The following is a 100,900-nucleotide window of genomic DNA, read 5'->3' as shown; positions in this document are numbered from 1 at the left end:
TAGCGATATACAACACGATGAGACCGCACCTGAGTTTAAATATGGAAACGCCCAATCAGGTGCATAATAGAAAAGGCCAGCTACTGGAGCTGGCCTAAAAACCGTCAATCTATTTTAGGACGGGTCAGCAGTAGCTACTTCTTAGAGCTGGACCAGATTTCTGGATCTATTTGCTGCTTCAGTTCTGGGTAATCATCGCTGTTAAAAGTGGGCACTTTGCCCGCATCTAGTTGGCGGTTATAGTCCTTAGCCAGTTTAACCACTACGCCAGAGAGCATTAAAATAGCCACTAAATTGACAATTGCCATAAAGCCCATCGATACATCTGCTAGATTCCAAATAATATCAATCTTCACTACCGCACCAAACATCACCATTGAGAGCACTAATAAGCGGAAAACCCATAAACCCGCTTTATGGTTATGCTCGAGGAAAATCAAGTTTGTTTCAGCGTAAGAGTAGTTACCCACAATAGAGGTAAAGGCAAAGAAGATAATTGCCACGCCAACAAAATAACTTCCCCACTCACCCACTTGGCCACTAAGTGCTTGTTGGGTTAACGCGATACCATCACCCGTTAATTGCTCATTGTAGCTAAGCAGAATAATGGCCGCTGTCGCGGTACAAATCACTAGAGTATCGATAAACACACCCAACATTTGCACGTAACCTTGCGATGCAGGGTGAGGCGGATAAGGCGTTGCCGTAGCCGCTGCATTTGGTGCACTACCCATACCTGCTTCGTTAGAGAACAAACCGCGCTTAATACCGTTCATCATGGCAGCGCCTAAGGCACCAGCACCAGCTTCTTGAAAGCCAAATGCCGAGCGGAAGATTAAACTAAACACCTCAGGCATTTGTTGAATATTCATCAGCACAACCACTAAAGCCACTAGCACGTAAGCTAAGGCCATAATCGGTACCACTAACTCTGCAAAACGAGCAATACTGCGAATGCCACCAAAGATGATTAATGCAGCTGCAGCCACTAAGATGCCGCCAACCACATATTTTTCAAAGCCAAATGCTTCGTGTAAGGCTGAAGCAATTGAGTTAGCTTGTACCGCGTTAAAGACTAAACCAAACGCTACAATCAAGCAGATAGCGAAGATCACGCCCATCCAACGTTTACCTAGACCCTGCTCCATGTAATAAGAAGGCCCACCCCGGAAGTTACCGTCGCTATCTTTGATTTTGTAGAGCTGGGCCAAGCTGCTTTCTGCAAAGCTGGTAGCCATGCCTAGCAATGCCACTACCCACATCCAGAACACCGCTCCAGGGCCGCCAAGACTAATGGCTAAGGCAACACCTGCTAAATTGCCGGTACCGACACGAGCCGCCAGGCTGGTACACAAGGCTTGGAAAGAAGAAATACCGCTAGCATCGCCTTTACGACTCGATTTCATTACTGAAAACATGTGTCCAAAATGACGAAACTGAACAAATTTAGTTCGCACGGTGAATAGAACACCGGTACCCAGCAGCAAATAGATGAGCAAATTGCCCCAAAGTACGTCGTTTAACCAGTTCACAATCTCATTCATGGTTTACATTCACCTTACTTTTGTTGTTCGTTTAAAACCTAGCTTAGGTTTAAATGAGCGCGGAGTTTAGGCGTGAGCAACTAACCATGCTTTGATATATAACAAAAACAAGATAAAAACACGGCCGTATATAAATAAAAGTTATTTATGCTGGTAACTAAGTTACAGACTACTTATAAAGCATAGGAAGTTTCACAAAATTTGATGAAAAAAATTGCTCGCGGTAACTTTTTTGCAACATTAGTATTTTACTTTTTGTGCACGTGTGGTACTTATTAATTGCAACAACATACAAGGAGATAACCATGGATAGGCTAGACTTGGATACTGTTGAAACAAGTAAATCTTCTCGCAGTTCAAATAAGAAGCGTAAATGGCGTGAAATAGAAGCCATTAAAGATAAGATTCGTTTACAAAAGGAACTACAGTCAATCGACAATAGTTTTGACCTTCAAACTGAATACGAATACTAAATAAAAAAACCCGGCTAAGCCGGGTTTTTTGTTACTGGGTATTTGCTCACTATTCTTGTGGCTCAGATAGCTTGATGCGTTCTGATAGAGCTTTGTATTGCTCTTGCACACGATGACCAAACAATGGGTCTTCATAATTGCCGTGCTGCCAACTTTGCTCTATCGCACGCCAATCGTCAGCGGTTAGGTGGCGTTTTAATGCAGGGAAAATCACCTCTTCTTCATAGTTAAGATGTTCCCACTGCGCCTTAATAAAGGCTTCTAACTTGTCACTGAACTGGTCAAGCGGAACCACTGCATCCAGTAAAATAATGTCAAGAATATCACTCAACTCATCAGTCATTTCCAACAGCTGTTGGTGTTGCTTTTTCAGTTGGTCGGAAAGGTCATCCTCTACAACACGATACTTAACGTAGTATTCGTAGATTAAATCTTCTTTAGGATGGTGGTAACGATCTGCGTATTCTTGCATGTAGCTAATGATATGAGCGATCAACTTGTACTTAACCGCTTTTTCATTGCGAATGTGAGCCAACTTCTGCTCTAACACCTTCAGCAACTTAGCGATATTTTGATGATCTTGATGAAGACTTTGTAACATTGCTTCTCCTTGGCTAACCAGCACTCTTTAAATCAGTATAAAGGACTCACCGTTGTACTTTAATTGCGCTAGATCGTTTATTAGACAGATTTGCTTTTCGCTCAGTTCACACTTTTTAAGATAAACACCCCAAAATGGGATCACACACAGTTATGTAACCACTAAACCATAAAAAACAAATGCTTGAATAACAAATCGACCACTACTGCTTAGATATTATTCAAACACAGCTTCACCTCCTAGCACAAGTCAATAAGTACACCCTTAACCCTCATCAATAAAATTAATAATAAAATTCAAAAAAAACCCTTTTTTGATTAAGGTCAATTGTAGTATAGTTACAGCAAGTGGCGATAATGATTCGATAAGTGGCTCAAGGATCGCTATATTATGTAATAAAATTACAATTTTTAGCTAATGAGGTATGTTATGACCACAGGTATTCAAATTACTAAAGCAGACAACGACGCACTATTGGGTTCTTTCTGGCTATTAGATAACGAGCAAAGCCAAGCTCGTTGCCTATGTGTAAAAGATGAGCTGTACGCTGAAGATGAAGTGGTAGCTATCGATGAATTGGGTCAAATCGAGTATCGTGAAGTGCCAATGAAAGCACAACCTATTGAAGAAGGTGGCCAACACCTAAACGTGAACGTACTACGTCGCGAAACCTTAGAAGATGCAGTTAAGCACCCAGAAAAGTACCCACAACTAACCATTCGTGTTTCAGGTTATGCGGTACGTTTTAACTCGCTAACGACTGAGCAACAACAGGACGTAATTACACGTACCTTTACTGAATCTTTATAAGCTTCAGTTTCGCTCAATAAAAAAAGCATGCCTAGGCATGCTTTTTTAGTTTTAGTACAGGCTAAATAAGCTTAATCACGCTCTCTAATCAACCCTTCTTGAATGGTTGATGCCACCAGCTTACCTTCACGCGTAAAGAACTGCCCTCTCACTAGGCCGCGCCCTTGAGAAGCCGCTGGGCTGTCGACAACATACAATAACCACTCGTCTAAGCGAAAATCTTGGTGATACCACATGCTGTGGTCAATAGTGGCAGTTTGTATAGAGGGCTCAATAAACGAGCGACCGTGTGGCTGCAAAGCTGTAGGCAGAAAGTTAAAGTCTGAGGCGTAAGCCAGCAAATAACGGTGAATACGGCCATCGTCTGGCATTTGTCCATTCGCTTTAAACCATACGCAACGTTTAGCTTCTAGCTTTTCTGGCTGCAAAGGGTTAACAAAGCTTACCGGGCGCATTTCTAATGGCTTGTCGCAAATAAACTTATCTCGCACTGCATCAGGCAGTTGATCGCGCAATTGAAAAGCATACTCTTGTTCTGACTGCAGCTCTTCCGGTGCGGGCACTTGCGGCATTTCATCTTGGTGTTCAAAGCCAATGGTAGGCTCTTGAAATGAAGCCGTCATATAAAAGATAGGCTTACCAAACTGAATAGCTTTCACTCGGCGAGTAGACATGCTTCGCCCGTCGCGAATACTTTCAATATCATAAACGATTCGATGGTTGGGATCGCCAGGGCGTAAAAAGTAAGAGTGAAAAGAATGAACTTGGCGCTTCTCATCTACCGTTTCTTTAGCAGCCGATAACGCCTGCCCCATTACTTGGCCGCCAAACACTGCACCAAAACCTAAATCTTGGCTACAGCCACGAAACAGCCCTTCTTCAATACGCTCTAGGGTAAGCAGCTCAAGTAGATCTTTTAACACTTTACTCATAGTTATTTTGATTTTGTCCTAGCAATCCCTGCAATATGCGCGAGAACGAAACAAAGATCAACTCGAGTGAATTTTCGCTCGTTGCTAAGGCTTGAAATCCTGAAGCCTGATAGCGATATCAGCTTTCGTTGCCAGCAACTTTGCGTAACGGTTCAGCTGCTTAATCGAAACCTTGTAGAACTCAATATTGTCACTTTTATTGGTTTGCTTTAGGGCTTTGTACTCAGCGTTTAACTCCTCAAATAAATCTTGATAAGCAAGCTGGTATTCATTTTCACAAACCTGAAGAACCTGGCTAATGGGCTCAAAAGCAGTGTTATAAGAAAAGATGAGATCGAGTTTATCTTCACGCAACCAAGTAAGTTGTTGATGCTCAATCAGCTCATAATAAAGCTCAAACCAAGAGACATAGAACTCTGCAGAGGCCGAATCAAGGATAAATACGCTATCGTCAAAGTGGTGAAACACCACGCTAACAGAGCGAGCTTCGACCAGCTTAGTGGCAATTTTGGAGTCAAACTGCCAAGTCATATAGTGAAAGCTATGCTCTTGTGGGTGATCCGGCAGAAACATCAGGCTATCTAGCTTGCCTTGAATGCAGCGCAACATCAGTGAAATCTCTTGATCTGGAGCACTCAATTGAGCATAAGTTAATTGGTGCTCTGGCTCGGCATTAACCTGCCAAAAGCTAAACAGTTCTTCAGCCAAGGCATTACCTGCACTTAGCCAGTAAACACACGCGCCCAAAAACGCATTCCTAGTTGCGTTAAGCACATCCACATCCTTTTCAACTATAGATACAAAAACAGCGCCAACAAAGGCACTGTTTAGTTCATTCTGCTTAGCTTAGGCTAAACTTAAATGCTCATAAGCAGTTCACGTAGTTGAGCGAAATCGGCAGGCATTTCTTTAGATAACAGCGCTAAATCTGCTCGGTCTGCTAGCGGCTTAGGTAAACCGATTTCGCGACCTAATATCTCTTCAACGCTTTCTTTAAACTTAGCGGGATGCGCAGTACATAGGAACAAGCCTTGCTCGCCCTCGGCCAATTGCTCGGTTAGCTGTTGGTAAGCAATTGCGCCATGCGGTTCACATACATAGCCTGCATCGTCTAAAGCTTTAACTGCTTCAGCAGTTTGAGCATCGCTCATTACGCCTTTGCCTAGGTCACTAAGTGGCCAACCTTTGGTTTTAAACAGCTCTTCTACACGTGGCCAGTTGTTTGGCTGGCTTACGTCCATTGCATTAGACAGCGTAGCTTGAGTAGGCTTTGGCTCCCAATTACCTGAGGCCAAATAGCGCGGTACCGTGTCGTTTGCGTTAGTTGCGGCAATAAAGCGTTTAATTGGCAAACCCATCGCTTTTGCAATCAGGCCAGCTGTTAGGTTACCAAAGTTACCTGACGGCACAGAAACCACTAATTGCTCGCGCTGTGCTTTTGACAACTGAGCAGCCGCTTCGAAGTAATAACATACCTGCGCCACTAAACGGCTAATATTGATTGAGTTAGCAGAATTAAGGCCAATCGCTTGTTTAAGTGCTTCATCGTCAAACGACTGCTTCACCATGGCTTGGCAAGCATCAAAGTCAGCTTCTACTGCAACAGTGGTAATGTTACCGCCTAAGGTACAGAACAGCTTTTCTTGTAGCGGACTAATTTTACCTTTTGGATAAAGCACCACAACATTGATGTTTTCCATGCCATAAAATGCATGTGCCACCGCAGCGCCAGTATCGCCAGAAGTTGCGGTTAAAATAGTGGTTTTATTGCCATTAGAAAATTTAGCTAAACACTGCGCCATAAAACGGCCACCAAAGTCTTTAAACGCTAAAGTTGGGCCGTGGAATAATTCTAGAGCACTAATTTTATCGCTTACCTCGGCCAAGGGCGCAGGGAAGATAAAAGCCTTAGTGACCATTTCTAGCAATTCTTGCTCAGACAACTCGTTATCTAGCAATGCCGCTAACAACTTTGCACAGCGCGGATGAAAATCCAGATCAAGCAACGCGTCAATATCATCAAAGGCTGGAATATTATCAGGGAAGAACAAACCTTGCTGTTTGCCCAAACCTTGTTTAACCGCTTGAGTAAAGCTAACTTGTTCTTCGTTGTGTTTTAGATTGTATAAGTTCATAGCGACGTTCCTGTTACTCGTGTGCCCTGCTCATCGATTTTACAAACATGGCAAAATCCATCTTCGTTTTGAATAAAGTGTTGTTCTAACCAGCTTTTGGTGCGTTGTGCTTGCTCAAGCACTGGCGTAACAATAAATATTGTTGGTCCAGAGCCAGAAATACCGCTAGCTAAAGCGCCGCTTTGAGCGGCAAAACTGCGTACTTCATCAAAGCCCGGAATAAGTGCCGCGCGATAAGGTTCGGCGATAATATTGTCTTTTAACAATGTCGCCGCTAGCTCAGGTTGTTTGCTGTAACTAGCATGTACAAATCCGGCTAAATTACGGCCAAACTCTAGGGTATCTTGGCGACGATATTGCGCAGGTAAAATTGAACGAGCCTGCGCGGTAGAGATATTAATGCCTGGGTAGGCAACAATCCAATACCAATCTTCAAAATGGGGAATCGCTTGGCTAGTAGCGCCTTCTTGCTGCAACATCAGTTGCATGCCGCCCAAGTAACAAGGGGCTACGTTGTCGTAATGCACACTGCCGCTAATCTGCCCTTCTAGCTCGCCCATCATAATAAGCATTTGCTCTTTATCAAAGGGCGTATCAACAAAAGCATTTAAGCCTTCTAAAGCGGCTACCACCGAACAAGCACTAGAGCCTAAACCACTGCCTATTGGCAAGTTTTTCTCTAGGGTCATTTTTACACACGCTAAGGGCTTGCCAACCTGCTCGGCATACTGCTTAGCAAAATAGTGGTAGCAATCGTAAAGAATGTTTTGTTTAGGATCGGCCGGTAGCTTGTGGGCAAAATCACCCACGTTCTCAATGACGACATCATCACCTTCAGCGGCTTCCACCATTACTCTATCACCCAACAATCGGCCGTCGATAGGAGATAAGGCAGCGCCTAGGGAATCGAAGCCAACACTGACATTGGCCGTTGAGGCTGGAGCATAAACAACAACACTCATATTATACCTCTTGGTTCCAGTTTAAGGTTCTTAATACATCAGCAAATACACCCGCAGCGGTTACCGCAGTGCCAGCGCCGTAGCCACGTAATACCAATGGAATAGGTTGATAATAACGGCTGTAAAAGGCTAAGGCATTTTCGCCGTCCTTAACACGGTTTAATGGGTCGTCTGCTGCTACCGCACTTAACGATACTTTGCATACACCTTTATCAATGCTACCAAGGTAACGTAATACCTTACCTTCGGCTGCGGCATCTTCCATCAACTTAGCAAAATAAGCATCGGCTTCTGGCAGGCGCGCCATAAAGGCTTCAGTATCGCCACTTGAATCAAAGTTTGGCGGTAAGGCTTTATCTATTTGAATGTCTTCGATGCTTAAAGGCATGCCCGCTTCACGAGCCAGAATAAGCAGTTTACGAGCAACGTCCATACCCGATAAATCATCACGCGGATCAGGCTCGGTAAAGCCGTTTTCACGAGCAATAGTTGTTGCCTCGGAGAAGCTCATGCCTTCATCTAATTTACCAAAGATGAAAGATAACGAGCCAGAAAGGATCCCGTTAAAGCGTTCCAGCTTATCGCCAGCTTTAAGCAAGTTTTGTAGGTTTTCAATTACTGGTAAACCAGCACCTACGTTAGTGTCGTATAAAAACTTACGGCGCATTGCCAAGGCAGTTTTACGTAGTTGTTGGTAATACTCCATGCTTGAAGTATTGGCCTTTTTATTGGCAGTAACTACGTGAAAGCCATTAGCTAGAAACTCGGCGTATTTGCCGGCAATATCATCGTTGCTAGTACAATCTACTATCACCGGGTTAATAAGGTGGCTTTGGCCAACTAAGTCAGTAACGTTGGCTAAACTGAAACCACCATTCTCTTCGGTAGCCTCTAGCTGTTGTTGCCAGTTCTCTAAATCTAAGCCCTTAGCATCCAACAGTAGCTTACGACTGTTCGCCACACCACATACCCGAATACCAATTTGCTGCTCTTTTAAATGGCCTTGTTGAGCATGAATTTGCTCAACTAAAGCACCACCAACACCGCCTACGCCAATCAAGAATAAATCAATGTAATGCATGCTGTTAAAGAAGTTTTGGTGACAAGCGCGAATCGCCTCGGCGGCTTTCTCTTGAGACACCACTGCCGAAATAGAACGCTCTGAAGAGCCTTGCGCAATCGCGACTATGTTAATTGCCACTTCCGCAAGAGAAGTAAAGAAGCGTGCAGCAACCCCCTTGCTACGGCGCATGCTATCGCCCACCAGCGAAATAATCGCCAGCTTGTCGATAGTTTCAATCGGCTCTAATAGTTGATTCGCTAGCTCTAACTCAAACTCTTCGTTTAAGGCCTCAAGCGCACGAGTGGCATCAATACTATGAATACAAAAGCTAACGCTATATTCGCAGCTAGACTGGGTAATTAGCGCCACTGACACCTTACTACGCGAAATGCTTTCAAAAATTCGCCCTGCCATGCCAACCATACCTTTCATGCCTGGGCCTGAAACAGTAAGCATCGTGAGTTCAGACAAGCTTGATAGCGCTTTAACCGGCAAATCATCTTGAGCAGGGCTTTGCGCGCCAATTAAGGTACCTTCACCTTGTGGGTTAAAAGTGTTCTTGATGAGGCAAGGAATATGATACTGGGCAATCGGTGCAATGGTTTTAGGGTGCAATACTTTGGCACCAAAGTAACTAAGCTCCATCGCTTCTGGGTAGCTTAAGCTACGCAATAAACGTGCGTCTTCAACAATTCGTGGGTCGCAGTTATATACGCCGTCTACGTCGGTCCAAATTTCGCAACATTCTGCATCTAAACAAGCAGCTAATACTGCCGCACTGTAATCTGAACCATTGCGGCCAAGCACAACGGTTTCACCTTGGTCATTACCAGCAGTGAAGCCAGGCATTAAGTAAATAACACCTTCTTGAATCATTGCACGATTTAAACGCTGCTTAGACGCTTGAATATCAACAACCGCTTCTAGGTAACCGCCTGAATTGGCAACCAATTTTTGCTGAGGAATAATGATCTCAGCACTATGACCACGCACTAATAGCAAGTGGTTCATTGTGTGAATGCTAAGTTTTTCACCAGTAGAGAGTACTTTAGCGCGAATGTTGCCTGGGCATTGCTGTAACAAGGCAACACCTTTAAGTAGCTGGCGAAGCTCGCCTAACTCTTGATGCACCATTAACTGCATTTGCTCAATCGCAAAACCAGCGTACTTAGCCTTTAACTGAGTAAGCAAGGCTTGGAAGGTTTCTTCAATACGGTTTAAATAGCTTTCGCCATCATTACCGTGACTCACTTTGTCGACGACAGCAACTAAGTCATTGGTCACGCCAGCAGGAGCCGACAGTACCACAGCCATTTGAGATTGATGCTGATTGCTTAACACAATATCGGCAGCGCGGTTAAAGCGCTCAGCGTCGGCTAAAGATGATCCACCAAATTTTAAAACTCGCATTGTTCCTCCCAAAAAAAAACCCGCATCGTGAGTGATACGGGCTTTCTTCGATGTAGTTATTTGCTACAACCAGCCCGACCCGCATGTAGTAATGCGGGTAATCGTTCCGGTGGTTGTGTAAACAAAATGTACTGACATCTGAATAAAAAATCTAAATCCAATTTATGTTCATACCATAACCAGCTGGGCGCTATAGTCAAGTTTTATTTGTTTAGCATAATGGGGAAAACAAGCCTTTAAAGGCCAAGAACAGCCTTAAGCCCTGATTTTTGCTAAAAATCTCAGAAGTCGCTAGCTCCAGCTTTATCTCCTCAAAGATAACTTGTAGTGAATGCTTCATAAGTTTTATACGAATAATTAAGCATTTATAATCCAATCTCTCGCTCAACTCCCACCTTTGATTATCCTTCATTCAACATAAGTACCCCCTAGAATCGAAAACAGACTAAACGCCTTCGCCCGCTATCTGGCTCGCTAATTAAGGTAACCGAAGCCCAGCAATAAAAATTTGAACAGGTGTTTAAATCCTGCCATAGTGGATAAAAAAACAACAATAAGAAAATACCTATGAATGAATTGATGGAACACCAAGCTGCCCACGCCATGCTGCAGCGCTTCAATAGCTTCTACCAATGCTTTTTAGAAGTGACCCGTGGCGCTAAACAACGCTTTGAAGATGCCGATTGGATGTCGGTACAACTCGCTTCTCGTGAGCGTATTCGCCTTTATGACCACCACGTAACCGAAGCCCGAGAAGCCATTAAACAGCTCACCGGCCATCTACAGCGCAGCAACCAGTTTTGCGCAGCGGTTAAATCTCACTATTCAGACTTGCTTAAGCAGCATGATAACTTTGAAGTTGCTGAATCTTTCTTTAATTCGGTTTACCAACGTTTGTTCCATCATCGCTATATAGAAGAAAGCCAACTCTTTATAAGACCGAGTCGCTGCAGTAAATTATTTGACTATCAGTTACTCACAAAGCGGTATCAAGATACTCAACTAGAACGCTTACTGCATAGCTTGTTTGAAGATTATAGCTTTAGTATCGATTATGAAGACTTAACTCGCGATATCTCTTTTATCACTGAGCGACTTAATCAAGTACCTCAGCTTGCGGGCCAACAATTACACAAAATCACCATGCTGCAGCCAGTGTTTTACCGTAACAAAGCCGCCTATTTAATCGGCCACTATAAAAGTGAAGGATTAAATTTCCCAATGGTGTTTCCACTGCTTAATCAACATGGCAAAGTGAGCGTTGATACGGTACTTATCGATAGTGACGAAGTGAGTATTATCTTTGGCTTTGCCCGCTCCTACTTTATGGTGGATGCCCCCGCACCAAGGCGCATTGTCAATTTTCTAAAGCAATTGCTCCCTAATAAAACAGATTACGAGTTGTTTACCGCCATTGGTTGTCAAAAACACGGTAAAACCGAGTTGTATCGTCACTACCTCAACCACTTACATAACTCGAGCGATCAATTCGAACTTGCACCTGGCATTAAAGGTATGGTGATGAGCGTATTCACCCTGCCTTCTTACGATGTCGTCTTCAAAATCATTAAGGATGAATTTACTCCACCCAAAGATGTTAGCCATGCCATCGTTAAAGAGAAGTACCGTTTGGTAAAACAACATGATCGGGTGGGCAGAATGGCCGACACTCAGGAATTTTCTAATGTGGAGTTTCCGCTAGCTCGCTTTAGCCAAACCTTGTTAGATGAGTTGCACGCGGTAGCGCCATCAATGTTACATATAGAAGGCGAATCCATCACCATTAAGCATCTTTATACCGAACGCAAAATGATCCCGCTCAATATGTATTTGGATAAAGCTGATGAAGCACAAACACGACAAGTTATTGATGAGTACGGCAACGCCATCAAACAACTCGCTGCCGCCAATATTTTCCCCGGCGATATGTTGTTTAAGAATTTTGGAGTGACCCGTCATGGTCGTGTAGTATTTTACGATTATGATGAAATTTCTTACATGACCGAATGCAACTTTAGAGAGTTTCCAAAATCTCAATATCCCGAAGATCAATGGGGTGCCCATCCAAGCTATTCCGTTGGGCCCAATGACATTTTCCCAGAAGAGTTTGCCACCTTTCTGTTAGGTAAACCCGTTGTTAAACAGGTCTTTAAAGAGTTACACGCTGAGTTATTTCAAGCCAAGTATTGGCAGCAACTACAACAGAACATTAAAAATGGTCTGTTTGAAGACGTTTATCCTTATCGAAGACGTCGCCGATTTGTAAACAGGTAGAGGATCCTGCTACAAAATTATATGAAATGATCATTTAATCGGTTTTGTTTAAATTTTTGAGGATCAGCGGTGATCTTAAGCAAAGGATCAACCATACTACTTTTTAGAAACAAAAATAATAATAAGGAGCAGCGGTGGCTAAGTTACTATTTCAGCATTCACTTGTTGTTGCTCTTTTTGTCGTTTCTGGCGCGGCGTTTGCTGCAGATGTTGAAAGTGAAATGAGCCTAAGTTACGGCGATGGCGAACATATACAGCTGTCTTCCCGTAGCCAAGTAAAAAATTGGTACGTTACGGGTTACAACAATAGCCAGTTTGTAGCCACTGGTGACGATAACGACGCTCAATCTTGGTTCTTTAACGGCGGCTATCAGCACAAACTGCGCAGCGAATTGTCTTTATTTGTTGAAGCAGGGGTAAATAACCAATACGACGATATTGCCACCCGCAAAGGTTTCAACCTTTCCACTGGGGTAAATTATCAACCCCTAAAAAGCCTCTCAATTCAAAGTAAGCTGGTGCAGGTTCACCAACCTAAATACGACAATACCGAGCATAGTCTAGAGCTGTCGAGTACTTACCACTTACTTAAAAATATTGATGTTAAAGCCGTTTATCAAGTGGAAGCTCAGCAAGATAAACAAACTCAGCAACAGGTACAATTTGGTTTAGGCTACCGCTTCTAAGCAAAACCTTCAGGTAGCTCTAAGGCCTGTTCACTCACTAGCACACCATTCTCATCAGCATAAATGAACATACCGGGCTTTATTTCTTGGCTAGCAAACTCAATACTACAGTTAAGCTCACCTAAGCCTTTTCGTTCGGTTTTCATTGGGCATGCTGCTAAAGCTCTAACCCCCAAGTCCATGGTATTAATGGCGCTTACATCACGAATAGCTCCATTTATTACCACACCAGCCCAACCTTGCACATAGGCAGAGTCAGCAATTAAATCGCCCATTAAGGCACGCTCTACACTTCCACCTCCGTCTACCACCAGCACCTTTCCCTCACCCGGAGTGGCTAATAACTCTTTAACTCGGCTATTATCTTGCCAACATTTTACAGTGACCACTTGGCCCCAAAATAACGGCTTAGCGCCATAGAGAGTAAATATCGGGTCTAATAGTTTTACCTGCTCAGGGTAAAGATCACAAAGCTCGGGAAGAAGGTCTTGCATGGCGGTCATCCTTTATCATCAAGTTATACATTATACCAATGGTCGGCTTAGGCCTAAGCTTGAAATAGCTTGCTTAATACACAGCCATTCGCGCAGATAACAGTGGTCGTTTATCCAACTAAAAATCTTTTGCCTGAAAAGCTTTGCAATATGTTGCACATCAATTAACGAGCGATCAACAACTGCACTAAAATCGTAATGATTTAGATCACGCTAGCCTGCCGTAAGCCAGCAGTGAGTAAACTGCAGCAACTGTAAACATGAAACTAAATAACAGTCTTACTTTCGACTGAATAATCGGATTCTCGTAACACTAAAAGGATTACTCACGGTAATTATCGCAAGCCTTTGATATTTAAAGTTAGCAATGACCCAAAAGATAGTGTTTTCATATAAAGTAAACATGTAGTTTATTTTCAGTATTGTCTTTTAAAAATCGTTAAAATGGTCAATTCCGATTGATTTGAATCAAAAGCACAGCAGAAAACGTAAGCTTTTTTCAGTCTCAAGTTGTTATATCACTGTTAAGCCCATAGAATATGTTTATTGCTTGTAACGAACAATGCATATAGAAGGTCTCATACGCAGATTTAACACGCGTTTCAGGCAAACTATTTGTCTATTTTTTTGCCATTCAACGAGTTTTAACACAAACTCAACATGGATTGAATTAAGTAGCGATTGCTTTGCACCTTTTATTTGAGCTACTTGTTCGCAAGCCCACTTATTCTAAACAGCATTGGGGAAGACCATGACACCGAATATTTTAATCGTCGAGGACGAATTGGTCACTCGTAACACGCTAAAAAGCACTTTTGAAGCCGAAGGCTACAACGTGTTTGAAGCTATCGACGGCAATGAAATGAATAGCGTGCTTGAAGCGCATTCTGTTCACTTAATTATCATGGATATTAACCTTCCTGGTAAAAACGGCTTGTTATTAGCACGCGAATTACGTGATCGTGAACAAATTGCCTTGATGTTCTTAACAGGCAGAGACAACGAAGTAGACAAGATTTTAGGCTTAGAAATTGGTGCAGATGACTACATTACTAAACCATTCAATCCTCGCGAGCTAACTATTCGAGCACGCAACTTGTTAAACCGCACTGTAAATGGTCAAGCAGCCAATGAAGATAAAGGCTCTGTTGAAGAATATCGCTTCAACGGCTGGACCTTAGACATTAACAGTCGCTCTTTAGTAAGCCCTCATCAAGAAACCTACAAATTACCACGCAGCGAGTTTCGCGCAATGTTGCACTTTGTAGAAAACCCAGGGCAGATTCAAACCCGAGCTGACTTGCTTAAGAAGATGACAGGCCGTGAGCTTAAGCCACATGACCGGACTGTAGACGTTACCATTCGTCGCATTAGAAAACACTTCGAATCAATCCCCGAAACGCCAGAGATCATCGCGACTATTCACGGCGAAGGTTATCGTTTTTGTGGTGAAATTGAGTAAGCAATAAATGCTCAACAAAACCTCGCAGTTTCGCGAGGTTTTTTTATACTTGCTAGATGCTCAATAAATGAGCAGGCTGGCAAGGTTTTACAAATTCGAACAAATTACCAGCCACATTTACAGCCGATAAATCGACAATATTTTGATCGACATTCTGATTTGTAGTTATTTTTCTACATATCCTTTTGTGATCAATCTTGTATAATGTGCGCAGATTTTTTTACTAGCATCCTTAACGGAGAGTCACTTCAATGAAGAAAACCAAAATAGTTTGTACCATTGGTCCAAAAACTGAATCGGTAGAAATGCTAACTAAGTTAGTTGAATCAGGCATGAACGTAATGCGTCTTAACTTCTCTCACGGGGACTTTGCAGAGCACGGCACTCGCATCAACAACCTACGTGAAGTTATTAAGAACACGGGCAAATCTGCTGCTGTTTTATTGGATACTAAAGGTCCAGAAATCCGTACGATTAAACTAGCTGGCGGCGATGACGTAAGCTTAGTTGCAGGTCAAGAGTTCACATTCACTACTGACCAAACAATTATCGGCGACTCAACTCGCGTAGCGGTAACTTACCCTGGTTTAGCGGCTGACTTGAAAGTAGGCAACATCATCTTAGTAGATGACGGCCTAATCGAAATGGAAGTTATTGCTGTTTCTGACGACGAAGTTAAGTGTACTGTTCTTAACAACGGTGACCTAGGCGAAAACAAAGGTGTTAACCTTCCTGGCGTAATCGTTCAACTACCTGCACTTTCAGCTAAAGATAAAGGCGACTTAATCTTTGGTTGTGAGCAAGGCGTAGATTTCATCGCTGCATCTTTCATTCGTAAGAAAGAAGACGTACTAGAAATTCGTCAACTTCTTAAAGAGAATGGTGGCGACGCTATCCAAATCATCTCTAAAATCGAAAACCAAGAAGGCGTAGATAACTTCGACGAAATTTTAGAAGTATCTGACGGCATCATGGTTGCTCGTGGTGACTTAGGTGTTGAAATCCCAGTTGAAGAAGTAATCTTCGCTCAGAAAATGATGATTGAGAAATGTAACCGTGCTCGTAAGCTGGTTATCACTGCAACACAAATGCTTGACTCAATGATCAAAAACCCACGTCCAACTCGCGCTGAAGCGGGCGACGTTGCTAACGCAATCTTAGACGGTACTGATGCAGTAATGCTTTCTGGTGAGTCTGCTAAAGGTAAATACCCTGTAGAAGCGGTATCTATCATGGCAACTATTTGTGAGCGTACTGACGCAGTAATGCCTTCTAACCTAGATCCAGCACGTGATAGCGGTAAACTACGCATCACTGAAGCGGTATGTAAAGGTGCTGTTGAAGCGTCTGAGAAGCTAAGTGCTCCTCTTATCGTTGTGGCTACTGAAGGCGGTAAATCAGCTAAGTCTGTTCGTAAGTACTTCCCTAAAGCGAACATTTTAGCGATTACTACTAACACTAAAACATCTGCTCAACTTTGCTTGACTAAAGGTGTTTACCCACATGTTGTTGATAGCATTGAAAGCACTGACGCATTCTACGCTCTAGGTAAAGACCTAGCGATGGAATCTGGTCTTGCTAACAAAGGCGACATCATTGTGATGGTATCTGGTGCCTTAGTACCTTCTGGTACAACTAACACTTCTTCTGTACACGTACTGTAATTTTACGTTTACTGAATTGAAGTAAAAAAGGCGCCTTAGGCGCCTTTTTTTATGGCTGCTATTTACTCGGTTTTAGCTCAGCTAAATGCGCCATATCATTCAAGATTGAATCAATTTGATCCAAGGCTAAAGCACTCATGTTAATCGCCCGTGGATAAAGAGGTTGATGGCGATCATCCTGCCAATGATTTACCCAATAGTTAGTCGACAATAAAAACTCTCGTGCATATTCTTCATTTACCGCTAAACACCCACGTAAACATACATCTAAGTAGGTTTGTAAAATGGGGCTGTTCGTTTGTGGGTGCCAATACTCCTTTGCCACATAGGTATAGATCTTAACAACTTCACCGGGCAAATCGTCGAGCAAATCAAGTTGTTGAACATCAAGCAATACACGGTCGTAGTCTTGTTCTCGCTTATCTAACTCTGGCAAGAATGTCTCGTCAAACGGAATCAGTACCCCGTTTACGCTAGCATTACTATCTGGAGTAATGACTACGGCAGAACGGTCTTCGGCACTCTTTAAACCGCTCCAGTAACGCTGATACCCGTGTAAGCGCGCCGCATAGGCATGTTCTCCGGGAAAGGTGCACTGGCGGCAATCAGTATCAATTAAACTGCCATAACCAAAAATGTAAATCATCGCTCACTCCGATTAAAAAATAGTATCGCTGACTTTATCGCGAACAAACTAAAACAAACCTAGCTGCGGGCTATTGCTAGAGACATGATAATGAAACTGTTGAGGTTTAGATTGAGACGCTTGACCAGCAAGCCAAGCTAATCCGCTTTCTAACTCAAACAATAAAGGCATACGGTGATGGTATTGCGTTAATTGACTGCTCGCATTTTGAGTTAGCACTACCAACCGAGCTTGCTCATGTTGGTGTTGGCGAATATACAAAGCGCCTAATAACAGCAAGTGGCTATGGTTTAGACGAAATTCGAAACGTTCCTGATTGCGCCACTCATGCCAGGCTTTAACGGGAAGTAAACAACGCTGATTTAACCAAGCTTGGCTAAACATTGCTTTATCTGCAGCGGTTTCTGCCCGAGCATTAATGATTAACTGGCTCGTTTGAGAATGCTGAACTCCCCAGAGATAGTGTTCACAAGTTAGTTTACCTTGCGCAAAAGTTATCGCAGGCAAAGACTCGCTGGGTCGATATTGCTTAGTTTCACCAAAATCTAAAAATAACGAATCTACGCCAATTACTTGTCGTATTTCGTATTCACCACCAATCATCACACTGCCGCACACGTTTTGCGATCCCTACCCTTATGTTCTGTCTGCTATCGCTAGCTAATAGTAAATACAAACAGTAACATAATCTGCAGTAAAGGCTTTCAATCTAAGAGTATTTAAGAGGTAGCATGGATACAACAACTCGCAAAATGCACGAGCGAAAACGCATTGCCTTAGTGGCTCATGATAATAAAAAGAGCGCGCTAATAAAATGGGCTAAGATCCACCAAAAAGCATTAGTACAACATCAGTTATTTGGCACTGGTACTACCGGCACTTTATTATCACAACAGGGCTTTGAGGTAGAAGCACTATTAAGTGGCCCAATGGGCGGTGACCAACAACTGGGAGCGATGATCGCGGAAGGGAAAATAGATTTAATGATCTTTTTCTGGGATCCATTAGATGCGGTACCTCATGACCCAGATGTAAAAGCCTTGCTGCGCTTGGCTGCGGTATGGAACATTCCTATGGCAACAAACCAAGCAACGGCTGACTTTATCTTAGCCAGCCGTCATTTCAATCAGGAGTTTTCGGTAGATGTTCCTGACTATGCAGGTTACCTGAAACAACGCACAAAATAAGCAGCACGTTATGCGGCTGTTTGGCTCTCTGCTTCACCCGCTCGGATCCTAAATAACTTCCCCGAGTGAGTACGGTTAGCTTTGTAGTCAGGCTGTAAAAAGCGAGGGCGAATTGATTTTAAATGCTCAATCTGTTCCTCGTTTAATTTACCCACTGGCAACCCCAAGGCTTTGTAACTTAATAATGGTCGTGCTGCCAAGTTAATCATCATGTCAACGTTACTACGCTGTTCTTGCACATGCTGCTGATTAATCGGTTTAAGTACCCCATTCTCCAATAAGTTAACCACTGCCGGTTCCTTGAGAGGCAAACTTAAAACACTGCGTCGAGCAATAATAAACTCACGTAGAATCGCTCGTTCAGAATGATCTAAACACGCAACCATTGACGACAAACGCTGTAGCTCTTTGCGATGTTGAACTGCCCCACTTAAGCTAGTCACTAATAGCAGCAAGCCACGGCTAATAAAATAGGCTAAACCCACTACACAACTAAAAGTAAGCACTAAGCTCAGTTGACTATTTATGCTGGCTTCGGGTAGCCATTGGTTTGGTATCATTAACAGCAAACCACTAGCGATTAATAGCCACGCCATTAAAATGTCTAATACCCCCCAACGGGCGATTAAACGACTTAAAAATTCCATTGTTTCACTCTCCTGACAAAAAGCTGACTCTTCGCAGGTAGTGATAGCAAGGGCTATGCCAGATAACAAACTGGCCGCATTAAGCGGCCAGTTATTAACGATAAAGCGAGCTGTATTTATGCGTCTTGATGCTCGGGGACCAATGCCAGCGCGGCTTGCATTACCTCTATGCCCGCGCCAGACTTATGCGCATTCTCACTAAGGTGACGACGCCAAGCTCTTGCACCTACGCAACCTTGAAATAAACCAAGTATATGACGGCTAATGTGCTGCAAACGCCCACCCTGAGCTAGATGCTGCTCAATATACGGTAGCATTAACTCAGCGACCTGATGTCGACTTAACTGGGGAGAGTGATCGTCAAAGATCCGTTGATCCACCTCAGCTAATAAATAAGGATTTTGGTAAACCTCGCGCCCCAACATTACCCCGTCAAGGTGGGTTAAGTGTTGTTCAGCTTGCTCTAAGCTATTGATACCGCCATTTACACTAATGGTGAGTTGAGGATAATCTTTTTTTACTTGATAAGCGCGAGAGTAATCAAGCGGCGGAATGTCACGATTCTGTTTAGGGCTTAAGCCAGATAACCACGCTTTACGCGCATGAATAATAAAGGTTTCGCATCCCGCTTGAGCAGCCGGTTCAATAAAGTCTTTTAGAAACTGATAGCTGTCTTGCTCATCAATCCCAATCCGAGTTTTCACCGTTACTGGTATTTTTACCTGATGTTGCATTTCGCTGACACACTCGGCCACCAAGTTTGGTTCAGCCATTAAACAAGCGCCAAAACGACCGTTTTGAACACGGTCTGAAGGGCAACCAACGTTAATGTTTACCTCGTCATAACCTAAGTCTTCAGCACGTTTAGCACACTCGGTAAGCTCTGTGGGATTGGAACCACCAAGTTGTAAGGCTATTGGGTGTTCTGGCTCCGAAAACCCTAAGTAATCGCCCTTTCCATGCAAAATGGCACCGGTTGTCACCATTTCAGTATACAGCAAGGTATTCTTCGTCATTAATCGGTGGAAATAACGGCAGTGGCGGTCGGTCCAATCGAGCATTGGAGCGACAGAAAAGCGATGTGCTTGGTAAGGTAAATCTTTAGTCATGAGCTCAACATTTAAACAAAGGTAAAATAATCAACGAACTACAGCAGCTAAAGCACACATATTGCGAATGCCGCTCAAATCAGCCAGTGATTATACTATGAGTTGAGGAGCATTAACTAATTTACCATTGAGCTTTGACGGCTATTTAACGGAGCTAGAATCTTTATTCGTAAATTGAAAGCGATCAGCAAATACCCAGTTTGATAACCAACGATGTTTACCACTCACTTCGCCTTCAAAGGCTGTTACGCCATTAATCGTGTATATCCCTTGTTTAGGCTGTATTCGATAGGCTATTTGCCATAACGGGTCACTATAGGCTTCATCACCTTTAGCCACCTGCCCTTCTACTTCGCTAAAAGAACCTACAAACTCATGTACATTACTGCCTTTTTGATCAATAAATGAGCCCGTTAGATCCTCATTAACAATCAGTGAAACGGTCCAATTATTTGCCTGGTAGTCGCTGGCATTTTGATAAACAAAAACGCGACCATCACTTTGTTTACCTAACTTCAATTCACCATTAAATATAGTCACCAAGCCTTGATCGGTCACTGTTTTATCATAAACAAATGACCCCATCTCCCAGCGATCGCCGTCGCGGTAAGGTTTGGTATAACGAATGGTTCGCACGTAGTCTAGTCCTTCAAAGTTAAGCACAAACATTTCACTATTTTGCTCGACTTCAGCGACGGCAAATGGCGTTAACAACATAGCTAAGCAAGCTTGGCTAATCACCGTGACACACTTTTTCATTTCACATCCTTGCGATTAAGGTTTTTAAGAGTGGACCCAACAGCTCACTTTAATATATATCGGTGAGATAACTACCATATGAATTACGGCGACTACAGTCTCCTATTTTAAATGGCCTTATAGTATTCAAAATTGTTCGTAGCTATTAATAAAGAAGCGACAGACTTACTAATAGCAAGTCTGTCGCATTGATTCAGTGAAACACATCTTAAAAATATTACTTATAGTTGCAGCTCATCGGATCTCGTGCGATTCTTAAGTAATTCTCAATTATTTTTGTGCTTTTAGTCAAATAGCCCTCTCTTTGGTTCTATTATTGGCTTTGACCATATTCACTCAGCAGGAAGTAATCTGTCACTATGGACGTTAATTTTGTAAACCCATTTCTTAAGTCTCTGTTAAATGTGCTAGAAACAATGGCTCAAATGGAGTTAAAACCGGGCAAGCCTGGAGTAAAGAAAGACGAGATCGCGCGTGGCGATGTATCAGGTTTAATTGGTATGGTTGGCCCACAAACCAAAGGCTCTTTATCCATCAGTTTTGATAAAGGATTGGCCATCGAAATTATGCGACGCATGTTAGGCGAAGCCCCTGATTCGATTAATGAAGAAGTCACCGATATGGTGGGTGAGATTACCAATATGGTAACCGGTGGAGCGAAACGTTTGTTAGCCGAAAGCGGCTATGATTTCGATATGGCTACGCCGGTGGTGGTATCAGGCCCTTCGCATACCATTACTCATAAAACTGAAGGCCCTAAGGTATTGATTCCTTTCTCTTCAATTCATGGTAATGCCACTATCGAGATTTGTTTCGAAAACGTGTAGTCACAAATATTGGATACCAAAAAGCCCGCGTTAGCGGGCTTTTTAATGTCTGGGCTAGCGAAAGTCTTATAGGCCTTCAGCGTTAGCAGACAAGTACTTAGCAACACCTTCTGGGCTTGCGTCCATACCTTCTTTACCTTCTTCCCACTGAGCAGGACAAACTTCACCGTGCTTTTCGTGGAAGTTTAATGCGTCAACCATACGTAGCATTTCGTCAATGTTACGGCCTAGTGGAAGGTCGTTCACTACTTGGTGACGAACAACACCAGCGGTGTCGATTAGGAAAGAACCACGGAACGCTACGCCAGCTTCTGGATGCTCTACATCGTAAGCTTGACAGATTTCGTGTTTAACGTCGGCAATTAGAGGGTATTGAACTTGGCCGATACCACCATCTTCAATAGCAGTGTTACGCCATGCGTTGTGTGAGAATTGTGAATCGATAGAAACACCGATTACTTCAACACCTTTAGCTTGGAAATCTTTAAAGCGGTGATCAAAAGCAATCAATTCTGAAGGACAAACAAAAGTAAAATCTAGCGGGTAAAAGAACACTACCGCAGCTTTACCTTTGATGTGCTCACTTAAAGTGAAGCTATCAACAATTTCACCGTTACCTAATACAGCAGCGGCAGTAAAGTCTGGAGCAGGACGACCAACTAATACACTCATTTCGAATTCCTTGTTAAATAGGTTATCAATATCGCTACGAATAATGCGCTAAATTTGTCGAATAGACGAATTGATCTAATCGATTAATTTGATAGATAAAAGCTATCAAATTAACGATTAATAATTCAGCATCCAATTAATAGCCTAAATAATGGCACTTGTAAATACTACTGAGTGTAACTGAGACGAACTCTAGAGGTTAATTTTGTGACAAGCTCGTAAGCAATGGTGTCCACCGCTTCAGCAATTCGTTCTGCGGGTAGCTCAGGGCCCCACAACACAACCCGGTCACCCACTTGGTCTTGGCTATCAATTCCCAAATCTACACACAACATGTCCATTGATACCCGACCCACGATGGGTACTATTCGGCCATTTAACCAAACTGGTGTACCGTTTGGCGCACTGCGCGGATAACCGTCACCGTAACCCATTGCTACCACGCCCAACTTGGTATTTTGCTCGGCATGCCAAGTAGCACCGTAACCAACACTCTCTCCCTGAGGGTGCTCGCGTACCGCGATAAGATTTGATTGCAGGGTCATGGCTGGTATTAATCCAAAATCATCACCACTGTTGTGATTTTGAGGGGAAATGCCGTACAAAGAAATTCCCGGACGGTTCCAATCTGAATGTGCTTGTGGCCACAATAAAACACCGGCTGAATTAGCCAGAGAACACTCAGCATTAAGCTCCGCTTTTAGCGTTTCAAAACACTTTATTTGCTGGGGGGTTAGCGGGTGCTCAACATCATCAGCACAGGCAAAGTGGCTGATAAGCTTAAGATTAGCTTGAATATTGTTACAGCTTTTCAAACGTGGCAATAAGGCTTTAAACTGCTCTGGTAACAAACCTAAGCGATGCATGCCGGTATCAAGCTTTACCCATGTATCAAGTGGTTTAGCAAGCTTAAGCGGCTCTATCAGTGCCAGCTGTTGCTCACTGTGAATCACCGTAGCAATATTGTGTTCAGCCAAGGATTGGGCTTCTTGGCTATCAAAAAATCCCTCTAAAGCGAGGATGGGCGCCACTATCCCTGCTTGGCGCAGAGCGAGTGCTTCTTTGGTTCTTGCTACTGCAAAGCCATCGGCTATATCGGCCAAGCCTTGTGCTACTTCCAGCATGCCATGCCCATAAGCATTGGCTTTTATCACCACCAAAATTTTACTGTTCGGTGCGCGTTGTTTTAATACTGAGAAGTTGTGTCTTAAGGCTGACAATGACACCAAGGCATTTGCAATATTCATTGGTAATTATTCGTCATCGTAAAATTCACCAGCCCAGTTATCAAAGCGCGAAAACTGGCCTTGGAAGGTAAGTGGTACTCGGCCAATTGGACCGTTACGTTGTTTACCAATAATGATTTCAGCTAAACCTTTATTTTCGGTGCCTTCGTTATAAACCTCATCGCGATAAATAAACATAATCAAATCAGCATCCTGCTCAATAGAGCCCGATTCACGCAAATCCGAGTTCACCGGACGTTTATCAGCACGCTGCTCCAAACTACGGTTAAGCTGTGATAGCGCCACTACCGGTACATTTAGCTCTTTTGCTAAGGATTTAAGTGAGCGAGAAATTTCAGCAATTTCTAAGGTACGGTTTTCGCTTAAGCCCGGCACCTGCATCAACTGCAGGTAATCGATCATAATCATGCTCAAGCCACCTTCTTCACGGGCGACACGGCGAGCGCGAGAGCGAACTTCAGTAGGTGTTAGACCAGAAGAATCATCCACATACATTTTTGATTTTTCGGCCATTAGGCCCATGGTCGATGACAAACGCGCCCAATCATCATCGTCTAAGGCACCTGTTCTAATTTTAGTTTGATCAATGCGGCCCAGCGAGGCCAACATACGCATCATAATTTGTTCTGCCGGCATCTCTAAACTAAAGATAAGCACCGGTTTATCGCGAGTCATTGCGGCGTATTCACACAAGTTCATCGCAAACGTGGTTTTACCCATAGAAGGACGCGCCGCCACAATGATCAAATCAGAGCCCTGCAAACCGGCAGTTTTCTTATCTAAGTCAGCAAAGCCTGTTGAAACACCGGTTACGCCATCGTTTGGTGACTTGTACAGTTCTTCAATTTTATCAATGGTTTGTGCCAGTAAACCTTTTACTTCTTTAGGACCTTCATTGGCATTAGCGCGTGACTCGGCAATTTTAAATACTTTGCTCTCTGCAAAGTCGAGCAAGTCACTACTTTTACGTCCAGCCGGCTCATAGCAGCTATCGGCAATTTCATTGGCTACCGAAATCAATTCACGCGTCACCGCTCGCTCTCGAACAATTTCTGCGTAGGCCCGAATGTTCGCTGCGCTCGGCGTGTTTTTAGCAATTTCGCCTAGATAAGCAAAACCACCTATGTCATCAAGTTGTTCTTGTCGCTCCAACTCTTCAGACACCGTTACCAAATCAATGGGTTGGCCACCTTCAGCCAAACGATGCATGGCAGAAAAAGTATATTGGTGGGCGCGCTGATAAAAATCTTGTTCTACAACTAGCTCAGACACGTTATCCCAAGCATTGTTATCTAACATTAAGCCGCCCAAAACAGCTTGCTCAGCTTCTAAGGAGTGTGGTGGCACCTTTAACTGATCAATCTGAGAATCTCTGGGCTTTTTGTCTTTATCTTTAAATTTACGAGAGGGCGCGCTGGCTGCCATAATCTTCATTGCGGTTGTTTTTTCTGGCCACTATTATGCGGGAAGATTGAAGTGACACCAAGTAACATTTCCTGAATGGCAGAAACTAAAAAGCCAGCCCTAGGCTGGCTTAGTGCTAACGCTCACTTAACTACATTTTTGCGAAGTAAGCAGCTAGTTCAGCAATTTCAGCGTCGCTTAAATTCATTGCCTGCCCTTGCATTACAGCAGCTTGGCCACCATTACGCTGTTTATCACGATAAGCTTTTAATGAAGAAACCAAGTACTGTTCGTTTTGGCCCGCAAGATTGGGGTAACCAGGAATAGCTGCTACTCCGTTAGCACCATGACAAGCCGCACATAAAGGTGCCTTGGCTGGGGCTGCATTCGCTGTTGATGCGACAAATGGAAGTGACAATGCTAGTGCAAAAATCAATTTGTTCATCTTCATCCTCTTTATTGTTATTGGGGATCTCAATCATTGAGTCCTGACGCTCTCGCTCCACACAATAAAGCCTCAGGAAAAACCAGCTTATCAAATAAAACTCAACAGCAACAGTTTATTACCCTAGCTGTTATTGTCAGCAAATAAAGAGATTGGTGGTGCTTGTAAGCTATCTTCTTGGTCATGAGTGACTAGAATCGCAGGAATATTCAGTGCTTCAATTCTTTCGCGAACAAATTCCCGGAACTGTTTGCGTAAGGGTTTATCCAACTTACTGAAGGGTTCATCTAATAGCAGAACTTTGGGCTCAGCCAGTAGGCTTCTCAATACACTAACCCTCGCCCGCTGCCCTCCAGACAAGCTGGCAATATCGCGCTGCTGAAAGCCACACATGCCAGCATCACTTAAAGCCTGTTCTATTATAGAGTTGGCATTGTTTTGCTTATCACTTGCTAATGCGTATTGCAGGTTTTGCCCCACCGTAAAGTGTGGGAACAATAAATCATCTTGAAACAATATCCCAACTCGCCGCTTCGCTTGCTCAAGCTCGAGAATGTCTTTTCCTGCTAGCTTAATGCTACCACTGCAAGACAAAGAGGGATCTAAGGTGCCGGCTATTGCAGCCAATAAGCTAGATTTGCCACAGCCACTAGGGCCCATGATAGTCACTATTTCCCCTTTAGCGACTGACAAATTGAGCTCACTGATTAAGTCTTTACCAGATAAACTCAAACTAAAATGACTAATATCTAACACTAGGTTTGCATTCCTCGGTGATGGCGGTAGCGCCATTTAGGCCAAATAATAACCATGCTGTATACCAGTAAAGGTAACAAGGTTTGCCATATAACCATAACCGCCGTAACTCTGCGATCACCACCTGAGGCTAACGCTACCGCCTCAGTGGTTAACGTGGTGACTCGTCCACCACCCACAAACAAAGTAGGCAGATACTGAGCAATGCTTACCGCAAAACCAATGGCAAATGCTAAACCCAGCGGCCGAGTGAGCATGGGTAATTTGATTCTCAGAAAGCTACGCCAGTAGGAGTGCGATAAACTAATTGCAGCTTGCATATAACGATTGTCGAAGCTTCGATAGTTATCCACTAACGCCAAGTATACATAAGGTAAAACAAAAATCAGATGTGCCCACACTACAGTCAACACGCTGCCGTCTAAACGGTATTTAAATAACTGAACCTGTACACCAAACAAAAATACCACCTGCGGCAACAGCAAAGGCAGGTACATAACTAACGACCACCAGCGTGAGGGCTGAGCCTGCTTTAGTTGGTACTCTAAACAGCCAACCACCAATACCAAGCTGCTTGCTGATGATAACAAAGCAATAATCAAACTGTTTAGCAGCGGCGTATACAAATAACTGCCTGCTTGTTGCCAATAATGCCAACCCCACTGTGCGGGCAAAGCATCGGGAAAGCGCCAGCGCCAAGTAAAAGACCAAATGACAATAATCAGCAAACTTAATACTAACAACAGCACCGTACCCACTAACAAAATACGGGCGGGTTTCGCACTAGAGGAAGCTTTTCTTAAGCCCTTCAATGCGCTTTGTAAGTTGTGTTTTAAATAAAGCTTCTCTAACAGCACTGCCACTAACAAGCTCAGGATAACTGCAGCCAACAACAATAAAGAGCCTGCTGCGCCCAACAAGCGCATTTCGATATTGCTATCGCTAAACCATTGCCAAACGAGTAATGCAAAGGTCACTGGCTTTGTGGGGCCAATAATTTGAGCAACATCCACTACCGTTAACGAAAACGCAAGAACCGTAAAAAATGGCAAGCGAATACGCTTAATTAGCTGGGGGAATAAAACCTGCCGCCAGATTTGCTGGCTAGAATAAGCAAAGCTTTGGCCTATCGCCAAGCTGCGTTGTACAGGTAGTTGAGAGCACGCTGCCATTAATACCAGTAACATAAATGGCAATTCTTTAATCCATAGAGTAACAATTAAGCTCAAGCCCCACGCATCTTGCGTGCTTTGCCACATAGGCGGGTAATCGAAACCAGTTAACCAAGGTGAAACCAAGCGAACTAACCAGCCACTGGGTGCAAGTAGGAACAATAGCGCAATCGCCATGGCCGCATGAGGAATAGCGAGAAACGGGGCTAGGCTTTTTTCTAGGAATCGCCACCAAGCACTTTGGTAGCAGTGCATAATTAGCCACAAAGCGCTAACTAGAGAAAGGATAGCGGCGATCCAGCCAGTAAATATACTTAACGCCAGCGAATGCCATAAAGAGGAGTAACTAAACAGTTCACGCCAAACCGATAAATTCAATTCGGTTTTAGAAGCGATAGGCAAATAGCCAAAAGCTGGTAATAGAGTATCAACAAATCCAAACAACAAAGGCAGTAACAACAACACACTAGTGGCTAGCGGAAACAGCATTACTGCCTTTTTAGATATGCCCTTCATCGACTATAACGACGCAACCACTCTGCTTCTAGCAAAGCTACCCAAGTGGCGTGAGGTTCGCCCCTAACATTGGCGCGGTCTGCAGCGCTTAAACTCGCGCTATTACCCTGTTGCTTAGCAAACAGCTGTTGTTGCTCATTACTGAGTTTATCTAACGCTAGTACTGTTGGATCGCCCCAATAAGCTAAATCCGCTTTGCGGGCTTGGGCCTCTGGTGACAACATAAAGTTGGCCACCACCATGGCTGCGGCACTAGAGTCACTATTAAACGGAATTGCTAAAAAGTGAGTATTACCCACGGTACCACTTTGGTGAACATAACTACGCACCGAATCTGGCAGTAAACCTTGCTCAATAGCGGCTGCAGGATCGTTGGGGTTAAAGCTGAAAGCAATACTTAACTCACCGTCGTTAAGCAACTGTTGCATTTGGCCACTGCCACTAGGAAAACTCTGGCCACGGCGCCACATTAATGGATGTAATTTGTCTAAATAAGCCCACAAACCTGCAGTCACTTTATCAAAGGTTTGCTTGTTAACAGGTTGATACAGCTGCTCGCTATCGCTAATAGTTTCTAACAAGGCCTGCTTAATAAAGGTGGCTCCATAAAAGCTTGGCGGCGCTGGGTAAGTAAATAGTCCCGGTTGTTTTTCCAGGTAAGATAATAGCTTGGCCATTGACTTAGGTGCCTGCGGCAAGCGTTTGCTGTCGTGATAGAAAGTGAGCTGCGCCCCACCCCAAGGTGATTCATAACCGTCAACAGGCAAAGTGAAGTCATACAGTAAAGCAGGATTATTCTCATCGGTTAAGGCCATATTAGGTAAGTGCTGACTATATGGGCCATAGAGTAATTTAGCTTCTTTTAACGCGCGGAAGTTCTCTCCGTTTACCCACATTAGGTCTACGCTGCCACCGTTAGTGCGGCCACTCACCTTCTCCGCCAAAATACGACTCACTACATTAGCGGTGTCGTTAATTTTTACGTGTTCTAACTTTACACCGTAACGCTGCTCCACTTGTTCGCCGGCCCAGCGAATATAAGCGTTGATATTATCAGCCCCCGCCCAAGCGTTAAAATAAACAGTTTGTCCCTTCGCTTGCTGTTCCACTTCAGACCAAGTGGATGCCGCGTGGGAAACCATACTCAGCAAAGCCGTTACCAACACTATTATTAAACGCACACTAACTCTCCTTGTTCAGTCGCTAAAACAGAACACTACATTGTTGCTATAGTGAAACCGGATTAATCTAAATAATCTTTCAAAATCCTTTAAAATCATAGCCTAAAAACAAAAAAACCGCGCCTAGGCGCGGTTTTTTCAAGCTATATAACTGAAATTATTCAGCAGCAACAACTTGTAGAGTAACAGTAGCATTAACGTCTGTGTGAACTTGAATAACAACTTCAATTTCACCAGTGTTACGTAATACACCGTTTGGTAGGCGAACTTCAGATTTAACTACTTCAACACCAGCAGCAGTTACAACATCAGCGATGTCGCGAGTACCGATAGAACCGAATAGTTTACCTTCTTCACCAGCTTTAGCTTCGATAACAATCGCTTCAAGAGCGTTTAGTTTCTCAGCGCGAGCTTCAGATACTTTCAAAGTTTCTGCTAGTTTAGCTTCTAATTCAGAACGACGAGCTTCAAAAACTTCAACGTTGCCTTTAGTAGCTGGTACAGCTTTACCTTGTGGGATCAAGAAGTTACGTGCGTAACCTGCTTTAACATTAACTTGATCACCCAAACCGCCTAAGTTAGCGATTTTGTCTAATAGAATAATTTCCATTACCTTTCCTCGATTAATTCGATTGAGTTAGGCTAATTGCAACAAGGATTTACTTATGTAAATCAGTGTATGGCAATAGAGCCAGGTAACGAGCACGTTTAATAGCGCGTGCAAGTTGACGTTGGTATTTAGCGCTTGTACCAGTAATACGACTAGGTACAATTTTACCACTTTCAGTGATGTAGTTTTTCAGAGTTGTTGTATCTTTATAATCGATCTCAACAACGCCTTCCGCTGAAAAGCGGCAGAATTTACGACGACGGAAAAAACGTGCCATAACATTATCCTCGTGATAACAAATCAATTTCAGAAGCATGAAGTACCAATCGGTATGTACCGTTGGCCGCTTTGTGGCTATTTATAAAACCACTTACTTTTACTTCACACCCCATACTTATATGCGATGAATCTTGCTTCAAAATATCGCCACTTGCGACTACTGCCATCTGGCAATAGGCTTGGCGCGAAAATCCAGCTTCTTGTTGCTGCGAACGATGCTCTAGCCAAAACTGACAATGTGCAACACCGGCCGGACTAGTAGAGCGTTTTGGTGCGCGTAATACCCGCCCCTGCAGTACTAATCTATTCTCAGACATACGTCTTATTCTTCGCTAGCTGACTCTACGTTAGCTTCTACTGCTGGTGCTTCTTCAGTTGCTGGTGCAGCTTCTTCACGACGAGCTGGACGCTCATCATCGCGGCGAGCTGGACGCTCATCACGAGCTTTAGCAATTGGAGACATCTCTGTAGCAGCAGACTTAGTGCGCATGATCATGTTACGGATAACAGCATCGTTGAAACGGAAAGCAGTTTCCAATTCATCAACAACTTCTGCGCTAGCTTCAATGTTCAAAAGAACATAGTGGGCTTTGTGCAATTTTTCGATTGGGTAAGCCAATTGACGGCGGCCCCAGTCTTCCAAACGATGAATGCTACCGCCGTTATCAGTGATAACTGCTGAGTAACGCTCGATCATGCCTGGAACTTGTTCGCTCTGGTCTGGGTGGACCATGAATACGATTTCGTAATGACGCATTATTGCTCCCTACGGGTTATAGCCTCGTTCATGGTACAGCCGGACCGAAGAGGCAAGGAACTAAAAGTAAAATGACTGTTTTAGGGGCGCTGATTCTATGCGAAGGTGAGAATTTAATCAAGTTAAATTAAAGCCGCTGTTAGATTATCTAAACAGCGGCTTTTCTGTTGATGCTTATACGGCGCTAAGGCCAGTGTTTAACGGCGCTGGCGTACTGCTTCAAATAAACAAATACCAGCAGCAACTGATACGTTTAAACTAGAGACGGTACCCGCCATTGGAAGCTTAACCAGCTCATCACAAGTTTCGCGTGTTAAGCGGCGCATGCCCGTACCCTCGGCACCCATCACTAATGCCATTGGCCCTTGCAACTTGGTGTCATAAATAAACTGCTCTGCCTCACCTGCAGTGCCCACTACCCATACACCTAATTGCTGTAACTCACGCAAGGTTCTGGCTAGGTTAGTCACCACCACTAGCGGTACAGTTTCTGCCGCGCCACTAGCCACTTTACGTACCGTAGCATTTAGCTGAGCAGAGTTATCTTTAGGCACAATTACGCCAACTACGCCTGCTGCATCGGCATTACGTAAACAAGCGCCTAGATTATGTGGATCCGTTACGCCATCCAATATTAAAAATAGCGGCGCTGTCGTTGATTCAACTAATTGCTTTAAATCATGCTCGTTATAGCCGCGCCCTGCTTTTACTCGTGCCACAATACCTTGGTGCTGAGTGCTCTCTGCTTTGTCATCTAAGGCTTTACGAGGCATAAACTGCACAGATGCCCCTAAGCGACGCATTTCATTCAGTAGCGGTAATAAGCGGTCATCTTGACGACCTTTAAGCGCAAATACTTCAATAATACGCTCTGGGCTGCGCTCTAATAATGCTTGCACTGCGTGCAGGCCGTAAATTACTTGTTGGCTCATGATTAATTCTTCTGTTGTTTAGCGGCTGTGCGCTCTTGTTTACCAGGGCGTTGCTTGCGTTTTTTCTTGGGCTTCTTACGCGGTTTCGCCTTGGCGTCATTATTCGGTTTTGCTTTCTTAGCATCTGGGTCACGCTGCTGCCAAGGGCTAAAGCCACCTTTGTTCTCAGAACTGGTGTCTTTATTACTGTCACTAGCAGTACTTGGCTTGCGTCGTTTACCTTTATTTTTTGTATCGCGATGGCGTGGTTTCTTTTTACCGCCATTGCGTCCAGTGGTTTCCCGCTCTTCACCAGGTTTGGTAAAACGCTTGCCGCGGCCACCATCTTTACCACTGCGCTGTGGGCGGTCAAACTCATCGGCTTGGCCATCTTTGTTAACGATGACAAATTCCATTTTACGGTCGGCCATATTTACCGACGCGACCTTTACCGTTACTGCATCACCAATGCGGAAACGTTTGCCGGTTTTCTCACCCACCAGTATCTGACGAGCTGCATCATAATGATAATAATCGCCACGTAAAGAATTGATGTGCACTAGGCCATCAATATGAAACTCTTCCAAACGGGCAAAAAAGCCAAATCCGGTGACCGCTGCAATGGTAGCGGGCAATACCGTACCCACATGATCTTGCATGTATTCGCACTTAAGGCTGTCAGACACTTCACGTGTTGCATCATCGGCGCGGCGTTCGGTCATTGAACAAGCTTCACCAAACTTATCCATTTCGTCATCTTGATATGAATAGCCGCCTGTCACTGTCCACTTATTTTTAACGGTTTTACCTGCCGCTTCCGCCTCAAGCTTGTTGACTAAAAATTTAATCACCCGGTGCAATAACAAATCTGGGTAGCGGCGGATCGGCGACGTAAAGTGCGCATAAGACTTAAGGGCTAAACCAAAGTGCCCCAAATTGTCTGGCTGATAAACCGCCTGCATCATTGAACGCAGCAACATGGTTTGAATAAGTTCTAAATCTGGACGCTCTTGAATTGATGCCACTAAGGTAAAGTAGTCACTCGGCTGAGGCTCATCACCACCGCCAAGCGGCAAACCCAGTTCATTCAAAAAGCCTCTAAAGTTAGTCAGACGCTCTTTGCCTGGTCGGTCGTGCACTCGGTACAAAATAGCTTGCTGATGTTTCTCTACAAATTTTGCAGCCGCTACGTTTGCTTGGATCATGCATTCTTCAATCATCTTGTGCGCGTCGTTACGGGTTAGCGGCACAATTTGCTCGATTTTGCGTTGAGCATTAAAAATAAAGCGGGTTTCTTGAGTTTCTAACTCAATACCTCCACGCTGTGCGCGGCTAACTTTTAGCGCACTATAAAGACGATGTAACTCTTGCAGATGCGGAACTTGATCGGCATAACGTTGCGCTAGCGCTTCATCACCATCGAGAATTGCTGCCACTTTGTTATAAGTAAATCGCGCATGTGAATGCATCACCGCTTCGTAAAACTTATAGCCCGACAAACGCCCCGCTGCCGAGATGGTCATTTCAGCCACCATACACAGGCGATCGACTTGCGGGTTCAGTGAACACAAACCATTAGATAACTGCTCTGGCAGCATAGGAATCACTTGGTCTGGGAAATAGACTGAATTACCGCGATTAAGCGCTTCTCTATCTAATGCGGCGTCTGGGCGCACATAATAAGAAACATCAGCAATGGCGACCCACAAACGCCAGCCACCTGATTTTTTCGCCTCACAGAACACGGCGTCATCAAAGTCGCGGGCATCTTCACCATCAATGGTGACTAATGGTAAGTCACGCAAATCAACTCGATTTTGCTTAGAAGCCTCATCCACTTCTTCTTCAAGCTTGCTCACCGCTTTAGTGACAGCATTTGGCCAATCATGCGGAATATCATGGTTGCGTAAAGCCACCTGAACTTCCATGCCCGGAGCCATTTTTTCGCCCAGAATGTCGGTGACTTTACCCACCGCCAGTTTTGGCGCGACAGGGCGACTAACTACTTCAATCACCACCACTTGGCCTTGGCGAGCCCCGGCGGTATCGTTTTTACCAATCAAGATGTCTTGGTTAATCCGCGAATCATCTGGCACCACGTAACGGAGATTACCTTCAACAAAGTAACGGCCAACTAATTCGACCTTACCCGCTTTAAGCACTTTTATGATTTGGCCTTCACGGCGGCCTTTTTTATCCATACTCGACGGCGCAGCCAGAACAAAGTCGTTATGAAACACTTTGCGCATTTCTTTAGCCGGAAGGAATAAGTCGGTGCCTTCTTGGGTGGTTTTCAAAAAACCAAAACCATCGCGATGACCAATAATGGTGCCGGTAACCAAACCTAAACGTTCTGGCAAGGTATAGGCGCCAATACGTGTGGTGACTAACAAGCCTTCTTCTAACATATGCGTTAAGGTTGCCGAAAAATGGGCTTGCTGTTCTTCAGAACATAACGCATGCAGCCAGTCTTTAGAAACAGGTGCCATTTCTTCGGTTAAGGCATTGAGTAAGGTCGATGTAAGAGTGGCCGACGCAGCCTGATTTTGCATTAACTAACCTATCAAGTTGAGCAATTGAGGGAGTTACCCTTCAAGAATAGCTCTATGTTAATGCTTTGCGCGTGGCTTTAGTAGGGTTGGTTACTGGCTTTAGCTTTGGCTACCACGTAATCGGGCATCTTCGACGCTAATGAAGCAAGCAATTGGCTGGCTTCTCGGTGCGTTTTTTTATCGGCAATAATAGAGTGATGTAACCAGCGATAAGCATCTTCGTAATCGTAAGGGCTGCCCTTACCTTCGACATACAGTGAGACCAAACGTAATTGAGCCGGAACAAAGCCTTGGCCTGCGGATTCTCTCAGCAAAGGAATCGCTTTAGCATAGTCTTGCTGTACCAAGGTGCCAGTAGCGTAGTAGCGCCCTAGTTGTTCCATGGCAGCGGCTAAACCTTGATTCGCGGCGCGCCACATGTACATCACACCTAATTCTGGGTTAGGTTCTACACATACCCCCCAAGCCAGCATGTCGCCCCACAAAAACTGATAAGCGGGAATGGCCACTTTCTCGGCGCGCGCTTCAATGTCTTCTACCAATTGACAGTCATCGGCTTTAACACGCGTCAGGTGCTGGTTATTGTTAATCCAAGTAATTAATTCATCTTGCCTATACAGCTGAACCGCTTCTATGTCTGATGGGCTAGTATACTCAGTGGGATCAATAGTTACCGGCTCTGCTTGCTGCTGAGGAGCATCAAGTTCGTCTTCTACCGACAAAGCGTCAATAGACTCAGCAAACGCCGAGGTGCTTAAGCCTGCTGCTAGAAGTAATGAAATGAGTTGCTTATTCATAGCCGTTCCTATCGTCTTAACAATTATGCTATCGGCAAGGCTGGCAAAAACTAAAGTGACTTTTTAGCCACAAAAAAAGGAGTGCAAGCACTCCTTAGTATCGGCTAGTGGAAGAGTTTAAACAAACTCAACACCTTTATCGATATCGCCGTGTAAGGTATCTAACATACCTTCAACTGCGGCTTTTTCAAAGGCGCTAATCTCACCGTAAGGTAAGACTTCAGCAACACCTTGAGGACCCAAACGGATAGGTTGAGCAAAGAACTTAGCATGCTCGCTGCCGCCGTCTACGTAAGCACACTCAATCACGTCTTCGCCTTGCGCTGCTTTAACTAAAGACAAACAGAAACGTGCTGCTGCTTGGCCCATAGAAAGTGTAGCACTACCGCCACCAGCTTTAGCTTCAACAACTTCTGTACCGGCATTTTGGATGCGTGTAGTCATTGTTGCAATTTCTTCATCAGTAAACGAAATACCGTCTAACTGAGAAAGCAATGGCAAAATAGTTACGCCGCTGTGGCCACCAATAACGTTAAGTTTAATGTCTGCTGGGTTTAGGCCTTTCGCTTCAGCGATAAAGGTTTCTGAGCGAATCACGTCTAGTGTGGTTACACCAAACAGTTTAGCAGGATCATATACGCCAGCATTTTTTAATACTTCGGCCGCGATTGGAACCGTGGTATTTACTGGGTTAGTGATAATACCAATACATGCCTTTGGACAAGTAACGGCAACTTTCTCGATAAGGTTTTTAACGATGCCCGCGTTGATATTAAATAGATCTGAGCGATCCATACCAGGTTTACGCGCTACACCGGCAGAAATTAGAACAATATCGGCACCTTCTAGGGCCGGGCTAGGGTCTTCGCCTGCGAATCCTTTAATGGCCACTTGTGTAGGGATGTGGCTCAAATCTACAGCAACACCAGGTGTTACTGGGGCGATGTCATAAAGCGAAAGTTCAGAACCAGCGGGTAACTGGGTTTTTAATAGTAATGAAAGGGCTTGGCCAATTCCGCCTGCAGCACCTAATACGGCAACTTTCATCCAACTTCTCCATGCTTTTTTGTAATTGTAGAGGGGATGTCTATAAAGACAGAAACAAGATAACGGAATCCGCTCTAAAATACAATTTAGCAACATTTTTAAAGCAACTTTAAAACAGTAAAAAGCTGCCTTAATCACACTTTAACTATAGGGTTTAAGACCTTGGTCTAACAGTGTTTGTTAGTTAAAGAAGGACTGGTATATTGTTCGGTAACTGCCGTTATTTTTTAACACATTAAGCGCATGGTTGATTTGATTCAGCAGGTCTTCGTTTTGCTTTGAAACCGCCATACCTAATCCGCTAGCCGGATAGTTTTCATCCACTTGAGTCACAAACTCCGGATGGCTTGCCAACCAATAGTGAGCCGCTGCCGAATCTAAAAATACCGCATCAATTTTAGCTTGATTCAAATCTGCTAAGGCGAGTTGATAACTGGGGTAAGCAATCGATAGAATATTAGGCCGTTGTTCACGTAAGAAGCGCATAAAGCTCGAGCCACTTTGTACCGCAACCACTGAGTTGCTTGCAACTTCTAGCTCAGGCTTCGTGAGATAAACCGCCATATTATCGAAATAAGCATCACTAAAGCTTACTAAGGTTTTACGTTGCTCGGTAATATCTAAGGCTGATATCGCCACATCGTAATGATCGGCAGCAACGCTAGATAACAAACTATCAAAGGGCTGATGGTAAAACTCACACTCTCGATTTATTTGTTCACAAATGGCCTTAGCCAACTCAATATCGAAGCCCACCAGCTGCTTGTGCTCATCAAATGATTCAAAGGGCGGATAAGATGCTTCGGTAACCACTCGCAGAGGTTTATCGTCAGCAAGTACTGATTGAAGTACGAGCAAAGGAAGAAAGAACAGAGATTTTAGCCACATAGTTAACTACACACCAAGTTTGATGTTGCTATCATAATTCAGCTTAGCAAAGCCTCACAAGAAAATGTTGGCTAATTGAACAACAATTATGTGTTTCACTATGCATTTATATGCATAAAACTAGAATAAAGTTGATATACATATAAAAGTTGGCGACAATAACCGCGGATTTACAAGCTCGGATCACCGATGAAATATAGCGATAAACAAGAACAGTTAATTAAAGCATTTAAATCACTGTTAAAAGAAGAACGTTTTGGCTCTCAAGCTGAAATAGTGACCGCCCTACAAGATCAGGGTTTCGAAAATATCAACCAATCGAAAGTGTCACGCATGCTAAGCAAGTTTGGCGCAGTGCGTACTCGCAACGCAAAAATGGAAATGGTTTACTGCCTACCAGCAGAGTTAGGGGTTCCTACTGTTTCTAGTCAATTAAAAATCTTAGTACTAGAAATGGATTTCAACGATGCCTTAATCGTTATTCATACTAGCCCTGGTGCGGCGCAGTTAATTGCCCGTTTGCTAGATTCATTAGGTAAAGCTGAAGGTATTCTTGGCACCATTGCTGGTGATGATACTATTTTTATTACCCCTACCCGCCAAGTAGCTATTGCCGATGTATTTCAATCGGTAAAAGAACTGTTTGAAGTTGCCTAAGGCTTCAAAAAACACTTCCCCAAACTACACTTTGGGGAAGACAAATGCCGCATCACCATTAACCGATAACCATACCTTAGTGCCCGGACTTGCTTGCCAATGGTCACGCATTCGCGCATGAATCACCTGCTCAGGTAATTCAGCTAGCTGTAACCTAAAGTGCGTTTCATTACCCATTGAATGCACCGAGATAATACTCGCTTCTATTTGTTGGCTGTTTTCAAGCTGATGCACCACCACATCTTTAGCGCGAACAATCACCTCTGCCAGTTCGCCATCGTTAATTTGATTGGCCGAAAAAGCCCCTAAAGCGGTACTAACCGCACCTTGCTCTACCGGCGCAACAAAGCGATTGCTTGGGCCAAACAATGCTGCCACAAAGGCATTTGCTGGCTGATTGTAGATTTCTTGAGGGCTAGCATTTTGTACAATTTCCCCCTGCTCCATCACAACAATACGATCCGCGATAAACATTGCCTCTAGCGGGTCGTGAGTCACCATCACTGCGGGGGTTTTGGTTTTCTTCAATACGTCGAGGGTTTCTTCTCGCACTTGTTGGCGTAAATGCTCATCGAGCGCAGAGAACGGTTCATCCAACAACATGGTGTTAGGCTCTGGAGCTAAAGCGCGCAATAGGGCGACACGCTGCTGCTGGCCACCCGACAAGGTATGCGGAAAGCGACCTAGCAGACCTTGCATGCCCATGTTGTTTAAGCTTTCTTCAATCCACTGGCGACGCTTTGGTAAGTCTTGTTGCTTGCGTAGTCCGTACTCTATATTGGTTTTAACACTCATATGCGGAAACAAGGCATAGTCTTGAAACATCATACCTATGGCACGTTGCTCTGGAGCTAAGTGTATAGCTTGTGCTGGGGCTGCGACTAACTTGTCTTGCAAGTACAGCTCACCACTTTGCAGCCGCTCTAAACCTGCGACTAAACGCAATAAGGTGGTTTTTCCGCACCCTGATGGGCCCAGCAGCGCTACAATTTGGTTTTCTTCAACCTCAATACTGACATCTTTAAGCGCCTGCTGTTCACCGTAGAAATGATTAACTTTACGTAAAACAATACTCATTGCGGGTTTAGTGTCCTTGTGGGCGCTGTTCTGAAGAGCCAATATTTCGACTCATAATGATAACCGGAAGAATACCTGCCAATAATATGGTTAAGGCAGCTAAAGCACTTTGCTCTAGTTGCTCCAAAGAGGCTAAATCCCATACTTGAGTAGACAAAGTATTAAAATTGAACGGCCTTAAAATTAAGGTAATTGGCAGCTCTTTCATGGTGTCGACAAATACTAACAACATAGCAGTAAGTAAGCTTGGCCTGATCAGCGGTAAATGGATCCGCCATAGCGTTTTACCAGAGCGACTGCCTAATACTCGAGAAGCGTCATCCATTTCTGGCGTAATTTTAGTTAGGCTGGCATCTAGGGTGCGGTAACTTAAGGCAATAAAACGTAAAGAGTAAGCCAACACTAAAGCCCCTCCTGTGCCGGTAAGCAGTAAACCTGTAGGGTAGTTAAACCAAGCTTTCATTAAGCTATCGACCGCATTATCAAACAAGCCAAGCGGATACAAAATACCTACCGCCAACACCGCACCAGGAATCGCATAACCCAGCGTTGCTGCCTCGGCGATGCTACGCATCTTATTACTTTTAGATAAACGTACTCCATAGGCTAGTAATAAACCTAAGGCTGTAGTGAGTAACGCCGCCATTGCAGCTAACGAAAAGCTATTCCACGCATTAGTTAAATACTGGTCAAAGCCAGAATCTAAGTTACGTAAAGCATAATTACTTAACACCGTGACCGGCAGGATGAAACCCAAACTAATCGGCAACAAACACAGTAGCGTGGCCGTCCAAGCTTTAGCGCCTTTAAGAGGCTCGGCAAACATTGCTGGAGATTGCCCAGTCAACTTGTAAAACTTACCTGCGTTGCGGCTGTAACGCTCTAGCCCCAGTAGTAAAATGGAGAAGCTCACCAACATCAAGGCAATTTGCGCAGCGGCCGACAAACTACTCATGTTCAGCCATACATCAAAAATACCCGCGGTAAGCGTGGGCACCGCAAAAAACTCTACGGTGCCATATTCATTAATGGTTTCCATTAAGGCTAAAGTCACACCCACTACTATGGCTGGCCTTGCCAACGGAAGCGCTACTTTAAAAAAGCTTTGAGTTTGGCTTTTCCCTAAACAGCGACTCATTTCAAATAGCTGCGCGGCTTGCTCGACAAATGCAGCGCGAGCCAGCAAATACACATAAGGATAAAGCACTAAACTTAGTACAGCGATAGCACCTTGAATCGAGCGGATCTCAGGAAACCAATAATCGCGCGCGGTTTGCCAGCCAAAAATTGCCCGCAAGCTTTTTTGCACAAAGCCAGCGTATTCCAACTGATCGGTTATCACAAAGGCCAGTATGTAACTCGGTACAGCTAAAGGCAGCAAAAGTGCCCATACAAAAACAGATTTTAAAGGGAAGTTAAATCGAGTAACCAACCACGCCGCCCCTGTACCAATAAAAGCGGTAAACAGGGTAACTCCCATACACAACAGCAGGGTGTTTTTAACATATATCCAAAACACCGTATCGAGCAGATGCTGCCAAATTTCTTGGTTATTCGCCCAAGATAACTTAAATAAGGTGATGACCGGAATAAACGCCAGAATGGCAATCGCAAGCGCTATCCATACCCATAGATCGAAGCGAGATTTAGACAACAATAATCGAACCGAAGTAGACGTAGCGGTAGTGCTCATAGCTTCCAAACAAAAAACGGCGCTGCGCCGTATACACAAAAAAAGCTGACCTCAGGCCAGCTTTATCTAAGCTTGCAGATAGAACTGCAAGTTTAGCAACCTTTACATATCAAAGCCAACGCGGTCAACCAAGCGAGCTGCTGCTGCGCGCTGGTCTGCTACGTCTTGTAACGAAATGCGGTCAGATTTGAAATCGCCTAAGCTTTCAATGAACTCATCGGTTTTAATGCCAGCGCGAACAGGTTCTTCAAAGTTAGCGGTAGCGTACAAGCCTTGAGCGGTTTCACCTACTAAGAACTCTAGCAACTTAATCGCATTATCTTTGTTTTTAGCCGTATTCAGCAAACCAGCGCCCGAAATGTTAATGTGCTGACCGCGGCCACCCACCTGTTGGTCTAAGTACTCAACACGAATTTGCTCGGCCCACTGCTGTTGCTCAGGGCTTTTAGTGTTGTAAAACATTTTACCCATGTAGTAGCGGTTGGCGATAGCAAGGTCACATTGACCTTCGAAAATAGCCTTAGCTTGAGCGCGGTCATTACCTTGAGGTTTGCGAGCTAAGTTGTCTTTAACGCCGCGCAACCATGTTTCAGCAGCTTCTTCGCCATCTTCGGCAATCACTGAAGCAATTAAACCAATGTTATATACATGTTTGCCTGATCGCGTACAAATGCGACCCTTCCACTTTGGATCAGCTAAATCATTGAGAGACGCTAATTCACCCTCTTTCACACGATCTTTATGTGCGTAAACAACACGAGCACGTGTGGTTAAGGCAAACCAAAGGTTCTCTGGGTGGCGCAAGTGCGCGGGTACAACGTCGTTTAATAATGGTGAATCTACCGCTTCAAACAAACCAGCAGCACGTACTTCTTCCAAGCGACCAATATCAACGGTAAGCACTAAATCAGCAGGGTTATTCGCACCAGCAGCCTTAATCTTTTCAGCTAAGCCTTTTTCTGCGTGAACAACATTTACCTTAATGCCGGTTTCAGCAGTAAATGCATCGGTAAGTGGTTGTAGTAGGCTTTGTTGGCGGTATGAGTACAAGTTAACTTCTTCCGCAGCAATGGCTGGCGTAGCAACAACCAATGAAGCCAATACGGCTACCAACGAAGAGAATACAGATTTGTTCACAAGCGAATCCTTCAAATAGTTAAACGCAAATCGTTATCATTTGACTTAAGATTAACATGCGTTAACTAAATTGCCTATGTTTTAAAACAAAAAAGGCCTGCAAAAGCAGGCCTTTTTGATAACAAGTTATTCTTAGTTAGAAGATTTAACTGTTACGAACTCTGGGTATGCATCGATACCACAATCAGACAGGTCCATACCATTCATTTCTTCTTCTTCTGTTACTCGAATACCCATTACAGCTTTCAAGATACTCCAAACAATGAAGCTTGAAACGAATACCCAACCAAAAATAGTTAAGGCACCAATGATTTGGCCAGAGAAGCTAGAACCATCGTTAGTTAATGGAACAAGCAGTAGACCGAACAAACCAACTACACCGTGAACCGAGATAGCACCTACTGGATCATCAATCTTAATCTTGTCGAAGAATACGATTGAAGCAACTACCAATACGCCCGCTACAGCACCAAACATAGTGGCTTGAAGCGCAGTAGGAGTAGAAGGTTCAGCAGTGATTGCTACTAGGCCAGCTAACGCGCCGTTTAGTAACATTGTTAGGTCAGCTTTGCCCCAAGTTAACTTACACACAAGTAGAGCAGAAACAGCGCCTGCTGCCGCAGCTGCGTTAGTGTTTAGGAATACCATAGCAACAGAGTGAGCGCTTGAGGCATCAGCGAGTTTCAATACAGAACCGCCATTGAAGCCGAACCAACCCATCCATAAGATGAAAGTACCTACAGTAGCAAGTGGCATGTTTGAACCCGGGATTGGGTTAACAGAACCATTTTTGCTGTATTTACCTTTACGGGCGCCCAGTAGTAATACACCAGACAATGCTGCTGCAGCACCAGCTAAGTGAACAATACCTGAACCAGCGAAGTCAGAGAAACCAAGGTCGCCTAAGTTGTAAAGACCAAATACGTCTGCACCGCCCCATGTCCAGCTACCTTCTAGAGGGTAGATGAAACCAGTTAGCACTACAGCAAAGATTAAGAATGCCCAAAGCTTCATACGCTCAGCAACCGCACCAGATACGATAGACATTGCTGTAGCTACAAATACTACTTGGAAGAAGAAGTCAGAAGCACCTGAGTATACGCTGCCGCCTTCAAAGCCTTCTTCAGCTTTAGAGGCCAGTACGCCACCTAGGTCAAACGCTTCGATGCCTGATAAGAAGATGCCACCGTCGTACATGATTGAGTAACCACATACCAAGTACATGATACAAGCGATAGAATAAAGTGCGATGTTCTTAGTAAGAATCTCTGTGGTGTTTTTAGCGCGAACTAAACCTGCTTCCAACATTGAAAAGCCAGCAGCCATCCACATAACTAATGCGCCACACACCAAAAAGTAGAAGGTGTCCATGGCATATTGCAGTTGATAAATTTCGTTTTCCATAATTACTTCCCCGTAATCCCTGTTATAAGCTTGCTAAGGTTTCCCTTAGATAGCCTCTGCATCCATTTCGCCAGTACGAATACGTACTACGTTGCTTAAGTCGTATACAAAAATCTTACCGTCACCAATTTTTCCGGTGTAAGCTGCACTAGAAATAGCTTCGATAATGCGATCTACATTTTCTGAGCTAGTAGCGATTTCCAATTTTACTTTAGGTAGAAAATCAACTTGGTATTCAGCACCACGGTAAAGTTCAGTGTGACCTTTTTGACGACCAAAGCCTTTAACTTCAGATACGGTTAAACCATCTACGCCTACTTCGGCGATGGCTTCACGCACGTCATCCAATTTGAATGGCTTGATTATCGCGCTAATTAGTTTCATTTGAGCTCCTCCAAAGAGTCATCGATTAACTTTTCTCGAATAACAACTTACAAGCTGTGTGCCAAAAGCGCATAAACCATAAAAAACAAAGAGTTAAAAACAAAAACTTAATTGACAAAAAAATCACACGCACCAACTTGGTGCCAATATTTTTAACATTGTTCTATTTTGGCTCACAAAATTTCACAACAAAATTCAGCAGCACTAATTAAGTGCAAACATGGTTAAGGACAAATAAACAGGGAAAAGATAACTAACAGGTGAGTAGCTAAGCTAATGAGCAATAAGGATTAATGATTCAAACAAGTAATGCGGAATAGGAAGCTAGGTGGAGAGTTGTTGCACCAAATTAATATTTAATTATGGATTCTAACAATTCGATGAAATCATCATAACCGCACGCACTGTGGGCGGCGTCTAGACTCAAGGCTTCTTCTAGTAAACCGGGATGTTCACTTGATTCGTCTGTAGAGACTTCAATGGTTACTTCGTCGCAACTTGCCACGAAACGAAACTCGGCGCTATCTAAGCAAAGCTCATCTAAACCACTAAGCTGTTCGAGTTGCGCTAACAAACGCAGAACAAACTGACGATCTTTATTTAATTCACGCTCAAGCCACATCGAAAAACACCGATGTTCGTCTCCGCAATCAATAATAAATTCGCCGTCCAAAGAACGGCGTATCGTCAGTTCCATACTAATTAGTCTAGCTGCTCATGCAAGTTGACTGCAAGTTTACGTTAACCGACGTGTTTAGCATAGTAGGTACAAGATCGTAGGCTACATTAGGCTTTAGTTTGAAACGAGCCGCTAGCGCAGATTTAATCTGTTTTTCTAGCACTTCGTTATTAACCGGTTTAACCACTAAGCCCTGCACGTCCATCAATACGTTAAAGCCTAGCAACTGCTTGCTAGCCTCCGACGCCATTGACAAAATAGCAATATCTGAACTGGCAAGTGTTTGACCAGTGCGGATAGCTTTGATTAGCTTTAAGCCTTCGGCATTCGCCAAATCGGTATCTACAATCACAACCTGAAACTCATTGGTCATTAGGCGTTCATGTAATAAGCCTGCACTAGAAAACATTTCCAAATGCTTTAATTCGCCATCTTCCATATGTGATTGGATCTGTTGGCATGTTGCAGGGTCACTCAACAGCAGCGCTTTGGCCTGCACTTGAGCCGGTTCAGCTTTGGTTCGGTTAGGTTGACCTACTGACTCACATCGAGCGATATAGCCCTTTTTAGGGATCGTCGCAATGGTTAAGTCGGTATTGTTAAGCGTGGTAATCACTTTACGTAACTGGGATATATGTTGATTAATAGTATGGTCGGAAACACTACGTCCCCATACTGCGTCAGACAAGTCGTCTCTCCCCACAACTTGATTGACATGTTTACATAAATATCCCAATAAGTGGGTTCTCAATGGTCCTAAATAGGCACTTTTATCCTTAAACGTAATACTATTTTGGCTCATATCTACGGCCAAAGGGCCAACTACAACAACATCATTAAAGGACATATAGTTTTCCAACAGCAAGTAAATGAGCTAGTCAAATCTAGCACGCACTTTATACCAGTAAATACTAAAATATCCTATGACAAATAGCGCAAAATAGCAAAAAATTACAAAAAACTTACATAAAAACAGCTACGAATTGACAAATACGGCATAAAAAATGTAAAAAAGGTAAAGTGAAAGGCAAAAAAAAAGCACAGCTATTAGCTGTGCTTGTCGATTTTGCAGAAGGTTAAACTGCAGCTTGAACGATTACCTCATCAGCGACTTTGGTGTAGTCACTAATTTGATCAAAGTTTAAGTAGCGGTAAGTATCTGCTGCAGTTGCATCAATTTGTTTAGCGTATTCTAAGTACTCGGCTGGAGTAGGAAGCTTACCCAAAATAGCTGATACAGCGGCTAACTCTGCCGACGCAAGATACACATTAGCGCCAGTACCTAAGCGGTTCGGGAAGTTACGTGTAGACGTAGACACCACCGTTGAGTTGTCGGCTACGCGTGCTTGGTTACCCATACACAATGAACAACCCGGGATCTCGGTGCGAGCACCTACACGGCCATAGATTCCGTAATAGCCTTCTTCAGTTAACTGCTTTTGGTCCATACGTGTTGGCGGAGCAACCCACATGCGTGTAGGTAACGAGCCAGTATGTTTATCAAGTAGTTTACCCGCAGCTCGGAAATGACCAATGTTGGTCATACAAGAGCCAAGAAACACTTCATCAATTTTTTGGCCAGCCACTTCAGACAGCAAACGCGCGTCATCTGGGTCGTTTGGTGCACACAATACAGGCTCACCAATATCAGCTAAGTCAATCTCAATAATTTCAGCGTACTCTGCGTCTTTATCGGCTTCCATTAATTCTGGATTCGCAATCCACTCTTGCATCGCTGTAATACGGCGTTCAATGGTACGGCGATCGCCATAACCTTCAGCAATCATCCACTTCAACATAACAATGTTAGAGTTTAAGTACTCAATGATTGGCTCTTTCGCAAGCTTGATGGTACAACCCGCGGCACTGCGCTCAGCAGAAGCATCAGACAATTCAAAAGCTTGTTCAACTTTTAAGTTTTCTAGGCCTTCAATTTCTAGAATGCGACCAGAGAAAGCGTTTTTCTTGCCTTTCTTCTCAACCGTTAACAAACCGTTTTGAATCGCTGCGTAGGGTATAGCATGAACCAAATCACGCAATGTGATACCAGGCTTCATCTCTCCTTTAAAACGCACCAAGATTGACTCAGGCATATCCAATGGCATAACACCGGTTGCAGCTGCAAATGCCACTAGGCCAGAACCCGCAGGGAATGAAATACCAATTGGGAAACGAGTATGTGAATCACCACCAGTACCCACGGTATCTGGCAACAACATACGGTTTAGCCAAGAGTGAATAACGCCATCACCAGGGCGTAATGAAACACCGCCACGATTCATTATGAAGTCAGGCAAGGTATGGTGAGTAGTCACATCTACAGGCTTAGGATAAGCCGCCGTGTGACAGAATGACTGCATGGTTAAGTCTGCAGAGAAACCTAAACACGCTAAATCTTTAAGTTCGTCACGGGTCATTGGTCCGGTTGTATCTTGCGAACCCACTGTTGTCATTTTAGGCTCACAGTATTGGCCAGGACGGATCCCTTCAACACTACATGCTTTACCTACCATTTTTTGCGCCAGCGTAAAGCCTTTGCTTGAAGCAGCAACATCTTGAGGACGTTTGAATACTTCTGATGGTGCTAAACCTAATGAAACACGGGCACGGTCAGTTAAGCCACGGCCAATAATTAGAGGAATACGGCCACCGGCACGTACTTCGTCTAACAATACTTCAGTTTTAAGCTCGAAGGTTGATATAACTTCGTCGCTACCGGCTTTTTTCACTTCACCAGCAAATGGGTAAATGTCGATAACATCGCCCATTGCAAGTTGCTCTACATCTAGCTCAATCGGCAACGCACCAGCATCTTCCATGGTATTGAAGAAGATAGGGGCAATTTTACCACCTAGACAGAAACCACCACCGCGCTTGTTTGGTACATTAGGGATATCGTCACCCATCAACCACAGCACTGAGTTAGTCGCAGATTTACGTGAAGAACCGGTACCAACAACATCACCTACGTAAACTAAAGGGTGACCTTTTTCTTGTAGTGCTTCAATTTGCTTCATTGGCCCAATAGTGCCCGCTTGATCAGGTTCAATACCTTCTCGCGCGTTTTTAAGCATGGCTAAAGCATGTAATGGAATGTCTGGGCGTGACCAAGCATCAGGTGCTGGAGACAAGTCATCGGTATTGGTTTCACCGGTTACTTTAAATACAGTTAGTGTCGATTTCTCAGCTAACTCAGGACGGTTTAAGAACCATTCTGCGTCAGCCCAACTTTGCATCACTTGTTGTGCAAAGTTGTTGCCCGTTTTGGCTTTTTCTTCCACGTCGTGAAAAGAATCAAACATTAGCAGGGTATGCGATAAGGCTTTAACTGCTATCGGGGCTAATTCGGCGTTATCCAATAATGAGATAAGCGGCTCGATGTTGTAACCACCTTGCATGGTGCCTAACAACTCTGTTGCATAAGCAGCTGACACGATAGGTGAAGTCACCTCTCCAGTAGTAATAGCGGCAAGAAAACCAGCTTTTACATAGGCGGCTTCGTCTACACCAGGGGGAATTCGATTAGCTAATAAATCCAGAAGGAATGCGTCTTCACCTGCTGGCGGAGCTTTTAATAACTCTACTAATCCTGCAGTTTGTTCAGCATCTAGGGGTTTAGGTACAATACCTTCAACAGCACGCTCTTCGACGTGTTTGCGGTAGCTTTCTAGCACGGCTCGCTCCTTATTGTAATAATGCCCGTAGGGGATATCCATATATATGGGCCATTGGGTTAGCTGGCCTCATCGGGCTGAGATTATAGCCGTTTTAACTATAAATTAAAATATCGGCATTTTTAATAAACCACTAAAAAACAAACAAAAACCTTTAATTACAATAAGATAAATGCATTATTATACTTTAGCCACAAAGCCTAAAGTTACAATTTATTCACATTTGTCACGTATTTAGAAGTCATTGCCAATAAACAAATATAACGTTTGCTCAGTTTGATTATGCCCATAAGCCAACACTATCGGCCCTAGCATGCTGGTATCTAGAGCCATAAATACGCTCCCAGCCCAAATGGCGCTGTCATATGAAATGTCGCTGGAGTTGTTCCACACCCCACCATTTTCTAGTGAGCCGCCAACAAATACAGGCGCTTGAAAAGCCGGAGATTGATAATGATGAAGTTGGTAGAAATACATTAACCCGGTTAGCGCTTTGTAGCGGCCAGATAGCTGCTCATAGGTAAAGCCTGACAACCTTAGGAAACCACCAAGATCTTGAGCATCAGTAGGGATGATAAAATCACTGCCGGTGCTTCCGTATTCACCAAACCAATTAAAATTATGCTTATCCCAGCCAAAAGGCACCTTCCAGCGTGTTTCAAAACTAGGCGCTAGTACACTAGAAAACTCATCCACATCTTCATGATAAAGCGTGAAATTAACATCCAGCATTTTCCCCTGAGTTGGAAAGGCCCAGCTATTTAGGGTGTCGTAATCAAACTTAAAATAAGGCCCATACAGCCAATAATTCGCTTCTGCAGCGACACCATTAACTTCAATATTGCCATGTTTTGCGGCTAGACCTACCGCCCATTCTTGCCAAGGTTGATAATTCCACGCCAAGTGAGTGCGAAACTGCAGATCGGAGAAACTAGCCTCTAGATATTCAAAGTCTTCCGATATTCCATAAAGGCGGCGATTGCGTTTGTCGTATTCTGCTGAAATCGCCCAAGAGTACTTTAAGCTTTCGGTTATTGGTGAGTAGTATTCGGTATACAGTCGTTTAATCGAACCTATTTCGACTTCATTGCGCCATTCGGCACCCAAATCGTTCAAATTGGTCAAGGTAAAACCCAAACCAATATTGGCTTCAGTTCTATCGGAGAAGTTCTCTTGTAAGCCTATCTTCATGTCAAAATAGCCCGGCCCCCAGCTTTTCTCCTGAGTATCCACATGAATAACATTCTCGCCTTGCTCAGTGCTAATGCGATAATCTACCCGCTCAAATGTTCCTAAGGCATAAAGCTGGCTAATTTTTTCTTCTAACTCAGCCTTAGATAAAAGCTCACCTTGGTTGAGTTTTAAACGCGCCAAAATAACCTCATCACTAAGGCTTGAGTCGTTATTTAGCTCGATACGGCTTACTACAAACTCTTCATGTAACTTGAGCTGCGCTTTACGCTCATTAACAATTTTACGATAGGCCAAATACTCTTGGTGTTGATCGATAACACCTATCCGTTTAGCTAGCTCGGCAATAGGCTCCCTGCCCGCTTCTTTACCTCGCTGTAACGCTAACGGCATAGCAGAGAAGTCGGCGGTATCTACTCCCGTCATATCAGGAGAAATTAATAAATCATCGGCGCTTAACAACGCTATTTGTCGTTCGGTGCCTGAGCGAGTCAAAAAGATAGATAGCTGATCCACTACATCAACCGCAGTATTAAGTTGGCCCTGCTTTTTAAGCCGTGAGCCAATATCCACTGCAATAATAATATCGGCCCCCATCTCTTTAAGTACATCCACCGGCATGTTGTTTACTACCCCTCCATCAGACAGCTGTTTACCGTCTAACTCCACTGGACGTAGTGCTCCCGGCACCGACATACTGGCTTGCATGGCGACTGCTAAATCACCTCGTTCAAGTATATAGGCTTTCATTTCAGCCATATCGGTGGCGACTGCTCGATAGGGAATTGCGAGCTCATCAAAACTTGCTAGTGCTTCTAGATTACTGGTGGCAAATCGGAGAATTTCGGCCATGGTTTGGCCTTGTACAGCGCCTTTGGGTATTTGAATACCTTTCTCATTTAGTCCCAAAGGTAGAGAGATCTGATAATCGTCTTGCTGTTTCTTGCTGCGTAGAGACAACTCGCTCCGTGTTACGTCGTCAACAAAGCCGCTTTCCCAATGAATAGAAAATGTTAATGCTTCTATTTCTTCAGCGGTATAGCCCATTGCCAACATTGCGCCGAAGTATGCGCCCATACTGGTGCCTGCAACATAATCAACGGGAACATTGTATTCTTCTAAAAGCTGCATAACCCCAAGATGCGCAGCACCTTTAGCGCCACCACCACTTAACGCTAAACCTATTTTAGGGCGCGCCACTACGCTAAAAGCAGTAGATAAAAAAACTAACAATAATAGGCTATTGCGCAAACGCGGCATCAAGAGTCATTCCTTTGAAAACAAACAATAAAGGCAGCCAAGGCTGCCTTTATAACTTTAGTTTTTAAAACTATCTGAGTCTATTTTTTCTTTTTCTTAGCTTTGGCATTTGGAAGGTCGGTAATGCTGCCTTCGAAAATTTCTGCCGCTAAACCTACAGACTCATGCAAGGTTGGGTGAGCATGAATAGTTAATGCAATATCTTCGGCATCACAACCCATCTCAATGGCTAGGCCAATTTCACCAAGCAATTCACCGCCATTAGTACCCACAACTGCGCCACCAATTACACGACCAGATTCTTTATCAAAAATCATCTTAGTCATGCCGTCTGGACAATCAGACGCAATAGCGCGACCAGAAGCAGCCCAAGGGAATACCGATGCTTCGTAGTTAATACCCTGTGCTTTAGCTTCTTTCTCGGTTAAGCCAACCCATGCCATCTCGGGCTCGGTGTAAGCAATAGAAGGAATAACTTTAGGGTCAAAGAAGTGCTTCTTGCCAGAGATAACTTCAGCAGCAACATGCCCTTCGTGCACACCTTTATGAGCCAACATAGGTTGACCAACAATGTCACCAATAGCATGAATGTGCGGTACGTTTGTACGAAGTTGCTTATCAACTTCAATGAAACCACGTTCGGTTACTTCGATGCCAGCTTTCTCAGCTTCTAAGCCCAAGCCATTTGGTACACGACCTACAGCTACCAGTACTGCGTCGTAACGTACTGGTTCATGTGGCGCTTGCTTACCTTCGTAAGTCACGTATAAACCATCAGTTTTAGATTCTACGGCTATCACTTTGGTTTCTAACATGATGTTGAACTTGTCTTTCACCTTCTTGGTGTAAGCACGCACAACGTCTTTATCTGCAGCAGGTACTAGCTGGTCGGCAAATTCAACTACATCAATCTCACTGCCTAGTGCGCCGTATACTGTACCCATTTCTAGGCCAATAATACCGCCGCCTAATACCAACAATTTGCCTGGAACTTCTTTTAGTTCTAGTGCATCTGTTGAATCCCAAACACGTGGATCATTGTGTGGGATAAATGGCAATTTAACTGGGCGAGAGCCCGCAGCAATAATCGCGTTATCGAAGTTGATAGTTGTGACGCCTTCGTCACCTTCAACTTGCAATGAGTTAGCGCCAGTAAACTTACCTAGGCCCTGAACTACTTTAACTTTACGCATTTTAGCCATACCGTCGAGGCCGCCAGTCAATTGGCTGATGACTTTTTCTTTCCAGGTACGGATTTTATTAATGTCGGTTTGTGGCTCACCAAATACAATGCCGTGCTCGGCCAGTGATTTTGCTTCTTCAATCACTTTAGCTACGTGCAATAGTGCTTTTGATGGGATACAGCCCACATTCAAACATACTCCGCCGAGGGTGGCGTAGCGTTCTACAATTACTGTTTCCAAACCTAAATCGGCAGCACGGAAGGCAGCAGAATAACCTGCAGGGCCTGCACCCAGTACTACCACCTGGGTCTTGATTTCCTTACTCATTGATGACCTCTTGGTATTGTTATGTTGTAAAGCTGCTGTAGGGTAAATCTGTTAACCATGCAGCTAAACTGAGTTTACGGTTAATCGGTATAAAAAAGAAGAGCCGGGTGATAAACACCCAGCTCTTATTACTAAAGTACTAGTCGGCGAATATCACCTAACAAACCACTTAAGGTGGAGATGAATCTTGCTCCATCTGCACCATCAATCACTCGATGGTCATAAGACAATGCCAGCGGTAGCATTAACTTCGGAACAAAGTCTTTACCATTCCACTTAGGTTTCATCTCACTGCGTGATACACCTAAAATGGCCACTTCAGGCGCATTTACAATAGGCGTAAACTGCGTCCCACCAATGCCACCAAGGCTAGAGATAGTGAAACAGCCACCTTGCATGTCTGAGGCTGTTAGTTTGCCTGCACGTGCTTTCTTCGAAATTTCTACCAGCTCTTCTGAAAGCTGGTAAACACCTTTCTTGTTCACATCACGCACTACCGGTACAACCAAGCCGTTTGGCGTGTCTACCGCAATACCAATATGAATGTATTTCTTCATGATAAGGCTATTGCCATCATCTGAAAGCGCCGAGTTAAACTTAGGCATAGCTTCTAGGGTTTTAGCAGCCGCTTTTAGCATAAATACGAGAGGCGTAATCTTGAAACCAAGTTGTTGCTTCTCAGCAATCACGTTCTGCTCTTTACGGAAGGCTTCCATTTCTGAAATGTCAGCTTCGTCAAATTGAGTAACATGTGGGATCTTCACCCAGTTACGGTGTAAAGCAGGGCCAGAGATTTTCTGAATGCGTGATAACGGAACTTCTTCTACTTCACCGAATTTAGAGTAATCAATACTCGGCCAAGCCGCTACAGCCATACCTGCGCCACCAGTAGAAGCCCCAGACTCAAGTACTTTAACTGCTTGTTTAACGTAAGCTTGTACGTCTTCTTTAACGATACGGCCCTTACGACCAGACGCTTTAACCTTGGCTAAATCAACCCCGAATTCACGCGCTAAACGACGAATAACAGGTGAAGCATGTACGTAGGCACTGTTTTCAACAAACTCACCCGCTTTAGCAGGAGCGCTTGCCGTTTTAGCTGGCGCAGGAGCCGCTGTAGGTTTAGCAGCTTCGGCTGGTGCCACCGCTGGAGCGCTCGCAACAGGCGCTGCAGATGTAACTTCAAACACCATAATCAACGAGCCAGTTTTTACTTTATCGCCAGTCGCAACCTTAAGCTCTTTAACCACACCAGCAAACGGCGCAGGTACTTCCATAGCGGCTTTGTCACCTTCTACAGAAATCAGCGTTTGTTCAAGCTCAACAGTGTCGCCAACCGATACCGTTACTTCGGTTACTTCAACTTCGTCGTCACCAATATCAGGGATTAGAACTTGCTGCTCTTGTTTAGCTGCTGGAGCCGTAGGTTCGGCCTCGGCAACAGGGGTTGAAGCTGGCGCGGAACCGGCTACTTCAAACTCCATAATAAGAGAACCGGTAGTCACTTTATCGCCTACCGCTACGCTAATCGCTTTTACCGTGCCAGCAAATGGTGCTGGTACTTCCATAGCGGCTTTATCGCCTTCTACAGAAATAAGCGTTTGCTCAGCGTCAATAACGTCACCCACATTCACTGCGATCTCAGTAATTTCTACTTCATCATCGCCAATGTCTGGTACGTGTACTAACTCTACCGAGCTAGTGGCGGGCACTGCTGATGCAGCCAGCGCTTCTGCTGCTGGCGTTGCAGCTGCAGCACCTTCGGCTTCAAAAATCATAATCAGAGCGTTTGTAGCAACACTGTCACCCACCGCTACTTTAATTTCTTTCACAACACCCGCTTGAGATGCTGGTACTTCCATAGCGGCTTTGTCGCCTTCTACCGAAATAAGCGATTGCTCTAACTCTACGCTGTCGCCCACATTGACAAGAATTTCGGTAACTTCTACTTCATCATCGCCAATATCTGGTACAAAAATTTCAATACTCATATCACTCGCCCTTACGCGTAGAGAGGGTTAACTTTGTCAGTGTCGATGCCATATTTTTCAATCGCTTCTACCACTAACTTCTTATCAATAGTTCCAGCTTTAGCTAACTCAGCTAACGAAGCTACAACAATGTAATCGGCATTCACTTCGAAGTGACGACGTAGATTTTCACGGCTATCACTGCGACCAAATCCATCGGTACCTAGTACTTTGTAACTACCAGGAATGTAAGCACGTACTTGCTCGGCGTATTGCTTCATGTAATCGGTAGCGGCAATAGTCGGTAAGTCACTTAAAACTTCAGTAATAAACGGTACTTGCTCTTCCGCTTCTGGCTTAAGCATGTTCAAACGCTCAACAGCTTGGCCTTCGCGGGTCAGTTCGTTAAACGAGGTAACACTGAAGACTTCAGACGCTACGTCGTACTCTTCACTCAACACTTTAGCGGCCTTAAGTACTTGCTGCATGATAGTGCCAGAGCCCAATAACTGAACCTGAGCCTTGCTGCCTTTATTACTCTCAAACTTGTAGATACCTTTGCGGATACCGTCAGCTGCGCCTTCTGGCATAGCTGGTTGATGATAGTTTTCATTCATCAAGGTCAAGTAGTAGTAAACATTCTCTTGCTCACCGTACATACGGCGCAAACCATCTTGCAGAATTACAGCTACTTCAAAGGCAAAGCTTGGGTCGTAAGAAATACAGTTAGGAATGGTATTAGCCAAAATTAAACTATGACCATCTTCGTGCTGCAAGCCTTCGCCATTTAGGGTGGTTCTACCGGCTGTAGCGCCCAATAAGAAACCGCGCGCTTGTTGGTCGCCCGCCATCCAACACATATCACCTACACGTTGGAAACCAAACATTGAGTAATAGATGTAGAACGGAATCATTGGTACATCGTTGGTGCTGTATGACGTAGCAGCAGCAACCCATGAGCTCATGGCACCTAATTCGTTAATCCCTTCTTGCAATACTTGACCGCTAGTATCTTCTTTATAGTAAGACACTTGCTCTCTGTCTTGCGGGGTATAAACCTGACCGCCAGGGTTGTAAATACCCACTTGGCGGAACAAGCCTTCCATACCAAAGGTTCGTGCTTCATCGGCAATAATCGGCACGATGTTTTTACCAATGCCTTTGTTCTTAAGCATGACATTTAGTGCTCGAACATAAGCCATGGTGGTAGATATTTCGCGTTTTTGCTCACCTAATAAAGCATCAAACTCACTCAACTCAGGGATGTCTAAATCTTTAGTAAATTTAGGCAAACGAGTTGGCGTGTAACCTTTTAACTCTTTACGGCGAGCGTGTAGGTAATCGTATTCTGCTGTACCTGGTTTAAGCTCAATGTAAGGCAGATTAGGTAAGTCTGCGTCACTTACATCTACACCTAAACGGTCACGGAATTGCTGAACATAGTTCATGTCCATTTTCTTCACGCCGTGAGCAATGTTTTTACCTTGAGCGGCTTCGCCCATACCGTAACCTTTAACCGTTTTGGCTAAGATAACAGTAGGTACGCCGGCTGTTTTACGTGCTTTATCAAAGGCGGCGTAAAGTTTAACCGGATCGTGGCCACCACGACGCAGAGCAAAAATTTCGTCGTCACTCATATCTTTAACTAATTCAGCAGTTTCGCTGTATTTGCCAAAGAAGTGCTCACGCACATAAGCGCCATATTTTGCTTTAAAGGTTTGGTAATCGCCGTCAATGGTTTCGTTCATCAACTGCAACAACTTACCAGAACTGTCTTTCGCTAGCAGGCTGTCCCACTCACTCCCCCAAACCACTTTAATCACATTCCAGCCAGCACCTTTAAATAGGCCTTCTAGCTCTTGAATGATTTTGCCGTTACCCATTACTGGGCCGTCTAAGCGCTGTAAGTTACAGTTAATAAGGAAACATAAGTTATCTAACTTTTCACGAGCGGCAAAAGAAATTGCACCACGTGATTCTGGTTCGTCCATCTCGCCATCACCCAAGAACGCGTACACACGTTGCTGAGTACAGTCTTTTAAGCCTCGACCAGTAAGGTACTTAAGAAAACGTGCTTGATAAATAGCAGAGATAGGACCAAGGCCCATAGACACGGTAGGAAACTGCCAGAACTCAGGCATTAACTTAGGGTGTGGGTAAGAGCTTAAACCGTTACCGCCTACTTCTTGCCGGAAGTTATCTAGTTGCTCAGTCGTTAAACGCCCTTCAACAAAGGCGCGTGCGTAAATACCCGGAGATATGTGCCCTTGGTAATAAACCAAATCACCGCCATCTTGCTCATTGCGCGCACGGAAGAAGTGGTTAAAACACACTTCATAAAATGCAGCAGAAGACTGATAAGACGCCATGTGACCGCCTAGGTCGAGGTCCTTTTTAGATGCGCGCAATACAATCATAATTGCATTCCAGCGAATAATAGAACGAATACGACGCTCTATCGCACTGTCGCCAGGGTATTCAGGCTCATCTGACACTGCGATAGTATTGATGTAATCGCTAGTGATAGACCCGCCAGGGCCAGCTAATCCATCAATCTTAGCGTTAGCAATGACCTGCTCTAACAAGAACTGTGCACGTTCAACGCCTTCCTCACGGATCACAGATTCAATGGCGTCGATCCACTCACTGGTTTCTAGCGAGTCAACATCATGCTTCAGTACCTCTGACATGGCTGTTTCCTTATCAGTTATTAATAGTTTTCCAAAACCTAATTTTTAAGGCTTGGGTTACACTTTCAATTGTTTTAAACGACGATTAGACCGCTCTACACGGCTATCTTCTCGCTCAATCAGCAATAGCGTTTCTTCAATAAACGCCAAATGTTTGTGTGAAGCTTCTCTCGCATCATCTGGCTTACCATCTAAGATGGCCTGCAGCATTAACGACCGATGGTGGCGAATTTTCTCGGCAACATCTGGGCGTGTATACAAGAGTTGAAAATTGTCCATAATGTTTTTTTCCAACAATGGACTTAAGCCTCTAATCAAATGAAACAACACCAAGTTATGTGACGCCTCGGTAATCGCTTCATAAAAATTTAAAACTGCTTTTGCTTCGTCTTGAGTATTTCCGTCTTGCTGCGCCAGCTCTATGCGCTCGTGACAAGCCTGAATTTTATCTAAATCCGCTTCGGTCCCTCTTAGGGCGGCATAATAGGCAGAAATCCCCTCAACAGCGTGACGAAACTCCAACAAGTCTAGTTGGCTTTCATCATGATTGGACAATAAATCAAACAAGGGATCTGTAAGCGCTTCGCGCAACTTTTGCTGTACATAAGTACCGCCACCTTGTCGCCTTACTACCAAGCCTTTCGCTTCTAATTTTTGAATCGCTTCACGCAATGATGGACGTGAAACATCGAACTGAATAGCCAACTCCCGTTCGGCAGGCAAACGCTCACCTGGCGGTAAACTCCCTTCTACAATCATTCGCTCTAATTGCTTAGCAATTACGTCGGCGAGTTTAGGTGGTTTAATTCGTTGGTAGCTCATCGATTCCTATCAATTTGAATATTGGTAATACCAATTTACACGCAGCAAATTAACAAATCAGAAACACCCTGTCCAGAAAAATTGACCCACATCAATTTAGCCAGCACCTAATGCCAGATATGTAAAGTCTATTGTCCTACAAATATAATTGGTCAGACCTTTTTTTGTGCACAAGATCAACCGAATGTAACAAAGGGGAAGGAGTTAACAATGAAATGTGAAAATTAGTCGAGTTTGCTACAACTCGACTGACAGGGCTAAATTAACCAACCAGCGATAGTTAGCATGGCGATAATCGCAATCGCAAACATAATTCCGCGCTTAGCTAAACTAACGAAACGGCAGGTAGTAGCCACGCACAACATCTCGTGTTCAGATTCGTCGCCAGAAAGCTCTGCAGCTACCGCCACCTTGGCCAACCAATAACCGTTGCTATGGGTAGTATCTTTTAAAGCTTGCAACCAAATGGGTAAAGCTGCTGAGGTATTGCCTACCGCCAAATAACATAAACTCGCTAAACGGCTTGGCAGCCAATCTATATAGTGCATGAAATTATTTACCGTAGGCGCAAGAGCTTGCACCTCGGTACTTTTATGTAAATACAAGCCGCGGCTGCAACCATAAAACACTGCACCAGCTGGCCCCGCTAATACATAGAAAAAGATCACCGCAAAATAGTAACGATAGTTAAGCCACATGAGTTGGGTGCCAGTAGAGAGAGCGATAGATTCCTTTTCATCAGTTTGATGCAGCGGGTGAATTTGGCTCAATAGCTGTTGGTTAAACTCATTACAGGCTTGTTCGTTACCACTAGCGGCTGCCCGAAGGTAGTCTCGATAACCTTGCTGCAATGGCGGGCAACCTAAGGTAAGCAGTGGAATAAAAATCCATAAAGCCAAACTGGGTAAGCCAAACAGCCAACCAGTTAAGCTAACTTGCAAGTAAGCAAGCAGCAGCGTAGGCAGAACCACCGCCATAACAATCTGCCATGTTGCAGACAAGCTATCGAAACGTTGCAACCACCAATGAAATACATGCTGCCACCACCAACTGGCGCCAATTCGGCGAGCACGTTCTAAACTCAAGGCTAACAAAAGTGAAATTAAAGACATGTTGCTGAATTTACTCCATAAACGTCAGCTTGATAATAAATATTAAGTTAATTACTTAGCGATATCTAGCGACTTTATAATGCGTCTAGGTATCGGCTCCAATCAAATTCCAAACCGGGATCGGTTTTCCTTCCTGGAGCAATATCACTATGTGCCACAATGCGCTGCTTGGTAATGGCTGGGTAGTTACTTTGCAGTAACTTAGTGACCTCTATTAAGCATTGATACTGATTTGAAGTATAGCGGCTTGTATCGGTGCCTTCTAACTCAATGCCAATGGAGTAATCATTGCAGTTTTCTTGATTCTCGAAAGAAGATACACCAGCATGCCAAGCCCGTTTATCAAAAGGTACGTATTGAGTTACCCGTCCGGCTCTATCAATAAGTAGGTGGGCTGAAACTTCTAGACCTTCTAGATCATGAAAGCTTGGATCAACGGAGCAATCAAGGCAACCACTAAACAAGTCATCAATATACTGATTACCAAATTTCCCCTCGGGCAAACTTATACAATGAATAACCAACAAGCTCACTTCGCCCGTAGGCCGCAAATTATAGAATGCACTGGGTATTTGCCTAGCTGAAACCAGTTGATGTTGTGCGTTGATTCTCAAGCCTAAACCTCCGTATAAGCAATACCAAATGTAGCTACTCATAATAAAGACTAGATTAGCCCATGCAAGCGTGAAGCTTCTGCGTTAAAATACGTCAATATTTATGATGATAATTCACTTATCTACTTCACATCTACTAACCACCAGAGAAACGATGCATGAACGCTGAACAATTGCGTGCCAACGTAAGCGCCGCTTTAGTTGAAGATTTAGGAACACTTGACGCAAACTTAGACATTACCGCTGCCCTTATTCCAGAGCAACAAGTAAGCAAAGCAAAAATCATTAGCCGTGAATCCGCCACCTTTGCGGGCAAAGCATTTGCAGATGAAGTGTTTCGTCAGCTTGGTGATGAAGTAGACATTGAGTGGTTGGTGGCCGATGGCGATAAAGTAGTTGAAGACCAAACGCTTTGTTTTTTAACTGGCCCAGCAAGAATCTTGCTCACTGGTGAGCGCTCTGCACTTAACTTTATTCAAACCCTATCCGGCATTGCTACTCAAGTTGCCGAATACATGGATTTGCTAGAAGGCACTAACTGCAAGCTACTCGATACCCGTAAAACCCTCCCTGGATTACGTTATGCCTCTAAATACGCAGTAACTTGTGGAGCAGGTACCAATCATCGCTTTGGCTTGCACGACGCATTCTTAATTAAAGAAAACCACATCATGGCCTGTGGTGGCATTAAACAAGCTATCGAAAAAGCCCGCCTTTTATCTCCGGGCAAAAAGGTAGAAGTGGAAGTAGAGAACCTTAATGAGCTTGAGCAAGCATTAGATGCCAACTGTGACGTGGTAATGCTAGATAACTTCTCTGTGGCATTAATGAAACAAGCAGTGGAATTAAACCAAGGCCGAGCAAAGTTAGAGGCCTCAGGAAACATGACCCTAACAACGATTCGTCAGTATGCCGAAACCGGCGTGGACTTCATTTCTGTGGGTGCTTTAACTAAACATGTCAAGGCCTTAGACCTAAGTATGCGATTTGTCGCATAATAATTGTTAATGCTAACATCCCTGTGTACACCTAATTGTACACAGGTCGTTTAATAAGTGTCGCTAAGATCACGATATCATTGCCTTTTTTCAATAAAAGCTATACTTTTTTAAGTCGTATGCTTTAATGTGAAACTCATTTATAGCATCGTGGTATCAGGGGCGTAGAAACAACTCAATTGTTTCACCACAACTCTGAACAAAAACAACGGTAAATGAATAACTTCAAAAAACTTGTGTAAAGGAAAGACGCAATGAAAACCATCCAAAACCTTCAAACCAAAGTTGCTAACAAGCAATCAGGTTTTACTCTTATTGAATTAATGATCGTAGTAGCAATTATTGCTATTTTGGCAGCGGTAGCCCTGCCGGCTTACCAAACATACACTTCAAAATCAAGATTTTCAGAAACAGTGTTAGCTGTTGGACCTAGCAAAACCTCGCTTGAAATTTGTGTTCAAACAAATGCCATATCTTCTCCTTCTGCAACTAATGATGAGTGTTTCACGAAAGCTACAAATTTGGCTGCAACTTCAGCCACTGGTGACTTTGTTGAGAAAGTTGAAATTACAGTTGCGTCTAATGAGTATGTGATCACCGCAACATCTGCTGGGTTACCAGATAACAAGACTTATATCCTTTCAGGTGCAGTTTCTGGCGGAGCAGTAACTTGGGACAAAACGGGTTCATGTATCGCTGCAGACCTTTGTTAATATAATTTACAATGTCTAATAACAGCTTAAACGGCCTAGCTTCAAGCTTGGCCGTTTCTTTTCCAGAAAAAGAAACTCAGCTAGTTGAGCTCTATAAGCGCAGTATTCAAGAGCAAACGGCGTTTACGTCGGTACTCATTGAAAACGAATTGATTTCTAGTCGAGACCTTGCAGATTTCTGTGAAGCGCAATTTGGCATTCCGTTGCTAGACTTAGACGCGATTGAGCTTACCGAAATCCCGCAAAACTTCTTAAACGAAAAGCTAATATTCAAACACCACGTATTGCCGGTTTATAGCCAAAACCAAACTCTTTATGTTGCAATGGCTGACCCAAGCAATGTAGCTGCCCTTGAAGATTTTGGTTTTAGTTTTGGACTACATGTTGAAGCGCTTTTGGTTGAGGAAACTAAACTACATAAAGCAATTCAATCCCTTGTAGATGATACCTCTAACTTAGATATCGGCGACATCTCTGATGACGATATCAGTGGCCTAGAGGTAAGCGATGAAAACTCTCGGCTTGATGAAAAGCAAGATAATAAAGAAGATGATGCACCGATTGTTGTTTATATCAACAAGATATTGATGGACTCTATCCGTCGAGGCGCTTCAGATTTACATTTTGAACCTTATGAGCATAAATACCGAATTCGATTTCGTATTGATGGTATTTTACATGAAATTGCTAGCCCCCCGATTAACTTAGCAAACCGCTTCTCAGCGCGCTTAAAAGTAATGGCAAGAATGGATATCGCTGAACGTCGCTTGCCGCAAGACGGTCGAATTAAACTAAAAACCGGCCGTAACAAAGCCATTGATATGCGGGTTAACTCCCTACCGACTATGTGGGGAGAAAAAATTGTAATTCGTATTTTGGACTCATCAGCAGCCAATCTTAATATAGATATTCTCGGTTACGATGAAAAACAAAAGAAACTATATCTAGATGCTCTGGCGCGTCCGCAAGGAATGATACTAGTGACCGGACCTACCGGTTCGGGTAAAACTGTATCCTTATATACTGGTCTAAATATTCTTAATACCACCGAAACCAACATTTCGACTGCCGAAGACCCTGTAGAAATTAACTTGCCAGGGGTAAACCAAGTACTCATTAACAACAAAGCAGGCATGACCTTCGCCAGCGCCTTGCGAGCTTTCTTACGTCAAGATCCCGACATCGTCATGGTAGGTGAAATTCGAGATCTTGAAACCGCTGAAATATCGATTAAAGCCGCCCAAACTGGTCACTTAGTACTGTCTACTCTACATACCAACTCAGCAGCAGAAACCTTAACACGCTTGTTAAATATGGGCGTACCAGCCTTTAACATTGCCTCTTCCGTTAGTTTGATTATTGCTCAACGCCTAGCCCGTAAATTATGTGAACATTGTAAAAAACCCAAAATGGTAGAAGCCATTTTGCTACCCAAAATGGGCTTTACTCAAACGCAGATTGACTCAGGCATTAAGCTATTTGACCCCGTTGGCTGTGAGAAATGCACCGGTGGGTATAAAGGACGAGTGGGAATATACGAAGTGATGCCAATGAGCTCAGCTATTGCCAAATTGATTATGTTAGAAGGTAATTCAATTCAAATAGCAGAACAAGCCGCTGAAGAAGGGATGTATTCGTTACGTATGTCAGCCTTAGAAAAAGCCCGCTTAGGTGTTACAAGCCTCTCCGAAGTCGAGCGAGTCACAAATGTGTAACTCCACCCACTACGTAATGTAATCACCTGATATATTTAGACAACTGGCTTTATACAAATTAAGTAACAAAAATTAGCAAGGATGTTATGGCTACCGCAACCAACACAAAACGAAAAGTCGCCGTCAAAAAAATTAATGCCTATACGTGGAGCGGAGTAAACCGCAAAGGTGGTAAGGTCAGTGGTGAATATCAAGCTGAGACGATCAGTCAAGTAAAAGCGGAGCTACGCCGACAGGGTATCACTGTTACCAAAACCAAAAAGAAAACGGAGAATTTTCTTTCTAAGTTGGGTAACAGAATCAATGCGATGGATATTGCTGTAATGTCTCGGCAAATAGCCACCATGTTGCAAGCTGGCGTGCCATTGGTCCAAAGTTTTAACATAATTTCGAAAAGTGTAGAAAAACCAGCAATGCGTGAGCTCATCTCTGAGATCGCTGCTGAAGTGGAGTCAGGTACGGCACTATCAGATACGCTAAGAAAACACCCTCTTTATTTCGATAGTCTTTATTGCGATTTAATTGAAGCTGGCGAGCAAAGCGGTGCTTTAGAAACCATTTATGACCGTGTTGCAATATACAAAGAAAAAGCCGAAGCACTAAAATCAAAAATTAAAAAAGCGATGTTCTACCCTGTGTCGGTGATTATTGTTGCAATTATTGTAACCACGATTCTTTTACTATTTGTTATTCCGCAATTTGAAGAAATTTTTGCGAGCTTTGATGCTGAACTCCCCGCTTTCACCCAGTTTGTAATTGGTATATCTCGCTTTCTACAAGATTATTGGCCACTTATTTTCGGTGGAATTTTTGTGGCTAGCTACGCATACGTGCAAGCTTTTAGGCGATCCCAAGCGGTTAAAGATGCCACTGACAGATTCATTCTTAAAATTCCAGTAATAAATCCTATCTTGCATAAAGCAGCGATGGCACGTTTTGCAAGAACACTATCGACTACTTTCGCCGCAGGCATTCCCCTTATTGATGCTTTAAAGTCAGCTGCAGGAGCCTCTGGTAATGTGGTCTATAGAAACGCTATCGATGCCATACGTATCGAGGTCACTGGCGGTATGCAAATGAATATTGCTATGCGTACCGTAGAAATTTTTCCGGATATGGTTACACAAATGGTGATGATTGGTGAGGAGTCGGGCTCATTAGATAGCATGCTTGATAAAGTGGCTAATATTTATGAGCAACAGGTGGATGACGCAGTAGATGGCTTAACAAGCCTTATTGAACCACTGATTATGGCTGTGCTAGGTGTGTTAGTTGGTGGTATGGTAGTAGCCATGTATTTACCAATCTTTAAACTAGGCTCAGTTGTAAGCTAAGCATGCAAAATTTTATTCTACTCTACCCAGCCACTGCGCTGGGTTTCTGCTTATTAATAGCTCTGTGTATTGGCTCTTTTTTAAATGTGGTGATTCACCGCTTACCTATAATGTTGCAGCGAGAGTGGACAACAGAATGTCGTTCTTTTTTAGCTGATGAGCTAAAAGATAACTCTGAATCAGAAGCTGACACTTACAACTTAATGGTGCCCCGTTCAGCCTGCCCAAGCTGTAACAGCCTAATCACTGCTTGGCAAAATATCCCGGTCATCAGTTGGTTAATTCTTCGAGGAAAGTGTGCTACTTGTAAAGCTTCAATCAGTGCTCGCTACCCTCTAGTAGAGTTAGCTTCAGGTTTATTAACTCTGGCGTGCTGGTGGCAATTTGGTCTTAGTTTACCGTTTGTTTTTGCGAGTCTGTTTTGCATCATTTTGCTCTGCCTCACCATGATCGATTTAGATACCATGTATTTGCCCGATCAAATCACTCTACCGACCTTATGGTTAGGTTTGCTCATCAACGTGAATACGGGCTTTGTTAGTTTAAATGATGCTGTGCTTGGTGCGGCTATCGGTTATGGCTTTTTGTGGAGTTTATTTTGGGTATTTAAACTACTCACCGGTAAAGAAGGTATGGGATACGGAGACTTTAAGCTATTAGCAATGATAGGCGCTTGGTTTGGCTGGCAAGCCCTGCCGCTCACCATTCTGTTATCTTCATTTGCGGGAGCGGCGATCGGTATTGGGCTAATTGTGTTTCGCAAACACCAACAAAGCAAACCTATTCCATTTGGCCCTTATCTCGCTTTAGGGGCGCTTTGCTATTTATTCTTTGGTGACACTATTCATACTTGGTACTTTTCTTACCTTGGAATTGCCTAATGATTATTGGTTTAACGGGTGGTATTGCCAGCGGTAAGAGCCAAGTTTCCCATTGTTTTGAAGAGCTTGGAATTACGGTTGTAGACGCAGATATTGTTGCTAGAGAAGTGGTGAATATAGGCCAACCCGCTCTTGCCCAAATCGCAAAGTATTTTGGGCAAACTATTTTGCTTGAAAATGGAGAACTTAATCGCGCTAAATTACGCCAAGAAATTTTTGCTAATGAAGAGAAAAAAAACTGGCTTAATCAACTGGTGCACCCACTCATTCGCGAAGCAATGCTCACCCAGCTAAATCAGGCTCAAGGGCCTTACAAAATCTTAGTTGCCCCGCTGCTTTTGGAAAACCAACTTAACAAGCTAGTAGACCGCGTGCTCGTTGTAGATGCATCAACAAATGTGCAAATAGAACGCACCATGGCTCGAGACAGTGTAAGTGCTAAGCAAGCGCAACAAATTATCGATGCCCAAATGAAACGGGAAGCAAAACTCGCCGCTGCCGATGACATCATTGAAAACAATGCCGATCTTCCGACCTTACAGCTAAAAGTTAAAGCATTACACCAGTTTTACCTCGATCTCAGTAAAAGCAATGACAGTTAATCCTCCAATGGTTACACTAGCGTGGATAAGCCACCCAAAGCTGTAAAACTGAGTTCTCATGGCCGCATTGATTTTTGAACACCCTTTAAACGAAAAAGTAAGAAACTACTTACGCTTAGAGCAATTGTTTGAGCAACTAATGCTGTCCAAAGCACTGCAGCACCCACTGCAACAACAGCAGTTTTTTCGAGTGCTGTTTGAAGTGGCTGAAGTATTAGAACGCTGTGAATGGCGCGCAGACTTACTTAAAGATTTAGCTAAACAGGCTGAAAAGCTCGACCAATGGGCATCAATGCCAAATGTTGATACCAGTAAAATTGAAGAGCTCTTGTTACAAGTTAAAACCTTTATCGCCGCCATAGCTAAGCATACTCGTGTATCTGACCACCTTAAAAATGATCGGCTACTTGCGAGTATTCGCCAGCGACTATGTTTGCCAGGCGGAAACAGTAGCTTCGACTTGCCCTATTTGCATCTGTGGTTAAATCAGCCACAGGAGTTAATCAATTCTCAAGTCCAACTCTGGTTAAGACCATTTCAATTAGTGGCTGAAGCCATCAAACACTTATTAAATCTACTCAGAGAACAGCACAGTGATGTCGATGTAATTGCTCATAAAGGCTTTTATCAAGGGGTTGCAGCCGAATGTGGTCTGTTGCGTATTGAAGTAGATACTGAGTTTCAATGTTATCCAACCGTTAGCGGGCATAAACACCGCTTTGCGATCAAATTTATTAGTGCGGTGAATGCTGAAGTAGCCGATATTCCCTGCCGCCTTTATTGTTGTAAGATTGCTTAATGAAAAAACCTAATGCTCCGCAAGTAAAATGCCCTACCTGTGATACCACCGTGATTTGGCAAGCCAGCAGTGAATACAGACCTTTTTGCAGTGAACGCTGTAAGCTGATTGATTTAGGCGAATGGGCCAATGAAGAAAAGTTTATCGCCGGACAGGACCTACAAGAAGATGAGGATAAACCCGATAGCTGGGAATTTTAATCCGCACTAAAGCCAGGTTTAAGAATTTCTTCTAGAATCGCCTCATTGGCTTCTGGAAAATTTAAGTCAACCAGTTCATTTCTGTTTACCCATCTAATTTCTTGTTGTTCAGCGCCTTGTGGCTCACCTGAGAAGCGAATTAGCGTATAAACATGTAAACATACCTTTTTATCGCCATAGTCGTGCTCAACGCGAATAAGAGGCTTACAGCTATCTTTATCTACAACGATTAACAGTTCTTCCTCCAGTTCTCTAGACAACGCATCTACAACAAGCTCTCCATCTTCAATTTTGCCACCTGGAAACTCCCACTTTCCACCTTGATGTTGCGCTTGGTTACGTAAACTAAGCAAGATTCGCTCACCATCAACAATCACGCCCACTGCTACATTTACAATTTTCATTATCGTTCCTTACTCATAAAAAAAGAGAGCCTGAGCTCTCTTTTCAATAGACTTTGTAACCTTAAGAAAGCTTTCCGTGACATTGTTTGTATTTCTTACCGGAGCCACATGGGCAAGGGTCATTCCGACCCACTTTTTGTCCGTCACGAACCACAGTATGGCCGGGTTCAGCTGATTCCTCAGCTTGGCCTTGCGATTGTTGCTGGCGTAATTTCATTGCTCGCTCTTCAGCTTCACGACGCTTCGCTTCCATCGCTTCAACTTCTTCAGGAGCTTGAACTTGAACACGACTCAAGATACTTACCACATCCAATTTCAGCGCTTCAAGCATTTGCATGAATAACTCGTAAGACTCACGCTTATACTCTTGCTTAGGATTCTTCTGAGCATAACCACGTAAGTGAATACCTTGGCGAAGATGATCCATTGCAGCTAAATGCTCTTTCCATAACTGGTCAAGCGTTTGCAACATTACAGATTTTTCAAATTGCTTAATAGGATCAACACCAACAGTGTCAATTTTAACCTGGTAATCAGCTATAGCGGCTTCTAAGATTTTTTCACGGAGTTTTTCTTCGTGCAATTTATCGTCTTCATCAAGCCATTTTTGAATCGATAAATCTAAACCAAAGTCACTTTTTAAGCGCTGCTCAAGTTCGCTAACTTGCCACATTTCTTCAAGCGATTGCTGGGGGATATATTCATCAATGACACTTGAATACACATCCTCTCGAATGGCTTCAATGGTTTCGGTGATGCTATCACTGTCCATCAAGTCATTACGCTGTTCGTAAACGACCTTACGCTGGTCATTGGCCACGTCATCAAACTCAAGTAGAGATTTACGTACATCAAAGTTACGCCCTTCTACTTTACGCTGAGCATTCTCAATAGCGCGAGTCACCCATGGGTGCTCAATCGCTTCACCTTGCTCCATGCCTAGTTTTTTCATCATACCGGTTACCCGATCTGAGGCAAAAATACGCATTAAGCTGTCTTCCATTGATAGGTAGAAACGTGTAGAACCTGGGTCACCTTGTCGACCAGAACGACCGCGTAGCTGATTATCAATACGGCGAGATTCATGGCGCTCAGTGCCAATAATATGTAATCCGCCGGCAGCTAGTACTGCATCATGGCGTAATTGCCATTGTTGTTTCACTTCAGCGACTTTCTGTTCAGTCGCGTCTTCACCTAAGGCGCTGATCTCAACCTGTAAGTTACCACCCAACACGATATCGGTACCACGTCCGGCCATGTTGGTAGCAATAGTCACAGCACCTGCAGTACCGGCTTCAGCAACAATGTCAGCTTCTTTCTCATGGAATTTAGCGTTTAGTACATTGTGCTTAACTTTTTCTTTCTTAAGAATACTAGAAAGTAGCTCTGAGTTTTCAATAGAAACCGTACCCACAAGAACGGGACGCTCAGCTTTTACACATTCGCGAATATCGTCAATAATTGCTTGGTATTTTTCCTCCGCAGTCAGATAAACCAAATCCCCTTGGTCATCACGAACCATCGGTTTGTTGGTGGGCACTACAACAGTGTCTAAGCCATAAATTGATTGAAATTCAAATGCTTCGGTATCAGCAGTACCCGTCATACCAGACAACTTCTCGTATAAACGGAAGTAGTTTTGGAAGGTAATTGACGCCAGCGTTTGGTTTTCGTTTTGAATAGCTACGCCTTCTTTAGCTTCTACAGCTTGGTGTAAACCTTCAGACCAGCGGCGACCAGGCATTGTACGGCCAGTGTGCTCATCTACAATCACGATTTCGTTAGTATCGCTAACGATGTAGTCAACGTTACGCTCAAACAAAGTGTGAGCACGCAAACCAGCATTAACATGGTGAAGCATACTAATATTAGCGGCGTTATATAAAGAATCGCCTTGCTCCAACATACCACGTTCTTGCAGTGTTTCTTCTACAAATATCTGACCATTTTCGGTTAGGTGAACCTGCTTGTTTTTCTCATCAAGCGTATAGTGACCGTCGCCAATAAGCTCTTCGGTATCTTCCTCTGCCTGGCGAACCAATAATGGGATGATGTCATTAATCTTTTTATAGGATTCTGAGCTATCTTCAGCTGGACCAGAAATAATTAATGGTGTACGTGCTTCATCGATTAAGATTGAATCCACTTCATCGATGACTGCGTAATTGAGTGGACGTTGAACGCGCTGCTCTGGCGCAAAAGCCATGTTGTCACGCAGGTAGTCAAAACCAAATTCGTTGTTAGTTCCATAGGTAATATCAGCAGCGTACGCTGCTTTTTTCGCTTCATGGTCCATACCAGAAACGTTAACGGCAACACTTAGGCCTAAGTATTCAAACAACGGGCGATTCCAATCAGCATCACGCTGAGCAAGATAATCGTTCACCGTAATAACATGCACACCTTTGCCGGTTACGCCGTTTAAATAAGCGGGTAAGGTTGCGGTTAAGGTTTTACCTTCACCGGTGCGCATTTCAGCAATCTTGTTGTCGTTAAGTACCATGCCACCAATTAATTGCACATCAAAATGGCGCATTTCAAATACGCGCTTAGATGCTTCACGCACAACTGCGAAAGCTTCTGGCAAAATGGCCTCTAGAGCCTCGCCCTTTTCTAAGCGCTCTCTAAATTCGCCCGCCTTAGCTTGTATTTCTTCAGCAGACAGTTTCTCGTACTCGGGCTCTAAAGCGCTAATAGTGATAGCGACTTTACGCATCTTTTTGATGGTACGATCATTTCGGGTACCAACGATTTTTGTTACTAATTTACTAATCATGAAACACTACTTTTGCTAAGACGAAATCCAATTTTCTAGGCACTGGCTTTGCGGTAAATAAACTTACTGGGATTTAGCGGACGACCGTTTTTCAGCACTTCAAAGTGCACGTGAGACCCAGTTGAACGGCCGGTACTGCCCATCAACGCAATCTCATCCCCTTTACTTACAACATCACCCTCTTTTACTAATACAGCTTTAGCATGCGCGTAACGTGTTACCATTCCGTTACCATGCTCAATTTCAACTAGGTTACCATAACCAAAGCGGCTTCCCGCCCAAACAACGACTCCAGCACCTACCGAGCGTATTTTGGTTCCTTCTTTACCCGCGATATCTACACCTTTATGGCGAGCCTTACGCTTAGTAAAAGGATCTACTCGAGTACCAAATGGCGAAGAAATCCAAATACCCGGTCCCTTTGCAGGCCAACCAGATATATAACTACTATTAACTAGATGGTGACTTTGTTGCCAAGATTCAAGCAGATTCAGTGATTTTTTCTTTGCGCCCACTTGAGCTTCTAGCTGGCCGAGGTCAAAAATGAGAGTATCACTGCGATGGACTGTACTATCTACATCTAACATTGGGCCGCCCATAGGCGGCGTATTGGTGAAATCAAACTCTGCAGCGAACTCTGTGTCTTCAATGAGCCGAGCACCCAAGGCATTTAGCCGCGTCATTTCCACCTGCATTTGGCCAACTTTTGCTGCCAACTGGCTATAACGATGCCGCAACTGTTGCTCGTATTGCTCGAGCTTCGGTTCTGCCTGCAAGCGGTCTAGTTGCCCCAGTAATATTGTTTGCTGTTTGGCGAGGTTTTGATATTGCTGTACGCCCCATAAGCTAATACTACAGAGCAAAGCGACTAACAAGAATGCGAACCACGCTAATCGCAAGGGATTAAAACGAACGGTTCTGGTCTCACCTTTATGGGCGTATACTAAACTTAATTTCATATATAAATGTTAACTTTAATGTCCAAACGTCAGCATCAGCCGATTTCGATAGAACGTATATTTCACCAGAAACAGTTCACGCAAATCGAGCAGCCTTTACAACAACGTGTGCAGCTACAGCAACTTGGCAGCGAAATTTTGGCGCGCTACAAACTACAGCAATGCCGTATCGTTAATATGCGTCAAGGAGTCGCTATTATCGAAGCACCCAGTTCAGCCTGGCTAACGCGCTTAAAACAGTTTCGTTTTGATTTACTCAGCGAGCTGCGCAAAGCCATACCAGGGGTTGTCAGTTTGGAACTAAAAATAAATCCCGAATTGAAAAGTATTAAACCAGAAGCTGAGGTAAAAAGCACTGGAAAACGCCAGCTAAGCGCCCAAGCAGCCAAACATATCACAGAATTGGCAAAACACGTACCCGATGAACTGAGGGAAAAGCTGGAAAAATTAGCGGCGCTGAGCGGAGAGAGTTAGCCAGCGCCGACCAAATTGGATTTTAGAAGCTGTATACCGGTTGTTGATATGCAGCTGGAGCTTCGGCCTTGTCTTCGAAAGTGACAATTTCCCAAGCATGTTGTTGCTCTAGCATTGCGCGAACTAAATTGTTGTTTAGCGCGTGACCTGATTTATGAGCGCGTAAATGACCAAGGATCGGTAGTCCCGCCATATACAAATCGCCCACTGCATCAAGAAGCTTGTGCTTAACAAATTCGTCATCATAACGAAGGCCATCTTCGTTAAGAATTCGATATTCATCTAACACTACCGCATTCTCTAAACTTCCACCTAGGGCTAAGTTTTTAGACTGCAAGTACTCAATGTCACGCATAAAACCAAAGGTTCTCGCACGGCTAATATCTTTAACAAAACTATCTGCAGAGAAGTTCATTGAAATCGCTTGATTGCGCCCTTCCATTGCTGGGTGGTCAAAATCAATTGAGAAGTCAATTTTAAAACCTTCATTACTTGGTAGTAATTCGGCCCACTTATCTTCATGCTCTACACGAATAGCTTGTTTAATCCGAATAAACTTTTTAGCTGAAGCTTGCTCTTCAATACCCGCCGATTGCAATAAGAATACAAACGGGCTTGAGCTGCCATCCATCACTGGAAGTTCAGGAGCATCAACATCAATAATTACGTTATCCAAACCTAACGCTGCAATTGCGGCCATTAAGTGCTCTACCGTAGATATACGGTTGCCTGCATCGTCAATAAGACAAGTACATAACATGGTATCGCGCACTAACTCTGCTTTTGCAGGGATCGTTACAACTGGATCGAGATCGGTACGGTTAAACAGAATACCGGTATTCGCAGGTGCTGGACGTAAGACCATGGTGACCTTGTGCCCGGAATGCAAACCGATGCCTGTCGCTTGTACTGACTTTTCAAGAGTCCGTTGTTTAAGCATAAAAATTCCTCTGCTTTACGACCAATAAACTAGATGGTCGGACATCTTAACACAAGTTTGATACACATCACAAACTTTTGTCTAAAACTTCAGCAATCGCCAACAGATTAATCTGCTTGGCGACGCAAAAATGCTGGGATGTCTAAATAATCACCATCACCACCGGCACTGCGTGGTTCTGCATTTACCACTGCTGCTGGTTCTTCAACCATAGGAGCGGTATCAACAGGCATAGTGCGAGCTACAGGCTCAGCATTTACTGCTTGCTGCGGCTTAACAATCGAGATATCAGGGCGACGTTCTGCGCCGATACCGGTTGCCACTACTGTAACACGCAACTCATCACTCATTTCAGGGTCAATAACTGCACCTACTACTACTGTAGCGTTCTCTGAAGCAAAACCTTTAACGGCATTACCCACGGTTTCGAATTCTTCAATGCTCATATCAAAGCCAGCGGTAATATTTACCAATATACCGCGCGCGCCCGCTAAATCGACGTCTTCAAGCAATGGACTTGAAATAGCCAATTCGGCAGCTTCCTCTGCACGATCTTCACCAGCAGCAATACCAGTACCCATCATAGCAGTGCCCATTTCGCGCATCACCGTGCGAACATCGGCGAAATCCACGTTAATTAAACCAGGGCGCGTGATTAGCTCAGCAATACCTTGTACTGCACCAAGCAACACGTTGTTCGCGGCTTTAAAAGCATCTAACAAAGAAACACCACGACCAAGAACTTTTAGCAACTTATCGTTAGGAATGGTGATTAACGAATCCACGTTCTTGCTGAGTTGTTCAATACCTTGCTGGGCATAACTCGTACGCTTCTTGCCTTCAAAGCCAAAAGGTTTAGTTACAACCGCTACCGTAAGAATACCGAGTTCTTTGGCAACTTCAGCGACAACAGGTGCCGCACCAGTACCTGTACCACCGCCCATACCAGCAGCAATAAATACCATATCGGCACCTTGTAACTGACTCATTAACGCATCACGATCTTCCATCGCAGCTTCACGACCCACCTCTGGGTTGGCGCCAGCTCCTAATCCCTTGGTGATGGCCCCACCAATTTGTAGAGTATTGTCAGCACCAGAGTTACGCAGTGCTTGCGCGTCTGTATTGATGGTGATGAACTCCACCCCTTCAATAGACTGTGCAACCATATGCTCAACAGCGTTACCGCCACCGCCACCTACGCCTACAACTTTAATTACCGCTTCATCGGTATGGCTATCCATAATCTCAAACATAGTTCTCTCTCCGCTTGGTTTCTGCCAACTAGCAAAAACTAAAATTCACCTTTAAACCAACTGTGCAATCGCTTCGCGATATTGCCAACACTACTAATGTTCTTTACTTCAATTGGTTTTTCACTTTGGTTTTCCATTCCGTAATGCAACAAACCTACTGCAGTTGAGTAAGTGGGTGCTTGTACGTATTCTGTTAGGCCAGCTACGTTATTGGCAGAACCAACCCGCACCTGGCATTGTAAAATTTTCTCGGCGCATTCAACTACGCCCTCTATTTGCGAAGCGCCACCGGTTAACACAACCCCTGCACCTAGTTGTAACTTGGTTCCCTGCGCCTGCATATCTTCGGTTAGTTCGTCTAACTTAGATTTAATCATGCCAAACAACTCGCTGTAGCGAGGTTCAATAACCTCGGCTAAGGTTTGACGCTGCAAGCTACGAGATGGTCGCCCGCCTACACTTGGCACTTCAATGGTATCGTCGCGACTTACCATGCTACCTAGCGCACAACCATAACGAACTTTAACCGCTTCAGCGTCATTTAACGGCGTACCAAATACCGTTGCTATATCACGGGTCACTGAGTTACCCGCAAACGGGACTACCGAGGTATGACGCAGCGCACCGCCAGTGTAAACCGCAATATCCATGGTGCCCGAGCCTATATCCACCACACACACACCTAGCTCTTTTTCATCGTCTGTGAGTACTGCATAACTCGACGCTAAGGCTGAGAAAATAAGTTGGTCTACTTTAAGGTCACAGCGCTCTACACACTTAACAATATTTTTTACCATGTCGTTATGGCAAGCAATCAAGTGTACCTTCGCCTCCATACGCACACCGGATAAACCAATCGGGTTTTTTATGCCTTCTTGAAAGTCGATGGCAAACTCTTGAGGCAGTACATGCAGAATGCGATGCTCGTCAGGCAATTTTACTGACTTTGCAGTGTGAATAGCATTATCCACATCATCCTGGGTCACCTCTTCATCGCTAATGGGCACCATGCCTTTTTCGTTTAAACAGCGAATATGGCGACCAGAAACACCCAAGTAAACAGAGCTTATTTTGCAGTCAGCCATGAGTTCAGCTTCTTGCAATGCGCGTTGCACAGTTTTTACCACAGAGTCGAGGTCATTCACTCCGCCTTTGTCCATGCCTTTAGCCGGATGACTGCCCACACCAATAATGCTCATTTCATTACTAGGCAATACCTCACCAATTAATGCGGTGATTTTTGCACTACCAATGTCTAAGCCAACTATTAGTTTTCTATCCGTTACTTTGGTCATTTGCTGCCAAACCTTCCTGTTTCTTCCATCCCACTGCAAAACCAGTGTCATAGCGTAAATCTATGTATTCCACAGCGTCTTGTTTAAGCTGTGGGTAAACCGCAACAAAACGCTCGATGCGATTAAGTTTGTCTTCTTTTCCTAGCTTGAGCACCATGCCGCCAGCCAACTCTACTTGCCAAGCGTGTCGTTCGTTTAACGCCAAGCCAACAATAATCAATTGGTGACGCTGCAATACTCGCTGCAATTGCTCAAAAGTGGTTAATACCGCTCCAGCTTGTTCATCAGGCCCGCTTAAAGTGGCTAGTTTATTCACCACCCGTTGTTGCGGTGCTTCAAATATTTGTCCTTGCTTATTGAGCAAAGCTGCATTGTTCCAACGAGCCACCACTTGCTGCTCTCGTAAGGCAATTGATAACTTATCTGGCCATTGCTTACGCACTGTAACTTGCTTTACCCAAGGCAATAGCTCTAATTGCTGCTTCACCTCAGACACATTTAAACTGAAAAAATTACCCGCTTCAGGTAACGCCGCTAAGCTTTCTTGTAATTCGTTGTCCAATACATAATCGCGTTTTCCCGATACCAGTAAACGGTTCATTGGGCTTAGCTGCTTATCGCTTACGCTGTTATAAACTGAGTACACCCCATAAGCTAAACTCAGCAGCACCAGAACAAAAAAGACAACACCAGACCAATAGGCGGTTTGTTGCTTTTGCTGGTTGCTTAGCGTCATCATTAATGCGCCAAGTCCAAAATACTAACCACTAACTGGTCAAAATTAATGCCTGTTTGCTTTGCCGCCATAGGCACTAAACTTTTCTCTGTCATACCTGGAGAAGTGTTCACCTCTAACAAGTACCAATTACCTTGTTGGTCAGCCATAAAGTCTACTCGTCCCCAACCCTCGCAATCTACCGACTTAAAGGCTTGCATGGCAATATTTGCCAGCTCTTGTTCTGCCTGCTCGTTTAAGCCACTTGGGCAGAAATACTCAGTAGAGTTACTTTGGTATTTGGCGTTGTAGTCATAAAATGTGTGAGGCGTTTGCATTCTTATAGAAGGCAATACCTTATCTCCCACAATCGATACCGTGTATTCTGCGCCCGTGATCCATTGTTCAACTAAAACCCGCGAATCAAACTCAAATGCATTGGTAATCGCCTCTTCTAGCTGTTCTACTGTTTCTGCTTTGGCCATGCCAATGCTTGAACCCTCTAGCGCTGGTTTAACCATTACTACGCCAGATAAACGCTCTAAAATGCCGGCCGCATCTGCCGCTTGATAACCTTGTTTATCTACAATCGCGTAATCGGCGGTAGGCAAACCAATATTTTGCCAAATTTGCTTACAGCGAATTTTATCCATCGCTAGCGCTGATCCCAATACTCGGCTGCCAGTGTAAGGCAAACCTAAGTACTCCAAAGCTCCTTGCAACGTACCGTCTTCGCCACCGCGACCATGTAAGGCAATAAACACATGGCTGTACTTGCGCTGCTTTAGAATATTTAGATCAAACCCTTTAGTGTCTATACCTTCAGCTTGAATCCCAGCTCTTAACAAACCAGCCAACACCGCATTGCCAGATTTTAGCGATACTTCTCGTTCGGCAGAGTCACCACCAAATAACACCGCTACTCGGTTCATACGTAAACTGGCCATTAACTGTTACTGCCTTTTAATTTATCGATACTCAGTTTTAACTCACCCAACTCGCGCGCTAATACACCAATGTTTCCCGCACCTTGGGTTAACACAACATCACCATCTTCAATCACATCGGCGAGCAAGGCGTTTAACTCGCTAGGTTGTTTAACGTAAATCGGCTCTAAACCACGTTGGCGTAAGCTTCGACACAAGGCTCGACTATCGGCGCCAGCAATTACATCTTCACCCGCCGAGTAAACTTCAAGTAACAATAAGCTATCTACTTGGGCCAATACATCAACAAAATCTTCGTAAAGATCACGCGTTCGGCTGTAACGATGAGGCTGAAATGCCATCACCAAGCGGCGCTCTGGCCAGGCCGCACGTGCCGCTTTTACTGTGGCCAACACTTCAGTTGGGTGGTGGCCATAATCATCGACTAACAACGCGGAGCCATTTCCTGTAGCAAACTCGCCGTATTGCTGGAAACGACGGCCAATACCGGCAAAGCTATTTAACGCTTCAACAATCGCGCTATCTTCGATGCCATCTTCGGTAGCTACTGCAATCGCTGCTGCAGCATTTAAAGCGTTATGTTCGCCTGGCATGTTCAAGGCTATGCTTAACTGCTCGTGACCAACGCGGTTTACCGTGAACGAACAACGGTCTCCCTGCTGAGCAAAGTTCTCAATCCGAACATCAGCGTTATCTGAAAACCCGTAAGTGATAATTTGACGACCGATTTGCGGCAACAAAGTTTGTACGCCTTCGTCATCGATACACATCACCGCTACACCGTAAAATGGTAGGTTGTGCAAAAAATCGATAAACGTGGCGTGCAACTGCGCTTCGTCTCCACCATAGGTTTCCATATGGTCTGGTTCAACATTGGTCACTACCGCGACCATGGGCTGAAGATGCAGAAAAGAAGCGTCACTTTCGTCAGCTTCTGCAATTAGGTAACGACTTTTGCCTAAGCGCGCATTAGTACCCGCACTGTTTAACAAACCGCCAATAACAAAGGTAGGGTCACGTTCTGCTTGACCATAAATACTGGCGATTAAACTGGTGGTTGTGGTTTTACCATGAGTACCGGCCACGGCAACACCATGACGGTAACGCATCAGTTCAGCCAACATTTCGGCGCGACGCACTACAGGAATACGCGCCGCTCGAGCTGCCTGTACTTCGGGGTTATCTTCACGAATAGCGGTAGAAACCACCACTACGTTAGCGCCCTGAATATTGCCTTCGTCGTGGTTGAAAAAAACTTCAGCTCCGACCGATTGCAAGCGCTCAGTCATCGCGCTAGCGGCTTGGTCAGAGCCAGAGATTTGATAGCCTTCATTAGCCAATACTTCTGCAATACCGCCCATACCGGCGCCACCAATCCCTACGAAGTGAATTCGCTTCACTTTTCGCATCTCTGGAATCATGGTTCTTAACTTGGCTAATTCAACTTTACTCATCTAACTACTCTTTGTTAACGCTTGGCACACTGCGGCTACTTTTTCAGTGGCATTCACAGAGGCCTGCTGTCGAGCATTACGTGCGCAAGCTAAGCGCAATGCTGGGTCAGCAAATTCATGTAATAACGCCGCAATATTTTGCGGCAAAAAATCGCTTTGTTTTAATAAACGTGCGGCATTAGCTTTTACCAAAAATTGTGCATTCTTGGTTTGATGATCATCAACGGCATAAGGTAGAGGTACAAATAGTGCAGGAATACCCGCTGCGGCCACCTCTGACACCGTTAGCGCGCCAGCGCGACAGAGTATCACATCAGCCCACTGGTAAGCTGCAGCCATATCATCAATAAATTCAACTATTTTAGGTGCATCACTCAAATTTTCATCAAGTCCTTGGCACTGATAGGCATCCACCGCACTTGCCTGCTTATCTTTACCAGCTTGGTGCCAAATATTTAGGTCTAAACCACTGTGTTTAATACCCGCCGCAAGCTTTTCGTTAAACACTTGAGCACCTAAACTGCCACCGATAACCAAAAGGTTATAATCAGTTCGGTCGGCCAGTTCTTTTTCTGGCAAAGTTATTACCGAGTGGCGAACCGGATTACCCACAACATCTGCATTTGGCAGCGCACCAGGAAAAGCCATTAATGATTTCTTGGCAATTTTCGCCAACATTTTATTGGTTAAACCTGCTGCCGCATTTTGCTCATGCAATACCAAAGGTTTGCCCATAAGCCATGCCGCAATGCCACCAGGACCACTAGCAAAACCACCCATTCCCAACACTACGTCGGGCTGAAAGCGCTTAATCACTGCTCGCGCTTGCCTAACAGCATTAAGTAGCTTAAATGGTGCAGCAAGTTTGCGAAGTAAGCCGTTACCACGCACACCTTTGATGCTAATAAAATCGATCGGATAACCATGTTTAGGCACTAGTTGAGCTTCCATTCGCTCAGCAGTACCTAACCAAGAAACTTTCCAGCCTTGCTCTTTTAGGTAATCAGCCACCGCTAGCCCTGGGAACACATGCCCGCCAGTACCACCAGCCATAACTAACAGTTTTTTCTGAGTAGTATCAACCATGAGCATCCCTCGTATAGGCCTGGCATTTTGCCAAACGGAGTTCGTGGTCGATTCTTAATAAAATAGCTACCGCAATAGACATCGCTAATAAACTAGAGCCACCATAACTAATCAGTGGCAAGGTAAGACCTTTAGTGGGCACTAACCCAGATGCCGCCCCAACATTCACCATGGTTTGGAAGCTAAACCAAATACCGATACCGCAGGCCAAATAGCCTGCGAACGCTTGTTCCGCCAGTAAAGCGCGCTTACCAATGATCATGGCGCGTGATACCAACAATATTTGCAATAACAACACCGCGCATACGCCAATAAAGCCGAGCTCTTCGGCTAATACCGCAATAACAAAATCCGTATGTGCCTCGGGCAAATATTCTAATTTTTGAATAGAGTTACCTAAACCCTCACCCAGCCAGTCACCACGGCCAAAAGCCATCAACGATTGGGTTAATTGATAACCACTTCCAAAGGGGTCTTGCCATGGGTCTAAAAACGAAGATACACGGCGCATTCGGTAGGGTTCGGCAATCACCAAGGTCACTACCGCAACAATGCCGGTGAACATCAAGCCGAAGAATTGAATCAGTTTTGCACCCGCTAAAAACAACATACCAACGGTGGTAACAAACATCACAATCACACTACCAAGATCAGGCTGAGCCAGCAGCAGTACAGCTAAGAAGAAAAACACCACAAGTGGCTTTAAGAAACCTTTTAAGTTTTCGCGCACTTGCTCATGGCGACGCACTAAATAGCCGGCCAAATAGGTAAACAACGCCAACTTAGCAAACTCTGCCGGCTGAATATTAATAGGCCCTAAGCCAATCCAGCGGCTACTACCGTTAATGTTACGGCCAATAATCAATACTAAAACTAAGGCTACTCCAGCAAGCAACAACAACTTAGCGTTATGCGACTGCCACCAAGCGATAGGGATTTGCACCACCACTGCAACCGCAGCCAAACAAAGCACCAAATAAATGCCATGGCGTTTAGCAAAACGAAATGGGTCGTCATTTAAGGCAATACCTTCTGGTATTGACGAAGAGGCCACCATGACTAAGCCCGTCACCATGAGACACAAAGCCAACCATAATAATTGGCGGTCAAATAACAGCGGCTCTTGAGCGTCTTTAGTCTCTGGATTCAATCTCAGCCAAAGGCTGCTAAACCAAGCTTGAGGTTTTGCCACTATATTCATAATGCCTCCACCAGTTCGCAGAAGTGTTGACCGCGCATTTCAAAGCTCTTATACATATCTAAACTGGCGCAGGCTGGCGACAACAACACAATATCTCCGGCTTTAGCTTGTTCCGCACACCAAGCGAAGGCTTCGTTGAGATCATTTTTTAATAGAATGCTATGTTCAAGTTCTTGGAAACGGTGCTTGTCTTTACCAAAGGCCACTATTCCAGCTAACTTTGCAAAAGCGGGCGCTAACTCAGCTAACTCACCACCTTTACTATCGCCACCAGCAATCAACCATAAATTAGCCTTCCCGTTGCTCAGGCCGTGAAGCGCTGCCAAGGTAGCGCCTACATTGGTAGCTTTTGAATCGTTAATCCACGCAATATCGTTTTTACGTGACACTAACTGGCAGCGATGTGCCAAACCTGTGAACTGCTTAGCAGCCTCTATACAAGCGCCTAACTCTGCGCCTACCGCCTCTGCCAATGCTAAAGCAGCCAAAATATTAGCGTAGTTATGGGTGCCTACCAAAGGCAGTTCATTGGTATGAACTAAAATCTCGTCACCCCGCATTAACTGTTGCTTATCAACACTTAAGTAATAATCTGCTATTTGGTTCACCGAAAAGCTAAACGTTGGATGAGAGCCGGTAATCGGCGTAGATTGCGCGTCATCCAGATTAACAACCGCCCATTCGGCACCCTTGTAAATTTTTTGTTTTGCCGCGATGTAATCCGCCAAACCTTGGTAGCGATCCATGTGATCTTCGCTAACATTTAACAAAGTCGCCGCTTTCGCAGTTAAGCTAGTGGTGGTTTCCAATTGGAAGCTAGATAACTCCAGCACATACAGCTCAACTTCATCAGCTAACAAATCCAGCGCAGGCACACCAATATTGCCACCAACAGCAACCTTCATCCCAGCCTGCTTAGCCATATCGCCCACTAAACTGGTTACCGTGCTTTTGCCGTTAGATCCGGTTATCGCCACAATCGGTGCAGAGGCATAGCGGCAAAACAACTCTACATCACCAATCAGCTCAACACCCGCCTTGGCTAAAGCCTGTAGTTCGGGCGTAGCCAAAGCAATTCCAGGGCTAACAATAACAACATCGTAATCAAGTAGCTTAGCCTGTGGTAACTCACCGCACACCACCTCTAAGTGCTCTGGAAGCTGAGCAAGACCAGGCGGCTGTTTGCGTGTATCACATACCAACGGCGATATAGAATGCTTGAGTAAAAAGCGCACGCTACTAAGGCCGCTGGCACCAAGGCCAACAACTGCGTAACGTTTATCTAGCTGCAATCTACTCACTGTATTCACTCGTTCCTAACTCTATCTAACTTTTAATGTTGCCAAGCCAATCAAAACTAAAATCAGCGATATAATCCAAAAGCGTACAATCACTCGCGGTTCAGGCCAGCCTTTAAGCTCGTAATGGTGATGAATGGGCGCCATACGAAAAATTCGCTGTCCGCGTAACTTGTAAGACCCCACTTGCAAAATCACCGACACAGTTTCCATGACAAAAACCCCGCCCATAATCACTAACAATAATTCTTGGCGAACCAACACGGCTACTGCACCTAGTGCAGCACCAATGGCTAATGAACCTACATCGCCCATAAATACCTGCGCAGGATAGGTATTGAACCAAAGAAATGCCAAGCCAGCGCCTACCATGGCCATACACACAATAACTAGCTCACTAGACTCAGGAATGTATGGAATGAACAAATAGCTAGAAAAGTTAACGTTACCGGTTAAATAAGCAATTAGCGCAAAGGCCGATGCCACCATTACGCTCGGCATAATGGCTAAGCCGTCTAAACCATCGGTTAAATTTACCGCGTTGCTGCTACCCACAATTACCAAATAAGTAAGCGGAATAAACAGCCAACCCAATTGAGGCATTATGTCTTTAATAAACGGCAGCACCAGCTGAGTTTGCGCTGCGGAGTCAGCGCTCCAGAACAAATACACAGCAACAATAAGCGCAACCACCGATTGCCAAAAATACTTCCAACGGGCAATTAATCCTGCAGGATCTTTACGTATAACTTTGCGGTAATCATCAACGAATCCAATGGCACCGTAACTACCAAAAACAAACAACATAACCCATACATAAGGGTTATCTAAACGTGCCCACAGTAAGGTAGATAAAAATACTGACGCAATGATCAATACACCGCCCATCGTCGGCGTGCCTGACTTGCTTAAATGCGACTCAGGACCGTCGTTACGGACCGTTTGGCCAATTTGTAGCAGTTGTAAACGACGAATCAGTTTTGGTCCCATCCACAAACCAAATACCAAAGCCGTTAACGCACTAACAATGGCGCGAAAGGTTAAGTAACCAAATAGCGAAAATCCACTAAAGTATTGCTGCAGATATTCCGCCAACCAAACTAACATTCCAAACCCTTCTTATAATATTGCTGTAACTGTTTAACGACATTTTCCATGTGGGTCGAACGCGACCCTTTCACCAGAACAAGCGAGGCTTTACCGGCTTGCTCCTCTATGCTTTTAATCAACTGCTTAACTAGCGTGTCATGGCTGTCAAAACCTAGTGAGGACTGACCAATTTCAGCCAGCACCTCGTCAAAAGACGCGCCATAAGAATACAAGCTGATGTTGCTGTCAAGCGCTCTGCTCACTAAGTCTTTATGCACCTGTTTAGTTTGCTGCCCCATCTCTCCCATAGCACCAGCAATGAGGAAGCGCTTACCTTCAAAACTTGCCAGAATATCCACCGCAGCATTAAATGATGCTGGGTTTGCGTTGTAGCTATCGTCGATCAAATTGATAGACGCACTCAACGATTGAAGGTTCACCCTGCCGGGCACTTTCTCGAGCGAGGCCAAACCTCGTTGAATGTGCTGTAAATTAGCCCCCATAGCCATAGCCAAGGCCGCAGCAGCGACTGCGTTTTTAACATTATGCTCACCGGCTAAATTTATTTGAACATCAACCTGCCCTAGAGGAGTATGTAAGCTAAATCGACTGCCTGTTAAGCCAATCGAATTGATGTTGCTGGCAAAGAAATCGGCTAGCTTATTGTCCAAAGAAAAATGCTGCACGGTAGCTGGGCTTGCGGCTTTATCAAGATAAGCTTGATATTCAGAACCTAGCTCACAAATAGCGGTTTGCTCAGCCGTTAAGTCCAAAAACAATTCTGATTTTGCTTTTAGCACTCCATGTTGGTCGCCAAAGCCTTCGATGTGAGCGTCAGAAACGTTATTGATCAACGCCGCTTGAGGCTTAACTAAATTAACGGTGTAGGCGATTTCACCAATATGGTTTGCCCCCAATTCCAAAACACCCACTTCATGCTGAGGCTCTGCACGCAATAAAGACAGCGGAACACCGATGTCATTGTTAAAATTGCCTTGAGTGGCTAGCACTTGTTTTGACTGAGTCAAAATAGCGCCGCACATTTCTTTTACCGTTGTTTTACCGTTACTGCCGGTAATCGCACAGCACGCTAGGCCTAGTTTTTCACGTAAGTAACTGCCTACTTGCCCTAAAGCAATACGGCAATTTGCCACCACTAATTGAGGCACATTTAGCGCTAGCTTACGCTCTACAATTAAGGCAATAGCGCCTTGTTCAAGCGCTTTATCGGCAAATTCATGGGCATCAAATCGCTCTCCTACTAGGGCAATAAACAAACCCTTAGGCATGGCTTGGCGAGTATCTGTACTCACCTGTTCAATTGTTAAGTCTTCGCCATGTAGCTGGGCATTTAACGGAGCTTGTAACTCAGCAAGCGTTAATGGAATCATACTGATGCCCCCACTAACTGCTGCACTAACGCACGCTCATCATAATCTCGTACTTCTGCACCAATAATTTGATAGCTCTCATGGCCTTTACCGGCTACCAAAATAATGTCTTTCGCGCCACTTTGTTCAATCGCTTGAGCGATAGCAGCCGAGCGTTCATGAACGACCGTTACTTGCTCTTTATGCTGAAAGCCCAACAGAATGTCTTCTACGATTGCGTTAGCATCTTCAAATCGTGGGTTATCGTCGGTCACTATCACTTGATCCGCTTTTTGCTCTGCAATGGCCGCCATTAGTGGCCTCTTACCCTTGTCACGATCACCACCACAGCCAAAGATACAAATAAGCTTGCCATGACAATGCTGACGCAGTGCGCCTAGGGCTTTATCTAGCGCATCAGGTGTATGTGCATAATCCACTACCACAGAACACTGACCCGTAAACAATTCCATTCTTCCGGGCACTGCATTTAGCTTTGGTAGCGACCCAATAATATCGGCTAATTCAAGGCCAATATGCTGCAAACAAGCTATCGCCGCTAATAAGTTGTCGGCATTAAACCGCCCTAATAGCGGGCTTTGAAAATGCACTTTTTCATGGCTGGCATCTGGGCTGAGTAAATAGCCACTTGCCCCTAGTTCACTGAACTGTAAATCACCAATTTGCCAAGCGGCTCGGCTATCTTCCAGAGACAAGGCTTGAGCGCTTGGATAATGCTGTAATAACTGCTTACCAAAGCCATCATCGGCATTGATTAATCGACACTCTAAACTTGGCCAATCAAACAGAGCTTGCTTGGCGCGACCATATTCCGCCATGCTGCCGTGATAATCTAAATGGTCACGGCTTAAATTTGTAAAAATAGCCACCTTAAAAGGGACGCTCGCCACACGTTGTTGCACCAATCCGTGAGAAGAAATCTCCATCGCTACTAACTTGAATCCCTGTTGGTGCATCTCTGCTAGCTGGCGTTGAATTGTAATTGCATCAGCAGTGGTATTCTCGCTAGCGATCAACTGCCCGGGCTTACCATTACCTAAAGTACCGGTTACCGCTGCAGGTACTCCATTTAAGTTGGCTAAATTAGCAATTAAATGAGTAACGGTACTTTTGCCGTTTGTGCCAGTCACCCCAACCAGTGTTAGAGGGTTACCATCAGGGAAATAGGCCGACGAAGCCAATTGTGACAACTGACGATTTAAACGCCAAAATTGAATGCAAGGCACTTTATTTAGCCACGAGATATGGCCATGATCCTTTTCATCATCCGCGTCAACAATGACCGCTACAGCACCCGCATTAATGGCTGCTTCAATATAATTTCTACCGTCTACTTGATGGCCTTTTACCGCCACGAAGATGTCACCAGAGGTAATCTCTCGGCTGTTAAGCGAGAGATGTTTAAAACTAATGTCGGGTGCAACCGAAATAGCAAATCGGGCTAACAGGGCAGATAAATCAGGTGTTGCCATTGCTGCCTCCATTTAGCTGTACAACTTTGCTGTTGTTGTCGTCAGGGGCTACATTTAAATACTGCAATCCACCCTGCATCACTTTTGAAAACACCGGTGCAGCAACATCGCCACCATAATAACGATCATTTTTCGGCTCATTAACAAATACAGCAATGGCCAGCTTGGGGTTACTTACGGGGGCTACGCCAGCAAAAATAGCAACGTAGTCATCACCATAGCCGCCACGCACCGCTTTACGGCTTGTGCCAGTTTTACCCGCAACACGATAACCGGGTACGGCAGCTTTTTGCCCAGTACCGCCATCTTGAATCACCGACTCCATCATCTCTAAAACGGCTTGAGCCTTGTTTTGCTCAAACACCCGCTCTCCGGTAGCCGCTTGTTGTAACTTAATAATTGACGTTGGGCGGAATACGCCGCCAGAGCCCATGGTTGCATAGGCTTGTGCTAACTGTAACGGCGTGACCATCAAGCCATAACCAAAGGATAAAGTAGCTAACTCGAAATCTGACCAGCGGCGACGCTGCGGCATTTGACCGCCAGACTCACCCACTAAACCTAGGCCTGAGTCGTTACCAAATCCCACGTCATAGAAAGTATCTAACATACCTTCTACGCCCACTTTAAGAGCTAATTGACTCGTGGCAACGTTGCTGGATTTTTGAATAACCTTGGTGAGGCTGATTTCTCCGTAGTTCCGTGAGTCTCGTACACGTCTACCGCCAATCTGCATCCAACCTGGGTTCGTATTGATCATGCTGGTCGCGCCAATGTGGTCACGCTCTAAAGCCGCAATAACCGATAGAGGTTTTACTGTTGAACCAGGCTCGTAACTATCGGTAATCGCGCGATTGCGATAGCGATAACTTTGGAATTCGTTACGGTTATTAGGATTGAACGACGGGCTGTTAGCCATCGCTAGCACTTCGCCAGTATCAATGTCTAACACCACCACACTGCCCGACGTAGCTTGAGTATCTGCTACTGCTTTCTTGAGCTCGCGATAGGCAATGGCTTGAATTCGTTGATCGATACTTAAGGCGATGTTTTGAGCTTGTTTCGCTTGATGAATGACCGCTAAATCTTCAACCACTCGGCCAAGGCGATCTTTACGTACTTTACGCTTGCCCGGCTCACCCGTTAACCAGTCATCGTAGCTACGTTCAATGCCTTCTAAGCCATTATCGTCAATGTTGGTAAAGCCAACAAGGTGAGCACTCACTTCACCGGTAGGGTAAAAACGACGTGATTCAGGCTTTAAGTAGACACCTTTAATTTTGAGTTTTTCTACGTACCCTGCCACTGCTGCACTGACTTGGCGTTGCAGATATACAAAGCGACGTTTCGGGTTACTAACCCGTTGCTGCAGGCTATCTACATCGGTATCAAGTACTTTGGCAAGAGCAACCCAGGCTTCTTTGTTTTCAAAACTATGTTGATCAGCAACATGCTTAGGGTCGGCCCACACCGCACGCACCGGTACACTAACAGCCAGTTCGTTGCCTAAACGGTCGGTAATTACGCCACGTTCAGCGTAACCCGTCTTGGTTCGAATAGAACGTAAATCGCCTTGCTCAATTAACATATCAGGCGCAATTACTTGGATATAGGCAGCGCGACTAACCAGAGCGGTAAACACCAGGCAAACTACTGCCATCACTAGCACAAAGCGCCAATGAATAAACAGTCCATGTTTGTTTGCTTTACTGTTCATTACTGCCTTATTACCACTTGATCTTTAATTTTAGGTCGATGCATATCCAAGCGTTTCTTGGCGATGCTCTCAATGCGGCTGTGTTCAGCCAAGGCATTCTGTTCAATTAATAGGTGTCGCCACTCTACATTTAACTCGTCACGGCTCATCATCAACAACTCACGTTGCTCCACAAACATACGAGTATGGTGAGTGGCCCATACCACGCAAAAAGCCGATACTACGGCGGCAATTAACAACAAAAATTGCTGTTTGTTACGCCACAGGTCTTTTAACATTGCCCGTAACAAATTGGGCTGGCGATTAAGCTCGCTCATTACAATCGTCTAGCTACTCGCAATACTGAACTGCGCGAACGCGGGTTAACTTCTATTTCGGCGGCGCTAGGCTTGATAGCACGACTCACCGCTTTTAAGTAACGGCCACTAGCCAGTTGCTCTTCGGTTAATGGCAAACCTCTTGGATATTGCTCACCCTTTTCTTGCTTGCGAATAAAGCGTTTTACCATTCTGTCTTCTAAAGAATGGAAGCTAATTACCGCTAATCGCCCATCGGTAGCAAGGCTATTCATTGCGCCCAATAAAGCTGTGTCAATTTCATCCAACTCACTATTTATATAGATGCGTATAGCCTGAAAGCTACGGGTAGCAGGATGTTTAAATTTGTCTTTAACTGGGCAGGCTTCATCAATAATCTTGGCTAACTGCAAGGTACCGGTGAGCTCGGTTTCCGCTCTAGCATTCACAATGCCGTGAGCAATACGTTTACCAAACTTTTCTTCGCCAAAGGTTTTTATAACCCAAGCAATGTCTTCTTCGGCCGCGTGAGTTAACCACTGCGCAGCCGTTTGGCCTTGCGAAGTATCCATGCGCATATCTAATGGGCCATCACGTAAAAAGCTAAAGCCACGCTCTGCATCATCTAACTGCGGTGAAGACACACCAAGATCGAGTAATACGCCGTCTATTTTTTTGGCTAAACCTAGCTCAGTAATGTATTTTTCTATCCCCGAGAATGGCCCATGAACAATTTGAAAGCGCGGGTCGTTAGCAAATTGCTTGGCCGCTTCAATAGCGCGAGGATCACGGTCGATAGCAATGAGTCTGCCGTTTGGGCCTAAGTGCTGCAAAATAGCGCGACTATGTCCACCTCTACCAAAGGTGCCATCTACATAAATACCATCTTCTTTAATGGCTAAACCGTCGATACATTCCTGCAGCAGTACCGAGGTATGGGCAAATTCAGTACTCATGCTAAAGTGAAAAATCCTTTAGGTTATCGGTTAACATATCAACGTCCTCTTCTAGGGCAATATCTGCAGCAATTTGTTGCTGCCACTGCTCGTCTGACCATAACTCAAACTTATTGAGTTGCCCGACTAGCATAATTTTTTTCTCCAAGCTGGCATGTTGGCGCAGTGGAGGCGGAATGAGCAAGCGGCCGTTTTTATCCATTTCACAATCATCGGCATAGCCCAATAGCAAACGCTGCAAGCGGCGCTCGGCAGGATTCATGCTAGAAAGGCGTTTAAGTTTGCGCTCTATTTCTTCCCATTCGGCTAATGGATAAAGCAATAAACAACGATGATTAATGTCGATGGTGCACACCATTTGCCCGTGGCACTCGTCCATCAACCACTCGCGATAACGGGTCGGCATAGTAAGCCGTCCTTTCGCGTCTAGATTGATTGAGCTGGCACCACGTAACATCAGTGTTAATTCCCCATTTATCCCTAACTAAATTCAGTTGTTGGTCAAATAGATCCACTTAGATCCACTTTATCCCACAATTCACTAAGTTTAAGGACGAGTCTCCCCCTTTGCAAGCGACCTTGAGCAAGAAAATGAACAAATTTCCACCAGCTTTAAATAAGAAAAGGCTAAAGACTTGATATACAAAGCAGCAAGGCAGATTTGCTGTAAAAAATAATTCAAATTAAATGTCGTTTTTTTGTTTAAAGACAAACAGTGAAGGCTGAGTTAGCAGAGATTCGCTCGCAGTTTTTGATAATAAAAACAGAAAAGCCCTGTTGGCATAGCAACAGGGCTTTAAAATTAGAGGGAGTTGGCCGATAAGCCGGGTTTTGTCGTGAACAACCATTCGTCTAGGCCGTTAATTGCTTAACGGCTCAAGCAGCCTACCCGCCCCCAACGCGGGTCGCGCCTTAAGGGGGCCTATTTGGCCTTGCTCCGGGTGGAGTTTACCTCGCCGCAATCTGTTACCAGATGCGCGGTGCGCTCTTACCGCACCCTTTCAGCCTTACCTGTACTCACGAATGAGCCATCGGCGGTCTTCTCTCTGCTGCACTTGTCGTGGGCTCGCGCCCCCCAGGCGTTACCTGGCACCCTACCCTATAGAGCCCGGACTTTCCTCCCCTTCGCCCGTCTGCCACTCTCGAAAGAGCACACAACGACGAAGCAGCGGTTGTCTAGCCAACTCCGGTGGCGGACTATAGCAAACTATAGGCAGCAAGAATAGCGCTTATTCTGCTTGTTTTAAGCCATATTCATAGAGCGCATTTTTCTTCAATCCGTAGATTTTAGCGGTAAGCGCAGCCGCTTTTTTTAAAGGCAGTTCGGTTTGCAATAATTTAAGCGTATCTAAGGCGTCTACCGGTAATTGCTCATTGTTTTTTTGGTGCCCCGACACCACCAACACTATTTCACCTTTCTGTTGATTGGCATCCGCCTTTACCCACGCTAATAGCTCGGCGGCCGGTAACGACTTTATCGTTTCAAAGGTTTTAGTGATTTCGCGCGCCATCACAACCTGACGCTCATCCCCTAAACACAAAACTATATCCGCCAAGCTATCAACGATACGGTGAGGTGACTCGTAATACACAACCGTACGCGTTTCTTGGCGTAACTCGTTAAGTCGCTCTTGGCGCGCTTTAGTTTTAGCAGGTAGAAAGCCTTCATATAAAAAGCGGTCAGTAGGCAAACCCGCTACCGATAAGGCCGCTATCGCCGCACATGCGCCCGGTAATGGCACCACTGGGTAACCTTTCGCTCGAAAAGCATTGACCAAATGATAACCAGGGTCATTAATCAGTGGCGTGCCAGCGTCAGACACTAAAGCAATGTCTTTACCCTCCAACAGGTTTTGCTCTAACCAAGCAATTTTTTGCTGTTCGTTATGGTCGTGCACGGCAACACACCGAGTACCAATTTCGTAGTGAGACAATAAACGACCGGTATTGCGAGTGTCCTCTGCCGCAATCATCGATACGTTTTTTAGCACCTCGATAGCACGTAATGTAATATCAGCCAAATTGCCGATGGGAGTTGCCACAATATATAAGGTGCCGATAGCTGACATAAACTAACCTCTGGTAAAAACGGCCTCTACTTTAATCAAAAGCGTCACTTGCCTCAATCTTTCGCCACTTCGATTGTAGATTATTTAGCGTTAGGCTCTTAATATATGCACTAACTAATCAATACTAGTGGTATGAACCTTGAAACATAACCTGATTTCAGCGCTACGTTATATCAGTTTAAGCCTTGTGCTTATACTCGCGGCCTGTACAAGTGGCCCAACCAAGCCACCCGTTGTTGCTATTGAATTACCGTCAATTGCACTTGCGCCAGAACATAACGCAGAATTTTACTTGGATCAGGCCAGCATCGCGCCGGTTGAACAAAGCTTTGACTGGGAGTTGCTTGCGGCTAAAGCCTACTACCAGCAAGGTATGTATCAAGCAGGTGATGCGGTAACCACATCACTCAGTAAACAGGCCGCCACGCCCAAACAAGCAGCAGGTTTACGAATCGTGCAAGCCTATGCTCAACAGCAGCAAGGCAATTACACAAAAGCGCTGGGCATATTAGATTTTGATCCTCTTTGGCAACTGCCTGATGATTACTGGTTTGCTTATTACCTGAGTCGTGGTGATATCTACCAACAACAAAACAACCCACTAGCCGCAGCAGGCGCGTATATTGAGCTAGACCGCTACTTAGCAGAAGAGTCTCGCGAAGGTAATCACCAAACCATTTGGCAACAACTTAAACCACTAACAGCATTTACCCTGCGCAGCTTTCAGCAGCCTGGAAACGAGCTAAGAAACGGCTGGTTAGAAATTGTAGCGATTAGTAATGAACCCAAGCAATCTCCAGAAAAATTGATTGCTACTCTACAAAATTGGAAAACTGATTACCCAGAGCACCCAGCTCTAGACTATGTCGGCGGTGATTTGGCTAAAGCATTAAGCATTAGTCCTTACGCCCCTAAAAAAATTGCCGTGTTGTTGCCATTAACCGGTAAGTATCAAAGCAACGCTTTAGCGGTAAAAGACGGCCTAGTATCGGCGTTTCTAGATCAACAAAGCGAGTTTTATAGTGATGCCGAGTTGGTATTTTACGACACTCAAGCCCAGGCTATGGAAACGCTATATCCACAATTGGAGCTAGACCAAATAGACTTTATTGTTGGGCCATTGCTTAAATCGCAACTACGTAGCTTAGTAAATCTTGCCCCGAGCATGCCAGTGTTTGCACTTAACGATATTCAAGCGACCGAAAATGAAGCTCAATTCTTCTTTCCGCTGTCTCCAGAAGACGAAGCTAAACAAGCCGCGCAATTCATGGCTCAGCGAGAAGAACAAAACCCACTTATTTTAGCGCCACAAAGTAGCTTGGGCACTCGCATGGGAGAAGCCTTTAGCGAAGAGTGGAAACTACACTCAAGTTCGCCGGTAGATGTTGTTTTTTACGCAAACCGCAACGATTTACAGCGTGCGGTGCGTAAGCTATTACACACCGATACCAGCCAACAACGCATTAGCCAGTTTAAACAAATTGTTGGCCAAGATATTGAAGCCGAAGTGCGTTCTCGTAGTGATGCAAACTCGCTGTACTTAGTCGGTACCAATACTGAAACCAAACTGATAAAGGCCTTTATTGATGTTACCGTAAGCCCTTTTGCTGTTAGCCCACGTTTATATGCAAGCTCGCGCAGCTACGATAAAAATGATGAGACCAGCGAAAACGAGTTAGACGGTATTTACATTAGCGAGATGCCTTGGATACTTGAACAACAGTCAGTGAATTCGATTCGCCACCAACAGCTATGGCCGAGCTCATCAGACTCGCAAAAACGCCTGTATGGCCTAGGTTACGATGCTTACAGCTTAATTAACCAACTGGCACAGATGCGTGGTTACTATGAGTACCAGTTTAAAGGCTTAACCGGAAATCTAAGCGTTGACCAACAAGGTTTAGTCGTACGCCAGCTAACGTGGACACAGTATAAAAATGGCCAATTGGTTCCCTTGGAAATTCAAGCTGACACGATTCAAGAAAGCACTGTTCAAGAAAGCAATATTCAAGAAAGTCCTGTTGAATAAAGGCCAAGCCGCCGAACAACAAGCGGCTGACTACCTAAAACAACAAGGGCTAACGCTGGTCGAGCAGAATTATCATTGCCGACGAGGCGAAATAGATTTAATTTGTAAGCAGGCTGACACCTGGGTATTTGTTGAAGTTAAATACCGAAAAAGCCGTGATTTTGGCGGCGCAGTAGCAGCAGTTGATCAGCATAAAATACGTAAAATATTGCTAAGTGCGCAACACTACTTACATCAACAAAATTTGAACCAATTTGATACTGCCATGCGTTTTGACGTAGTGGCCATTCAGGAACAAGCACCGCACTTGGAATGGTTCCAAAACGCCTTTGGGGAATGAGATGCAAGAACGAATAAAAGAAATCTTTAGAGAAAGCATTCAGACAAAGATAGCCGCAGCCGAGGCTCTGCCTGATGCGATAGAAAAGGCTACTATTATTATTGCGCAAGCTTTACTTAATGGTAATAAGTTGCTGATTGCAGGCAATGGCTCTGCTGCAGCACTGGCTCAACAGTTCTCGGCCAACTTAGTCAACCGCTTTGATACCGAACGCCCAAGCTTACCGGCATTGGCCTTAAGTACCGACAGCTCAGTGCTATCGGCTATCGCTAACGACTACTCTTTCGATGAAATATTTGCCAAACAAATTCGCGCACTAGGGCAACAAGGTGACATTTTGGTGGCCATTTCCGACTCAGGCAACTGCCGTAATGTGATTAAAGCCATGGAAGCGGCGGTGAATCGCGACATGAGCATTATTGGCCTTACCGGTAAAGATGGCGGAGAAATGGCAGGTTTACTTAGCGAGCAAGATGTAGAGATTAGGATACCAGGCGAGCAAAGTGTTCGAATCAACGAAGTACACTTACTGGCTCTAAATAGTTTATGTGATTTAGTCGACCGTACGTTGTTTCCCCAACAAGAGGATTAGAGGATGTTACGTTTAGTCAGCATTATCGTTTTAGCCGGGCTGCTTCAAGCTTGCGCTGGAGCGGTGGTAGTAGGAGCAGGGGTTGCCGCAGGCGCGGCCACTGACAGGCGCACAATTGGCACCCAGTTTGACGATCAAGGGATTGAGCTACAAGCATTAAATGCCTTAGGTCAATCAGATGAGATTTGGCGTAACAGTAAACTTTCTGTTGTGGTCTTAAATGGTCGAACGTTAATTGTTGGGCAAACACCAAGTGAAGAAAACTTTAACCAAATTACCCAAATTGTAAAAGAGGTTGAAGGAGTTCAGCAGGTACTGAATGAAGTTCGTATCAAGCCCCCCGTCTCACTGGGTGTGCGCAGTAACGATTCGTGGATTACGACCAAAGTGAAGTTTAAGATATATGAAGACAGTAAGCTTCCACCAGGAAAAATCAAAGTAATCACAGAAGATAGCGAAGTGTTTTTGATTGGTGTTGTTACCGCTCAAGAAGAGAGCCTAGCCATTGATATTGCCAGACATGAAACAGGTGTAAGCAAAGTCATTAAGGTATTTGAGTTAGTAGACTAAAGCTAAATGCTCAAATTAAGACACAAAAAAAGCGCCAGTTGGCGCTTTTTTTATTTAACGATCGTTAGCGTAGGTTTCTTTGGTGGTTCTTCTACCACCTCAGTCTGTACATCGCTTTCAAGCTCTTCTGCTGGCTCGTAAGCAGCTTCAGGCTCAAATACCGTACCAGCACCATTCTCGCGAGCGTAAATGGCTACAACCGCGGCCATAGGCACATACACTTGAAAAGGCTTACCGCCAAACCGCGCACTAAAGCCAACATGCTCTAAATCCATACTGAATGCACCTACCGCAGAGGGGGCAATATTCAATACTATCTGTCCGTCATTAACAAACTGGCTGGGAACAGTTACGTTACTTTGCATTGCGTCTACCACCAAATGCGGTGTTAATTCGTTATCTAACAACCAGTCAAAAAAAGCCTTAAGTAAATAAGGCCTATTTGGCGTCATCTCGCTAGTCATTAACCTAAGAACCCATCGCGAATTTCGCGTTCAGAATCAGTTAATGATGCTTGGAAAGATTCACGGTCGAATACACGGATCATGTAAGACTTAATCTCTTTAGAACCATTACCTACAAGCTCAATACCTAAAGTAGGTAAGCGCCACAATAACGGTGCTAGGTAGCAATCTACTAAGCTGAATTCTTCACTCATGAAGTAAGGCATTTCAGCAAAAACAGGAGCGATACCAATTAAACTTTCGGTTAATTGTTTGCGCGCTGCATCAGCGTTGTCGCCTTTTTCAATTTGCTCAACCAATGTATACCAGTCATTTTTGATGCGATGCATCATTAAACGACTTGAACCACGAGATACAGGATAAACCGGCATTAGTGGCGGATGAGGAAAACGCTCGTCTAAATATTCCATAATAATCTGAGATTGGTATAACACCAATTCACGATCAACCAAGGTAGGAACAGAGCTGTACGGATTCAAATCAATCAAATCTTCCGGCAAGTTATCCGGATCAACCTGATTAATTTCTACGCTGACGCCTTTCTCAGCCAATACGATACGTACCTGATGACTATATAAGTCGTTAGCACCAGAGTATAGCGTCATTACCGAACGCTTGTTGGCAGCTACAGCCATTGAATCCTCCAAAAACCATCAAAAATAAATACACAAACGGCAACAGCATAAATGCTATTGCCGATAAACAAATACTAGCTTATGACTTAGTGTACGTCGCGCCAGTATTCTTTCTTCAATAGATAACTAATAATAAAGAAGATAAATAGGAACCCTAACACCCAATAACCTAGGCGTTTACGCTCTAGCTGAATAGGTTCAGCTGAATAAACCAAGAAGTTAACTAGGTCTAATACTGCGTGGTCATATTCATCATCGCTCATCTCACCGCTACCATCTGATTCGATGCCAACATAGATTTGCTGTTCTTCACCATCAATCATTCTTGTTTCGTAGACTGCATTAGGTACACCTTGCAACTCTTGCAATACATGTGGCATACCAACACTTGGGAAAACTTTGTTATTCACCCCAAATGGACGAGTCTCATCAACGTAAAATGTACGTAGGTAGGTATAAACCCAATCTGCTCCACGCACTCGAGCAACTAAAGTTAAATCTGGCGCTGGGGCACCAAACCATTTAGCTGCATCATCTTCCTGAATCGCATTTTCCATCAATTCACCCGGTTTTACCCCGGTAAAAATCAAGTTTTCTTCCATTAATTTAACTGGAATACCCAAATCTTCAGCTACGCGGTTATAACGTTGGTACTGAGTACTATGACAACCAAAGCAATAGTTCATGAACAACTTAGCACCATTTTGCAACGAGGCATTGTCAGTCAGGTCGTAATTGGCTTTGTCTAAGTGTACGTTGCCACCCGCCCCAAACGTTAAGCTAGGGACAAGTAACGCTAATGCTAAAAAGACATTTTTCATCATTTAGTTACCCTATCTGGAAGTGGCTTAGTTTTCTCATTCTTACTGTAAATCCAGAGTAATAAGAAATAGGCAAAGTAACCAAAAGAGGTGATTTGCGCCAATAACGTTAGAGCAGGAGTAGAAGGTAATACGCCTAGAACCCCCAAGATAATGAAACAAATTACAAACTGTGCAATGTTTAGTTTATGTATGGTGCTGCGATAACGAATCGACTTAACCTTACAACGGTCTAACCACGGCAGAACAAACAACACTGCGATAGACAAGCCCATCATTACTACACCCAACAGTTTATCAGGCACCGCACGCAAAATGGCGTAAAACGGTGTGAAATACCAAACGGGGGCAATATGGTCCGGTGTTTTCAGAGGGTTAGCCGCTTCAAAATTTGGCTTTTCGAGGAAATAACCTCCACCATCTGGGAAGAAAAACATCACCCAGCAGAAGAAGAACAAGAAGCCTACAATCGCCGCTAAGTCTTTTACTGTAAAGTACGGGTGGAAAGGAATACCATCCTTCGGCCAGCCGTTTTCATCTTTGTTCTCTTTGATCTCGATGCCGTCTGGGTTATTTGACCCTACTTCATGCAAAGCAACAATATGTAAGAACACCAACATAACCAATACTAGTGGCAGTGCAATAACATGCAGAGCAAAGAACCGGTTAAGGGTTGCGCCCGAGATAACGTAGTCACCACGTATCCATAGGGTTAAATCATCGCCAATAACGGGGATAGCCCCAAACAGCGAGATAATTACCTGCGCGCCCCAGTAGGACATTTGCCCCCAAGGTAACAAGTAACCCATAAAGGCTTCAGCCATTAATACCAAGAAAATTAACATCCCGAACAACCAAATCAGTTCGCGAGGTTTCTGGTAAGAGCCGTAAATTAAACCGCGGTACATGTGCAAATAAATCACAACAAAGAAGGCTGAAGCCCCCGTTGAATGCATATATCGCAGTAGCCAGCCATATTCCACATCACGCATGATGTATTCAATAGAGGCAAAAGCACCATCGCCAGATGGGTTGTAATTCATGGTTAGCCAAATCCCTGTAAGGATTTGGTTAACTAATACCACCATGGCGATAAAGCCAAAAATATACCAAAAGTTGAAATTCTTTGGCGTTGGGTATTGGCCCACATGTTTGTTGTAGGTCTTGGTCAACGGGATCCGTTCATCGATCCAACCGATAAGTGCCTTCATCTTATGCCTCTCCCTGGTCCAAACCGACCAAAATGGTTGTTTCATCAACGTAGTGATGAGGAGGTACAACCAAATTCAGTGGTGCGGGTACACTTTGGAAAACCCGTCCAGCCATATCAAACTTCGAACCATGACATGGACAGAAGAATCCGTATTCAACACCTTGAACTTGCTCACCAAAGCTACCAGGTAAGTAAGTAGGTGAACAACCGAGGTGAGTACACAAACCAACACCAATGAACAGCTCAGGCTTAATTGAGCGATGCACATTGACTGTGTATTCGGGCTGTTGAGGCTCCTCAGAGTCAGGATCACGTAACTTGTCACCAAGGGTATTCAAGTTATCGAGAACCGATTGAGGACGGCTAACCACCCAAACAGGCTTACCACGCCATTCTACACGTAGTAATTGTCCAGGTTCTATTTTGCTAACATCCACTTCTACCGGTGCTCCAGCTGCTTTAGCTTTGGCACTCGGATTCCATGAACTGATAAAAGGTACTGCGGCAAACGTAGCTCCTACACCACCGACAACAGCTGTTGTCCAGGTTAGGAAGCGACGACGGCCAGCATCGACAGGAGCGTTGCTCATCCAATGTCTCTCCGGTAAGGATCCGCGCAATTATTGTAATTTTCCTTGCGGCATGCTGCACAAGGTAGCGTTTTTCTGCTACTGGTAGCGTTTACTTGCTACTACATTATTGCAGGTAAATGCGAACAAAATAGTAATAAAAAACACACAAATTGACAAGGGAAATCAAGGTTTTTAACCTTTTAGAATAAAGAAAAGCCCGGCATAGCCGAGCTTTTTTGTAACACGAATGTGCGTAGCAATTAACGTTTAGAGAACTGCGGACGACGACGTGCTTTACGTAGACCAACTTTCTTACGCTCAACTTTACGAGCATCGCGAGTAACGAAGCCAGCTTTACGTAATTCAGGACGTAGACTTTCGTCGTATTCCATTAGTGCACGTGTAATACCGTGACGGATAGCACCAGCTTGACCAGTTGTGCCACCACCTTTAACTGTAACGAGTAAGTCAACTTTCTCTAACAATTCAGTTAGTTCAAGTGGTTGACGAACTACCATACGAGCAGTTTCACGGCCAAAGTAAACGTCCAAAGTGCGGTTGTTTACAGTGATGTTACCACTACCTGCTTTTAAAAATACGCGAGCAGTAGAGCTTTTGCGACGGCCAGTGCCGTAGTATTGATTCTCAGCCATTATTAAAATTCCGTAACTTAAATGTCTAATACTTGTGGTTGCTGAGCCGCATGAGTGTGCTCAGGTCCAGCGAATACTTTCAGTTTACGGAACATTGCACGGCCTAGAGGACCTTTTGGCAACATACCTTTCACTGCAGACTGGATAACACGCTCAGGTGCTTTATCGATTAACTTTTCAAAGCTAATTGATTTTAAGCCACCAGGGTAACCAGTGTGCGAGTGGTAAATTTTACCTTTCGCTTTGTTGCCCGTTACGGCTACTTTCTCAGCGTTGATTACGACGATGTAATCGCCAGTATCTACGTGAGGAGTATATTCAGCTTTATGCTTACCGCGTAGGCGAGAAGCGATTTCAGTTGCGATACGACCCAGAGTTTTACCATCTGCATCTACAACGTACCAGTCGCGCTTTACGCTGTCTGGCTTGGCTACAAAAGTTTTCATTTGTATATATAACCCAAAATAACTGTTACACACGTGTTTGTGAAAATCACAAACGTGAAAATAGCCACTCATGGTATCCCTTCGAATACGGAGTAGACTTGACTGTTAGTGCCACCAAATCGGTGACATGTAACGTGGGGTGGCAAGATTATAGGGGAAGTACAAAAAAAAACCACCTTTAATCTAGATTATTTAAGGTAAGTGTTCTCTTTCTAGATATTCGTGAGACTGCATTTCCTGTAAACGAGACAAACAGCGTTCAAATTCAAAACTTAAGCGTCCCCCTTTATACAATTTCTCTAGCGCCACCTCGGCAGCAATAATAAGCGTAACATTACGCTCATAAAACTCGTCAACTAGGGCAATAAAGCGGCGAGCAGCGTCGTCATTTTTAGCACCCATGGCCACCACGCCCGATAGCAATACCGTGTGGTAGAGCCTTGCCAACTCAATGTAATCCAATTGACTACGTGCGCCTTCACACAGTTCAGCAAACTCTATATGCAATACACTGTCGGCTTCATTGACAAAATTAATCATCCGTTGATTTATTTCAATTTGACCAAGTTGCTGGCGAGGCTCGTTAGACAATTGTAAAAAATATTGCGCTAGATTTTGTTCGGCTTGTTTATCTAAAGGGTAATGATAAATCTCAGCCTCATTAAGGGTACGCATTCGATAATCACTACCGCCATCTACATTCAGTATTTGGCAATGTTGTTGAATTAACTTTATGGTCGGCATGAAACGCTGACGCTGTAAGCCATTTCGGTAAAGATCTTCAGGGGGAATATTTGAAGTCGCCACCAGCGTAACGCCACGCTCAAACAAGGCCTCAAACAAAGTTCCCAACAGCATTGCGTCGGTAATGTCTGAAACAAAAAACTCGTCAAAACAGATAACCTCTGCTTCAGTAATCAAACGGTCGGCGACTGTTTCAAGCGGATTGCTTTGCCCATCAAGGGTTTTGAGTTCGTGATGAACTCGCTGCATAAAGCGGTGAAAATGCACCCGCATTTTACGCTGCTGCGGCAGGCAATTAAAAAAGGTATCCATAAGATAGGTTTTCCCCCTACCTACTCCACCCCACATATAAAGGCCTTGCACACTGTGCTGGCGAACCACTTCTTGGCTCCTCGAAAAGCGCGCTTTTAGTTTTCCGAATAAGGAAGGTTGGCTTAGTGTTAACGCTGGTTTATCAGAGAGTTGTTCGTAAACTCTTTGTAGCTGAGCCACTGCAAAGGCTTGTGCATTGTCTTTTACAAAATCATCACGTTGCAGATCTTGCTCATATTGTCGCTGTGGAGTCATCCTTTCCCTATTCCCAAAACCCGCAAAAATTAGACCAAAATTGATAGTACCATGTGAAACCATTCTCAAGTATATTGAAAGTTCATCAAGACCAACAAAGGAATAATATGAGCGCAATTAGCAGTATGATTTTTCTTCTTATTGGTGTCGCTATTGGTTTCTTCCTTAGTCGTATGGCATCTAAACCAGCCGGAACTAACGACGCCAGCATGAAGCAAGAGTTAGCACAAAACAAAGCCGAATTAGATAGCTATAAAGAGCAAGTTCAGGAGCACTTTTCTACCAGTGCCCAACTACTTGAAGATATGGCTAAGCAGTACCAAGGCATTTACGAGCATATGGCAAGTCAGTCAAAATCATTGATTAGTGATGACGTAGCCCAGCCGCAGCTATTCGCCGATTATCAAGAAAAGTTAGAAGTAGATGACAGCGTTGAATCGAATGACGCACAGCCTAAAGACTATTCTAACGAGCCATCAGGTTTATTTACCGAAGCGCAGCGTAAAGCTAGCTAAATCATTGAACTTTTTAAACTAAGCAGGGTCTTTAAGATCCTGCTTTTTTATCATGACAACTGTTTATTGAGGGTATTTAAATGAGCAAGTCCACAAAGAAATTTGTCATTTTGCTGTTTTCACTTTTCCTTGGCGCCACCACACTGCAAGCTCAGGCTGCACTGCCGTTTTCTGTAGGTGGAGAGCCTCTGCCTAGTTTAGCCCCAGTACTGGAGCAAACCACCCCTGCAGTGGTGAATATCTCAGTTGCAGGGACTAAAGTATCTCAGCAACAACTCCCAGAGTTATTTAAGTATTTCTTCGGACCCGGTGGTAACCCAGATACTGGCGAACAAGAGCGTCCATTTCAGGGTTTAGGCTCGGGCGTGGTGATTGATGCTAAAAAGGGTTACGTGATTACTAACTATCACGTTATTCATGAAGCTGACGAAATCGTAGTGACCTTAAAAGATGGCCGCACCTTTGAAGCAGAAGTATTAGGCAGTGACCGCCACACCGATATTGCCCTACTAAAAATTGATGCCGACGAGCTGGTTGATATAAAGCTGTCTGATTCTGATGAACTCCGAGTGGGTGACTTTGCCATCGCTATTGGCAATCCATTTGGTCTTGGCCAAACGGTTACCTCAGGCATAGTTAGTGCACTAGGTCGTAGCGGCTTAAATATCGAAAACCTCGAGAACTTTATTCAAACCGATGCTGCCATTAATAGCGGTAACTCAGGTGGCGCGTTAATTAACTTACGCGGTGAGTTAATCGGTATTAACACCGCCATTATCGCCCCTAATGGCGGTAATATTGGTATTGGATTTGCCATCCCAAGCAACATGGTACGTAACCTCGCAGACCAAATTATTGAATTTGGCGAGGTACGCCGCGGAGTATTAGGCGTTACTGGTGGCGAACTA

The 100,900-nt window shown here is 44.4% G+C and carries 96 protein-coding genes and 1 other RNA gene (1 of these 97 running past the window's edge); 24 read left to right on the top strand and 73 right to left on the bottom strand.

Going from position 1 to position 100,900, the window contains the following annotated elements; genetic code table 11:
• Positions 1-134 precede the first annotated feature (134 nt).
• Complete coding sequence (locus FFR00_RS12545; RefSeq protein WP_137673749.1) at positions 135-1,544, bottom strand: sodium:alanine symporter family protein; 1,410 nt, start codon at positions 1,542-1,544, stop codon at positions 135-137.
• A gap of 305 nt (positions 1,545-1,849) precedes the next feature.
• On the opposite strand from FFR00_RS12545, the gene FFR00_RS12540 reads away from it, so the two are divergent.
• The gene (locus FFR00_RS12540) at positions 1,850-2,017 is read left to right on the top strand and encodes a DUF3545 family protein (RefSeq protein ID WP_137673748.1); all 168 of its coding nucleotides are present in this window, start codon (positions 1,850-1,852) and stop codon (positions 2,015-2,017) included.
• A 49-nt stretch (positions 2,018-2,066) separates the two neighbouring features.
• Here the strand turns inward: FFR00_RS12540 and FFR00_RS12535 are convergent, their stop codons facing one another.
• Positions 2,067-2,618, bottom strand: a complete 552-nt coding sequence (locus FFR00_RS12535; RefSeq protein WP_137673747.1) for a hemerythrin domain-containing protein — start codon at positions 2,616-2,618, stop codon at positions 2,067-2,069.
• Between the two features lie 429 nt (positions 2,619-3,047).
• Between FFR00_RS12535 and grcA the strand changes: the two genes are divergently transcribed.
• On the top strand, positions 3,048-3,428 hold the full coding sequence (gene grcA / locus FFR00_RS12530) for an autonomous glycyl radical cofactor GrcA (protein WP_137673746.1): 381 nt from the start codon (positions 3,048-3,050) through the stop codon (positions 3,426-3,428).
• Between the two features lie 71 nt (positions 3,429-3,499).
• On the opposite strand, the gene tesB is transcribed toward grcA, so the two are convergent.
• The 5 genes from tesB to thrA form a co-directional block, all read right to left on the bottom strand.
• A complete protein-coding gene (gene tesB / locus FFR00_RS12525) occupies positions 3,500-4,360 on the bottom strand; it encodes an acyl-CoA thioesterase II (protein WP_137673745.1) in 861 nt (286 codons plus the stop codon).
• An 84-nt stretch (positions 4,361-4,444) separates the two neighbouring features.
• Positions 4,445-5,134 (bottom strand): hypothetical protein, encoded by a 690-nt coding sequence (locus FFR00_RS12520; RefSeq protein WP_137673744.1) that lies wholly within the window; start codon positions 5,132-5,134, stop codon positions 4,445-4,447.
• 83 nt (positions 5,135-5,217) lie between these two features.
• Positions 5,218-6,495, bottom strand: a complete 1,278-nt coding sequence (thrC, locus tag FFR00_RS12515) for a threonine synthase (RefSeq protein ID WP_137673743.1) — start codon at positions 6,493-6,495, stop codon at positions 5,218-5,220.
• Positions 6,492-7,457, bottom strand: coding sequence for a homoserine kinase (thrB, locus tag FFR00_RS12510; protein ID WP_137673742.1), 966 nt, complete (start codon positions 7,455-7,457; stop codon positions 6,492-6,494). The genes thrC and thrB overlap by 4 nt, the downstream gene beginning before the upstream one ends.
• A gap of 1 nt (position 7,458) precedes the next feature.
• Positions 7,459-9,930 (bottom strand): bifunctional aspartate kinase/homoserine dehydrogenase I, encoded by a 2,472-nt coding sequence (thrA, locus tag FFR00_RS12505; protein ID WP_137673741.1) that lies wholly within the window; start codon positions 9,928-9,930, stop codon positions 7,459-7,461.
• Between the two features lie 567 nt (positions 9,931-10,497).
• Between thrA and aceK the strand changes: the two genes are divergently transcribed.
• Positions 10,498-12,204, top strand: coding sequence for a bifunctional isocitrate dehydrogenase kinase/phosphatase (aceK, locus tag FFR00_RS12500; RefSeq protein WP_137673740.1), 1,707 nt, complete (start codon positions 10,498-10,500; stop codon positions 12,202-12,204).
• Positions 12,205-12,338: 134 nt separating this feature from the next.
• Positions 12,339-12,890 carry a hypothetical protein gene (locus FFR00_RS12495; RefSeq protein WP_137673739.1) on the top strand — a complete coding sequence of 184 codons (552 nt, stop codon included), beginning with the start codon at positions 12,339-12,341 and terminating at the stop codon, positions 12,888-12,890.
• On the opposite strand, the gene FFR00_RS12490 is transcribed toward FFR00_RS12495, so the two are convergent.
• Positions 12,887-13,384 carry a putative 4-hydroxy-4-methyl-2-oxoglutarate aldolase gene (locus FFR00_RS12490; RefSeq protein WP_137673738.1) on the bottom strand — a complete coding sequence of 166 codons (498 nt, stop codon included), beginning with the start codon at positions 13,382-13,384 and terminating at the stop codon, positions 12,887-12,889. The two genes, FFR00_RS12495 and FFR00_RS12490, sit on opposite strands and share 4 nt — an antisense overlap.
• Positions 13,385-14,135: 751 nt before the next feature.
• Between FFR00_RS12490 and arcA the strand changes: the two genes are divergently transcribed.
• Both arcA and pykF read left to right on the top strand, forming a co-directional pair.
• The gene (gene arcA, locus FFR00_RS12485) at positions 14,136-14,846 is read left to right on the top strand and encodes a two-component system response regulator ArcA (protein ID WP_137673737.1); all 711 of its coding nucleotides are present in this window, start codon (positions 14,136-14,138) and stop codon (positions 14,844-14,846) included.
• A gap of 251 nt (positions 14,847-15,097) precedes the next feature.
• Entirely contained in the window at positions 15,098-16,510 is a 1,413-nt protein-coding gene (pykF, locus tag FFR00_RS12480; RefSeq protein ID WP_137673736.1) for a pyruvate kinase PykF, read from the top strand.
• 58 nt (positions 16,511-16,568) lie between these two features.
• Here pykF and FFR00_RS12475 read toward each other — a convergent pair whose 3' ends face one another.
• Both FFR00_RS12475 and FFR00_RS12470 read right to left on the bottom strand, forming a co-directional pair.
• Positions 16,569-17,156, bottom strand: coding sequence for a gamma-glutamylcyclotransferase family protein (locus FFR00_RS12475; protein WP_137673735.1), 588 nt, complete (start codon positions 17,154-17,156; stop codon positions 16,569-16,571).
• Between the two features lie 48 nt (positions 17,157-17,204).
• Entirely contained in the window at positions 17,205-17,774 is a 570-nt protein-coding gene (locus FFR00_RS12470; protein ID WP_137673734.1) for an SOS response-associated peptidase family protein, read from the bottom strand.
• Positions 17,775-17,887: 113 nt separating this feature from the next.
• On the opposite strand from FFR00_RS12470, the gene FFR00_RS12465 reads away from it, so the two are divergent.
• Positions 17,888-18,343 carry a methylglyoxal synthase gene (locus tag FFR00_RS12465; protein WP_137673733.1) on the top strand — a complete coding sequence of 152 codons (456 nt, stop codon included), beginning with the start codon at positions 17,888-17,890 and terminating at the stop codon, positions 18,341-18,343.
• A gap of 8 nt (positions 18,344-18,351) precedes the next feature.
• Here the strand turns inward: FFR00_RS12465 and FFR00_RS12460 are convergent, their stop codons facing one another.
• The 3 genes from FFR00_RS12460 to FFR00_RS12450 all read right to left on the bottom strand — a co-directional run bounded on the left by FFR00_RS12460 (position 18,352) and on the right by FFR00_RS12450 (position 20,858).
• Positions 18,352-18,990 carry a super-infection exclusion protein B gene (locus FFR00_RS12460; protein WP_137673732.1) on the bottom strand — a complete coding sequence of 213 codons (639 nt, stop codon included), beginning with the start codon at positions 18,988-18,990 and terminating at the stop codon, positions 18,352-18,354.
• 116 nt (positions 18,991-19,106) lie between these two features.
• On the bottom strand, positions 19,107-20,099 hold the full coding sequence (dusA, locus tag FFR00_RS12455) for a tRNA dihydrouridine(20/20a) synthase DusA (protein WP_137673731.1): 993 nt from the start codon (positions 20,097-20,099) through the stop codon (positions 19,107-19,109).
• A 141-nt stretch (positions 20,100-20,240) separates the two neighbouring features.
• Positions 20,241-20,858, bottom strand: a complete 618-nt coding sequence (locus tag FFR00_RS12450) for a hypothetical protein (RefSeq protein ID WP_137673730.1) — start codon at positions 20,856-20,858, stop codon at positions 20,241-20,243.
• A 359-nt stretch (positions 20,859-21,217) separates the two neighbouring features.
• On the opposite strand from FFR00_RS12450, the gene FFR00_RS12445 reads away from it, so the two are divergent.
• Positions 21,218-21,685: a chemotaxis protein CheX gene (locus FFR00_RS12445; protein WP_137673729.1), complete on the top strand. Its 468-nt coding sequence runs from the start codon at positions 21,218-21,220 to the stop codon at positions 21,683-21,685.
• Between the two features lie 66 nt (positions 21,686-21,751).
• Here the strand turns inward: FFR00_RS12445 and FFR00_RS12440 are convergent, their stop codons facing one another.
• The 16 genes from FFR00_RS12440 to FFR00_RS12365 all read right to left on the bottom strand — a co-directional run bounded on the left by FFR00_RS12440 (position 21,752) and on the right by FFR00_RS12365 (position 36,919).
• Entirely contained in the window at positions 21,752-22,357 is a 606-nt protein-coding gene (locus FFR00_RS12440) for a peroxiredoxin C (protein ID WP_137673728.1), read from the bottom strand.
• A gap of 167 nt (positions 22,358-22,524) precedes the next feature.
• Positions 22,525-23,604 (bottom strand): alanine racemase, encoded by a 1,080-nt coding sequence (gene alr / locus FFR00_RS12435; RefSeq protein ID WP_137673727.1) that lies wholly within the window; start codon positions 23,602-23,604, stop codon positions 22,525-22,527.
• Positions 23,605-23,610: 6 nt separating this feature from the next.
• Entirely contained in the window at positions 23,611-25,029 is a 1,419-nt protein-coding gene (gene dnaB / locus FFR00_RS12430; protein WP_137673756.1) for a replicative DNA helicase, read from the bottom strand.
• A gap of 130 nt (positions 25,030-25,159) precedes the next feature.
• Positions 25,160-25,453, bottom strand: a complete 294-nt coding sequence (locus FFR00_RS12425; protein ID WP_137673726.1) for a cytochrome c — start codon at positions 25,451-25,453, stop codon at positions 25,160-25,162.
• Between the two features lie 123 nt (positions 25,454-25,576).
• Entirely contained in the window at positions 25,577-26,209 is a 633-nt protein-coding gene (locus FFR00_RS12420) for an ATP-binding cassette domain-containing protein (RefSeq protein WP_137673725.1), read from the bottom strand.
• The gene (locus FFR00_RS12415) at positions 26,209-27,870 is read right to left on the bottom strand and encodes an ABC transporter permease (RefSeq protein WP_137673724.1); all 1,662 of its coding nucleotides are present in this window, start codon (positions 27,868-27,870) and stop codon (positions 26,209-26,211) included. The genes FFR00_RS12420 and FFR00_RS12415 overlap by 1 nt, the downstream gene beginning before the upstream one ends.
• A gap of 23 nt (positions 27,871-27,893) precedes the next feature.
• Positions 27,894-29,078 (bottom strand): ABC transporter substrate-binding protein, encoded by a 1,185-nt coding sequence (locus FFR00_RS12410; protein WP_137673723.1) that lies wholly within the window; start codon positions 29,076-29,078, stop codon positions 27,894-27,896.
• Between the two features lie 157 nt (positions 29,079-29,235).
• Complete coding sequence (rplI, locus tag FFR00_RS12405) at positions 29,236-29,688, bottom strand: 50S ribosomal protein L9 (RefSeq protein ID WP_137673722.1); 453 nt, start codon at positions 29,686-29,688, stop codon at positions 29,236-29,238.
• A 49-nt stretch (positions 29,689-29,737) separates the two neighbouring features.
• Positions 29,738-29,965: a 30S ribosomal protein S18 gene (gene rpsR / locus FFR00_RS12400; protein WP_137673721.1), complete on the bottom strand. Its 228-nt coding sequence runs from the start codon at positions 29,963-29,965 to the stop codon at positions 29,738-29,740.
• Positions 29,966-29,969: 4 nt separating this feature from the next.
• Complete coding sequence (priB, locus tag FFR00_RS12395) at positions 29,970-30,284, bottom strand: primosomal replication protein N (protein WP_137673720.1); 315 nt, start codon at positions 30,282-30,284, stop codon at positions 29,970-29,972.
• Positions 30,285-30,289: 5 nt separating this feature from the next.
• On the bottom strand, positions 30,290-30,724 hold the full coding sequence (rpsF, locus tag FFR00_RS12390) for a 30S ribosomal protein S6 (RefSeq protein WP_137673719.1): 435 nt from the start codon (positions 30,722-30,724) through the stop codon (positions 30,290-30,292).
• Between the two features lie 197 nt (positions 30,725-30,921).
• Complete coding sequence (gene rlmB / locus FFR00_RS12385; RefSeq protein ID WP_137673718.1) at positions 30,922-31,656, bottom strand: 23S rRNA (guanosine(2251)-2'-O)-methyltransferase RlmB; 735 nt, start codon at positions 31,654-31,656, stop codon at positions 30,922-30,924.
• Positions 31,657-31,658: 2 nt separating this feature from the next.
• Entirely contained in the window at positions 31,659-34,187 is a 2,529-nt protein-coding gene (gene rnr, locus FFR00_RS12380) for a ribonuclease R (protein ID WP_137673717.1), read from the bottom strand.
• 77 nt (positions 34,188-34,264) lie between these two features.
• Positions 34,265-34,984: a tetratricopeptide repeat protein gene (locus FFR00_RS12375; RefSeq protein WP_137673716.1), complete on the bottom strand. Its 720-nt coding sequence runs from the start codon at positions 34,982-34,984 to the stop codon at positions 34,265-34,267.
• A 117-nt stretch (positions 34,985-35,101) separates the two neighbouring features.
• Positions 35,102-36,031, bottom strand: coding sequence for a malate dehydrogenase (gene mdh, locus FFR00_RS12370; protein WP_137673715.1), 930 nt, complete (start codon positions 36,029-36,031; stop codon positions 35,102-35,104).
• 180 nt (positions 36,032-36,211) lie between these two features.
• Complete coding sequence (locus FFR00_RS12365; RefSeq protein ID WP_137673714.1) at positions 36,212-36,919, bottom strand: transporter substrate-binding domain-containing protein; 708 nt, start codon at positions 36,917-36,919, stop codon at positions 36,212-36,214.
• A 189-nt stretch (positions 36,920-37,108) separates the two neighbouring features.
• Here FFR00_RS12365 and argR point away from each other — a divergent pair, with 189 nt between their 5' ends.
• Positions 37,109-37,576, top strand: coding sequence for a transcriptional regulator ArgR (gene argR, locus FFR00_RS12360; RefSeq protein WP_137673713.1), 468 nt, complete (start codon positions 37,109-37,111; stop codon positions 37,574-37,576).
• 24 nt (positions 37,577-37,600) lie between these two features.
• On the opposite strand, the gene FFR00_RS12355 is transcribed toward argR, so the two are convergent.
• The 15 genes from FFR00_RS12355 to ampD all read right to left on the bottom strand — a co-directional run bounded on the left by FFR00_RS12355 (position 37,601) and on the right by ampD (position 58,836).
• Positions 37,601-38,653: an ABC transporter ATP-binding protein gene (locus tag FFR00_RS12355; RefSeq protein ID WP_137673712.1), complete on the bottom strand. Its 1,053-nt coding sequence runs from the start codon at positions 38,651-38,653 to the stop codon at positions 37,601-37,603.
• Positions 38,654-38,660: 7 nt separating this feature from the next.
• A complete protein-coding gene (locus FFR00_RS12350) occupies positions 38,661-40,346 on the bottom strand; it encodes an iron ABC transporter permease (RefSeq protein WP_137673711.1) in 1,686 nt (561 codons plus the stop codon).
• A gap of 102 nt (positions 40,347-40,448) precedes the next feature.
• On the bottom strand, positions 40,449-41,483 hold the full coding sequence (locus FFR00_RS12345; protein ID WP_137673710.1) for an extracellular solute-binding protein: 1,035 nt from the start codon (positions 41,481-41,483) through the stop codon (positions 40,449-40,451).
• 132 nt (positions 41,484-41,615) lie between these two features.
• Complete coding sequence (locus tag FFR00_RS12340) at positions 41,616-42,887, bottom strand: ammonium transporter (RefSeq protein ID WP_137673709.1); 1,272 nt, start codon at positions 42,885-42,887, stop codon at positions 41,616-41,618.
• A 45-nt stretch (positions 42,888-42,932) separates the two neighbouring features.
• Complete coding sequence (locus FFR00_RS12335) at positions 42,933-43,271, bottom strand: P-II family nitrogen regulator (protein ID WP_016400812.1); 339 nt, start codon at positions 43,269-43,271, stop codon at positions 42,933-42,935.
• A gap of 349 nt (positions 43,272-43,620) precedes the next feature.
• Complete coding sequence (locus tag FFR00_RS12330; protein WP_137673708.1) at positions 43,621-43,968, bottom strand: YacL family protein; 348 nt, start codon at positions 43,966-43,968, stop codon at positions 43,621-43,623.
• A gap of 10 nt (positions 43,969-43,978) precedes the next feature.
• A complete protein-coding gene (locus FFR00_RS12325) occupies positions 43,979-44,797 on the bottom strand; it encodes a winged helix-turn-helix domain-containing protein (RefSeq protein ID WP_137673707.1) in 819 nt (272 codons plus the stop codon).
• Between the two features lie 229 nt (positions 44,798-45,026).
• Positions 45,027-47,624, bottom strand: coding sequence for a bifunctional aconitate hydratase 2/2-methylisocitrate dehydratase (acnB, locus tag FFR00_RS12320; protein ID WP_137673706.1), 2,598 nt, complete (start codon positions 47,622-47,624; stop codon positions 45,027-45,029).
• A gap of 234 nt (positions 47,625-47,858) precedes the next feature.
• Positions 47,859-50,075: a patatin-like phospholipase family protein gene (locus tag FFR00_RS12315; protein WP_137673705.1), complete on the bottom strand. Its 2,217-nt coding sequence runs from the start codon at positions 50,073-50,075 to the stop codon at positions 47,859-47,861.
• Positions 50,076-50,155: 80 nt separating this feature from the next.
• On the bottom strand, positions 50,156-51,586 hold the full coding sequence (gene lpdA, locus FFR00_RS12310) for a dihydrolipoyl dehydrogenase (protein ID WP_137673704.1): 1,431 nt from the start codon (positions 51,584-51,586) through the stop codon (positions 50,156-50,158).
• A 131-nt stretch (positions 51,587-51,717) separates the two neighbouring features.
• Entirely contained in the window at positions 51,718-53,577 is a 1,860-nt protein-coding gene (gene aceF / locus FFR00_RS12305) for a pyruvate dehydrogenase complex dihydrolipoyllysine-residue acetyltransferase (RefSeq protein ID WP_137673703.1), read from the bottom strand.
• Positions 53,578-53,588: 11 nt separating this feature from the next.
• A complete protein-coding gene (gene aceE / locus FFR00_RS12300; protein ID WP_137673702.1) occupies positions 53,589-56,246 on the bottom strand; it encodes a pyruvate dehydrogenase (acetyl-transferring), homodimeric type in 2,658 nt (885 codons plus the stop codon).
• Positions 56,247-56,303: 57 nt separating this feature from the next.
• A complete protein-coding gene (pdhR, locus tag FFR00_RS12295) occupies positions 56,304-57,068 on the bottom strand; it encodes a pyruvate dehydrogenase complex transcriptional repressor PdhR (protein WP_137673701.1) in 765 nt (254 codons plus the stop codon).
• A 257-nt stretch (positions 57,069-57,325) separates the two neighbouring features.
• Positions 57,326-58,180, bottom strand: a complete 855-nt coding sequence (ampE, locus tag FFR00_RS12290) for a beta-lactamase regulator AmpE (RefSeq protein WP_137673700.1) — start codon at positions 58,178-58,180, stop codon at positions 57,326-57,328.
• Positions 58,181-58,254: 74 nt separating this feature from the next.
• The gene (gene ampD, locus FFR00_RS12285) at positions 58,255-58,836 is read right to left on the bottom strand and encodes a 1,6-anhydro-N-acetylmuramyl-L-alanine amidase AmpD (protein ID WP_137673699.1); all 582 of its coding nucleotides are present in this window, start codon (positions 58,834-58,836) and stop codon (positions 58,255-58,257) included.
• Between the two features lie 116 nt (positions 58,837-58,952).
• Between ampD and nadC the strand changes: the two genes are divergently transcribed.
• The 8 genes from nadC (at position 58,953) to yacG (ending at position 66,036) form a co-directional block, all read left to right on the top strand.
• Complete coding sequence (gene nadC, locus FFR00_RS12280) at positions 58,953-59,792, top strand: carboxylating nicotinate-nucleotide diphosphorylase (protein ID WP_137673698.1); 840 nt, start codon at positions 58,953-58,955, stop codon at positions 59,790-59,792.
• 254 nt (positions 59,793-60,046) lie between these two features.
• The gene (locus FFR00_RS12275) at positions 60,047-60,505 is read left to right on the top strand and encodes a prepilin-type N-terminal cleavage/methylation domain-containing protein (RefSeq protein WP_137673697.1); all 459 of its coding nucleotides are present in this window, start codon (positions 60,047-60,049) and stop codon (positions 60,503-60,505) included.
• A gap of 11 nt (positions 60,506-60,516) precedes the next feature.
• Positions 60,517-62,220, top strand: coding sequence for a type IV-A pilus assembly ATPase PilB (gene pilB / locus FFR00_RS12270; RefSeq protein WP_137673696.1), 1,704 nt, complete (start codon positions 60,517-60,519; stop codon positions 62,218-62,220).
• Positions 62,221-62,306: 86 nt separating this feature from the next.
• Entirely contained in the window at positions 62,307-63,554 is a 1,248-nt protein-coding gene (locus FFR00_RS12265; protein WP_137673695.1) for a type II secretion system F family protein, read from the top strand.
• 2 nt (positions 63,555-63,556) lie between these two features.
• A complete protein-coding gene (locus tag FFR00_RS12260; protein WP_137673694.1) occupies positions 63,557-64,435 on the top strand; it encodes an A24 family peptidase in 879 nt (292 codons plus the stop codon).
• Positions 64,435-65,037, top strand: a complete 603-nt coding sequence (coaE, locus tag FFR00_RS12255) for a dephospho-CoA kinase (RefSeq protein WP_137673693.1) — start codon at positions 64,435-64,437, stop codon at positions 65,035-65,037. The genes FFR00_RS12260 and coaE overlap by 1 nt, the downstream gene beginning before the upstream one ends.
• 58 nt (positions 65,038-65,095) lie before the next feature.
• Positions 65,096-65,836, top strand: coding sequence for a cell division protein ZapD (zapD, locus tag FFR00_RS12250; RefSeq protein ID WP_137673692.1), 741 nt, complete (start codon positions 65,096-65,098; stop codon positions 65,834-65,836).
• A complete protein-coding gene (yacG, locus tag FFR00_RS12245) occupies positions 65,836-66,036 on the top strand; it encodes a DNA gyrase inhibitor YacG (protein WP_137673691.1) in 201 nt (66 codons plus the stop codon). The genes zapD and yacG overlap by 1 nt, the downstream gene beginning before the upstream one ends.
• Here yacG and mutT read toward each other — a convergent pair.
• From mutT to FFR00_RS12230, 3 genes are all read right to left on the bottom strand, one after another.
• A complete protein-coding gene (gene mutT, locus FFR00_RS12240) occupies positions 66,033-66,440 on the bottom strand; it encodes an 8-oxo-dGTP diphosphatase MutT (RefSeq protein WP_137673690.1) in 408 nt (135 codons plus the stop codon). The two genes, yacG and mutT, sit on opposite strands and share 4 nt — an antisense overlap.
• Positions 66,441-66,501: 61 nt before the next feature.
• The gene (gene secA, locus FFR00_RS12235; RefSeq protein ID WP_137673689.1) at positions 66,502-69,216 is read right to left on the bottom strand and encodes a preprotein translocase subunit SecA; all 2,715 of its coding nucleotides are present in this window, start codon (positions 69,214-69,216) and stop codon (positions 66,502-66,504) included.
• Positions 69,217-69,251: 35 nt separating this feature from the next.
• Positions 69,252-70,175 (bottom strand): M23 family metallopeptidase, encoded by a 924-nt coding sequence (locus FFR00_RS12230; protein ID WP_137673688.1) that lies wholly within the window; start codon positions 70,173-70,175, stop codon positions 69,252-69,254.
• 18 nt (positions 70,176-70,193) lie between these two features.
• On the opposite strand from FFR00_RS12230, the gene FFR00_RS12225 reads away from it, so the two are divergent.
• Positions 70,194-70,649, top strand: a complete 456-nt coding sequence (locus tag FFR00_RS12225) for a DUF721 domain-containing protein (protein WP_137673687.1) — start codon at positions 70,194-70,196, stop codon at positions 70,647-70,649.
• Between the two features lie 22 nt (positions 70,650-70,671).
• Here FFR00_RS12225 and lpxC read toward each other — a convergent pair whose 3' ends face one another.
• The 18 genes from lpxC to rsmI form a co-directional block, all read right to left on the bottom strand.
• Positions 70,672-71,589, bottom strand: a complete 918-nt coding sequence (gene lpxC / locus FFR00_RS12220; protein ID WP_137673686.1) for a UDP-3-O-acyl-N-acetylglucosamine deacetylase — start codon at positions 71,587-71,589, stop codon at positions 70,672-70,674.
• A 107-nt stretch (positions 71,590-71,696) separates the two neighbouring features.
• A complete protein-coding gene (gene ftsZ, locus FFR00_RS12215) occupies positions 71,697-72,845 on the bottom strand; it encodes a cell division protein FtsZ (protein WP_137673685.1) in 1,149 nt (382 codons plus the stop codon).
• 38 nt (positions 72,846-72,883) lie between these two features.
• Positions 72,884-74,140, bottom strand: coding sequence for a cell division protein FtsA (gene ftsA, locus FFR00_RS12210; RefSeq protein WP_137673684.1), 1,257 nt, complete (start codon positions 74,138-74,140; stop codon positions 72,884-72,886).
• Complete coding sequence (locus tag FFR00_RS12205; protein WP_137673683.1) at positions 74,121-74,879, bottom strand: cell division protein FtsQ/DivIB; 759 nt, start codon at positions 74,877-74,879, stop codon at positions 74,121-74,123. Before FFR00_RS12205 ends, ftsA begins: the two co-directional genes overlap by 20 nt.
• Positions 74,879-75,802 (bottom strand): D-alanine--D-alanine ligase, encoded by a 924-nt coding sequence (locus FFR00_RS12200; RefSeq protein ID WP_137673682.1) that lies wholly within the window; start codon positions 75,800-75,802, stop codon positions 74,879-74,881. The genes FFR00_RS12205 and FFR00_RS12200 overlap by 1 nt, the downstream gene beginning before the upstream one ends.
• Positions 75,802-77,256 (bottom strand): UDP-N-acetylmuramate--L-alanine ligase, encoded by a 1,455-nt coding sequence (gene murC, locus FFR00_RS12195; protein ID WP_137673681.1) that lies wholly within the window; start codon positions 77,254-77,256, stop codon positions 75,802-75,804. The genes FFR00_RS12200 and murC overlap by 1 nt, the downstream gene beginning before the upstream one ends.
• A complete protein-coding gene (gene murG / locus FFR00_RS12190; protein WP_137673680.1) occupies positions 77,257-78,342 on the bottom strand; it encodes an undecaprenyldiphospho-muramoylpentapeptide beta-N-acetylglucosaminyltransferase in 1,086 nt (361 codons plus the stop codon).
• A complete protein-coding gene (ftsW, locus tag FFR00_RS12185; RefSeq protein ID WP_137673679.1) occupies positions 78,335-79,543 on the bottom strand; it encodes a cell division protein FtsW in 1,209 nt (402 codons plus the stop codon). The genes murG and ftsW overlap by 8 nt, the downstream gene beginning before the upstream one ends.
• Entirely contained in the window at positions 79,540-80,853 is a 1,314-nt protein-coding gene (gene murD, locus FFR00_RS12180) for a UDP-N-acetylmuramoyl-L-alanine--D-glutamate ligase (protein ID WP_235836220.1), read from the bottom strand. Before murD ends, ftsW begins: the two co-directional genes overlap by 4 nt.
• A gap of 12 nt (positions 80,854-80,865) precedes the next feature.
• Positions 80,866-81,948: a phospho-N-acetylmuramoyl-pentapeptide-transferase gene (gene mraY, locus FFR00_RS12175; protein WP_137673678.1), complete on the bottom strand. Its 1,083-nt coding sequence runs from the start codon at positions 81,946-81,948 to the stop codon at positions 80,866-80,868.
• Positions 81,942-83,321 (bottom strand): UDP-N-acetylmuramoyl-tripeptide--D-alanyl-D-alanine ligase, encoded by a 1,380-nt coding sequence (gene murF / locus FFR00_RS12170; RefSeq protein WP_137673677.1) that lies wholly within the window; start codon positions 83,319-83,321, stop codon positions 81,942-81,944. Before murF ends, mraY begins: the two co-directional genes overlap by 7 nt.
• On the bottom strand, positions 83,318-84,793 hold the full coding sequence (gene murE, locus FFR00_RS12165) for a UDP-N-acetylmuramoyl-L-alanyl-D-glutamate--2,6-diaminopimelate ligase (protein WP_137673676.1): 1,476 nt from the start codon (positions 84,791-84,793) through the stop codon (positions 83,318-83,320). The genes murF and murE overlap by 4 nt, the downstream gene beginning before the upstream one ends.
• Positions 84,780-86,510, bottom strand: coding sequence for a penicillin-binding transpeptidase domain-containing protein (locus FFR00_RS12160; protein WP_137673675.1), 1,731 nt, complete (start codon positions 86,508-86,510; stop codon positions 84,780-84,782). The genes murE and FFR00_RS12160 overlap by 14 nt, the downstream gene beginning before the upstream one ends.
• Complete coding sequence (ftsL, locus tag FFR00_RS12155; RefSeq protein WP_137673674.1) at positions 86,510-86,827, bottom strand: cell division protein FtsL; 318 nt, start codon at positions 86,825-86,827, stop codon at positions 86,510-86,512. The genes FFR00_RS12160 and ftsL overlap by 1 nt, the downstream gene beginning before the upstream one ends.
• The gene (rsmH, locus tag FFR00_RS12150) at positions 86,827-87,762 is read right to left on the bottom strand and encodes a 16S rRNA (cytosine(1402)-N(4))-methyltransferase RsmH (protein ID WP_137673673.1); all 936 of its coding nucleotides are present in this window, start codon (positions 87,760-87,762) and stop codon (positions 86,827-86,829) included. Before rsmH ends, ftsL begins: the two co-directional genes overlap by 1 nt.
• Before the next feature lies 1 nt (position 87,763).
• A complete protein-coding gene (gene mraZ / locus FFR00_RS12145) occupies positions 87,764-88,219 on the bottom strand; it encodes a division/cell wall cluster transcriptional repressor MraZ (protein WP_137673672.1) in 456 nt (151 codons plus the stop codon).
• Positions 88,220-88,566: 347 nt separating this feature from the next.
• Positions 88,567-88,950: RNase P RNA component class A (gene rnpB / locus FFR00_RS12140), an RNA gene on the bottom strand.
• 41 nt (positions 88,951-88,991) lie between these two features.
• Positions 88,992-89,831 (bottom strand): 16S rRNA (cytidine(1402)-2'-O)-methyltransferase, encoded by an 840-nt coding sequence (rsmI, locus tag FFR00_RS12135; protein ID WP_137673671.1) that lies wholly within the window; start codon positions 89,829-89,831, stop codon positions 88,992-88,994.
• Between the two features lie 139 nt (positions 89,832-89,970).
• Between rsmI and FFR00_RS12130 the strand changes: the two genes are divergently transcribed.
• The 4 genes from FFR00_RS12130 to FFR00_RS12115 are packed head-to-tail and all read left to right on the top strand — an operon-like array spanning position 89,971 to position 93,362.
• On the top strand, positions 89,971-91,860 hold the full coding sequence (locus tag FFR00_RS12130; RefSeq protein WP_137673670.1) for a penicillin-binding protein activator: 1,890 nt from the start codon (positions 89,971-89,973) through the stop codon (positions 91,858-91,860).
• A complete protein-coding gene (locus FFR00_RS12125; RefSeq protein ID WP_137673669.1) occupies positions 91,853-92,200 on the top strand; it encodes a YraN family protein in 348 nt (115 codons plus the stop codon). Before FFR00_RS12130 ends, FFR00_RS12125 begins: the two co-directional genes overlap by 8 nt.
• Position 92,201: 1 nt before the next feature.
• Complete coding sequence (locus FFR00_RS12120) at positions 92,202-92,792, top strand: SIS domain-containing protein (RefSeq protein WP_137673668.1); 591 nt, start codon at positions 92,202-92,204, stop codon at positions 92,790-92,792.
• Positions 92,793-92,795: 3 nt separating this feature from the next.
• The gene (locus FFR00_RS12115) at positions 92,796-93,362 is read left to right on the top strand and encodes a BON domain-containing protein (RefSeq protein ID WP_137673667.1); all 567 of its coding nucleotides are present in this window, start codon (positions 92,796-92,798) and stop codon (positions 93,360-93,362) included.
• Positions 93,363-93,412: 50 nt separating this feature from the next.
• On the opposite strand, the gene FFR00_RS12110 is transcribed toward FFR00_RS12115, so the two are convergent.
• The 8 genes from FFR00_RS12110 to zapE form a co-directional block, all read right to left on the bottom strand.
• Positions 93,413-93,814 (bottom strand): ClpXP protease specificity-enhancing factor, encoded by a 402-nt coding sequence (locus FFR00_RS12110; protein WP_137673754.1) that lies wholly within the window; start codon positions 93,812-93,814, stop codon positions 93,413-93,415.
• Between the two features lie 11 nt (positions 93,815-93,825).
• Positions 93,826-94,461, bottom strand: a complete 636-nt coding sequence (sspA, locus tag FFR00_RS12105) for a stringent starvation protein SspA (RefSeq protein WP_137673666.1) — start codon at positions 94,459-94,461, stop codon at positions 93,826-93,828.
• An 86-nt stretch (positions 94,462-94,547) separates the two neighbouring features.
• Positions 94,548-95,282, bottom strand: a complete 735-nt coding sequence (locus FFR00_RS12100; protein ID WP_137673753.1) for a cytochrome c1 — start codon at positions 95,280-95,282, stop codon at positions 94,548-94,550.
• A complete protein-coding gene (locus FFR00_RS12095) occupies positions 95,282-96,493 on the bottom strand; it encodes a cytochrome bc complex cytochrome b subunit (protein ID WP_137673665.1) in 1,212 nt (403 codons plus the stop codon). Before FFR00_RS12095 ends, FFR00_RS12100 begins: the two co-directional genes overlap by 1 nt.
• A gap of 1 nt (position 96,494) precedes the next feature.
• Positions 96,495-97,085: a ubiquinol-cytochrome c reductase iron-sulfur subunit gene (gene petA, locus FFR00_RS12090; RefSeq protein WP_137673664.1), complete on the bottom strand. Its 591-nt coding sequence runs from the start codon at positions 97,083-97,085 to the stop codon at positions 96,495-96,497.
• A gap of 242 nt (positions 97,086-97,327) precedes the next feature.
• Positions 97,328-97,720, bottom strand: a complete 393-nt coding sequence (rpsI, locus tag FFR00_RS12085; RefSeq protein ID WP_040306930.1) for a 30S ribosomal protein S9 — start codon at positions 97,718-97,720, stop codon at positions 97,328-97,330.
• A gap of 17 nt (positions 97,721-97,737) precedes the next feature.
• The gene (rplM, locus tag FFR00_RS12080) at positions 97,738-98,166 is read right to left on the bottom strand and encodes a 50S ribosomal protein L13 (protein ID WP_137673663.1); all 429 of its coding nucleotides are present in this window, start codon (positions 98,164-98,166) and stop codon (positions 97,738-97,740) included.
• 192 nt (positions 98,167-98,358) lie between these two features.
• Positions 98,359-99,477 carry a cell division protein ZapE gene (gene zapE, locus FFR00_RS12075; protein WP_137673662.1) on the bottom strand — a complete coding sequence of 373 codons (1,119 nt, stop codon included), beginning with the start codon at positions 99,475-99,477 and terminating at the stop codon, positions 98,359-98,361.
• Between the two features lie 107 nt (positions 99,478-99,584).
• Here zapE and FFR00_RS12070 point away from each other — a divergent pair, with 107 nt between their 5' ends.
• Together FFR00_RS12070 and FFR00_RS12065 are read left to right on the top strand one after the other, a co-directional pair.
• Positions 99,585-99,992 carry a YhcB family protein gene (locus tag FFR00_RS12070; RefSeq protein ID WP_137673661.1) on the top strand — a complete coding sequence of 136 codons (408 nt, stop codon included), beginning with the start codon at positions 99,585-99,587 and terminating at the stop codon, positions 99,990-99,992.
• A gap of 80 nt (positions 99,993-100,072) precedes the next feature.
• Positions 100,073-100,900, top strand: partial view of a DegQ family serine endoprotease gene (locus FFR00_RS12065; RefSeq protein WP_137673660.1) — the 5' portion only. 540 nt of this gene lie beyond the right edge of the window; the window shows 828 of its 1,368 coding nt (coding positions 1-828); it begins with the start codon at positions 100,073-100,075; the stop codon falls past the right edge of the window.

The sequence above is a fragment of the Agarivorans sp. Toyoura001 genome (assembly GCF_005405585.1).
Classification (GTDB): Bacteria; Pseudomonadota; Gammaproteobacteria; order Enterobacterales; family Celerinatantimonadaceae; genus Agarivorans.
This window is presented reverse-complemented; position numbering and strand designations above follow the sequence as displayed.

Coding starts and splice junctions, on each gene's coding strand:
- FFR00_RS12545 (WP_137673749.1), bottom strand. CDS start 1,544: ATGAATGAGATTGTGAACTGGTTAAACGACGTACTTTGGGGCAATTTG.
- FFR00_RS12540 (WP_137673748.1), top strand. CDS start 1,850: ATGGATAGGCTAGACTTGGATACTGTTGAAACAAGTAAATCTTCTCGC.
- FFR00_RS12535 (WP_137673747.1), bottom strand. CDS start 2,618: ATGTTACAAAGTCTTCATCAAGATCATCAAAATATCGCTAAGTTGCTG.
- grcA (WP_137673746.1), top strand. CDS start 3,048: ATGACCACAGGTATTCAAATTACTAAAGCAGACAACGACGCACTATTG.
- tesB (WP_137673745.1), bottom strand. CDS start 4,360: ATGAGTAAAGTGTTAAAAGATCTACTTGAGCTGCTTACCCTAGAGCGT.
- thrC (WP_137673743.1), bottom strand. CDS start 6,495: ATGAACTTATACAATCTAAAACACAACGAAGAACAAGTTAGCTTTACT.
- thrB (WP_137673742.1), bottom strand. CDS start 7,457: ATGAGTGTTGTTGTTTATGCTCCAGCCTCAACGGCCAATGTCAGTGTT.
- thrA (WP_137673741.1), bottom strand. CDS start 9,930: ATGCGAGTTTTAAAATTTGGTGGATCATCTTTAGCCGACGCTGAGCGC.
- aceK (WP_137673740.1), top strand. CDS start 10,498: ATGAATGAATTGATGGAACACCAAGCTGCCCACGCCATGCTGCAGCGC.
- FFR00_RS12490 (WP_137673738.1), bottom strand. CDS start 13,384: ATGCAAGACCTTCTTCCCGAGCTTTGTGATCTTTACCCTGAGCAGGTA.
- arcA (WP_137673737.1), top strand. CDS start 14,136: ATGACACCGAATATTTTAATCGTCGAGGACGAATTGGTCACTCGTAAC.
- pykF (WP_137673736.1), top strand. CDS start 15,098: ATGAAGAAAACCAAAATAGTTTGTACCATTGGTCCAAAAACTGAATCG.
- FFR00_RS12475 (WP_137673735.1), bottom strand. CDS start 17,156: ATGATTTACATTTTTGGTTATGGCAGTTTAATTGATACTGATTGCCGC.
- FFR00_RS12465 (WP_137673733.1), top strand. CDS start 17,888: ATGGATACAACAACTCGCAAAATGCACGAGCGAAAACGCATTGCCTTA.
- FFR00_RS12460 (WP_137673732.1), bottom strand. CDS start 18,990: ATGGAATTTTTAAGTCGTTTAATCGCCCGTTGGGGGGTATTAGACATT.
- dusA (WP_137673731.1), bottom strand. CDS start 20,099: ATGACTAAAGATTTACCTTACCAAGCACATCGCTTTTCTGTCGCTCCA.
- FFR00_RS12450 (WP_137673730.1), bottom strand. CDS start 20,858: ATGAAAAAGTGTGTCACGGTGATTAGCCAAGCTTGCTTAGCTATGTTG.
- FFR00_RS12445 (WP_137673729.1), top strand. CDS start 21,218: ATGGACGTTAATTTTGTAAACCCATTTCTTAAGTCTCTGTTAAATGTG.
- FFR00_RS12440 (WP_137673728.1), bottom strand. CDS start 22,357: ATGAGTGTATTAGTTGGTCGTCCTGCTCCAGACTTTACTGCCGCTGCT.
- alr (WP_137673727.1), bottom strand. CDS start 23,604: ATGAATATTGCAAATGCCTTGGTGTCATTGTCAGCCTTAAGACACAAC.
- dnaB (WP_137673756.1), bottom strand. CDS start 25,029: ATGGCAGCCAGCGCGCCCTCTCGTAAATTTAAAGATAAAGACAAAAAG.
- FFR00_RS12425 (WP_137673726.1), bottom strand. CDS start 25,453: ATGAACAAATTGATTTTTGCACTAGCATTGTCACTTCCATTTGTCGCA.
- FFR00_RS12415 (WP_137673724.1), bottom strand. CDS start 27,870: ATGCTGTTTCCGCTAGCCACTAGTGTGTTGTTGTTACTGCCTTTGTTG.
- rplI (WP_137673722.1), bottom strand. CDS start 29,688: ATGGAAATTATTCTATTAGACAAAATCGCTAACTTAGGCGGTTTGGGT.
- rpsR (WP_137673721.1), bottom strand. CDS start 29,965: ATGGCACGTTTTTTCCGTCGTCGTAAATTCTGCCGCTTTTCAGCGGAA.
- priB (WP_137673720.1), bottom strand. CDS start 30,284: ATGTCTGAGAATAGATTAGTACTGCAGGGGCGGGTATTACGCGCACCA.
- rpsF (WP_137673719.1), bottom strand. CDS start 30,724: ATGCGTCATTACGAAATCGTATTCATGGTCCACCCAGACCAGAGCGAA.
- rlmB (WP_137673718.1), bottom strand. CDS start 31,656: ATGAGCCAACAAGTAATTTACGGCCTGCACGCAGTGCAAGCATTATTA.
- rnr (WP_137673717.1), bottom strand. CDS start 34,187: ATGCAAAATCAGGCTGCGTCGGCCACTCTTACATCGACCTTACTCAAT.
- FFR00_RS12375 (WP_137673716.1), bottom strand. CDS start 34,984: ATGAATAAGCAACTCATTTCATTACTTCTAGCAGCAGGCTTAAGCACC.
- mdh (WP_137673715.1), bottom strand. CDS start 36,031: ATGAAAGTTGCCGTATTAGGTGCTGCAGGCGGAATTGGCCAAGCCCTT.
- FFR00_RS12365 (WP_137673714.1), bottom strand. CDS start 36,919: ATGTGGCTAAAATCTCTGTTCTTTCTTCCTTTGCTCGTACTTCAATCA.
- argR (WP_137673713.1), top strand. CDS start 37,109: ATGAAATATAGCGATAAACAAGAACAGTTAATTAAAGCATTTAAATCA.
- FFR00_RS12355 (WP_137673712.1), bottom strand. CDS start 38,653: ATGAGTATTGTTTTACGTAAAGTTAATCATTTCTACGGTGAACAGCAG.
- FFR00_RS12350 (WP_137673711.1), bottom strand. CDS start 40,346: ATGAGCACTACCGCTACGTCTACTTCGGTTCGATTATTGTTGTCTAAA.
- FFR00_RS12340 (WP_137673709.1), bottom strand. CDS start 42,887: ATGGAAAACGAAATTTATCAACTGCAATATGCCATGGACACCTTCTAC.
- FFR00_RS12335 (WP_016400812.1), bottom strand. CDS start 43,271: ATGAAACTAATTAGCGCGATAATCAAGCCATTCAAATTGGATGACGTG.
- FFR00_RS12330 (WP_137673708.1), bottom strand. CDS start 43,968: ATGGAACTGACGATACGCCGTTCTTTGGACGGCGAATTTATTATTGAT.
- FFR00_RS12325 (WP_137673707.1), bottom strand. CDS start 44,797: ATGTCCTTTAATGATGTTGTTGTAGTTGGCCCTTTGGCCGTAGATATG.
- FFR00_RS12315 (WP_137673705.1), bottom strand. CDS start 50,075: ATGCCGCGTTTGCGCAATAGCCTATTATTGTTAGTTTTTTTATCTACT.
- lpdA (WP_137673704.1), bottom strand. CDS start 51,586: ATGAGTAAGGAAATCAAGACCCAGGTGGTAGTACTGGGTGCAGGCCCT.
- aceF (WP_137673703.1), bottom strand. CDS start 53,577: ATGAGTATTGAAATTTTTGTACCAGATATTGGCGATGATGAAGTAGAA.
- aceE (WP_137673702.1), bottom strand. CDS start 56,246: ATGTCAGAGGTACTGAAGCATGATGTTGACTCGCTAGAAACCAGTGAG.
- pdhR (WP_137673701.1), bottom strand. CDS start 57,068: ATGAGCTACCAACGAATTAAACCACCTAAACTCGCCGACGTAATTGCT.
- ampE (WP_137673700.1), bottom strand. CDS start 58,180: ATGTCTTTAATTTCACTTTTGTTAGCCTTGAGTTTAGAACGTGCTCGC.
- ampD (WP_137673699.1), bottom strand. CDS start 58,836: ATGAGTAGCTACATTTGGTATTGCTTATACGGAGGTTTAGGCTTGAGA.
- nadC (WP_137673698.1), top strand. CDS start 58,953: ATGAACGCTGAACAATTGCGTGCCAACGTAAGCGCCGCTTTAGTTGAA.
- FFR00_RS12275 (WP_137673697.1), top strand. CDS start 60,047: ATGAAAACCATCCAAAACCTTCAAACCAAAGTTGCTAACAAGCAATCA.
- pilB (WP_137673696.1), top strand. CDS start 60,517: ATGTCTAATAACAGCTTAAACGGCCTAGCTTCAAGCTTGGCCGTTTCT.
- FFR00_RS12265 (WP_137673695.1), top strand. CDS start 62,307: ATGGCTACCGCAACCAACACAAAACGAAAAGTCGCCGTCAAAAAAATT.
- FFR00_RS12260 (WP_137673694.1), top strand. CDS start 63,557: ATGCAAAATTTTATTCTACTCTACCCAGCCACTGCGCTGGGTTTCTGC.
- coaE (WP_137673693.1), top strand. CDS start 64,435: ATGATTATTGGTTTAACGGGTGGTATTGCCAGCGGTAAGAGCCAAGTT.
- zapD (WP_137673692.1), top strand. CDS start 65,096: ATGGCCGCATTGATTTTTGAACACCCTTTAAACGAAAAAGTAAGAAAC.
- yacG (WP_137673691.1), top strand. CDS start 65,836: ATGAAAAAACCTAATGCTCCGCAAGTAAAATGCCCTACCTGTGATACC.
- mutT (WP_137673690.1), bottom strand. CDS start 66,440: ATGAAAATTGTAAATGTAGCAGTGGGCGTGATTGTTGATGGTGAGCGA.
- secA (WP_137673689.1), bottom strand. CDS start 69,216: ATGATTAGTAAATTAGTAACAAAAATCGTTGGTACCCGAAATGATCGT.
- FFR00_RS12230 (WP_137673688.1), bottom strand. CDS start 70,175: ATGAAATTAAGTTTAGTATACGCCCATAAAGGTGAGACCAGAACCGTT.
- FFR00_RS12225 (WP_137673687.1), top strand. CDS start 70,194: ATGTCCAAACGTCAGCATCAGCCGATTTCGATAGAACGTATATTTCAC.
- lpxC (WP_137673686.1), bottom strand. CDS start 71,589: ATGCTTAAACAACGGACTCTTGAAAAGTCAGTACAAGCGACAGGCATC.
- ftsZ (WP_137673685.1), bottom strand. CDS start 72,845: ATGTTTGAGATTATGGATAGCCATACCGATGAAGCGGTAATTAAAGTT.
- ftsA (WP_137673684.1), bottom strand. CDS start 74,140: ATGACCAAAGTAACGGATAGAAAACTAATAGTTGGCTTAGACATTGGT.
- FFR00_RS12205 (WP_137673683.1), bottom strand. CDS start 74,879: ATGATGACGCTAAGCAACCAGCAAAAGCAACAAACCGCCTATTGGTCT.
- FFR00_RS12200 (WP_137673682.1), bottom strand. CDS start 75,802: ATGGCCAGTTTACGTATGAACCGAGTAGCGGTGTTATTTGGTGGTGAC.
- murC (WP_137673681.1), bottom strand. CDS start 77,256: ATGAGTAAAGTTGAATTAGCCAAGTTAAGAACCATGATTCCAGAGATG.
- murG (WP_137673680.1), bottom strand. CDS start 78,342: ATGGTTGATACTACTCAGAAAAAACTGTTAGTTATGGCTGGTGGTACT.
- ftsW (WP_137673679.1), bottom strand. CDS start 79,543: ATGAATATAGTGGCAAAACCTCAAGCTTGGTTTAGCAGCCTTTGGCTG.
- mraY (WP_137673678.1), bottom strand. CDS start 81,948: ATGTTAGTTTGGTTGGCGGAATATCTGCAGCAATACTTTAGTGGATTT.
- murF (WP_137673677.1), bottom strand. CDS start 83,321: ATGATTCCATTAACGCTTGCTGAGTTACAAGCTCCGTTAAATGCCCAG.
- murE (WP_137673676.1), bottom strand. CDS start 84,793: ATGGCAACACCTGATTTATCTGCCCTGTTAGCCCGATTTGCTATTTCG.
- FFR00_RS12160 (WP_137673675.1), bottom strand. CDS start 86,510: ATGAACAGTAAAGCAAACAAACATGGACTGTTTATTCATTGGCGCTTT.
- ftsL (WP_137673674.1), bottom strand. CDS start 86,827: ATGAGCGAGCTTAATCGCCAGCCCAATTTGTTACGGGCAATGTTAAAA.
- rsmH (WP_137673673.1), bottom strand. CDS start 87,762: ATGAGTACTGAATTTGCCCATACCTCGGTACTGCTGCAGGAATGTATC.
- mraZ (WP_137673672.1), bottom strand. CDS start 88,219: ATGTTACGTGGTGCCAGCTCAATCAATCTAGACGCGAAAGGACGGCTT.
- rsmI (WP_137673671.1), bottom strand. CDS start 89,831: ATGTCAGCTATCGGCACCTTATATATTGTGGCAACTCCCATCGGCAAT.
- FFR00_RS12120 (WP_137673668.1), top strand. CDS start 92,202: ATGCAAGAACGAATAAAAGAAATCTTTAGAGAAAGCATTCAGACAAAG.
- FFR00_RS12115 (WP_137673667.1), top strand. CDS start 92,796: ATGTTACGTTTAGTCAGCATTATCGTTTTAGCCGGGCTGCTTCAAGCT.
- FFR00_RS12110 (WP_137673754.1), bottom strand. CDS start 93,814: ATGACGCCAAATAGGCCTTATTTACTTAAGGCTTTTTTTGACTGGTTG.
- sspA (WP_137673666.1), bottom strand. CDS start 94,461: ATGGCTGTAGCTGCCAACAAGCGTTCGGTAATGACGCTATACTCTGGT.
- FFR00_RS12100 (WP_137673753.1), bottom strand. CDS start 95,282: ATGAAAAATGTCTTTTTAGCATTAGCGTTACTTGTCCCTAGCTTAACG.
- FFR00_RS12095 (WP_137673665.1), bottom strand. CDS start 96,493: ATGAAGGCACTTATCGGTTGGATCGATGAACGGATCCCGTTGACCAAG.
- petA (WP_137673664.1), bottom strand. CDS start 97,085: ATGAGCAACGCTCCTGTCGATGCTGGCCGTCGTCGCTTCCTAACCTGG.
- rpsI (WP_040306930.1), bottom strand. CDS start 97,720: ATGGCTGAGAATCAATACTACGGCACTGGCCGTCGCAAAAGCTCTACT.
- rplM (WP_137673663.1), bottom strand. CDS start 98,166: ATGAAAACTTTTGTAGCCAAGCCAGACAGCGTAAAGCGCGACTGGTAC.
- zapE (WP_137673662.1), bottom strand. CDS start 99,477: ATGACTCCACAGCGACAATATGAGCAAGATCTGCAACGTGATGATTTT.
- FFR00_RS12070 (WP_137673661.1), top strand. CDS start 99,585: ATGAGCGCAATTAGCAGTATGATTTTTCTTCTTATTGGTGTCGCTATT.